The organism is Pseudomonas sp. S150 (genome assembly GCF_004526365.1).
GTDB classification, from domain to species: Bacteria; Pseudomonadota; Gammaproteobacteria; order Pseudomonadales; family Pseudomonadaceae; genus Aquipseudomonas; species Aquipseudomonas putida_A.
In genome coordinates this window covers 1,205,356-1,320,698 of record NZ_CP038207.1, presented here as the reverse complement: position 1 = coordinate 1,320,698, position 115,343 = coordinate 1,205,356, and the positions used below count along the sequence as shown (strand labels likewise).

Annotated in this window: 91 protein-coding genes and 3 pseudogenes (2 of these 94 only partly in view); 53 read left to right on the top strand and 41 right to left on the bottom strand. The window is 61.6% G+C overall.

From position 1 onward, the window contains the following. Positions 1-2,143, top strand: partial view of a heavy metal translocating P-type ATPase gene (locus tag E3Z29_RS06015; RefSeq protein ID WP_134785369.1) — the 3' portion only. The gene continues 251 nt to the left of window position 1, outside the view; only the last 2,143 of its 2,394 coding nucleotides appear in the window; its start codon lies beyond the left edge, outside the window; the stop codon is at positions 2,141-2,143. Continuing rightward, positions 2,140-2,553 carry a Cu(I)-responsive transcriptional regulator gene (cueR, locus tag E3Z29_RS06010; protein WP_007962968.1) on the top strand — a complete coding sequence of 138 codons (414 nt, stop codon included), beginning with the start codon at positions 2,140-2,142 and terminating at the stop codon, positions 2,551-2,553. Before E3Z29_RS06015 ends, cueR begins: the two co-directional genes overlap by 4 nt. Here the strand turns inward: cueR and E3Z29_RS06005 are convergent. The 3 genes from E3Z29_RS06005 to E3Z29_RS05995 all read right to left on the bottom strand — a co-directional run bounded on the left by E3Z29_RS06005 (position 2,507) and on the right by E3Z29_RS05995 (position 6,435). Further along, on the bottom strand, positions 2,507-3,649 hold the full coding sequence (locus tag E3Z29_RS06005) for an MFS transporter (protein WP_256662087.1): 1,143 nt from the start codon (positions 3,647-3,649) through the stop codon (positions 2,507-2,509). The two genes, cueR and E3Z29_RS06005, sit on opposite strands and share 47 nt — an antisense overlap. A gap of 289 nt (positions 3,650-3,938) precedes the next feature. Further along, complete coding sequence (locus E3Z29_RS06000) at positions 3,939-4,835, bottom strand: PA4780 family RIO1-like protein kinase (RefSeq protein ID WP_134785367.1); 897 nt, start codon at positions 4,833-4,835, stop codon at positions 3,939-3,941. Between the two features lie 322 nt (positions 4,836-5,157). Continuing rightward, the gene (locus E3Z29_RS05995) at positions 5,158-6,435 is read right to left on the bottom strand and encodes an acetyl-CoA C-acetyltransferase (RefSeq protein WP_134785366.1); all 1,278 of its coding nucleotides are present in this window, start codon (positions 6,433-6,435) and stop codon (positions 5,158-5,160) included. A gap of 329 nt (positions 6,436-6,764) precedes the next feature. On the opposite strand from E3Z29_RS05995, the gene E3Z29_RS05990 reads away from it, so the two are divergent. The 4 genes from E3Z29_RS05990 to E3Z29_RS05975 all read left to right on the top strand — a co-directional run bounded on the left by E3Z29_RS05990 (position 6,765) and on the right by E3Z29_RS05975 (position 12,674). After that, positions 6,765-8,117, top strand: a complete 1,353-nt coding sequence (locus E3Z29_RS05990) for a 3-oxoacyl-ACP reductase (protein WP_134785365.1) — start codon at positions 6,765-6,767, stop codon at positions 8,115-8,117. 2 nt (positions 8,118-8,119) lie between these two features. After that, positions 8,120-8,974, top strand: a complete 855-nt coding sequence (locus E3Z29_RS05985) for a MaoC/PaaZ C-terminal domain-containing protein (protein ID WP_134785364.1) — start codon at positions 8,120-8,122, stop codon at positions 8,972-8,974. A 302-nt stretch (positions 8,975-9,276) separates the two neighbouring features. After that, positions 9,277-10,869 (top strand): collagen-like triple helix repeat-containing protein, encoded by a 1,593-nt coding sequence (locus tag E3Z29_RS05980; RefSeq protein ID WP_134785363.1) that lies wholly within the window; start codon positions 9,277-9,279, stop codon positions 10,867-10,869. 134 nt (positions 10,870-11,003) lie between these two features. Then, the gene (locus E3Z29_RS05975; protein ID WP_134785362.1) at positions 11,004-12,674 is read left to right on the top strand and encodes a ShlB/FhaC/HecB family hemolysin secretion/activation protein; all 1,671 of its coding nucleotides are present in this window, start codon (positions 11,004-11,006) and stop codon (positions 12,672-12,674) included. Positions 12,675-12,843: 169 nt separating this feature from the next. Here the strand turns inward: E3Z29_RS05975 and E3Z29_RS05970 are convergent, their stop codons facing one another. The 9 genes from E3Z29_RS05970 to cpaB form a co-directional block, all read right to left on the bottom strand. Then, positions 12,844-15,246: an autotransporter outer membrane beta-barrel domain-containing protein gene (locus E3Z29_RS05970; RefSeq protein ID WP_134785361.1), complete on the bottom strand. Its 2,403-nt coding sequence runs from the start codon at positions 15,244-15,246 to the stop codon at positions 12,844-12,846. A gap of 226 nt (positions 15,247-15,472) precedes the next feature. Next, on the bottom strand, positions 15,473-15,745 hold the full coding sequence (locus tag E3Z29_RS05965; RefSeq protein ID WP_134785360.1) for a DUF3613 domain-containing protein: 273 nt from the start codon (positions 15,743-15,745) through the stop codon (positions 15,473-15,475). A gap of 17 nt (positions 15,746-15,762) precedes the next feature. Beyond that, on the bottom strand, positions 15,763-16,485 hold the full coding sequence (locus E3Z29_RS05960; RefSeq protein ID WP_134785359.1) for a tetratricopeptide repeat protein: 723 nt from the start codon (positions 16,483-16,485) through the stop codon (positions 15,763-15,765). Between the two features lie 23 nt (positions 16,486-16,508). Continuing rightward, complete coding sequence (locus tag E3Z29_RS05955) at positions 16,509-17,393, bottom strand: type II secretion system F family protein (RefSeq protein WP_134785358.1); 885 nt, start codon at positions 17,391-17,393, stop codon at positions 16,509-16,511. Position 17,394: 1 nt separating this feature from the next. Beyond that, complete coding sequence (locus tag E3Z29_RS05950) at positions 17,395-18,279, bottom strand: type II secretion system F family protein (protein ID WP_097089927.1); 885 nt, start codon at positions 18,277-18,279, stop codon at positions 17,395-17,397. A gap of 18 nt (positions 18,280-18,297) precedes the next feature. Further along, positions 18,298-19,566, bottom strand: a complete 1,269-nt coding sequence (locus E3Z29_RS05945; protein WP_115988283.1) for a CpaF family protein — start codon at positions 19,564-19,566, stop codon at positions 18,298-18,300. After that, positions 19,563-20,753, bottom strand: a complete 1,191-nt coding sequence (locus E3Z29_RS05940) for a pilus assembly protein (protein ID WP_134785357.1) — start codon at positions 20,751-20,753, stop codon at positions 19,563-19,565. The genes E3Z29_RS05945 and E3Z29_RS05940 overlap by 4 nt, the downstream gene beginning before the upstream one ends. Next, complete coding sequence (locus E3Z29_RS05935; RefSeq protein ID WP_134785356.1) at positions 20,750-21,973, bottom strand: type II and III secretion system protein family protein; 1,224 nt, start codon at positions 21,971-21,973, stop codon at positions 20,750-20,752. Before E3Z29_RS05935 ends, E3Z29_RS05940 begins: the two co-directional genes overlap by 4 nt. A gap of 20 nt (positions 21,974-21,993) precedes the next feature. Further along, positions 21,994-22,929 carry a Flp pilus assembly protein CpaB gene (gene cpaB / locus E3Z29_RS05930; protein WP_134785355.1) on the bottom strand — a complete coding sequence of 312 codons (936 nt, stop codon included), beginning with the start codon at positions 22,927-22,929 and terminating at the stop codon, positions 21,994-21,996. Between the two features lie 345 nt (positions 22,930-23,274). On the opposite strand from cpaB, the gene E3Z29_RS05925 reads away from it, so the two are divergent. The 3 genes from E3Z29_RS05925 (at position 23,275) to E3Z29_RS05915 (ending at position 24,288) form a co-directional block, all read left to right on the top strand. Beyond that, positions 23,275-23,481, top strand: coding sequence for a Flp family type IVb pilin (locus E3Z29_RS05925; RefSeq protein WP_102357094.1), 207 nt, complete (start codon positions 23,275-23,277; stop codon positions 23,479-23,481). Between the two features lie 120 nt (positions 23,482-23,601). Further along, positions 23,602-23,814, top strand: coding sequence for a Flp family type IVb pilin (locus E3Z29_RS05920; RefSeq protein WP_134785354.1), 213 nt, complete (start codon positions 23,602-23,604; stop codon positions 23,812-23,814). A gap of 66 nt (positions 23,815-23,880) precedes the next feature. After that, entirely contained in the window at positions 23,881-24,288 is a 408-nt protein-coding gene (locus tag E3Z29_RS05915; RefSeq protein WP_025111740.1) for a response regulator, read from the top strand. A 59-nt stretch (positions 24,289-24,347) separates the two neighbouring features. On the opposite strand, the gene E3Z29_RS05910 is transcribed toward E3Z29_RS05915, so the two are convergent. Next, a complete protein-coding gene (locus E3Z29_RS05910; RefSeq protein ID WP_096794830.1) occupies positions 24,348-25,133 on the bottom strand; it encodes a response regulator transcription factor in 786 nt (261 codons plus the stop codon). A gap of 118 nt (positions 25,134-25,251) precedes the next feature. Further along, positions 25,252-25,722 (bottom strand): prepilin peptidase, encoded by a 471-nt coding sequence (locus E3Z29_RS05905; protein ID WP_134785353.1) that lies wholly within the window; start codon positions 25,720-25,722, stop codon positions 25,252-25,254. A 75-nt stretch (positions 25,723-25,797) separates the two neighbouring features. On the opposite strand from E3Z29_RS05905, the gene E3Z29_RS05900 reads away from it, so the two are divergent. Both E3Z29_RS05900 and E3Z29_RS05895 read left to right on the top strand, forming a co-directional pair. Continuing rightward, a complete protein-coding gene (locus E3Z29_RS05900; RefSeq protein WP_134785352.1) occupies positions 25,798-26,244 on the top strand; it encodes a TadE/TadG family type IV pilus assembly protein in 447 nt (148 codons plus the stop codon). Continuing rightward, the gene (locus E3Z29_RS05895) at positions 26,241-28,988 is read left to right on the top strand and encodes a PAS domain-containing sensor histidine kinase (RefSeq protein WP_134785351.1); all 2,748 of its coding nucleotides are present in this window, start codon (positions 26,241-26,243) and stop codon (positions 28,986-28,988) included. The genes E3Z29_RS05900 and E3Z29_RS05895 overlap by 4 nt, the downstream gene beginning before the upstream one ends. Here the strand turns inward: E3Z29_RS05895 and E3Z29_RS05890 are convergent. The 5 genes from E3Z29_RS05890 to E3Z29_RS05870 all read right to left on the bottom strand — a co-directional run bounded on the left by E3Z29_RS05890 (position 28,985) and on the right by E3Z29_RS05870 (position 33,521). After that, on the bottom strand, positions 28,985-30,988 hold the full coding sequence (locus E3Z29_RS05890) for a pilus assembly protein TadG-related protein (protein WP_134785350.1): 2,004 nt from the start codon (positions 30,986-30,988) through the stop codon (positions 28,985-28,987). The genes E3Z29_RS05895 and E3Z29_RS05890 overlap by 4 nt on opposite strands. Before the next feature lie 251 nt (positions 30,989-31,239). Next, entirely contained in the window at positions 31,240-31,797 is a 558-nt protein-coding gene (locus E3Z29_RS05885; protein ID WP_095667638.1) for a DUF4136 domain-containing protein, read from the bottom strand. Positions 31,798-31,848: 51 nt separating this feature from the next. Beyond that, the gene (locus E3Z29_RS05880) at positions 31,849-32,457 is read right to left on the bottom strand and encodes a DUF4136 domain-containing protein (RefSeq protein ID WP_134785349.1); all 609 of its coding nucleotides are present in this window, start codon (positions 32,455-32,457) and stop codon (positions 31,849-31,851) included. A gap of 12 nt (positions 32,458-32,469) precedes the next feature. After that, entirely contained in the window at positions 32,470-33,219 is a 750-nt protein-coding gene (locus E3Z29_RS05875) for a methyltransferase (protein WP_134785348.1), read from the bottom strand. Next, entirely contained in the window at positions 33,219-33,521 is a 303-nt protein-coding gene (locus tag E3Z29_RS05870) for a MazG-like family protein (protein ID WP_007951009.1), read from the bottom strand. Before E3Z29_RS05870 ends, E3Z29_RS05875 begins: the two co-directional genes overlap by 1 nt. 160 nt (positions 33,522-33,681) lie before the next feature. Between E3Z29_RS05870 and E3Z29_RS05865 the strand changes: the two genes are divergently transcribed. After that, complete coding sequence (locus E3Z29_RS05865; RefSeq protein WP_007963021.1) at positions 33,682-33,975, top strand: hypothetical protein; 294 nt, start codon at positions 33,682-33,684, stop codon at positions 33,973-33,975. Positions 33,976-34,126: 151 nt separating this feature from the next. Continuing rightward, complete coding sequence (locus E3Z29_RS05860) at positions 34,127-35,476, top strand: MATE family efflux transporter (protein WP_098967040.1); 1,350 nt, start codon at positions 34,127-34,129, stop codon at positions 35,474-35,476. Here E3Z29_RS05860 and E3Z29_RS05855 read toward each other — a convergent pair. From E3Z29_RS05855 to E3Z29_RS05825, 7 genes are all read right to left on the bottom strand, one after another. Further along, positions 35,470-36,345 carry an alpha/beta hydrolase gene (locus tag E3Z29_RS05855; RefSeq protein WP_098967038.1) on the bottom strand — a complete coding sequence of 292 codons (876 nt, stop codon included), beginning with the start codon at positions 36,343-36,345 and terminating at the stop codon, positions 35,470-35,472. The two genes, E3Z29_RS05860 and E3Z29_RS05855, sit on opposite strands and share 7 nt — an antisense overlap. A 12-nt stretch (positions 36,346-36,357) precedes the next feature. Beyond that, the gene (locus tag E3Z29_RS05850) at positions 36,358-37,152 is read right to left on the bottom strand and encodes a DUF4123 domain-containing protein (RefSeq protein WP_134785347.1); all 795 of its coding nucleotides are present in this window, start codon (positions 37,150-37,152) and stop codon (positions 36,358-36,360) included. Further along, positions 37,149-38,486, bottom strand: coding sequence for a contractile injection system protein, VgrG/Pvc8 family (locus E3Z29_RS05845; protein ID WP_134785346.1), 1,338 nt, complete (start codon positions 38,484-38,486; stop codon positions 37,149-37,151). Before E3Z29_RS05845 ends, E3Z29_RS05850 begins: the two co-directional genes overlap by 4 nt. Positions 38,487-38,716: 230 nt before the next feature. After that, on the bottom strand, positions 38,717-40,630 hold the full coding sequence (speA, locus tag E3Z29_RS05840) for an arginine decarboxylase (RefSeq protein WP_003221289.1): 1,914 nt from the start codon (positions 40,628-40,630) through the stop codon (positions 38,717-38,719). Between the two features lie 219 nt (positions 40,631-40,849). Then, positions 40,850-41,221, bottom strand: coding sequence for a translation initiation factor Sui1 (locus E3Z29_RS05835; RefSeq protein WP_007914613.1), 372 nt, complete (start codon positions 41,219-41,221; stop codon positions 40,850-40,852). A gap of 188 nt (positions 41,222-41,409) precedes the next feature. Beyond that, positions 41,410-41,967 (bottom strand): NUDIX hydrolase, encoded by a 558-nt coding sequence (locus E3Z29_RS05830; RefSeq protein WP_134785345.1) that lies wholly within the window; start codon positions 41,965-41,967, stop codon positions 41,410-41,412. 3 nt (positions 41,968-41,970) lie between these two features. Further along, the gene (locus E3Z29_RS05825) at positions 41,971-43,038 is read right to left on the bottom strand and encodes a DUF2333 family protein (protein WP_007963034.1); all 1,068 of its coding nucleotides are present in this window, start codon (positions 43,036-43,038) and stop codon (positions 41,971-41,973) included. 426 nt (positions 43,039-43,464) lie between these two features. Between E3Z29_RS05825 and gcbA the strand changes: the two genes are divergently transcribed. From gcbA to E3Z29_RS05765, 12 genes and pseudogenes are all read left to right on the top strand, one after another. Further along, positions 43,465-45,135, top strand: a complete 1,671-nt coding sequence (gene gcbA, locus E3Z29_RS05820) for a diguanylate cyclase GcbA (protein WP_027613596.1) — start codon at positions 43,465-43,467, stop codon at positions 45,133-45,135. Positions 45,136-46,626: 1,491 nt separating this feature from the next. Beyond that, positions 46,627-47,133, top strand: a pseudogene (locus E3Z29_RS29890) (methyl-accepting chemotaxis protein); the annotation flags it as partial. Between the two features lie 252 nt (positions 47,134-47,385). After that, on the top strand, positions 47,386-47,838 hold the full coding sequence (gene aroQ / locus E3Z29_RS05810) for a type II 3-dehydroquinate dehydratase (protein ID WP_007914604.1): 453 nt from the start codon (positions 47,386-47,388) through the stop codon (positions 47,836-47,838). Between the two features lie 48 nt (positions 47,839-47,886). After that, positions 47,887-48,351, top strand: a complete 465-nt coding sequence (gene accB, locus E3Z29_RS05805) for an acetyl-CoA carboxylase biotin carboxyl carrier protein (protein WP_024164417.1) — start codon at positions 47,887-47,889, stop codon at positions 48,349-48,351. 17 nt (positions 48,352-48,368) lie between these two features. Further along, a complete protein-coding gene (gene accC, locus E3Z29_RS05800) occupies positions 48,369-49,727 on the top strand; it encodes an acetyl-CoA carboxylase biotin carboxylase subunit (RefSeq protein WP_045122275.1) in 1,359 nt (452 codons plus the stop codon). A 266-nt stretch (positions 49,728-49,993) separates the two neighbouring features. Then, positions 49,994-50,872 (top strand): 50S ribosomal protein L11 methyltransferase, encoded by an 879-nt coding sequence (prmA, locus tag E3Z29_RS05795; protein ID WP_027613592.1) that lies wholly within the window; start codon positions 49,994-49,996, stop codon positions 50,870-50,872. A 30-nt stretch (positions 50,873-50,902) separates the two neighbouring features. Next, a complete protein-coding gene (locus E3Z29_RS05790; protein WP_134785343.1) occupies positions 50,903-52,177 on the top strand; it encodes a DUF3426 domain-containing protein in 1,275 nt (424 codons plus the stop codon). A gap of 185 nt (positions 52,178-52,362) precedes the next feature. Beyond that, positions 52,363-53,374: pseudogene (gene dusB, locus E3Z29_RS05785) on the top strand (tRNA dihydrouridine synthase DusB). Continuing rightward, positions 53,371-53,691: a DNA-binding transcriptional regulator Fis gene (gene fis, locus E3Z29_RS05780; RefSeq protein WP_003221275.1), complete on the top strand. Its 321-nt coding sequence runs from the start codon at positions 53,371-53,373 to the stop codon at positions 53,689-53,691. Before dusB ends, fis begins: the two are co-directional and overlap by 4 nt. Positions 53,692-53,773: 82 nt before the next feature. Further along, the gene (gene purH / locus E3Z29_RS05775; RefSeq protein WP_134785341.1) at positions 53,774-55,381 is read left to right on the top strand and encodes a bifunctional phosphoribosylaminoimidazolecarboxamide formyltransferase/IMP cyclohydrolase; all 1,608 of its coding nucleotides are present in this window, start codon (positions 53,774-53,776) and stop codon (positions 55,379-55,381) included. A 149-nt stretch (positions 55,382-55,530) separates the two neighbouring features. After that, the gene (purD, locus tag E3Z29_RS05770; RefSeq protein WP_134785340.1) at positions 55,531-56,826 is read left to right on the top strand and encodes a phosphoribosylamine--glycine ligase; all 1,296 of its coding nucleotides are present in this window, start codon (positions 55,531-55,533) and stop codon (positions 56,824-56,826) included. A gap of 99 nt (positions 56,827-56,925) precedes the next feature. Continuing rightward, positions 56,926-59,700 (top strand): hybrid sensor histidine kinase/response regulator, encoded by a 2,775-nt coding sequence (locus E3Z29_RS05765; RefSeq protein WP_115988297.1) that lies wholly within the window; start codon positions 56,926-56,928, stop codon positions 59,698-59,700. Positions 59,701-59,730: 30 nt separating this feature from the next. Here E3Z29_RS05765 and E3Z29_RS05760 read toward each other — a convergent pair whose 3' ends face one another. Beyond that, positions 59,731-60,525, bottom strand: coding sequence for a hypothetical protein (locus E3Z29_RS05760; protein WP_256662071.1), 795 nt, complete (start codon positions 60,523-60,525; stop codon positions 59,731-59,733). Beyond that, positions 60,506-61,291 carry a hypothetical protein gene (locus E3Z29_RS05755; protein WP_098967026.1) on the bottom strand — a complete coding sequence of 262 codons (786 nt, stop codon included), beginning with the start codon at positions 61,289-61,291 and terminating at the stop codon, positions 60,506-60,508. Before E3Z29_RS05755 ends, E3Z29_RS05760 begins: the two co-directional genes overlap by 20 nt. Positions 61,292-61,547: 256 nt before the next feature. Between E3Z29_RS05755 and E3Z29_RS05750 the strand changes: the two genes are divergently transcribed. Further along, positions 61,548-62,144, top strand: coding sequence for a MarC family protein (locus E3Z29_RS05750; protein ID WP_027613585.1), 597 nt, complete (start codon positions 61,548-61,550; stop codon positions 62,142-62,144). A 62-nt stretch (positions 62,145-62,206) separates the two neighbouring features. On the opposite strand, the gene E3Z29_RS05745 is transcribed toward E3Z29_RS05750, so the two are convergent. From E3Z29_RS05745 to E3Z29_RS05715, 7 genes are all read right to left on the bottom strand, one after another. Next, the gene (locus tag E3Z29_RS05745) at positions 62,207-69,163 is read right to left on the bottom strand and encodes a TcdA/TcdB pore-forming domain-containing protein (protein WP_256662086.1); all 6,957 of its coding nucleotides are present in this window, start codon (positions 69,161-69,163) and stop codon (positions 62,207-62,209) included. Positions 69,164-69,273: 110 nt separating this feature from the next. Next, on the bottom strand, positions 69,274-76,329 hold the full coding sequence (locus tag E3Z29_RS05740; protein ID WP_134785338.1) for a TcdA/TcdB pore-forming domain-containing protein: 7,056 nt from the start codon (positions 76,327-76,329) through the stop codon (positions 69,274-69,276). Positions 76,330-76,738: 409 nt separating this feature from the next. Beyond that, complete coding sequence (gene cobJ / locus E3Z29_RS05735) at positions 76,739-78,439, bottom strand: precorrin-3B C(17)-methyltransferase (protein WP_134785337.1); 1,701 nt, start codon at positions 78,437-78,439, stop codon at positions 76,739-76,741. Then, on the bottom strand, positions 78,439-79,173 hold the full coding sequence (locus tag E3Z29_RS05730) for a precorrin-2 C(20)-methyltransferase (RefSeq protein WP_372241200.1): 735 nt from the start codon (positions 79,171-79,173) through the stop codon (positions 78,439-78,441). The genes cobJ and E3Z29_RS05730 overlap by 1 nt, the downstream gene beginning before the upstream one ends. Further along, positions 79,170-79,796, bottom strand: coding sequence for a precorrin-8X methylmutase (locus E3Z29_RS05725; RefSeq protein WP_096794809.1), 627 nt, complete (start codon positions 79,794-79,796; stop codon positions 79,170-79,172). Before E3Z29_RS05725 ends, E3Z29_RS05730 begins: the two co-directional genes overlap by 4 nt. Then, positions 79,789-81,087, bottom strand: a complete 1,299-nt coding sequence (gene cobG / locus E3Z29_RS05720; RefSeq protein ID WP_177416187.1) for a precorrin-3B synthase — start codon at positions 81,085-81,087, stop codon at positions 79,789-79,791. The genes E3Z29_RS05725 and cobG overlap by 8 nt, the downstream gene beginning before the upstream one ends. 119 nt (positions 81,088-81,206) lie before the next feature. Further along, on the bottom strand, positions 81,207-81,863 hold the full coding sequence (locus E3Z29_RS05715) for a hypothetical protein (protein WP_134785335.1): 657 nt from the start codon (positions 81,861-81,863) through the stop codon (positions 81,207-81,209). A 232-nt stretch (positions 81,864-82,095) separates the two neighbouring features. On the opposite strand from E3Z29_RS05715, the gene cbiE reads away from it, so the two are divergent. The 25 genes and pseudogenes from cbiE (at position 82,096) to E3Z29_RS05580 (ending at position 108,254) form a co-directional block, all read left to right on the top strand. Then, on the top strand, positions 82,096-83,307 hold the full coding sequence (gene cbiE, locus E3Z29_RS05710; protein WP_134785334.1) for a precorrin-6y C5,15-methyltransferase (decarboxylating) subunit CbiE: 1,212 nt from the start codon (positions 82,096-82,098) through the stop codon (positions 83,305-83,307). Next, on the top strand, positions 83,300-84,397 hold the full coding sequence (locus E3Z29_RS05705; RefSeq protein WP_134785333.1) for a cobalt-precorrin-5B (C(1))-methyltransferase: 1,098 nt from the start codon (positions 83,300-83,302) through the stop codon (positions 84,395-84,397). The genes cbiE and E3Z29_RS05705 overlap by 8 nt, the downstream gene beginning before the upstream one ends. Beyond that, complete coding sequence (locus tag E3Z29_RS05700; protein ID WP_134785332.1) at positions 84,394-85,122, top strand: cobalt-precorrin-6A reductase; 729 nt, start codon at positions 84,394-84,396, stop codon at positions 85,120-85,122. The genes E3Z29_RS05705 and E3Z29_RS05700 overlap by 4 nt, the downstream gene beginning before the upstream one ends. A 255-nt stretch (positions 85,123-85,377) precedes the next feature. Beyond that, positions 85,378-85,668, top strand: coding sequence for an addiction module antidote protein (locus E3Z29_RS05695; RefSeq protein ID WP_003221244.1), 291 nt, complete (start codon positions 85,378-85,380; stop codon positions 85,666-85,668). Between the two features lie 97 nt (positions 85,669-85,765). After that, positions 85,766-86,164 carry a DUF2946 domain-containing protein gene (locus tag E3Z29_RS05690; protein ID WP_134785331.1) on the top strand — a complete coding sequence of 133 codons (399 nt, stop codon included), beginning with the start codon at positions 85,766-85,768 and terminating at the stop codon, positions 86,162-86,164. Between the two features lie 47 nt (positions 86,165-86,211). Beyond that, positions 86,212-86,691: a copper chaperone PCu(A)C gene (locus E3Z29_RS05685; protein ID WP_134785330.1), complete on the top strand. Its 480-nt coding sequence runs from the start codon at positions 86,212-86,214 to the stop codon at positions 86,689-86,691. Positions 86,692-86,712: 21 nt separating this feature from the next. Beyond that, positions 86,713-87,159 carry a DUF2946 domain-containing protein gene (locus E3Z29_RS05680; RefSeq protein WP_134785329.1) on the top strand — a complete coding sequence of 149 codons (447 nt, stop codon included), beginning with the start codon at positions 86,713-86,715 and terminating at the stop codon, positions 87,157-87,159. A gap of 85 nt (positions 87,160-87,244) precedes the next feature. After that, entirely contained in the window at positions 87,245-89,365 is a 2,121-nt protein-coding gene (locus tag E3Z29_RS05675; RefSeq protein ID WP_134785328.1) for a TonB-dependent copper receptor, read from the top strand. Between the two features lie 177 nt (positions 89,366-89,542). After that, entirely contained in the window at positions 89,543-90,922 is a 1,380-nt protein-coding gene (locus tag E3Z29_RS05665; RefSeq protein ID WP_134785327.1) for a PepSY domain-containing protein, read from the top strand. A gap of 219 nt (positions 90,923-91,141) precedes the next feature. Continuing rightward, positions 91,142-93,265 (top strand): TonB-dependent siderophore receptor, encoded by a 2,124-nt coding sequence (locus tag E3Z29_RS05655; protein ID WP_134785325.1) that lies wholly within the window; start codon positions 91,142-91,144, stop codon positions 93,263-93,265. Positions 93,266-93,484: 219 nt separating this feature from the next. Continuing rightward, positions 93,485-94,273 (top strand): ABC transporter ATP-binding protein, encoded by a 789-nt coding sequence (locus E3Z29_RS05650; RefSeq protein WP_134785324.1) that lies wholly within the window; start codon positions 93,485-93,487, stop codon positions 94,271-94,273. Then, positions 94,270-95,217 (top strand): ABC transporter substrate-binding protein, encoded by a 948-nt coding sequence (locus tag E3Z29_RS05645; protein ID WP_134785323.1) that lies wholly within the window; start codon positions 94,270-94,272, stop codon positions 95,215-95,217. Before E3Z29_RS05650 ends, E3Z29_RS05645 begins: the two co-directional genes overlap by 4 nt. Then, entirely contained in the window at positions 95,214-96,224 is a 1,011-nt protein-coding gene (locus E3Z29_RS05640; protein WP_134785322.1) for an iron ABC transporter permease, read from the top strand. The genes E3Z29_RS05645 and E3Z29_RS05640 overlap by 4 nt, the downstream gene beginning before the upstream one ends. Before the next feature lie 324 nt (positions 96,225-96,548). Continuing rightward, complete coding sequence (gene urtA / locus E3Z29_RS05635; RefSeq protein WP_134785321.1) at positions 96,549-97,814, top strand: urea ABC transporter substrate-binding protein; 1,266 nt, start codon at positions 96,549-96,551, stop codon at positions 97,812-97,814. A gap of 237 nt (positions 97,815-98,051) precedes the next feature. Then, the gene (gene urtB, locus E3Z29_RS05630) at positions 98,052-99,554 is read left to right on the top strand and encodes an urea ABC transporter permease subunit UrtB (RefSeq protein WP_134785320.1); all 1,503 of its coding nucleotides are present in this window, start codon (positions 98,052-98,054) and stop codon (positions 99,552-99,554) included. Beyond that, the gene (urtC, locus tag E3Z29_RS05625; RefSeq protein WP_098966991.1) at positions 99,554-100,633 is read left to right on the top strand and encodes an urea ABC transporter permease subunit UrtC; all 1,080 of its coding nucleotides are present in this window, start codon (positions 99,554-99,556) and stop codon (positions 100,631-100,633) included. Before urtB ends, urtC begins: the two co-directional genes overlap by 1 nt. Further along, a pseudogene (gene urtD / locus E3Z29_RS05620) lies at positions 100,630-101,500 on the top strand (urea ABC transporter ATP-binding protein UrtD). The gene urtC and the pseudogene urtD overlap by 4 nt, the downstream one beginning before the upstream one ends. Before the next feature lie 133 nt (positions 101,501-101,633). Continuing rightward, a complete protein-coding gene (urtE, locus tag E3Z29_RS05615; RefSeq protein ID WP_098966990.1) occupies positions 101,634-102,332 on the top strand; it encodes an urea ABC transporter ATP-binding subunit UrtE in 699 nt (232 codons plus the stop codon). 30 nt (positions 102,333-102,362) lie between these two features. After that, positions 102,363-103,202, top strand: coding sequence for an urease accessory protein UreD (locus E3Z29_RS05610; RefSeq protein ID WP_134785319.1), 840 nt, complete (start codon positions 102,363-102,365; stop codon positions 103,200-103,202). A gap of 225 nt (positions 103,203-103,427) precedes the next feature. Beyond that, positions 103,428-103,730, top strand: a complete 303-nt coding sequence (gene ureA / locus E3Z29_RS05605) for an urease subunit gamma (RefSeq protein WP_007915951.1) — start codon at positions 103,428-103,430, stop codon at positions 103,728-103,730. Positions 103,731-103,739: 9 nt separating this feature from the next. Then, complete coding sequence (locus E3Z29_RS05600; RefSeq protein ID WP_047600616.1) at positions 103,740-104,273, top strand: GNAT family N-acetyltransferase; 534 nt, start codon at positions 103,740-103,742, stop codon at positions 104,271-104,273. A 6-nt stretch (positions 104,274-104,279) separates the two neighbouring features. Further along, positions 104,280-104,816: a GNAT family N-acetyltransferase gene (locus E3Z29_RS05595; protein WP_027613558.1), complete on the top strand. Its 537-nt coding sequence runs from the start codon at positions 104,280-104,282 to the stop codon at positions 104,814-104,816. Further along, positions 104,813-105,118: an urease subunit beta gene (locus tag E3Z29_RS05590; protein ID WP_098966985.1), complete on the top strand. Its 306-nt coding sequence runs from the start codon at positions 104,813-104,815 to the stop codon at positions 105,116-105,118. The genes E3Z29_RS05595 and E3Z29_RS05590 overlap by 4 nt, the downstream gene beginning before the upstream one ends. 160 nt (positions 105,119-105,278) lie before the next feature. Further along, entirely contained in the window at positions 105,279-106,979 is a 1,701-nt protein-coding gene (gene ureC / locus E3Z29_RS05585) for an urease subunit alpha (RefSeq protein ID WP_134785318.1), read from the top strand. 147 nt (positions 106,980-107,126) lie between these two features. Then, the gene (locus E3Z29_RS05580; RefSeq protein ID WP_027613555.1) at positions 107,127-108,254 is read left to right on the top strand and encodes a sensor histidine kinase; all 1,128 of its coding nucleotides are present in this window, start codon (positions 107,127-107,129) and stop codon (positions 108,252-108,254) included. Between the two features lie 142 nt (positions 108,255-108,396). Here E3Z29_RS05580 and E3Z29_RS05575 read toward each other — a convergent pair whose 3' ends face one another. Beyond that, positions 108,397-108,702 carry a chaperone modulator CbpM gene (locus E3Z29_RS05575; protein ID WP_027613554.1) on the bottom strand — a complete coding sequence of 102 codons (306 nt, stop codon included), beginning with the start codon at positions 108,700-108,702 and terminating at the stop codon, positions 108,397-108,399. A 23-nt stretch (positions 108,703-108,725) separates the two neighbouring features. Beyond that, positions 108,726-109,673, bottom strand: coding sequence for a DnaJ C-terminal domain-containing protein (locus tag E3Z29_RS05570; protein ID WP_027613553.1), 948 nt, complete (start codon positions 109,671-109,673; stop codon positions 108,726-108,728). A gap of 291 nt (positions 109,674-109,964) precedes the next feature. Here E3Z29_RS05570 and E3Z29_RS05565 point away from each other — a divergent pair, with 291 nt between their 5' ends. Further along, on the top strand, positions 109,965-111,239 hold the full coding sequence (locus E3Z29_RS05565; protein ID WP_098966982.1) for an Hsp70 family protein: 1,275 nt from the start codon (positions 109,965-109,967) through the stop codon (positions 111,237-111,239). A gap of 114 nt (positions 111,240-111,353) precedes the next feature. Here E3Z29_RS05565 and E3Z29_RS05560 read toward each other — a convergent pair whose 3' ends face one another. From E3Z29_RS05560 to E3Z29_RS05550, 3 genes are all read right to left on the bottom strand, one after another. Beyond that, positions 111,354-112,367, bottom strand: a complete 1,014-nt coding sequence (locus E3Z29_RS05560; protein ID WP_027613551.1) for an AI-2E family transporter — start codon at positions 112,365-112,367, stop codon at positions 111,354-111,356. 197 nt (positions 112,368-112,564) lie between these two features. Then, positions 112,565-112,870, bottom strand: coding sequence for a PsiF family protein (locus E3Z29_RS05555; RefSeq protein WP_007966973.1), 306 nt, complete (start codon positions 112,868-112,870; stop codon positions 112,565-112,567). 63 nt (positions 112,871-112,933) lie between these two features. Beyond that, positions 112,934-113,728: a helix-turn-helix transcriptional regulator gene (locus tag E3Z29_RS05550; RefSeq protein ID WP_134787546.1), complete on the bottom strand. Its 795-nt coding sequence runs from the start codon at positions 113,726-113,728 to the stop codon at positions 112,934-112,936. 96 nt (positions 113,729-113,824) lie between these two features. Between E3Z29_RS05550 and E3Z29_RS05545 the strand changes: the two genes are divergently transcribed. Beyond that, the gene (locus E3Z29_RS05545) at positions 113,825-114,712 is read left to right on the top strand and encodes a DMT family transporter (protein ID WP_108181533.1); all 888 of its coding nucleotides are present in this window, start codon (positions 113,825-113,827) and stop codon (positions 114,710-114,712) included. 120 nt (positions 114,713-114,832) lie between these two features. On the opposite strand, the gene E3Z29_RS05540 is transcribed toward E3Z29_RS05545, so the two are convergent. Further along, on the bottom strand, positions 114,833-115,343 hold the 3' portion of the coding sequence (locus tag E3Z29_RS05540) for a triacylglycerol lipase (protein WP_098966979.1). Its footprint extends 380 nt past the window's final position; the window shows 511 of its 891 coding nt (coding positions 381-891); the start codon falls outside the window, past its right edge; its stop codon occupies positions 114,833-114,835.

The window sequence follows — 115,343 nt, the reverse complement described above, 5'->3', positions numbered from 1 at the left end:
GTGCGTCGGTCGCGTCGAGCGCGCCCTGAACAAAGTCCCCGGGGTGAAGAGCGTCAGCGTCAACCTCGCCAACGAACGCGCGCACCTCGAATGGCTCGGTCAGGTCGATATTCAGTCGCTGCTCGATGCTGTGAGCAAGGCCGGCTACTCGGCCAGCGTCTGGCAAGCCGAACATCCGGCCACCGATAACCAGCAACAGCGCCTGCAACATGAGCGCTGGGCGCTGATCTGCGCGATCGCCTTGGCCTTGCCGCTGGTGTTGCCAATGCTGCTGCAACCGTTCAGCATTCACTGGATGCTTCCGGCCTGGGCGCAATTCGCCCTCGCCACCCCGGTGCAATTCATTTTCGGCGCTCGTTTTTATGTCGCCGCGTGGAAAGCCGTGCGCGCAGGGGCCGGTAACATGGACTTGCTGGTGGCCCTCGGCACCAGCGCCGGTTATGGCTTGAGCCTGTACGAATGGGCCACCGCCGCCGGGCGCATGCCGCATCTGTATTTCGAAGCCTCGGCGGTGGTGATCGCCCTGGTGCTGCTCGGCAAATACCTGGAAAGCCGCGCCAAACGCCAGACCGCCAGCGCCATCCGCGCCCTCGAAGCCTTGCGCCCGGAGCGGGCGATTCAAGTCATCGACGGTCGTGAACAGGACGTCGCGATCAGCGCCCTGCGCCTCAACGATCAGGTCTTGGTCAAACCCGGTGAACGTTTCCCGGTAGACGGCGAAGTACTTGAAGGCCAAAGCCACGCCGACGAAGCGCTGATCAGCGGCGAAAGCCTGCCAGTGCCAAAACAGCCGGGCGACAAGGTCACCGGTGGTGCGATCAACGGTGAAGGTCGCCTGCTGGTGCGCACCACCGCCCTCGGTGCGGAAAGTGTATTAGCGCGGATAATCCGTCTGGTCGAGGACGCTCAGGCGGCAAAAGCACCGATCCAGAAACTGGTGGATAAGGTCAGCCAAGTGTTCGTGCCCACCGTGTTGCTGATCGCCCTCGCCACCCTGATCGGCTGGTGGCTGTACGGCGCGCCTATGGAAACCGCATTGATCAACGCGGTCGCTGTGCTGGTGATTGCCTGTCCGTGTGCCCTCGGTCTCGCCACGCCGACGGCGATCATGGCCGGCACGGGTGTGGCTGCGCGTCATGGCATTCTGATCAAGGACGCCGAAGCGCTGGAACGTGCCCATGCAGTCGACAACGTGGTCTTCGACAAGACCGGCACGCTGACTTCCGGCACCCCGCGTATCGCCCATTTCAGTGCGCTGGATGGCGATGAAAATACTCTGCTGACACTGGCCGGCGCCCTGCAACGCGGCAGCGAGCATCCGCTGGCCAAAGCCGTGTTGGACGCGGCCGCCGAGCGTGACCTGAGCGTGCCGGATGTCAGCGACAGCCAGGCCCTGACCGGACGCGGTATCGCTGGCACGCTTGATGGTCGGCGCCTGGCGCTGGGCAATCGGCGCTTGCTGGAAGAAAGCGGCCTGAGCGCGGGCAATCTCGCCGAGTCCGCCAAGGCCTGGGAAAGCCAAGGCCGAACCCTGTCGTGGCTGATCGAGCAAAGCCCGGAACCGCAAGTGCTCGGACTGTTCGCCTTCGGCGACACGCTCAAGCCCGGCGCACTGCAAGCGGTGCAGCAATTGGCCGCCCGAGGGATCCACAGTCATCTGCTGACTGGCGACAACCGTGGCATCGCGCGCGTGGTGGCCGAGGCGCTGGGCATTGAAAATGTTCACGCCGAAGTGCTCCCCGCCGACAAAGCCGCGACCGTCGCCGAACTGAAGAAAACCGGGGTGGTGGCGATGGTCGGCGACGGCATCAACGACGCCCCTGCACTGGCGGCGGCCGACATTGGCATTGCCATGGGCGGCGGTACCGACGTAGCGATGCACGCCGCCGGCATCACTCTGATGCGCGGCGATCCACGGCTGGTGCCGGCAGCGCTGGAGATCAGCCGCAAGACTTACGCGAAGATCCGCCAGAACCTGTTCTGGGCCTTCGTCTACAACCTGATCGGCATTCCGCTGGCAGCGCTCGGCTTCCTCAATCCGGTGCTGGCCGGTGCGGCGATGGCGCTGTCGAGCGTCAGCGTGGTGAGCAATGCGCTACTGTTGAAAACCTGGAAACCGAAGGATCTGGAGGAGCACCGATGAACATCGGCCAAGCGGCCCGTCACAGTGGCCTGAGCGCGAAGATGATCCGCTATTACGAGTCGATCGGCCTGCTCAAGGCTGCCCATCGCACCGACAGCGGCTACCGGGTCTACAGCGATGATGACCTGCACACCCTGGCGTTCATCAAGCGTTCGCGGGATCTGGGTTTTTCCCTGGAAGAAGTCGGCAAGCTGCTGACCCTGTGGCAGGATCGCCAACGTGCCAGCGCCGATGTGAAGGCCCTGGCGCGTCAGCACATCGACGAGCTGAATCAGAAGATCCGTGAACTCGGCGAGTTGCGCGACACCCTGCAGGACTTGGTCGAGCACTGTAATGGCGACCATCGCCCCGACTGTCCGATCCTCAAGGAGCTGGCGTCGGGCTGCTGCGCGCAACCCGCCCGCGCCTGAGCGCCAGCCACTTCACGGCCAACAATGTGCCGAGCGGGATGCCGTGGAACAGCATGACCACGGCACCCGGCGTCCACCAACCGTAAAACGGCGCGGCAATCAGCATGCCGACGCCGAACCCGGTCATTTGCAGCAAGGTCAGAAAACTGAAAATCGGCAGCCGCAAATGCTCCGGCTCACGTTGCAGGCGCGACATCAGGCTGACTTCGGAGAAACCGTCCCCCATCCCCGCCGGCAGGGAAAACAGCAGCAGGCCGTAAAGGCTGTGCTGCTGGAACATCAGGATAAAACCGCAAGACATCAACGCCACGCCGAAGAAATACCGTCGCTCCAGATCAAGGTTATCCGTGCCTTTGAGGCGACTGGCAATCCGCGCTCCGAGCAGTTTGCCGCTGGCCCACACCGCCAGCATCAGGCCCAGCGTGGTGCTGGCCGAATCGGGTGTCAGCAGTCTGGAGATGATCGGGAAGCCGACGTTATGCGCGGCACTGCCCAAGGTGTCGGCCATGGTCACGGCGAGCATCGCCGCAATCACCGGAGCGCTGCGCAGGCCTTGTTTCAGGGCTGACCATTCGCCGCGTTCGCTGGTCGATTGTTCGCTGACTTCTGCAGCGGCGAAGCGCAACGGTGCAATCAACAGCGCCGCCAGCACATAGGTCAGTGCGTTGAGCGCGAATACCGTTTCGAAACCGAAGGCCGCCACCAGCAAACCGGACACCAGGCTGCCGCCGACCATCGCTGCGGATGATGCCGAGGTGATCCAGGCATTGGTTTTCAGTAGCTGCGCCGGGTCGATCAGCCTCGGCAACTGGCTGTTGAGGCCGATGGCGAACATCGAATTGCCAAAACCCAGGCCGAAAGCGATCACCGGCAACAGCAACGCCTGCTGGCTCAGCGGCAGGATCAACAGCAGGCCAAGCAACGCCGCGCGCAGCAGATCGAAGGCAATCAGCGGCACCCGGCCACTCCAGCGCCGATAGAAGCGCGTACCGATCAGACTGGCAAAAATCCCCCCGCCGACGCGGCTGGCGAGGAACACCCCGACGCTCATCGCGCTGTTGCTCAGCAGGTAAACATAAGTCGCCAGCGCGACCATGTTGAGGAAAGCGCCGAAATCGGAGATCAGCCGGGCGGTGATGATGAGGCGGGCGTTCACATTCAATCCTTGAGTGTGCGAGGGCTGACAAGATTCCCACACACATTTCAAGAACACCACAAATCCCTGTGGGAGCGGGCTTGCTCGCGAAGGCGGTGTGTCAGCCAACAAGGATGGCGGCTGATACGGCCCCTTCGCGAGCAAGCCCGCTCCCACAGGGGATCTGCGGTGGTTCTGGAAATGCGGCAGGCACAAAAAACCCGGCCGAAGCCGGGTTTCTGTCAAGCGCTTACTGCATCCACGGTGGCGGAGGCGGTTCGTCGGACTTGCCTTTGGGCTCGTCATCCGCCGCACGGATCGCCTGCTTGCGCTCTTCGTCGAGACGCGCCGCTTCGATCTCGCGCAACACACCGCCAACGTCGGCCAGATCTTCCGGATCGTCGAACTCACCGGTCAGCACGCTGTTGGGGTGCAAGGTGCCGGCTTCGTACAACGCCCACATTTCCTTCGCGTAGCGGGTCTGCTTCAGCTCCGGGGCAAAACGCCCGAAGTACGACGCCATGTTGCCCACATCCCGTTCGAGCATGCTGAACGCGTGGTTGTTACCGGCGGCATCCACCGCCTGCGGCAGGTCGATGATCACCGGGCCGGTCGGGGTCAGGAGCACGTTGAACTCCGAGAGGTCACCGTGCACCAGACCGGTACACAACATCAGCACGATCTGCGAGATCAGGAACGCGTGATATTCGCGGGCCTGATCCGGCTCCAGCACCACGTCGTTCAGACGCGGCGCGGCATCGCCATATCCGTCGGCCACCAGCTCCATCAGCAGCACGCCATCCAGAAAGTCGTATGGCTTGGGCACTCGCACGCCGGCACCGGCCAGACGGAACAGCGCCGCGACTTCGGCGTTCTGCCAGGCGTCCTCGGTCTCCTTGCGACCGAATTTCGAACCCTTGGCCATCGCCCGCGCCTGCCGGCTGTTACGCACCTTGCGGCCTTCCTGATACTCGGCTGCCTGGCGGAAACTGCGTTTGTTCGCCTCCTTGTAAACCTTCGCGCAACGTAACTGGTTACCGCAGCGCACCACATAAACAGCTGCTTCTTTACCACTCATGAGTGGGCGCAGCACTTCGTCGACCAGACCGTCTTCGATCAGGGGTTCAATGCGTTTTGGAGTCTTCATCAGCTTTTATTGTGGGTCCTTTATTACCAAACACGCGAATGTCACTCGTTATACGGCAATCCTCGCGCTACGGGGAGGGGTTGCCGACCTGTGAACCCTGTGGATGCACACACTGTGCCGAAATAATCGAGCTTTGCCGATCATAGCCGAGCCCACCTTACTTGTAGCTATCGGCCGTCAAGGGCATTTGCGACAGAATCTGACATTGGCATTCATTTCCCCTGTGGGAGCGGGCTTGCTCGCGAAAGCGGTCTGTCAGACACAATGACGGCGCCTGACACGGCCCCTTCGCGAGCAAGCCCGCTCCCACAGGGGATTGTGCTCAACGTTCGATGATCGCGGTGACACCCTGGCCGCCAGCGGCGCAGATCGAAATCAGCCCCCTACCCTTGCCCGCCGCATCCAGCAGTTTTGCCAGGTTGGCGACAATTCGCCCGCCGGTCGCGGCAAACGGATGCCCCGCCGCCAGCGAGCTGCCTTTCACATTCAGCCGGCTGCGGTCGATCGAACCCAGCGGTGCGTCCAGCCCCAAACGCGTCTTGCAGTATTCGGGGTCTTCCCAGGCCTTGAGCGTGCACAGCACCTGCGCGGCGAACGCTTCGTGAATTTCGTAGTAATCGAAGTCTTGCAGGGTCAACCCATTACGCGCCAGCAAGCGCGGAACCGCATACACCGGCGCCATCAACAGGCCTTCGGCACCGTTGACGAAATCCACCGCCGCCGCTTCGCCATCGCGCAGATAGGCGAGGATCGGCAAACCACGTTCTTTTGCCCATTCCTCGCTGCCCAGCAGCACCACTGAGGCGCCGTCGGTGAGTGGCGTGGAGTTGCCTGCCGTCAGCGTGCCCTTCGCGCTTTTTTCGAAAGCGGGTTTGAGCGTGGCGAGTTTTTCCAGGGTCAGGTCCAGACGCAGGTTGTTGTCGCGGGTCAGGCCGAGGAAAGGCGTCATCAGATCGTTGTGCCAGCCTTCACTGTAGGACGCGGCGAGTTTGTGATGGCTTTCGAGGGCCAGTTGATCCTGCTCTTCACGCGGAATATTCCAGGTCTGCGCCATCAGTTCGCAGTGCTGGCCCATCGACAGGCCGGTGCGCGGTTCGCCGTTACGCGGAAACTCCGGGATCAGGTGCCGCGGACGCAGTTGCAGAAAGGTCTTCAGCTTGTCGCTGGTGGTCTTGGCGCGGTTGGCCTGCAGAAGGATTTTGCGCAAGCCTTCGCTGACGCTGATCGGCGCGTCCGAGGTGGTGTCGACGCCACCGGCAATGCCGCAATCAATCTGGCCGAGGGCGATTTTGTTGGCCACCAGCAGCGCTGCCTCCAGCCCGGTGCCGCAGGCTTGCTGGATGTCATAGGCCGGGGTGGCCGGCGACAGCCGCGAGCCGAGAACGCACTCGCGGGTCAGGTTCATATCCCGTGACAATTTAAGCACCGCACCCGCCACCACTTCGCCGATGCGCAGGCCGTGCAGGTTGTAGCGTTCGATCAGGCCTTCCAGGGCAGCAGTGAGCATCACCTGATTGCTGGCAGTGGCGTACGGCCCGTTGGAACGGGCGAAAGGAATACGGTTACCACCGATGATGGCGACGCGGCGCAGCTGACTCATGAAAAGCTCCTTTTTCAAATGATCGAATTCACCTGAATCCTTTGTAGGAGTGAGCCTGTGGTGAGGGGATTCATCCCCGATGGGTCGCGCAGCGGCCCCCTCATTGCAATCGCTATACATTGCGACTGCTTCGCAGCCGATCGGGGATGAATCCCCTCGCCACAGGTCACTCCTACAAGGTTCAACGTTGTTTCTGAATTTGTGTTTGGCCACACAACCATCGGCGGCCAACTACTCTGCTGTTCTAGCGTAGGCCTTATTGCGTGGATCGAACGATTGATTGCCGTTGGTAGTCCACACTTTGAACCCCAACTTTTGGAGAGCGTTCCATGTCTGACCGCTATATCGACTTCGCCAACTCATCCATCGGCCACCGTCTGGTCGGGGCTTTGGGCCTGCCGTCGCCGGTGCGGCTGGAACGCTGGCAGGCCGGACGCCTGCGGCCGGTGGACGGCGCGCTGTTGATCGGTGGCGGGCCGCTGGCCGAGCGGGTCAATGCGTTCGCCAACCGCCTGACCGATGCGATCTACAGCTACGGCACTGAACCGTCGCTGGCCACCGCGTGGATTCCCGGGCACGGGCCTAAACTCAAGGCCGTGGTGTTCGACGCCAGCGACCTGCAGCACACCGACCAGCTCAAACAGCTGCGCGAGTTCTTCCAGCCGTTGATGAAAAACCTCGACAGCAGCGCGCACCTGGTGATCCTGGGCCGCGCCCCGGAAACCCTGCGCGATCCGTTTGCGTCCAGTGCACAGCGAGCGCTCGAAGGCTTTTCGCGTTCGCTGGCCAAGGAGCTGCGCAGCGGCGGCACGCTGCAACTGATCTATGTCGGTGACGGCGCTGAAGATCAGCTTGAGGGGCCGTTGCGGTTTTTCCTGTCACCGAAAAGTGCCTTTGTTTCCGGGCAGGTGATTCGCCTGAGCCCGTGCGCCACGCCGGTCACCGACTGGACCCGGCCACTGGCCGGACGCAAGGCGCTGGTCACCGGTGCGGCACGCGGGATCGGCGCCTCGATTGCCGAGACCCTCGCCCGCGATGGCGCCGAGGTGATTCTGCTCGACGTCCCCCCGGCCAAGACTGATCTGGAAGCCCTCGCCGCACGTCTTGGCGGCCGGGCGATCACCCTTGATATCTGCGCCGAAGATGCCGCCGCGCAACTGATCGAACAACTGCCGAACGGCCTCGACATTCTGGTGCACAACGCCGGGATCACCCGCGACAAGACCCTGGCCAACATGACCCCGGAATTCTGGGACGCGGTGCTGGCGGTCAACCTCAATGCCCCGCAAGTGCTGACCAAGGCGCTGCTCGACAGCGGCACCCTGCACGACAATGCGCGGGTGATTCTGCTGGCCTCGATCAGCGGCATCGCCGGCAATCGCGGGCAGACCAACTACGCCGCGAGCAAGGCCGGCCTGATCGGCCTTGCTCAGGCCTGGGCGCCAACGCTGCACGAACGCGGCATCAGCATCAACGCCGTGGCCCCGGGCTTCATCGAAACCCAGATGACCGCGCACATCCCGTTCGGCCTGCGTGAGGCCGGACGGCGCATGAGTTCGCTGGGCCAGGGCGGCTTGCCGCAAGACGTCGCCGAAGCCGTCGCGTGGCTGGCGCAACCGGGCACCGGCGCATTTACCGGCCAGGCGCTGCGGGTCTGTGGCCAAAGTGTTCTGGGGGCATAGGCATGAGCATTGAATGGCACACCCTCGACCGTGAACCGAGCCTGCCCGGCCTGTACGCGCGGGCCGCGACACGGCGCAAGATCACCGGCACCCGACTGCCCGACAGCGGTTTGCGCTGCTGGGTCGATGTCGACCCGCAAAAACTGGCGGCCTATCGCAAGGTCTGCGGCTTTACCGATGACGGCCTGCTGCCGCCGACTTATCCACACATCCTCGCGTTCGCCCTGCAGATGCAATTGCTCACGGCGAAGGAGTTTCCATTCCCGCTGCTGGGGCTGATTCACCTGAGCAACCGCATTCGCGTGTTGCGGCCGATGGGCGGGATCAGTCGTGCGCAAGTCAGCGTCCGCGTGCATAACCTGCAGCCGCATCCCAAAGGCGCGACCTTCGAGGTGTTGACCAGCCTCGATGATCAACTCGGGCCGCTGTGGGAAGCCGAAAGCCAGATGCTCTGTCGCGGAGTGAAACTCGACGGCGAACCCGTCGAGCAACACTGGGAACCGTCCCAGGTGTTGACGCAAGTCGCGCAATGGAAAGCCCCGGCCGACATCGGTCGGCAATACGCCAAAGTCTCGGGCGACTACAACCCGATTCACTTGAGCGCGGCCAGCGCCAAACTGTTCGGTTTTCCCACGGCGATTGCTCACGGTCTGTGGAACAAGGCACGAACCCTCGCCGCACTGGCTGGTCATCTACCCAAGGCCAACCTTGAAATCGCCGTGCACTTTCGCAAACCGGTGCGCTTGCCCAGCGAGGTCTCATTGCTGGCGAGTGCGCCGGGATCCAGCGGCGAGTTGCGCCTGATCGGCAACGGCGATCTGGAACACATGGTCGGTCAGTGGCAACCGGTTGCCTGAGTATCCGCCCGGGCAAGCCTGTAAATTGTGTATATATCACTTAAGTTTTTCCGCGTTTGGCGCCGCACTCTGAAAAACTCCAGGCCTTGATTTTCAAGGCCTTTTTTTATGCGTCTATATCCTGGGTATTAGTCCTTAGGCACGGCGCGGCGCCTTATATATAAAGGCGTTAATACCAACTTGAGAATGGTGGAAAAGCACCGCGCGATCGAGATTGGCACCACGGACGAGGCATCACCGGCGACAGATCGGTGAGCCATCGAAAACGACGAATGTTGTTACAGGTGCAAGGAATCTCAATCATGAAAACTCAAGTGTGGTGCAAATCGGCAACAGCTCTGGCATTGATCCTCTCCCTTGGCCTCGCTGGCTGCAGCAGCGGCGGTGGCGGCCATCACAGCAGCTCCGGCAGCTCTTCGCCAGACAGCGCGACGTCGGGCACTGGTGGCACTAGTGGCACTGGCGGTAGCAGTGGCGGTACTGGCGGCACCGATACCGCTGGCACAGGTGGTACCGGTGGCACTGGCGGTACCGGCACGACCAACCCGACCAATCCGACGAACCCGACCAATCCTACCAATCCTACCAATCCGACAGACCCTACGGATCCAACCAACCCGACCAACCCGACTACCACCCCGCTGGTGACTACCACCCTGGTGCAGGATGTCGGCAACACCGTCGCGGGCGTCGGCAGTGGTGTCGGTCAGGTCGGCGACTCCTTGAGCACCGTTCCAGTCGTGGGCGGCGTTGTGCAAAGCGCAGTCAAAACCACAGGCAATGTGGTCACCACCCTGGGTGATGGCGTGGCCAACGGCATCGGCAAACTGGGCACGGTCGACAACGGTCTGGGCGTCACCGCAGCCTCGGTCGGCGGCGTGGTGTCAGATGTCGGTACTGGCGTCTCGGATCTGAGCAGCAAACTGGCGACCGCCACCGGCAGCGTCCCGGTTGTCGGCGGCGTGGTGACCAAAGTGGCACCGGTGCTCGATGGCGTCGGTGAAAAAGTCACCATGCTCGGCGACACCCTGAGCCTGGCCACCACCACCGGCCCACTCGGTTCAGTGACCAAAAGTGTCGGCAACGGTCTGGTGCCAGTGATTGCCATGGTTGAAAGCACCACCGACAAAGTCGGCGATGCAACCGGCCTCGGCGCTCCGCTCAATGGTGTCCTCGGCCAGGTCGGCGGCGCCGTCAAAGGCCTGGGTGGTCAAGTCACCGGTGCTGGCAGTGGCAACGCGTTGACCAACACCGTCGGCGGCGCCTTGACCAATGTCGGCACCACTGTCGGCAAGGCCGGGGGGCTGGTGGATAACGGCACCAGCACCGGTGGCGGATTGGGCGGTGGTCTCGGCGGCGGTCTGGGCGGTACCGGCTTGCTGCAAACGGTTGGCGGCGCCGTGGTCAACGTCGGTGCCGGTCTGAACGCCGGCAGCACCAACGGCGTGGTCAGCGCCGGCGGCGTCACGGCTGGCGGACTGGGCAACACCATCGCTTCGCTCAACACCGTACTCGGCGGCTCGGGCACGCCGATCACCGCCACCACCTCGCCACTGGCCACCGTCGGCGCCACCGTGGGTGCCGGGCTTAACCCAGTCACCAGTGCGGTCACCAGCGTCACTCAACAAGTCGGCGCCGCGACAGGTCTGGGCGCGCCGGTCGCCGGTCTCACCGGCCAGGTTGGCGGCGCCGTCAGCGGCATCGGCAACACCATCGCCGCCACCAACAACCCGGTCACTACCGCCGTGGGTGGTGTGGTCAGCAACGTCGGCGCTACCGTCGGTGCGGTCGGCGGACTGGTCAGCGGCGGCACCGCCACTGGAGGCACCGCAACCGGAGGCCTGGGCGGTGTACTCGGTGGTCTGACCGGCGCTCTTGGAGGCAACAAACGCTAAATTGCACCTGGCCGATTCGACGGCCGCACCTACAGCGCCTACGCTTGGTTGAGGGCGGAAGATTCCCACGAGTCTTCCGCTTTTTTCTTAGGAAAAATTCAGCCCAGCGCTGTGATCTGACCATGGAGTGTCCTATGCGCGTAATGGCATCCCTGCTGTTCCTCATTCTCAGTTCCGCCGCCCTCGCCGACACCCTGCCCAGTTTTCTCAACAGCAACGAAACCACGCGTAACCTGCCCGTGCCGAACCTGCCGGCAGATGCTTATCGCCCCGCCGCCACGCCCCTGCAAGTACCCGACCCCGGCGCGGCCACGGCGCAGCCGCTGTTGATGGAGACCAAAATCAACCTGAAAACCGTGCAGATCGAAGGCGGCACGATCTACCCGCTCAACGAACTGGCCGAAGTCTACAAACCCCTGATCGGCCATCAGACCAGCCTCGCCGACCTGATCGAAGCCACACGCGACATCACCCGGCGCTACCAGAAGGACGGCTATCTGCTGTCCTACGCCTTCCTGCCGCAACAGCGTTTCGACGACGGCGTAGCCCGAGTGGTGCTGGTCGAAGGTTATGTGCGCGATGTGCAGGTGCAGGGCGATGTCGGCCGGGTCAAAGGCCTGCTCGACGAACTGGCAGCCAAAATCCAGGCCGAACGCCCGCTGACCCGCAAGACCTTCGAACGCTACACCACCCTGATGACCCGCATCCCCGGCGTGACCATCCAGGCGCAAGTGCCGCCGCCCGGCACCACCGACGGCGCAACGACGCTGGTGGCCCAGGCCAGCCGCAAAGCGTTCACCAGCACCATGAGCACCACCGAAGACAACCGCAACGGCACGCAGGCATTGCTGGGGGTCAGCAGTAACTCGCAGACCGCCATGGGCGAGCAGCTGACCCTGAGCGGGCTGTTTCCGCCGGGCGACGATCACGAACATTACTACCGTCTGGACTACAACCAGTTCCTCAATAGCGAAGGTACGCAACTGAGCCTGTTTGCCTCGCGCTACCGGGCCGATCCGGGCACCAATGTGCTCACCAGCGATGGCTTCGAACTCAAACCGCACAAGGAAGATGACCGCTACTCCATCGGTGTCAGCCACCCGTTCATTGCCGCCTCCAACGAGCTGCTTAACGCGGGAGCGCGGCTCTATGCAGTGGATGACAAAAACCGCTACGACGTGGTCGGCTATCCGCTCAGCATCGAAGAGCGCACCAACGTGCGTGCCCTCGCATTCGAAGGCGACTGGCGCAAGAGCGATGCCCGGCAACTGCGGATTCTCAGTGGTGGCGTGTATCAGGGTCTGGACAGCATGGGCGCGCATTCCAACAACCCGGCGCTGGACCTGAACTTCCTGCGCCTGCGCCTCTCCGGGGTGCAAAGCGACAAGTTCTTCGACAATTGGCAAGGCGTGCTGTCGGCCGCGCTGTACTGGAGTGATGACACCCTGCCTGACAGCGAACGCGCGGTGTTCGGCGGGCAGAATTTCGGCCGTGGCTACCCGGACGATCAGGCGTCGGGCGACAAGGGCTGGGGTGCGGCTTACGAGGTCAACTACAGTTTCAATCGCGACGGCAACTGGGTGCGCATCCTGCAGCCGTACGTGGTGCTGGACCGTTCGAAAACCTGGTTCAACAAGCTGGCGGTGCAGAGCAATGACCTGTCATCGGCAGCAGTAGGTCTGCGTTTTGGCGATGCCAAGTACTACAACATTGCGTTGGAGGCCGCCAAGCCGATGTCCGATGAAGCGCTGGATACGTTCAATCGTCGGGCGCGTTACAGCATCAGTTTCAGCTATCAACTGTAGGGTGTCAGATCAATCAACTGAGCAGGCAGACCGCTTGCTCTCACATTGCAGCGCACATCCCTGTGGGAGCGGGCTTGCTCGCGAAAGCGGTGGATCAGTCAGCATTTTTGCCGACTGACACTACGCCTTCGCGAGCAGGCTCGCTCCCACAGGTTTTACCCGATGTGGATCAGAACGCGTAACGCACCTTCGCGGTGAAACTGTCGGAGTCGAAACCGCTGGAGGTCAGATAGTTGTAAGAGCCACCGACGCTCCACGCGCCCATCCGGTAGTTGGCGCCCAGGCCCAGTTCATAGCTGTCACGCACCGGCGTGGTACCGCGGCTGACGGACGACTCGCCCCCCAGCACGAAGGCCGATGTGGTGCTGACCTTGTCACCGATGAAGTCATGCCAGGCCATCAGCTTCGCTTCCGGTTCCAGGCTGCCGCTGCCGACATCGAATGCCGCCGCCAGACGTGCACCGACGCCCATCTCACCGACTTCATAACGCTGACTGCCGACATTCAGCGACGCCGAGCTGCCCTTCTCGCGATACGCATCCATGCCGACATTGGCATAGCGCGCGCCAACCTGTGGTTCCAGCACTAAATCAGGCATCAGCCGCAGGCTGTACCCGGCCAGTGCGCTCACGCCGAATACATCACTGTCGTAATCAGCCTTGGCCTGAGTGCCAGCGATATAACGTTTGGATTCGTTATCGTTCCAGCCGTACATCAGCGACGAGTCGACGAACCAGTTGTCATGCACCCAGTTGCTGTACAGCGTCAGCGCATGCCCGGTGACCTTGGTCTTGTTGCCGAGATCGGATTTCACATCGGTATCGAGGTAGCTGTAAGCCAGACCCAATGTGGTATCGGCATTCAACTGACCATCGGCACCGACCGCGATCCCGTGGCTGTCGGCATCATAACCGGCGACACCGCGACGCTCGTCCTGATTGGCATCGCTGCTCAAGGCTTGCAGCCATACGCCTTTTTCCGGGGCGCCGGTGGCTGAGCGTGCACGACTGGAGCGATCATTGATCACGCCCGAGACCAGCGTCTGACTGTTGGTCGCCGCGTGCAGTACACCACGGCTGACATCCGGGCTGAGGGTTTCACTCAGGCGCGCCAGTTCGGCATCGGTGCCGGCGTTAGCGAATGCCTGGAACACCGGATCCTGTTCATCGAGGCGTGCCAGCAGTCCTGGCACATGCCCGACCGCCGTCGCCGCGTTATCACTGCCGCCGACTGCCAGGGTGTTCTCGGCCAGCACCTCGCTCGACTTGGTCGTCACCACACTGGTGATGTCATTGCCGACCACACCGAAACTCTTCACATCCAGCAGCGCGGAGGTCGAGGTCACGGTCAGGTTGTTGCCACCGACCAGATTCCCCGAGCTGATCAGGGTGTAACGCGTTCCACCGGGGCTCACGCGAAAATCACTGGAGCGCGCCAGCAGACGCAGTTGCGCGCCCGGGGCGATATCGGTGGTGCCGGTGACTTTCAGCACAGGCAGCGCCGGGTTGGTGTCATTGCCCAGGTACATCTCCAGCACCGAGTTCGACTCTTCCATATCGAAGTCGCCGATGAAGGTGGTGTGCGGCTTCATCAGGGTCAGCGTGCCCTCTTCGATAGTGACGTAGCCGGAGCGGATGGTCGAACCGTCGAAAGTCGCATCACCGTCGACCAGTACTCCAGACAGGCCGAGCAGGTCACCCTTCACCGCGCCGCCATAGAAATAAAAGTAGCTCGCGCCGTCATCGACCTGGATCGCCGCCTTGCCACCCTCGATCAACCCGTTCATTTGATAGATGCCGAAAGGCCGGGCGCCACTGGCCTGGCCACTGACATGCACACCGATGTCCTCGCCGGAAATGGTTCCGCCGTTCCACAGCGCGGTGGAATTGGCGCTCGCCGGAGCGCTGAACTTGACCCCCTCGAACACTACCGCCTCGGCATTGGCACCGGTCGCACGGATAGTCCCGGTGTTGTTGACCGACTGGCTCAGTGTCGCGCCATCGAGCAATACGCCCAATGCGTCGGTGCCGCTTGCGGTGATGGTGCCTCGGTTGCTGAGCCCGGTCATGTTGGTATGCACCAGCAACAGGCCACTGGCGGTCTGGCCGCTGACGTCGATGCTGCCACTGTTGACCAACGAATCGCCCAGCGTGCTGCCGAGATCGGAAATACCGCTGGAGGTGCCAGCGTCGGCCAGACCGTGAACTGAAATAGAGCCTTCGTTGAGCAGCGCGCCGGCGATTTTGGTCGGCACCACTCCAGCGGTCCCCAGACTGATCCCGGTGCCGAACCTGGCGCCGTCAATCCGGATATTGCCGGTGTTGCGCAGTTGATCCGCCGTCACCCCCGAGAGCTGTGCGCCGTAGGTCGTACTCACCTGGGAAACAGGAGCGATATTGCCGTTACCGCTCAGAGTGATCAGCCCCCAGTTCTGCAGATTACTGGTCAGCGGGCCGCCACTCAGGTCGTGGTTCAGGCTCGCGCCGGCGGCGATAGCCATAGTGGTGTGCAAAGCGGCGGCGGCGGAGATGGAGAGCGCCAGGACAGAGCGGCGCAGGCATACGATAGTCACGCGAGATTCCCTTCCAAAACATGAGAAACAGTTTCAGCAGGGTTCGTTACATGATTCAGGCATCCCTACCGTCCCACCAAGTCGTCCTGGTTCGGGCGCGGGGAATGTACACGAGCCATCATTTTGATACCACACAAAAGTCAAAGTGATGGCGTCAATTTTCAAGACAATCCATCCAGTATCCGCTCAGGCCGCATCTCCTGCGCGCTTGAGCGTTGCGATCAACCTAGTTCTTGGTCTCGATCTTGCCGCCCGCATCCGGGTCGTAAAAATCCGGAATCTCGTATTTGTATTTCTTCAACCAGCGTTGCAGCGCCAGCTCCCGCTCCGCCGCCGTGGCGGTTTGCGGCTTGGGCGAGGCTGCCTGGTTGCGACTTTGCAGCACCAGCCAGCCTTCGGTTTCCTGTTGCTGCGCCGAGGCCGGGCCGGCGTCGATCGCCTGGGCGGCGAACGGCAGGCTGAGCAGGGCCAGGCAATAAACACTGTGCAAGGTGTTCATGGTCATCTCCCGGAGTGTCACTTGAGCGTCGACGGTTGTGGGTCAGCCACCACCGCTACTTGATTACCAACCGCGGTCGGGGCCTTGGCCGGCACCTTGAGTTTTTCCGCGCGGGCCTGGGCGTCGGCGAACTGCTCCGGCGTCAGGTGCGCGCGGCTGACGATTTCGGCTGCTTGCTGCCAGTTGTTCTGGTACAGCAGCAAGCTCACCAGATTCAGCGTGGCCAGTTGATCGTTCTGCTTGAGTTCGATGGCCGTCAGGAACTCGAAACGCGCATCTTCAAGACGCAACTGGTTGAGGTAGACCACGCCGAGGTCGTTGCGGATTTTTTCATTGGTCGGCGCCAGACGCACCGCGCGTTGCAAGTGCGCCTGAGCCTGGCCATTGTCGCCACGGGCGGCATAGATCTGCCCCAGGCCGTGTTCGGCGTCCGCCGTGAGGCAAGTACCGAGTAGCCCGCGATACAGCGACTCGGCTTCATTGCGCCCGAGCAAGCGATACACCCTGGCCTTGCGCAGGCGGACCTCGACCAGTTTGTCGGGCAGGCTTTGCAGGTTGGCCAGGCTGGCGTGCAGTTTGCCGTCGTTGGCCAGATCGTCCGCCAGGTTCAGCGCCAGTTCCTGTTCGGAATCGAGTTTGCTGCAACTGGTCGGTGCGAGCATCGCCGACCACGGCGCCTGACCGTCGGTGGCGCAACCACCGAGCAACAACACACTTGCCAAGACAATCAGTGCTTTCATCAAACGCTCTCCATGAGCCAACGTCAGTTTGCAAACGCCCGGGTAATCGCGGTGAACCCCGGGCCGGCCAGTACGATCAGCAAGGCAGGAAACAGAAACAGCATCATCACCACCGACATCTTCGCCGACATCTTCGAGATGTATTCCTGCAGTCGGGTGAGGCGGCGGTCGTCGAGTAATTGTTTGAGCGCCAGCAGCGATTTCATTGCCCCGCCACCCTGCTGAATCAGTTGCTGCAGGATCACGCAGGTGTCGGTGAACTCATCGACCGCCAGCATCACCGAGGTCTTGTTCAACTCCTGTCCCAGCTCCAGTCCCGAGTCGACCCGGGCCAGAATCAGGCGCAGTTCGCGGGTCAGTTCCGGCAGCAGTTTCTGCCCTTCGGTGCTGAGCACGCGCAAGGCTTGTTCAACCGCCATGCCCGACTCGAAGAGGATGCGCAGCAGCGGAATGAACGTGGAGATTTCCACGGCGATGGTTTTCTGCCGACGCCCGGCGGCGTAAGCCAACAGCCGCTTGGGCAACAGGTAACCGGCGCCGGTGACGAGCATCGGCACGATCCAGCGGTTGGCGGCGTGCGGAAAAAACACTTCCTGGAGAAAGATCGCCAACCCAAGCGCCAGCAGCGGCGTGCCGATCTGGCAGGCGGCGAACAGCGAGCGCTCACTGGCGCGGCGCCAGCCGAGGCGACTGAGCAGGGTCTGGGTTTCGCTGTCGATGCTCACCGAGCGCTGACCGAACCTGCTGTTACCCAGAGCCCGCAGCCAGTTACCGAAACGGTTCTCGCGCACCAGATGCCCCTGCAAACGCTGGTTGACTTGGCGCACCCGGCGGCGCTCGGTCAGCAGGTGATTGACCACCAGCAACAGCGCGCCGAGCAGCAGCATCAGAGCGGCGAGATAGACCATTTCAAATACTCCGCAACATGCGCCACAGCGCCAGGCACCCGGTCACTTGCAACACCACGGCGATGATCAACATGGTCCGACCACCGGAGTCGTGCCACATGCCGAGCATGTAGCCGGGATTGGTCAGCATGAAGTAGCTCACCAGAATCACCGGCAGCGAACCCAGCACCCACGCGGTCATGCGTGTTTCGCCAGTCAGTGCGCGCAGTTGCCGGGCGCCCTGGTCACGTTCGCGGATCAGCTTGATCAGGTTCTCCAACAGCTCGCTGGCATTGCCGCCGTAGCGATGATTGACCTTGAGGCCGAGGGCAAACATGCGCAGTTCGTCCTGTTCGTAGAGTTCGGCGAAATCGCTGACCGCATCCGGCAGATTGACCCCCAGTTGCACGTTGCGCTGCACCCGGCCCATGGCTTTTTTCAGCGGATCCTCGCTCGATTCGATGCCGCCCATGACGGCGTCGCTCAAGGTGCGGCCGGACTTGAGACTGCGTACGGTGTAGTCGAGCAGCTGCGGCAACTGCTCGATCATGCGTTTGATCCGCCGGTGGTACAGCCAGGAAATGTACAGGCGCAGGATCAGCGGCGGCGCCAGCAGCATCGCCAGCAAACCGATCCAGTCCGCCAATAGATAACCCAGGACAATCGCCACGCCCCACAGGGTCATCCACAGCCCGAAACGCTCGCTGGGACGGCCAAGCCCGGCGCGCAAAAACATCCGTTCAAGCCCGACCCAGGTCGGCTTCTGCGCGGCCAGTTGCGGCTGCCCCGCCGCGAGACGATTGAGCACCCGTTCGTTGCTGGTCTTGTGGATACCGTGCACGAACAGCCAGATCGAGAGCCCGAGCAGGATCAGACACAGAAGGATGAGAATGGCCGGTCCGATCATGATGCAAGTCCCATGCGGTCAGCCCAGGTGGGTCTCGTAGCGCAACTTGTCGCCCGCCGGATTGACCGCTTCGCGCAGGAAGCCGAAACCAGTGCGCCGATCAAGGCGAAACAAGGTGTTGGTGACGTAGACGTCTTCACGGATGCCGACCACTTCCACCACCTCGCTGACACAGCGGCGGCCGTCGGGCATGCGAGTCAGCTGGATGATCACATCGAGGGCGGCGCAGATCATCTGGCGCAAGGTGCGCTCGGCGATCGAGCGACCGGTCAGCCCCACCAGCGTCTCCAACCGCAGCAACGCATCCTGGGCATTGTTGGCGTGTACGGTGCTCATCGAGCCGTCGTGACCGGTGTTCATCGCGGTCAGCACATCGACCACCTCGACTCCACGAATCTCGCCAAGGATGATCCGGTCGGGGCGCATGCGCAGGGCGTTGCGGATCAGGTCGCTGGCCTTGACTTCGCCGTGGCCCTCGGCATTCGGCGGACGGGTTTCCAGGCGCACAACATGCGGGTGGCTGAGCTGCAATTCGGCGACGTCTTCGATGGTCACCAGACGTTCGTGGGGGTTGATCAATTGGCTGAGGATGTTCAGCAGCGTGGTTTTGCCGGTGCCGGTACCGCCGCTGATCAGCACGTTACAACGCTTGCCGACCGCCTCCTGAAGGAACTCGAAAATCGCCAGATCGATGGTCTGCATCGCCATCAGATCACTGCTTTTGAGCATGTCCTTGCGAAACTTTCGAATCGACAGGCAGGGGCCGTCGAGCGCGATCGGCGGGATGATCGCGTTGACCCGGCTGCCGTCCGGCAGACGTGCATCGACCATCGGCGAAGACTCGTCGAGACGCCGCCCGAGTGGCGCGAGAATCCGTTGCATGACCCGCTCGACGTGGTGCGCGTCGATAAAACGCAGGTCACTCTGATGCAGCACGCCATCGCGTTCGATGAATACCCGGTGCGGGCCGTTGACCAGAATTTCGGTCACTGACTGATCGCGCAGCAGCACTTCCAGCGGACCGAAACCGGTGAGTTCATCGACGATTTCCTCGGCCAGCCGCTCCATCTCGTAACGGGAAATCGCCAGGTGCAGGCGGGCGATGTATTCGGCGACCTTGTCGGTGACAAACTGCGCCAGCAATTGGCGCGAGCCCTCCAGCAGGTTTTTCCCCGACTCTTCGATGGCGTCGATGATGTAGCGGTGCAGGACCAGTTTCAGGCCTTCGTGATCGGTATTGCCGGTCGCGCCGCGCTGCACCGCGCCGAACAGTTTTTCCGCGCTCATGAGGTGCCTCGCAAGCGATCGAACCAGGTGACTTTGGGTTTGGCCAGGCCTTCGGAGCGCTTGGCCAGACGCTCACCGAGAGCCCGCAGGCTTTGCGTGAGTTTTTCCCGCGGGGCCAGTTCGAACAGGCTGACGCCCTGATTCTTGGCGTTAAGGCGCACTTCGGCATTGGCCGCCAATACCGCGATCACTTCGAGGTTGAAGGTTTTGCCCAGGGTTTCAGCATCCGGGGCCACGCTGCCCAGATAGCCGTCCACCAGCAAACGTGCGTGGTCGAGCTTCATGCCCTTCTCGCGCCACAAGTTGAGTACGGCGAGGTTGCGGCGGCAGTTGAGCACGTTCTGATCGGTGTACCAGATCAGCTTGTCGCAGTGGCTGACAAACGTGCGCAAGGCTTCACTGTCAGATTGCCCGGTAAGGTTCACGACGATGTGCTGAAAGTGTTGGCGCAAAGCGCTGAGCAACATGTACAGCTCGGCGGCACTGGTGTTTTCCAGCGGCTCGTCGCTGCTGGCATACGCCAGAATCCGCAGCCCCGCTTCAGCGCTGGTGAAGGCACTGTCGATCAGCGTCGCGTCGAGCCTGCGCAAGTGACGCAAGGCATCGCCGAAGTGGAACGAACTCTCGAGCCCGAGCAACGCCAGGCTGTCACCGCGCGGCAGGCCCAGATCCAGCAGCAAGGTCTGCTGTCCGCTCTTTTGCACCACCTGCGCCATATGGTTGGCCAGCAGCGCGCCATCGCAATAGCTCTGCGTACCGTACAACACCGTGAGGCCGCCAAGATGCGTGTTGGCCGCCACCGGTGGCAGGCGCTTGTTCAAGCGCCGTACCAGCCCGGCGACTTCACTGGCGCGCGAACCGTAGGCGACGAAATCCCGGGCGCCGGCACGCATGGCGTTGAGCACCAGTTGGTTGTCCATGCCGTCGCCGAGCGCAACGATGGCAAGCATCGGTTTGGCTTCCAGCGCGCCTTCGATCAACGCACTCTGCGCCACCACATGGTCGCGATCGAGGCCGACGAACACCAGGCTGGCGAAGGTGACATCGACCAGCGCCAGCAACTCGTCCAGGCTCCCGGCCCCGGCGCTCACCACTTGGCCCAGCGGCGCGAGTGCGCCTTGCAGCCACTCCAGATCGGTGCTGTTACGGGTGATCGCCAGAAAAGTCTGGCTGAGGTTCTGGTTCATTGGGACAGCCCACTGCGTTTGTCGAAGTTGCCGTTTTCGAGGAAGAACATGCGGTAGAAATTCGGATCGTAGTTGCGCAGTTTTTCCCCCGGCAGCGATGGCAGTTGCGCGTCCGCCGCCAGAGGCTGCACCAGGTGCGGGGTGACAATCATCAGCAGTTCGCGCTCTTCGCGTCTGATCTGCGAGCCTTTGAAAAAGGCGCCGAGCACCGGGATATCGCCCAGCCCCGGAAACTTGTTCACCTGCGAACTGTTGGTGGTGCTGATCAGGCCGCTGATCACGAAGCTTTCGCCATCGGCCAGCGAGACGCTGGTGTCGGTACGGCGGATGGTCAGGGCCGGCACGGTGGTGCCGGCTATCTGCACAGCGTTGCTCAAATCCAGTTCGCTGACTTCCGGTGCGACTTTCAGCGCGATGCGGTCGTGGCTGATCACGGTCGGGGTCAGGGTCAGGCGGATACCGAACTCCTTGTACTCGATCGACACGTTGTCGCTGCCGGCGCTGGGCACCGGAATCGGGATTTCACCACCGGCCAGAAAGCTTGCGCTCTGCCCGCTCAACGCCACCAGGCTGGGGCGTGCGAGGGTGTAGGCGAAACCGCTGGTTTCCAGCGCGTTGATGATCGCCATGGTCTTGCCGCCGATCCACGAGAAATTGAACAGGCCGTTATCCACCGGCAGCCTCGGCGTCGGCACGCCATCGATTGGCGGCAACGTACCGGGCGAACCAAACAGGAAATTGCCCCGTGTACCGATTAGCGAAGCGGTGGCTTCCTTGAGTTTGGTGCGGCTGACTTCGACGAAACGAATGTCGGTCTGCACTTGCGAGGGCAGCATCGGATCATCGGAAGGCATTCTGCTGGCGCTGGTCAGTGCGGCAGTGGCACTGCCCTTGACGAACACCATGCTCTGGCGCGGCTCACTGGAGCACGACGTCCAGACCATCAGGCTGGTGGCGCCGGGGGCCACGCCGGTGAGTAGAAACGAGGCGCTGCCGGTGTCGTGCACATCAGCGATCTTCGGGTCGCCGATAGCCACGCGGGTGATTGCCACGGGCGACTGGATGTCCTGCTGGAAGCCTTCGCCGATCTCGATCACCGGCGGCATACGGCCGAGTGCCGAGCAATTGCCGGTGGCCGCGACGGCGGCGTTGATCGACAGTCCCATCAGTATCAAGGCCCGGAAGACAGGTGTTAATAGCGGCCTGAATCGACTCTGCATGCACGTGGATCCTTGCTCAGTCATGGGGCTTGTTGGGAAAGCTGATTGCCGCGGATCACTTCCATCGGCCGCGCACCGCCATGGCCGCCAGCGGCCGGCGCTTTTGGCGCGGCACCGAGGGCCAGTTGGGTGAACTGGAAGAGCTGGCTGTTGGCGTTGTCCACATGCGCCGGTGACTGGGTTTCACCGGCCCAGTACTTGGCCAGACGCTGTTCTTCGCTGCTGCGCACGGCCAGGCGCAACGTGCCGACCTGAGTGGCGAGCATCATCCGGCTGAGCAATTGTTCGGGCACCGCCAGCACCACGGTGCGTGCAGCGATCCGGCGTTGATCCTGTTTGAGTTTTTCGTCGGCGCTCAAGGCCGGGGTGGCGGGTTGGCCGTCGTTGGTCAGGCCGTATTGCTCACCGACACCGAGTACGCGCATGGCCGGCACCACGATCTGCGCCGACTGCTGCAGATTGCTCGCGTCCTGACGCAGGTAGAGCAGCACATCGACGTAGTCGCCGGGAATCAGTTGCCCGGCGGCACCGATCACTTCGTCCACGGCCACAGTGAGCGCACGCTCATCACTGTGAATCATCCGCGCCAGTGAGCCACCGGCCTGAAAGCTTTCGTCGTTGAGCCAGGTGCCTGCGCTCAAGTGCCGCCACGGCGTGCGACCCACCGCTTGCTCGACACTGGAAAGGCTGCCGGCTGGCGCACTGCGCAATTTCTCCACCGCCACATCGGCAGCCGTGAGCGGCGTGAACGGCGGCACATCGTGCAACAGCACGACCACTGGCTGGCGGGTCTGACTTTCGGCGGCGGCCACGGTTTTTTCCATGGCGACTGCCGGGGCGGCAGGCACTTGGGCAACGGGAGCCGGTTGCCGACTGAGCATCAGGCCCCAGTAGCCGACGACGATTGCCCCCAGCAGCAGAACGGCTGCAAGCCCCATGGTGACGCGACTGTTCATGACGGCTCTCCCTTTCCTCACTGCACCGACAGCCTGTACTTCCTGCCGAGAGAATTTTTCGCGATCAGGCAGCTATGAACATGCAACGATTTCGCTATTTCCAAGCTAGCTGATCCGAGACAAAACGCCATTACTGACAGCAAAATAACTCACTAAAGTATGAGTCCTGGCCAATTAACTGCAGGGTTTGGCTCGACTAACGTTCTGGTTAATCCTTTGTGATTAATCCGTTCTTACAGTTGTTGACCGGGGGTTTGTTGACAATGCTCTGATAGCACGGTGAAAGCATGCCGCTGTAGCGTTGGATCGGCGCCAGAGGCGCGAAGGAGTGGACGTATGTTTCGGATGATCATCGACTATCTACTGGCCAGGGCCAGGCTGCTGTGCAGAAGTGAAGAAGGCGCATCTGCCATCGAATACGCGATTGTGGTGGCAATGGTGGCGGTCGTGGTCGTGGTGTTTGTGACGCCCATCGGCGACAAGGTGCTGGCCATCTTCAACCTGGTACTGACCAAACTCGGTGGCGCTACGCAGGTCAGACCGACACCTTGATCAAAAACCTTGCCCCTCTTCCAGTGCCCGGTCCCATGCTCACCCATAGCAGCGCTCAGGCACTGGCAAGTCATCGGATTTCACAGGTCCGATCTCCCGTTGTAACTAAGGAGAATGTCAATGATCCTTGAATACCTGATCATGCGCCTGAGGTCCTTTCTGGCCAGTACGGAAGCCGCGTCAGCCATCGAATACGCCATTGTCGTGGCGATGGTCGCGGTCGTCGTGGTGGTATTCATCACCCCATTGGGCGCGAAGATATTTGCGATTTTCAACAATGTTCTGGTGGCGCTCGGTGGAGCCTCGCAAACCGCTCCGGTGCAAACCCCCTGATGTGAGTCGCGTCCGGCGAATGTCGCGCTACACTCGATCTCACTTCCAGCTTTTCAGGGACTGCCCATGACTGCTTCCTCACTCCCCCGCCAACAGTTGCTTCTGGTTGACGACGAAGAGGACGCGTTGCTTGAGCTGGCCGAGTTACTGGAGGGCGAGGGCTTTGTCTGCCACACCGCCACCTCGGTGAAACTCGCCCTGCATCACCTCACCCGCCATCCGGATATCGCGCTGGTGATCACCGATCTGCGCATGCCGGAGGAGTCCGGCATGTCGCTGATCAAACGCCTGCGCGAGCACACTTCACGCCAGCATCTTCCAGTGATCGTGACCTCCGGACATGCCGACATGGAGGACGTCAGCGACATGCTGCGTCTGCAGGTGCTGGATCTGTTTCGCAAGCCGATCTACCACGTGCGCCTGTTGGAAACCCTGGACAATCTGTTCCCCAAACCCAAGACGCAAGCCGGATAATCGCTCAAGGTATTTTTGGCAGAATTGACTGCCTGCCCGCGAAGGGCAGGCAAGTGGGATCAGTGTGCGGTCACACGCTGACGGGCGGCCGAGGCACTGGGCGATAGCGCCAATGCCAACTGGGTGCGGTTGTGCATATGGGTCAGGCGCAAGACCTGCGAGACATACAATTTCACGGTGTTTTCGGTGATGCCCAACTCGCAGGCGATCTGATAGTTGGTCTGCCCTTTGCCCACCAGCCGCGCCACATCCAGTTGCCGTGGTGACAGCTGATTGAAGATCGCCGGAATCTCCTGCTCGGCTTCGGCGCCGTCGCCGCCGAGCATGTCTTTGACCACCGCCGCCGGATTGCGCCGGACCTTGTCCAGATCCTGGTAGAGATCGTCGATGGATTCCGAGAGAAACTGCAGCTTCTGGTTCAGGTGTCCCAACTGGACATTCTTGTGCCGCTCTTGCAGGGCCGCTTCCTGACGTTTCACGCCTTCGAGCAGTTCATCCAGCTGGATCGGCTTCTGGTAGTAGTCGGCAATCCCGGCACGCAGGGCCTTGATCACGTCCTGTTTGTCGGCGCGCCCCGTGAGCATGATCGCTTCGAACACCCGGTGTTTGCCGCTGATGCGTTGCAGCTCCTGCACCAGTTGGATGCCATCCATGTCCGGCATATGCAGGTCGCTCAGCACCAGACCGATTTCGGCGTCTTCACTGAAACGCTCGATCGCCTGAGTGCTGGATTCACACGGCACACAGCGGTACCCGCTGCTTTCGAGAAACTCGCACAATTCTTCGACGATCAACGGTTGATCATCGACCACGAGCACTTTTACCGCCGACGTAAGCTTGTTCACGAACCACTCCATTGCTCGGGCCAAAGCTGACTTTTTCTGCACTTTGGCGATGTAACCACTTCATTTGAAAGTAGACGCACTTTCCGACTATGTACATAGGACTAGTGGCATCTGGCGACTAATGGATCCAATGTATCGAAGCCAATACACCTGCCAGCACGAACGGTGCAAATGGCAGCTTCTTTGACGCTCCTGGCTCTAAATATCGAAGACGTTCTCTAAGCCATTGACTCATATGAAGCCAGACTCTTGGCGCAACGAGCAGCCACAGCAGACTGGCGATACCAGCGCCGATAAACGCACAAAGAATGAATAAACCGTTCGTCGCAAGGCCCATGGCTGTCATTAATTTCACATCGCCTGCGCCCATCCGGCCCATGAAATACCCAGGAACAGTCAACATCAGGGCGATCGCGGCGGCCGACCATCCCTGCTGCGCATCGGCTCCGAACCAGGTGGTGCCAGTCGCCAGCAAATGGATCAGCGCCAGCGCTCCTGCACCGAACGTCAGCACATTGGCGATACGCCGTTGCCGGGCATCCTGGGCGGCGCACAGGGCCAGCCAGATCAGGAGAACTAAACTCTGCATCCGGTTAAATCCATCCGATTTTGCTGAATGATTCTATGCTGATACTACGCAGTGAAAGTCAGGGTAGACGCACTCATGAAAACCGGCTTCGCAAAATCACAGGCAGGCGCAGTGGCGATCGAATTCGCCTTGGTATTCGTGATTTTTTTCGCCGTGTTCTACGCGCTGGTCAGTTACAGCCTGCCGTTTATATTGATGCAGACTTTCAACGAGGCGACATCTGAAGCGGTGCGCCGCAGCGTCGCAGTCGACCCCAACACTCCCGGTTATGCTTCCGTGGTGGTGAGCACTGCCAACACCGCGTTGACCCAACAGTTGCAGTGGGTGCCATCCGCGCTGAACCTGGTGGTCGGCGTCGATACCTCGGCGGTGTATGACGCCACTCAAGGTACGCTGACGGTCAGAGTCGATTACCCCACCAGCAAGCTCAATCAGGTCATTCCATTTCTGGTGCTGCCGGGCGTGGGTGCAGTGCCGAGTCTGCCCGCCACCCTCTCCGCCGCGTCGAGCCTGAAATTTTGACCGCCGGCGACAATCTGTTCGGGCGCCTGCTCAAGCGCGCGCCACCGCCGGCCAACGAACTGCCCGATCATCTCGGCGCACCGCCGCTGGGCCTGCACCTGCAACTGAACCACGACGGCGGCGTATTGCAGATCGCCGGGCCGTTGCGCCACCAACTCGCGCAACAGCCACCCCACGACTCGCCGCTGCCGTTGTCGGCTTATTTACTCGCGCACAGTACGTTGGCAATTGAAGGCCGCCCGCAGGACTGGCAAGGGCAAATACTCGATCTGGATTTTCCCGGCCTCAGCGATCAGACCCTGCACCTGCGCGGTTGGGTACAGCCTTCGGCCGACGGCTGGATGCTGCAACTGATGGACATCGGCGACCTGCTGCTGGAGCGCCAGCAGTCGCGCAACCGTGAAGCCAGTCAGGCACTTGCCGGACAGATCAGCGAACACCTGCGCGTCTGTAGCCTGACGCGTTTGCCGCTGGTGCTCAGCGAGCAACTGCAGGCCATCGCCCAGCGCTGGCATATCCCGTGTCTGGCTCTCGCCCTGCTCGACGAACAGGAGCAGGGCTGGCAGATCTACGAGCAATATCGCGCCCACGACGCGCCGTTGCTGTGGCAGGACGGCCAACGTCTGGGCACGCCGCTCGACAGCCTCAACGGCAGCGCGCCGCAACGCCTCGGCGCCCATCATGGCTTGTACGACCACGCGCGGGTGGAGGCCACGTTCGGCAACGCCGACGGGTTCGCCGTGCCCTACAGCGATGATCGAGGGGTGGTGGCGTGGCTGCTCTGCGGCTTCTACACCGTGGACATTGCCGCCCCGCACCTGAACGACCGCGACTGGATGGCCCTGACCAGCGCACTGGCCGGCCCGCTGCTCAGCCGCCTGCGAGAACAGCAACATCATCACTACACCGAACGCCTGGAATCGCTGCAGACCCTGCTCGGCACCGGTTGGTGGGAAATGCTTGGCGACGACATGCTGCTGGCGCCTACGCTGCTCGATGTGTTGCCGGCGGACCGTGCTCGCATCTCGCTGCAAGATTGGCTCGCACTGATTCATCCGGCCGACCGCGAAGAACTGCGCAGCCGCCTGCATGCCCTGCAATTGCACGGCGAGCCCCTGACCCTGTGCGTTCGCCTGCACCGCAGCGGCCCCGGACAAACGCCCCTGTGGTATCGCGTTCAGGGCCAGGTCGCCGGCAGCGGTGAACAGCGGCGGCTGGTGGGATTCATGCTCGACATCAGCGACACGCGCAACCAGCAGCAACGCGCCGAAGCCGCCCATGCGCGGCTGGATAACCTGATCGCCAGTTCGCCGGCAGTGATTTATGTGCAGCGCTACGTCGAAGGTGCGTTGCTTGCGGACTTTTTCAGCGCCAGCCTGCAGCCGCTGCTGGGCTGGACGCCGGCCGAGGGCTGCGCCGCCGACTGGGTGCAACTGATTCACCCCGAAGACCGCGAGCTGTATTTCGCTCGCACCCGGCAACTGTTGCGCGAAGGCTCGGCGCGTGCGCGTTTTCGCTTGCGCGACGCACGCGGCGACTACCACTGGCTGCTCGACGAAGCCAAACTGCTGCGCAATGATCTTGGTCTGCCGGTCGAAGCCGTCGGGCTGTGGCTGGACGTCACCGAAGCGACCCTCGCCGCCGAACAGGTCAGACACAGCGAAGAGCGTTACCGGATTCTGGTGGAAGACTCTCCGGCGATGATCTGCCGTTATCGCCCGGACCTGACGCTGACCTTCGGCAATCGGCCGCTGGCGACTTATCTGGAATGCACCCCGGAGCAATTGCCGGGGGTAGATCTGGGCAGCTGGATGTCCGACGAACAACGCGCCGCCTTCATCCAGCGTCTGGCACTGCTGACCCCGGAGCTACCAGTGAGCACTGCCGAAATCAGCCTGCAATTACCCGGGCGCGAACATGCATGGTGGGTGTGGTCCGATCGCGGGGTGTTCGATGAACACGGGCGCCTGCTTGAGGTGCAGGCCGTGGGCCGCGATAACACCGAGGTGCGGCGCTCGCAGCAGCAACTCACGCAAAGCGCAAAAATGGCCACCCTCGGCGAAATGGCCACTGGTCTGGCCCATGAAATCAATCAGCCGCTGAACGTGATGCGCATGGCCATCGTCAACGTGCTCAAGCGCCTGGGCAACGGCGATGTGCAGATCGACTATCTGACCGACAAACTCAATCGCATCGACGCCCAGGTGCAGCGCGCCGCGAAAGTGGTCGATCACATGCGCGTGTTCGGCCGTCGTTCGGAGATCGAGCAACAACTGTTCAACCCGGCCTCGGCCATCGAAGGCACCTTGTCGTTGCTGGCCGAAGGCATGCGCGGCAAAGGCGTCGACCTGCGGATCAGCGAAACCGCTTTCAGCGTGCAGGTGCGCGGTTACGTCGATCAGTTGGAGCAGGTGCTGATCAACCTGATGGTCAACGCCCGCGATGCGCTGCTCGGCAAACGCGAGAAAGACTCATCGTTCAAGCCATGGATCTCGATTTATGCCGAGCGCGACGAGCACAAGGTTCGGCTGTGGGTCGAGGACAACGGCGGCGGCATCGAGCCGCGTTTGCTGGAGCGGATTTTCGAACCGTTCTTCACCACCAAACCGGTGGGCGTCGGCACCGGGCTGGGGCTGTCGGTGAGCTACGGCATCATCGAAAACATGGGTGGTCATTTGAGCGTGCGCAACTCGCTGGAGGGCGCACGTTTCTGCATCGAGTTGCCGATTGCACCGGACGCCTAGATCACCAGATAGGCCTTGCCGGTCTGGCCGCAGGTCATGTTGGCACCGACGTCGACGTCCATCAGGTTGATGCCTAGGCTTTTAAGCAAGTTGTTCAGCAGCGGGTCGAGCAATGGGCTGAGCAGGTTGGTAATCAGCGGTTGCAGAATGGCCGTGACATCGCTGATCAGGCTGGCCACACCGGTGACGATAGCCCCTAGTGGGTTGCCGCCCTGCGGCTTGTACACGATCAGATTGATCCCTGCCAAAGTGTTCGCCAGGCTGCTGACGATGTTGCTCGACGGCGCCGCTGAAATCACACTCGGCGGCAGTTTGAGGTTGGCCGGCGTGGCGAATGGCGTGCTGCTGGAATACAGCAAATCCTGAGAGCTTTGCGCGACGCTGGTATTGACCATGATCGCGATCCCGCCCGCCCCGTACTGGACGTGGGTGTTCTCGTCGCAACTGCCGATGCCGAGAATCTTGTGGCAGGTCACAGTGCCGAGATCGACCAGTGGCAACGGTGTAACCGTCGGCTCGGCGAGCGAGGAAAAAGCATTGGTCGGGTCAATCTTGCCGACCTTGAGGTCAGCGATCGAGGTGATCGTGTGGGCGGTCAGGCTTTTGGTGCCCGAGGTTCCCGGGCCGATCGGACAGCTGTAATCGGTGACGTAGCTGATAGCGCCACCGGCATCCAGGGCGATGTCGATTTCCGGCGATGGCAGCAACTGCGGATCAAGCTGTTGGCAACCGGCGCCGAGCAGACAACCGACTGAATTGAGGGTCGCCACCAGATTCAGACTCAGCAGCGCGTTGAGGGTCGGGGTCAGTGTGCCGACCAATCCCAGCACCGCATTGAGCAGCCCGGTCACCCCCGACAACACCGGCAGATTGACCGAGAGCATCGTGCGAATCTGCGCCGTGCGCACATAAATCCGGTCCGGCCCCAACGGATTGGCCTTGGCCCGCGCTGGATCACCAATCGCCGAAAACTGCGGCGGCTCGATCACCTTGACCCGCACCGTGACATTCGCCAGCCCCAGCACGCTGATCGGCAAGGTCGCGGCCACCGCGCTTTTGCTGTTGGCCAGTTGCACCACACCCTGAATCAGTTGCAGCAGTTGCAGGTTGGCATCCAGCCCGGCGGCGGTGGTGCCGGTCTGCAACTGCAGGATGTCGCCGAGTTTGACCGGCGCAGCATTGATCGCCGCAACCTGCAGCTGACCCAGCGCAGTGATCACCGTCGCGGTCGCGCCATTGAGCTGCACCACCGTCGCGGCCGCCTGAATCAGTTGGGTGACCGTGGCCTGGGTGTTGAGCAGTTGCGTGTAGTTGCCGGCGGCGACGTTGAGGTTGATCGCCAGTTGGTTGAGGTAGCTGAGCAGGTTGATGTCGGTATTGAGCAGACCGTCCCAACCCAGTGCCGTGAGGTTGACGTTGCCGCCGAGCAGCCCGGAGAACAGCGGATTGAGAATGTTCGACTGGGCGGTGTTGATGCTCGCCAGCGTACTGCGGATGTTCAGTTGCGCAACCGTCGGGGTCGGCTGCGCGGCGACGGCCGAGGCGTTGAGCGTGGTGTTCAGGCTGACCGCAGAGCCGCTGAACAAGGCCTCTACGCCGCCGGCAAAACTGGTGGTCACCGTGCGGCTGGCGTCCACTTTGATTGCGCTCGACCGGGTTGCATCGACGGTGAACGCACGCAGGCCGCTGGCCGCGGTCTGCACACTGCCGCAGGTCGTCGCGAGGGTGTTGTTGCTATCGATGATGTAGCCATTGCGCACTGCGCTTTGCCCGGCATAAGTGGCTGCACTGAGGCCTGACTGACAATTGCCGCCGCGACTGACCGCTTCCAGCGCCGCACTGTCGACCACCCGCTGCAACTTGCGCTGCTCCATGTACAACCGACCGGTGTCGACCACCAACAGCATCAACACCAGCGCCAGACTGAGGGTGGCAGCCGCCATCAACCCGATCGCCCCGCGTTGCCGGGCCGGGCCGTTGAACTGCGTACGAGGCGACATGGCGCACTCCTTTGCCGGCGCGTTGCCGAGCGCTACCTCCGATGGTGGATTTGAGTGTAGACGGCGCTAGTGGCAACGCGCCATTTGGTGCTGCACAAAACCCTGCAGACCTCGTCTTCTCGCGAATGCGCTGTGTCATTCAACATGGATGTGGCTGACACGCCGTCTTCGCGAGCAAGCCCGCTCCCACAGGGAGATTTGTGGTGGGGCAAAAAATGGGAGCCTCTTGGGCTCCCTTTTTTTACAGCGAACTAGCGCGGTGGATAGTTGGCCAATATCCGGGCCACCGTTTCGCGCACCGCGTTGCTGCGATCCTGCGGATTGGGCGTGCTGCTGAGCATCTGCTCATCGCTGCCACGCCAAACCAGTTTGCCGTCCTTGCCGTCGAGCAGGTCGATCTGGATCGTTGCCACCTTGTAGGTGATGTTGCGGGTTTCGTTGTACATCGGCGCGCCCCAATACCCGTTCCACGGGCCACCCCAACCGCCGCCGTAGTTGGTGGTCACTTGCTGCTGGCGATCCTCGACAATCAGGTAGGTCTGCACGCTCAGGTCGCCCTTGGCTCCCGCAGCGGCGGGGCGCAAACCGCGTTGATCAAGTTGATCGCTGACGGCCTGGCGGATGCGTTGCTCGGTCAGGTCACTCTTGATCCGTGGATCATCCGGGCGGTATTGCAGCGCGGGTTCTTTCCAGCTCCAGCTGCGATAGGCGGCGAAATCGCGGCTGGCGTCAAAGTCGTGATTGACCTGGTTGGCAGCGCAGGCACTGAGCAGCGCGGCCATGGCCAGTAAAGCGAGACGACGGAACATGGTTGTTCTCCGGTTGAAGGCCTGAACCTGCGAAGCGTTCTCACCTGAAGTCTAGCTCGGCGGATACGCCGACAGGGCTTTTTCCAGAGCCTCGCGAATGGCGTCGGTGCGCACCAGTTGGCTACCCTGATTGGCGGTTTCGGCGCTGGCGCTCCACACCGGTTGACCGGTGCCGGCGTCGAACAGATTGACCTGCACCACCACGACCTGCTCCTGATAGGTGCGAACAATCGGCACAGTGTTGTACATGCCGTAACCGCGCCCGTAGCGATCATAGCCACTGTATCCGCCGTAACCGTAATCGTCCTGCACCTGGCGCAAGCGGGTTTCCAGACGCAGATTGGCGCTGACCAGCAAGTCGGCCGGACGGTTGTCGTGCAACGGACGCAACCCGCGTTGGTCCAGCGCGTTGCTGACGGCTTCAGCCACTTGCGCCGAATCGGCCCAGGCCGTGCCCGGCGGCAATTGCCCGTTGAGCCAGGCCCAACTGCGATAGCGCCCGTAATCACGCGGTGGCGCCGGGTAGGCGCTGCGATCGAAGGTGTTGGCCGCTTGCGGCGGCGCCGGCGGCAACGGCCGCGACTGCGCGACATACGGGTTGCTGCCTTGGCAGGCGGCCAACCCCAGACAGATCAGCAATAAACCGGATTGAGCTTTCATGTGGTGCTCCGATCAGATCGGCCGGCAGATCCAGTGCAAGTAACGCCCAAGCCCGGCGAAGCTTGGGTGGCGACGGTGAGCGAGCTCCATCTCCAGCAAATCCACGAGTTCGGCGCGGGCCTGGAATTCCACCGGCATATAGTCGTGGAAAACCCGGATCCCGCTCTGGGTTTCGACCTGCCACAACCCTTCGAGTTGCGTTGCCAGTTCCCGCGGGTCGAGCGGTTGCTGCGGGGTCAGGCTCTGCTTTTCACCGGCCATGGTGTTTTTGCGCATTTTCTTGAAATGGCCCTTGAGCAGGTTGCGGTAGATCAGCGCATCACGGTTGTAGAACGCCAGCGACAGCCAGCCACCGGGCTTGGTCAATTGATGCAGCACCGGGAGGATCGCGTGGGGTTCACCCAGCCATTCCAGCACGGCGTGGCAGATCACCAGATCGTAGGGTTCGGTAAGTTGCCCGAGCAACTCCTGCCACGGCGCCTGAATGAACGTCGCGGTCTGCCCCGCTTCGGCGAACCGCTGGCGGGCGCCTTCGAGCATCGGCTCAGCCGGTTCGGTAAAGGTCACCTGATGGCCGCGCTCGGCCAACCACAGCGACATGTGGCCCAGACCGCCGCCGATGTCCAGCACGCGCAGCGGTCGGTCCGGCAATGCTTCGGCCAGGTCGGCCTGCAACACCGCGAGGCGAATCGCGCCTTTGGCGCCACCGTAGATTTTTTCGGCGAACCGGGTCGCCAACTGATCGAAATGCCGGTCGCTCATCAGCTGAACCGCCGTTCGCTGTCGGCGAGCTTGCTGCGCACCACTTCATTCATGTCCAGCCCCAACTCGCTGCACAGCAGCAACAGATACAGGACGATATCGCCGACTTCCTGCCCGGCATGCGCCAGTTTGTCCGCCGGCAACTGGCGTGACTGGTCTTCGGTCAGCCACTGGAAAATCTCCACCAACTCGGACATCTCGACGCTGGCGGCCATGGCGAGGTTTTTCGGGCTGTGAAATTGCCGCCAGTCATTGCGGTCGCGAATGGCGTGCAGGCGTTCGGTCAGTTCAACAAGGTTCATCGGGCTCTCCTGAAGGCGTATAGCTTCGGGGGGATGTCGGCTGAACGCAAGCGGCCATGGCTCGCTCCCACACAGGATTGAGGCAAACCCTCTATAGTTGCAGGGAACTCGGCCACCCGCGCGGTGGCCCAAGGCTCAGCTCTTTCATCAGGATGCACACATGCAGGTAGAAAGCTTTTTCGAATGGCTCGGCCAGGCACTCGGTTCGATAATCCGTTTCATCGTCGACGGCCTCAGCGGCCTGTTCAACATTCTGAGCAACGCCGGCGGCAACTTTGTCGATGGCCTGGCGAAGACGCTGGGCATGGACACTTCGATCATCAGCATCCTCGCGCTGATCGTCGGCCTGATGCTGCTGTGGTCGGCGATTCGCGCGTTCATGAATGCGTCGATCATTGCCGGGATCATCTGGCTGCTGTTGGGGTTGTGGTTGTTGAGCTGGATTATTCACTGACACCCCCTCTTCCCCTGTGGGAGCGGGCTTGCTCGCGAAAGCGTCAGATCAGTAAAAGCTGTTTTGACTGACACACTGCCTTCGCGAGCAAGCTCGCTCCCACAATAGATCGCATGAATCGCTACAATCCCCGCTCCCCCAAGGAGCCCGCATGTCCAACCTGATTGCCGACTGGCGCGACCGCCCGACTCACCGCAAGGTCTGGGCGCTCGCCGCGCCGATGATTCTTTCCAATATTTCCGTGCCGCTGGTGGCGCTGGTTGACAGCACCGTCATCGGCCACCTGCCCCACGCCCATCAGTTGGGCGCAGTGGCGGTCGGCGCCAGCCTCTACACGTTTCTCGCCTGGGCCATGGGCTTTCTGCGCATGGGCACTACGGGGTTTGCCGCTCAGGCCGCCGGGCGCAGCGACGGCGCGGCGTTACGGCAGATTCTGTTGCAGGGTTTGCTGCTGGCGCTGGGACTGGCGATCGTGCTCGGCACTCTCGGCGTGCCGTTGAGCGGCGTGGCCCTGCACTTCATGCAGCCGTCGGCCGAACTCGATCAACTGACCCGCGAGTTCTTCCACACCCGGTTATTCGGGCTGCCGGCAGCGCTGGCCAGTTACGCCCTGGTCGGCTGGTTCCTCGGAACCCAGAACGCCCGGGCGCCGCTGGCGATTCTGCTGAGCACCAACCTGATCAACATCGCTCTCAATCTGTGGTTCGTGATTGGCCTGGAATGGGGGGTGGTCGGTTCCGCCCGGGCCTCGGTGATTGCCGAGTGGAGCGGCGCCCTGCTCGGCCTGTGGCTGACCCGCGGCGCATTGCGCGCCTATCCCGGGCACATCGCCTGGACGGCCTTGAAGGTGTGGCAGAGCTGGCGCCCGCTGCTGGCGGTCAACCGCGACATTTTCATCCGCAGCCTGGCGCTGCAATCGGTATTTTTCCTGATCACCGTGCAAGGCGCGCGGCTCGGCGATGCCACGGTGGCGGCCAATGCTCTGCTGCTCAACGGTTTGCTGCTGACCGCGCATGCGCTGGACGGTCTGGCGCATGCGGTCGAAGCGTTGTGCGGACACGCCATCGGCGCCCGCGACCGGCTCGCCCTGCGCCGTTCGCTGGTGGTGGCCGGCGGCTGGTCGTTGCTGGCCAGCCTCGGTTTTGCCGCGCTGTTTCTGTTGGGCGGACACTTGTTCATCGAGATGCAGACCGACATCCAGAGCGTGCGCGATACCGCGTTCATCTATCTGCCGTATCTGGCGGTACTGCCGCTGATTGCGGTCTGGAGCTACTTGCTCGACGGCCTGTTCATCGGCGCCACTCGAGCCCGGGAGATGCGCAACGGCATGCTGCTGACCGTCGCCCTGCTGCTGCCGTTCGCCTGGGCATTACAGGGACTGGGCAATCATGGGCTGTGGATAACGTTCCTGCTGTTTATGGTCTTGCGCAGCCTGACCCTCGGCGCACTGGCCCTGTGGCTGCGGCGCAACGACGGCTGGTTCAGCGGTGCCGCTCACTGAGCCGGTGTGTGTTTGACGAACGCGACGACCTGATCGAGTACCGGCGCCAGACGCCGCAGCGGACGCGACAGGGTCGCCACCAGCGTCACATGACTGGGGCGCGAGTAGTAAAGATCCTGCACCTGTACACCCGCCTCGCGCAGTTTGCGCGCCAGGCCTGCGGTGTTGCGCGTCGGGTTGACCAGATTGTCCTTGGTCGCGGCGATCAGCAGTGCCGGAGGCTCGCCCGCCCTGACGTGGTTGATCGGCTGCGATTGCGGCGGTGAGTCCGGCCAGAAGAATACTGGACGCACCTGCGGATTCTTGATGGGCAGAAAATCATACGGCCCGGCCAGGCCGATCCAGCCGCTGAGGTCTTTTGGCGTCATGCCCACCGCACCGAGCAGCCCCGGATCCAGCGCCAGCATCGCCGCGTTGTAAGCGCCGGAACTGTGGCCCATCAGGTACAGGCGTTGCGGGTTGCCGGAGAACTCGCGGATATGCGCCCGGGTCCAGGCCACCGCCCGCGCCGAGTCTTCAAGAAACAACGGATAGCGCACCTGCGGGTAGAGCCGATAATCCGCCAGCACCGCGACAATTCCCCGCGACGCTAGCGCCTCGCCGACAAACGCGTAATCGCCGCGCTCACCGCTGTTCCAGCTGCCGCCGTAGAAGAACACCACCACCGGCGCGTCCTCCAGCGGCTGGCGCGGCACGTAGACGTCGAGCTTCTGTCGAGGATCATCGCCATAGGCAATCCCGGCGGTTTTGTGGAACGTGCCGTCGGGGGTCAGCGCATTGAGCACCTTGACCGGGGAACATCCCGTCAGCACCAGCAGCAGAAACCCGCCGAGGACTGCGCCGAACCGCTGCCACAGAGGATTTGTCATGGATGTCGCACCTCAAGATTGATCGTTCTGCCACTGTCGCCGCACATGCTCGAGCCGTTCCTGCTGGGTCAGCCCGTCCGGCACGCCTGGCAATCCCGCTCGGGGATGCTGCAAGCGTAGCCACAACCAGCCATCCAGCACGGTTCGGTCACTGAAACCCAGGCTCAGCCCCTCCTGCACATGGGAGGCCATCCGCGTGTAGTCGGTTCCGAGTGATTGGCACCAGCGCCAGATGTGGTGTTCCAACAGGCAACTTTGCAAACGTTCGCGCTGACGATGGGTAAGGCTTTCGTCGATCCCCAACGGCTCGACCGCCCACTGCGGATTGCGCAGTTGCTGCCAGCCCTGACTGCCGATGGCGAGGTCGGCCCAGGTGCCACCGAACCAGCGCATCAGCCGGATCGGCCCGAGCCAGCGGCTCAAGTCGGCGGCGTCACAGGCGTCGAAAAAATAACTCGCTGTCTGGCGGTTGTAATAACCGAGCAAGGCACGGTGATTGAGCCCGAACGAGACCGTCAGCATCCGGCGCAGGTGGCTCAGCATTACTGCCTGCGAGGCATCACTGGCGAACAACAACCCGCGCCAGGTCTGCGGATCACGCTGACACAGCGCCGCCAGTGCCGGGCAGTCATGCAGGTCGACCAGCAGCGGACCGTGCTCGCTTACCGCTTGAAACTCGGTGCCCTGGAACAGCCGCGTGCAACGTACGCTGGCGAACCCCTGGCGCAATGTCGCCAGCGCCTGCTGCGCATCGGCGCCATCGAGCAACAGCCACTGTACCTGCGGGGCAAAGCCGACGCCGCTCAAGCGGCGCCGTCCTGATCCAGCGACGCGACCAATCGGCAACTGCAGATCGACGCCGTGCAGTGGTTGTAACTGCCGCCGCCGGGCATAAGACACAGCAGCAACAGCGGTTCGGCAGACTTGAGCCATTGCGCCAGGCCCGCGCTCGGCAGCACGTCCGGCAGCGCCAATGGCGCTTCGCAGTCTTCGATCACCGCCGGCTCCTGCAGCACACCACTGATCACCGGCTGATCCGGATCGCCTTCATGAAAACTCACCACCACTTCAACGCCTTCACGCAACGATGTCAGTGAGGCGTCGCTCAACGCTGCTGCGAGCGGCAGCCAACAATGGCTGGCGGCAGCGCCTTCGCCCTGATAAAGCCAGTCGAACTGCACCGCCACCGGCCGCTGATCGTCGGGCTGCGGTTCATCGACCGTCACCACCCACGCACGTTGCAGACTGTGCATGCGCGGCCTGGCACAGGTGCTCGTCAATGTCGGCAGTTGCGCCTGGGCGGCGGCGACGATCCGGTTGCTGTAAGCCGGCTCGCTGGCGGGATCAGCACGATGCTCGATCCGGCTCAGCAACCAGCGGCGGTTGCATTCGGCAAACGGATGCGCGGTCAACGCCAGCCACTGCGCGGCGCGCAAGGTCGGCAGATCGCTGTGGCCATAAGCTTTGCCGGCCTGCGCCGAACCCGCGTCCACATCGCTGGCGTCCACCTGCATCTGCCAGCGTCTTACCGCCGGGGTGCTCGCGCCATCGTCCACAGACGCCGCGCCGGCCACGGGAAAACGCCCTGGATCATCGACAAAGACCAGACAGTGTCCGTCCGGCCGGTGCTCGAAGTAGTAGTGGATCCGCGCCTGCGCGCACAGCCGCTGCACAAACTGCAGGTCCGACTCCCGGTACTGGGTGCAGAAAGTGTGCACCGGGTATTCGCACTGCAAATCAAAACGCCGTTGCGCACCAACGATCCCATGCTCCTTGAGCACCTGCGCGAGGATCTTCGGCACGCACTGACTGCTGAAGATCCGCTGACTGAAACGCAGCGCCAGACAACTCAGCTTCGGTCCCAGTGTCACTCGACACAATCGGGCGCCCTGATCGTGCTCATGCTGAACGACACTCTGCAATTGCCCGCTCAGGCCATTGTGTCCGGGACCGAACTGCAGGAACGCCGAGCGGAAAAGCAGGCCGGCCAGGTCCAGTTGCGGATCATTGATCAACAGATCGATATCAAAGGCGAAGGGTTCGCTGATGCCCTCACTTCCGGTAAAGGCCAGCACCTCGAAGGGCTCGGGCAGCCCCGTTACATCGAGACGAAACGACGGCTCGTTGACTGATTCGAACATGGGCGGATCTCTACAGGAGGGGCGGCCGGGGATTCTCGCCGAGAGCCATGGCCGAGTAGAGAGCTGAAGTACAACTTAGGAAATGACCTACGCGAAAAGCAGACCGGATCACTTCTCCGGCTGTGGCAGGCAATTATTTCGCAGGGGATTTGGGAAATGTCCCACCGGGTCATCCGAATTTTCCACAGCTTGAGGGAAAATTTCAGACAACCCGGTGCAACAGACCTGACTCAGGAAGACAGGTAGGAGGAACGGGTCAGGCCCAGACGCAAGGCATCGAGGAACTGCGTACGCTCGCTGGCACTGATGCGGGCACTGGCGCACTTGTCGCGGTAGTGGGTCATCAGTTCTTCCGGCGACAAGTGCACGTAACGCAACATGTCTTCGATGGTGTCGTGGGTCTCGATACCGGCGTGGTACACGCTGCCATCGGCGTTCTGGTAGATGTTCACCGAGTCGGTGTCACCGAACAGGTTGTGCATGTCGCCGAGGATTTCCTGATAGGCGCCGACCAGGAACACGCCGAGCAGATAGTCTTCACCTTCGTTCAGACCGTGCACCGGCAGGCTGGTCTCGATGCTCTGCTCGTCGACGTACTGGTTGATCTTGCCGTCGGAGTCGCAGGTCAGGTCTTGCAGCACGGCGCGACGCAGCGGCTCTTCATCCAGACGATGCAGCGGGATGATCGGCAGTACCTGATCGATCGCCCAGGTGTCCGGCAGGCTCTGGAACACCGAGAAGTTGCAGATGTACTTGTCGGCCAACTTGTCGTTGAGTTCGTCGAGCACCTGGCGGTGCGAACGCTGACGTGCCTTGAGCGAGTTGTGCAGGCGACGGCACACAGCGAAGTAGCACTGCTCGGCCAGGGCCTTTTCCGCCAGGGTCAGTTTGCCGTCGGCGTACTGCGAAGCCACGTCGCTCATGTAGTGCGTGGCGCGCCAGTAAGTCTCGGTGACCATCTCGATATCGGTCGGGCCGAGCAGGTCCACCAGCCACTGCACGGTTTCCGGCAGGTTTTCCTTGTTTTCGATCAGCGGGATTTCGTCGTTGTGTTTCTCGACGTCGGTCACCTGCACCACCAGCATCGCGTGGTGCGCGGTCAGCGAGCGGCCGCTTTCGGAGAAGATGTGCGGATGCGGCAGGCTCTGCGCGTCGCAGAACTCCTTGAGCATGCCGACCACGACACCGGCGTAGTCGTCCATGTCGTAGTTGATCGAACTGGCGTTGCGCGAGTGAGTACCGTCGTAGTCGACACCCAGACCGCCGCCGACGTCGATGTGATCGACCGGCAGGCCAAGGTTGCGCAGCTCGCCGTAGTAACGGATCGCTTCCTTGAAACCGTGCTGGTAGTCAGCCAGGTTGGCGATCTGCGAACCCATGTGGAAGTGCAGCAGACGAATGCCCTGATCCAGGCCGGCAGCGCGGAAGCGCTCGACCACCGACAGCAGTTGCGCCGCCGACAGACCGAACTTGGATTTCTCGCCACCAGTGTCCGCCCACTTCGACGACGCCAGCGACGACAGGCGCACGCGCAGGCCGACCTGTGGCTTGACCTTGAGCGAGGCGGCTTCTTCGATCACCAGGCCGACTTCGGATTCTTTCTCGATGACGATGAACACATTGTGGCCGAGTTTCTGCCCCATCAGCGCCAGACGGATGAACTCGCGATCCTTGTAACCGTTGCAGACGATGGTGCCGCCCTTCGGCGCCAGCGCCAGTACCGCCAGCAGCTCAGGCTTGGAGCCGGCTTCCAGACCGATGGAAACGTTCTGGGTGGCGATGATGTTCTCGATCACCGCTTCTTGCTGGTTGACCTTGATCGGGTACAGCGCGGTGTACTTGCTCTGGTATTCCAGGCGCTCGATGTTCGAGTCGAAAGCACCGGTCAGCTGACGGACACGGTCTTGCAGGATGTCGGGGAAACGTACCAGCAACGGCAGGGACAAGCCGCTCTTGCGCAGTTGGTCGACTTGTTCGAACAGGTCGATGGGCGAACTGCTCGGGCCGTTCGGACGAACTTCGACGCGACCGGCGTCATTGATCGCGAAATACCCGGCCCCCCAATGGCGAATCCCGTAAACACTGCGGCTGTCCGCAACTGTCCATTGGCTGCCATCGTCTTTACGTGTGCGTCGTACGGACATCGAAGTCCCCTATAAAGAAGTCATAGTGCGTCGCCTGATCGCAGGCCGGCGCAGTCTAAAGAATGAAAATGACGGTTCGTCAGCGCGGCGGTAGACCGCGCTGACCGCGTGTAGTTTAGAAACCGGTCATGAACAGGCTCTGTGAAAACCATGGAGACGACGCCGGATCTGAACTGCTTCAGTGCCGGATCAAGCCGCAGATGGATTTCACAGAGGCTGCTAGCCGCCGGACTTCTTCGCTTTGAAACCGTGTTTGATCAGCTCTGCCAAGAGTAGCTCGACATGATCGCCCTGGATTTCGATGATCCCGTCCTTCAACGCCCCACCGGTGCCGCAACGTTTCTTCAACGTTGTCGCCAACTCCTTGAGGGCGTCTTCGGCCAGTGGCACGCCGGTGATGGTGGTCACCGTCTTGCCGCCACGGCCCTTGCTCTCGCGACGCACGCGGGCAATGCCGTCCCCGGCCGGGATCACGGTTTGTTTGCAGATACAGGCGTCCACCGGCTTACTGCATTCCGGGCAATGACGACCTGCGTCGGTGGAAAATACCAGGCCACCAAGGGCGGCGAAGGATGCGGCTTTTTTGGCCACCGGCAATCCTCTTGGGAGGACAAAGACTGATCGCGACCTTGGGCAAGGTCATCGACCGCGAAGCCCCACTCAGGCAGGGGCAGCGCTACTGCACCGTGCGCTTGAACAAAAGCAGGTCGGTGCAGCTTGAAAAGGTCGCGCAGTGTAACGGCAAAAAGCGCAATTGCTAAGAGCCAATCGGCGCCAATTTATGAGTTCTTTGCGACGTCGCTTTGCTGAGCCTTCAGATAGCGCTTCAACGCGGCCAGAGAGTCCGGACAGTAAGGCTTTTGCTCGATTTCGCGCATCACCTGCTCGACCGGAATAAAGCGTGCTTCCAGCACTTCTTCAGGCTGCAGTTTCAGCGGGCCGTCCCACACCGCGGAAAATGCCGAACACCACAAACGGTTGCCGGTGTCTTCGAAGAAGAAATGATCGTGGGCGGTCAATTCCACCCCGCTCACACCCAACTCCTCTTCCAGCTCCCGGGCTGCGGATTCGGCGTAGGTTTCATCGGCCTGCACCATGCCGCCTGCCGCCACATCCCAGTAACCGGGATAGATCGCCTTGCTCAGGGTGCGCCGGTGTACGCAGAGCTCACCAGCGGAATTGAACAACATGATGTAGGTGCCGCGCCCGATCAGCCCGCGCTCACGAAGATCGGCCCGCACCAGGGCGCCGAGCAGGTTGTCCTGCTCGTCGACCCAGGCGATCTGTTCGGCATCGGAGGCAGCGCGGTGCGCCGCCTCTTTGGCGCTATCGACCATGACTCAGCCCTGATTGAGCAATTGACGCAGATCGATCACTGCAGCGTTGGCCCGGGAAATGTAGTTGGCCATGACCAGCGAGTGGTTGGCCAGCACGCCGAAGCCGCTGCCATTGAGGATCATCGGGCTCCAGACCGGCTCCTGCGATGCTTCCAGTTCACGGATGATCTGACGCACGCTGACCGTGGCGTTCTTTTTCGCCAGCACATCGGCAAAGTCCACTTCGATGGCGCGCAACAGGTGCGACAGCGCCCAGGCCTGACCACGCGCTTCATAGAACACATTGTCGATCTGCATCCACGGGGTTTCGACGACTTCCTCGTCAACCTGCGGTACTTCACCAACCGCCGGCACTTCGGTTTTCAGCGCGGTGTTGAGCTTGACCCGGCCGACACTGGCCGAAAGGCGTTGCGACAGCGAACCCAGACGGGTGCCGACATCGCCCAGCCAGTTGTTGAGGTTGTCGGCGCGGGCGTAGAACAAGGCGTTTTTCTGCGTTGGATCAGACAGACGCGCCTGGTAACGGCTCAGGGAGTTGATGCCTTCCTGATATTCCGATTCGCTCGACGGCAGGATCCAGCTCTTGTTGTCGAAGTTGAAACGCGGTTCGGCCTTGGCCAGATCGGCATCTTCGGCCGACTGCGACTGCGAACGGGCAAAGTCCTTACGCAGGGCACGAGTCAGGTCACGCACCTGCACCAGCACGCCGTATTCCCAGCTCGGTGTGTTGTCCATCCACAGGCCAGGCGGAAAACGGTCGTTGGAAATGTAGCCGCCAGGTTTGTTCAGCAACGTACCGGCAACGGTCTTGAGGGTTTCGACCGTGGTGTAGCCGACGACCATCTGCTTGCCTTCTTTCTCGGCAGCCGCCTGGGCGTTTTGTGCCACCGGAAACAGCGCCGGCTCCTGGCTCCAGTACCAGCCCAGGCCGATGGTCACCAGCAGATAAATGCCGATCAGCGTGGCCAGCGCGCGGCTGAACAACAGCCCGCCCACATAGCTGCGGGTGGCCGACTTCGGCTCAGCGGCACGTTCAGGCGCGCTGCCCGCGCGGTTCTTCCAGTCCAGCATGGCGATATCCTTTCAATCACTTGGGTTCAACGGTTCGACCACAACCATACAACAACGTGCCAAGGCCGGCACCCGCCATTGAAGAGAAGCAGAAAATCCACGGAACGCGCGACATCGCCCCGCGAACTCTCTAGGGGTTTCCCTGATGCACTATCACCAAAGACGCCCCGGAACAGGCCATGGCAGATCAGCGCCTGTCTACAGCGCAGCGTTATGCACACAAGCGTTTTGACCCGTCGATCAGCGCCATACTCCCGGTTTACGGGAGGCTCACCGACGAACAGGTTCAATCCGAAACCGCCCGGTCAGAAACTGAATTGTGCAGCACCGCAGATTATTGATGCACGACACTCATATAAGGGAAAAGAGGTGCTAGCATAGAGCCACCAGTCGATCTCAGCATGCGCCCTAACTAGTAGTCAGGATATGACCGAGCCAGAAGACCCCAGCCGTGAGCGCCTCAAGCACCACTTTGCCCAGCGGGTAATTCATCAGGCACGTCAGATTCTTGAGATATGGCAGCGCCTGCAACGCAGTGAGTGGTCCACCGCCGACCTCGCCGAACTGAGCGAGGCCAATCTGCGCCTGCTGCGTTTTGCCGAGCGCTTCGAGCAGCCCGAGCACACGCAACTCGCGCGTCATATCGGTCAGTCGCTGGAAGCGGTGGACGCCAATCGCGGACGCCTGAGCAGCGGCCTGATCACTGACCTCAATCGTTTGATGCAGCGTCTGTCGCGCACCGGTCTGCGCCATGGCGATCAACTCGACCAAACCTTCCTGCCGCCGCTGCGCAAACCGATCTACGTCATGTTGCAGGATCACGACCGCGCCGAGCGGCTGGCCAAGCAGCTGGAATTTTTCGGACTGACCGCGCAGGCGCTGGACAGTGTCGCGGCATTTCGCTCCTCGATGGTCGAGCGCTTGCCCGCCGCGATCGTCATGGACGTGGACTTCAGCGGCGCAGGCGTCGGCTTGCAGCTGGCTGCCGAAGCCCAGGTCGGCCTGGAAGAACCGCTGCCGCTGTTGTTTTTCAGCCTGCACGAAACCGACACCCCTACCCGCCTCGCCGCCGTGCGCGCCGGTGGCCAGGAATTCCTCACCGGCACCCTCGAAGCGTCGAGCTTGCTGGAGAAGATCGAAGTCCTGACCTGCGTCGCCCAGTATGAACCTTATAAAGTGCTGATCATCGACGACTCCCGCGCCCAGGCCTTGCACACCGAGCGCCTGCTCAACAGCGCCGGAATCGTCACACGCACCCTGATCGAACCGATCCAGGCGATGGCAGAACTGGCGGACTTCCAGCCGGATCTGATCATCCTCGACATGTACATGCCGGCCTGCACCGGCACCGAACTGGCCAAGGTCATTCGCCACAACGACCGCTACGTCAGCGTGCCGATCATTTATCTTTCGGCCGAGGACGATCTGGATAAACAGCTCGACGCCATGAGCGAGGGCGGCGACGATTTCCTGACCAAACCGATCAAGCCTCGGCATCTGATTACGACTGTGCGCAACCGCGCCGCCCGCGCGCGCAATCTCAAGGCACGCATGGTCCGCGACAGCCTCACCGGCCTGTACAACCACACGCACATCCTGCAATTGCTCGAAGACTGCTCGTTCCGCGCCCGTCGCGAGAACAAGCCGCTGAGCTTTGCCATGCTCGACATCGACCACTTCAAGCGAGTCAATGACAGTCACGGCCATCCGATGGGCGACCGAGTGATCAAGAGCCTGGCGCTGTTCCTCAAGCAACGCCTGCGCAAGACCGACTTTATCGGCCGGTACGGTGGCGAGGAATTCGCCATCGTCATGCCCGACACCGACATAGAAGCGGCGCACAAAGTGCTCGACGAGATCCGCCAGCGCTTCGCCGAAATCCACTACCCGGCGCAACCGCACGATTTGTGGTGCACCTTCAGCGCCGGCGTGGTGGAAATGCACGAGGATTCCGACAGCCTGATGATGGCCAGCCAGGCCGACGAAGCGCTGTACCGCGCCAAAGGTGCCGGACGCAATCGAGTGCAGACCGCACGCGACTCAAAGCAAAGTGCCACCTTTTCATCGGAATCCACCGATTCGGTCATAACCCTGTAACAGAACCGCAATAAATTCAGGCGCTTACCATTTCTGCCGTTGGTAGCCGTCATGCGCCTGAAGTTGCTCACCAATCTCAACACTCTGCTGCTGGTCGCCGTCTGCGTGGCGCTCGGCGCGACGCTGTGGTGGTCGCAAAAAGCCTTGGAGCGTCCGTATCTGTTGATGGAGCGCTACCTCGGCCTGTCGCAGCAATTTCAGAATGACGTGGCGCGCAATGTCGAGGACTACCTCGCCAGCGGCGACGCCCTGCGCCTGAGCAGCGCCAGCCAAGCCATCGACGGCCTGCAGAAGGAGCTCGGCGAACTGCCTCCGGCACTGGCCGAGACCCTGCGACCAAGTCTGTCGAGCCTCGAAGAGTTCAGCAAAACCGACCTGCTCGCCGCCGGCAAACTGGCCGGTGATCCGCAAGCACTGCTGCTGCAAGCCGAACGCGAACTGAGCGCCAGCCTCGATCAACTCAGCACCTACGCCAATGGCAACGCGTCTTACCTGACGCCGCTGCTGGTCGCTTCGCAGCACCTGGGCAAGCTGTCGCTGGCCCGCGACAAACTGGTCAGCAGCGGCCGTAGTGAATTGGCCGCCGACGTCGAGCGCGAAGTCGACAACATCCGCACCCAGGCTCAGGCCATCGACGCCCTGCCCCTGCTCGGCGTGGTCGCCAAGCATGAATCCGGCAGTGATGATTTCGCCGCGATGATGGGCATCGAAAGCACAGAAAAAGCCGCAGCCGAAGACGCCGGGGTCGGCCTCAAGCGTGAACTTAACAGCCTGCTCGGTCGCTACCCGGCGGAGCTGGCACGCACCCGCGAGCAGATCCAGAAACGCACCGACCTGAGCACCGCGACCCATTTGAAGATCGCCGCCGTGCAACAGGCGATCGCCGGGCTTGAGCCGGTGGTACGCGCCCAGCACGGGCAGATTCAGGGCGAAGTGCGCCTGATGCAGGGCGTGATGATCGGCCTGATTCTGTTGATCGCGCTGCTGATCGACACCCTGCAGCGGCGCCTCGCCCGCACCCTGACCAACCTCGCCCCGGCGCTGTCGACCTGGGCCGAAGGCGATTTCAGTCGCGACATTCAGTTGGGCAAAACCAACCGCGAACTGCATGACATCGAAGCGTCACTGAATCGCCTGCGCGCGTATCTGGTGGATCTGGTCGGGACGATTCGCGGCAATGCCGAACAGGTGGCCGGCAGCAGCCGTACGCTGGCCGAACTGAGCAACGACCTGCACAGCGGCGCCGAACATCAGGCCGGCGATACCGCGTTGATCCGCGACTCCCTCGGCGAACTGGAGGCGACCATTCAGCAAGTGGCCGGTGATGCGCGCCAGGCCGCGGACGCCAGTCGCCATGCAGGGCTGGCGGTCGAACATGGACAGACCGTGATCGGCCAGAGCCTCACCGGCCTGCATGCGCTGGTCGGCGAGGTGCAAGGCAACGCGCAGATGATCGAGCATCTTGCCGAAGAGTCGGCGACTATCGGCGGCGTACTGACGGTGATCCGCTCGATCGCCGACCAGACCAACCTGCTGGCGCTGAATGCGGCGATCGAAGCGGCGCGGGCCGGGGAAATGGGCCGTGGTTTTGCGGTGGTGGCCGAGGAAGTGCGCTCACTGGCGCAACGCACGGCGGGCGCCACGGCGGAGATTCAGACGCTGATCGCCGGCCTGCAAACTGCTGCCCGACAATCGGTCGAAGGCATGCGCGCACAGGTCGAACACGCCGAAGCCACGGCCAGTCAGGCACAAGCGGCGGACGGCGCGCTGGACAAGATCGTTGGCGCGATCCAGACCATTTCCGACACGGCGATCCGCATCGCCGACATCACCGCCCAGCAGAGCGGCGCGGTCAGCGAGATTCGTGATCACAGCGAGCGGATCCATCAATTGGGCGGGGATAACCTGCTGCGCATCGGCCGCGGGCGTGAGCAGGGTGAGAATCTGCTGGAGTTGGGTGGGCAATTGCATACCGCCGTTCAGGCATTCCGCGTCTGACAGGCCGCTATCGCGAGCAGGCTCACTCCTACAAGGGAACGCATTCCAACTGTAGGAGTGAGCCTGCTCGCGATAGCGTCATTCGCATCAGCGCAAATCTTGCGGAATGACCGGATCAAATCACTCAGTCATAAATTTCGCGCAAACATCGGTCATCGTGCTGGCTATTGCAGAGAACTGGACAGTCACAAAGCCTTTGCGGCATAGTCGCCGGGTTCTGACGACTGCTCATTCATAACAAGGAACACGCAGATGGCGACGCTACTGGTGCTGCACGGCCCCAACCTGAACCTGCTCGGCACCCGTGAACCCGGCACTTACGGTTCAACGACCCTGGCGCAGATCAATCAGGATCTGGAGCGCCGCGCCCGTGAAGCCGGCCATCATCTGCTGTATCTGCAAAGCAATGCCGAGTACGAATTGATCGACCGCATCCACGCCGCTCGCGGTGAAGGTGTCGATTTCATTCTGATCAATCCAGCAGCATTTACACACACAAGTGTCGCATTACGTGACGCGCTGCTGGGAGTGAGCATCCCATTCATCGAAGTGCATTTGTCCAACGTGCACAAGCGCGAACCTTTCCGCCATCACTCTTACTTCTCCGATGTAGCGGTGGGAGTGATCTGCGGCCTTGGCGCCAGCGGTTACCGACTGGCCCTGGAGGCCGCACTAGAACAGCTTGAAACACAGGCAACGACTTGAACCACAAGCGTTAAACGCCCCTGACCGACCCTTGGGAGTTGATGATTCATGGATATCCGTAAAGTTAAGAAACTGATCGAATTGCTGGAAGAGTCCGGCATCGACGAGCTCGAGATCAAGGAAGGCGAAGAGTCCGTACGCATCAGCCGTCACAGCAAGACCCCGGCTCAGCAGTACTACGCTCCGGCGCCGATGCAGGCTCCGGCCGCTGCGCCTGCCGCCGCTGCTGCTCCAGTAGCTGCTGCCGCTCCGGCTGCCGCTGCTGCTCCTGCACTGAACGGCACCGTGGCCCGCTCGCCAATGGTAGGCACCTTCTACCGTAAATCTTCGCCAACCTCGCCAGCCTTCGTTGAAGTCGGCCAGACCGTGAAGAAAGGCGACACCCTGTGCATCGTCGAAGCCATGAAGATGATGAACCACATCGAAGCTGAAACCAGCGGTGTGATCGAATCCATCCTCGTCGAAGACGGCCAGCCGGTTGAGTACGACCAACCGCTGTTCACCATCGTTTGAACTGCGGAGAGCCTTTGATGACTGCGAAGTTGGAAAAAGTTCTGATCGCTAACCGCGGTGAGATCGCCCTGCGGATTCTGCGTGCCTGCAAAGAGATGGGCATCAAGACCGTCGCCGTTTACTCCAAGGCCGACAAAGAGCTGATGCACCTGGGTCTGGCAGACGAGTCCGTCTGCATCGGCCCGGCTTCTGCCGCTCAGTCCTACCTGCACATCCCGGCCATCATCGCTGCCGCTGAAGTGACTGGCGCTACCGCCATTCACCCAGGCTACGGTTTCCTCGCGGAAAACGCCGATTTTGCCGAGCAGGTCGAGAACTCCGGCTTCGCCTTCATCGGCCCGAAAGCCGACACCATTCGCCTGATGGGCGACAAGGTATCGGCCAAGCACGCGATGATCGAAGCAGGCGTGCCTACCGTTCCAGGTTCCGACGGCCCGCTGCCGGAAGACGAAGAAACGGCGCTGCGCATCGGTCGTGAAGTCGGCTACCCGGTGATCATCAAAGCCGCTGGCGGCGGCGGTGGTCGCGGCATGCGCGTGGTGCACAAGGAAGAAGACCTGATCGCCTCGGCGAAACTGACCCGCTCCGAAGCTGGCGCGGCGTTCGGCAACCCGATGGTCTATCTGGAAAAATTCCTGACCAACCCGCGTCACGTCGAAGTTCAGGTACTGTCCGACGGCCAGGGTCACGCCATCCATCTGGGCGACCGCGATTGCTCGCTGCAACGCCGTCACCAGAAGGTTCTCGAAGAAGCGCCGGCACCGGGCATCGACGAGCAGGCGCGTCAGGAAGTTCTGGCTCGCTGCGTCAAGGCGTGCATCGACATCGGCTACCGTGGCGCTGGTACCTTCGAGTTCCTGTACGAGAACGGTCGTTTCTACTTCATCGAAATGAACACCCGTGTTCAGGTGGAGCACCCGGTTTCGGAAATGGTCACCGGTATCGACATCGTCAAGGAGATGCTCAGCATCGCCGCTGGCAACAAGCTGTCGTTCACGCAGGATGACGTGGTGATCCGCGGTCACTCGCTGGAGTGCCGGATCAACGCTGAAGACCCGAAAACCTTCATGCCGAGCCCGGGCACGGTCAAGCATTTCCACGCCCCAGGCGGCAACGGCGTTCGCGTCGATTCGCACCTGTACAGCGGTTATGCAGTTCCGCCGAACTACGACTCGCTGATCGGCAAGCTGATCACTTACGGCGCCACCCGCGACGAAGCCATGGCCCGCATGCGTAATGCCCTGGACGAGATCGTGGTTGACGGGATCAAGACCAACATCCCGCTGCACCGTGATCTGACCCGCGACGAAGGCTTCTGCAAAGGGGGCGTGAACATTCACTACCTCGAGCACAAGCTGGCTGGCGAGAAGCACTAAGCTTCAAGTCCGCACAGACAAGGCCGCCTTCGGGCGGCTTTGTTGTTTCTGCAGATTACATAAACCCCTGTAGGAGTGAGCCTGCTCGCGATGAGGCCGGCACATCCAGCATATGTGTCGACAGCACCATCGCCATCGCGAGCAGGCTCACTCCTACAAGGGAATGGCGTTTCAAGTCTCTCCCACAAACCGCCTGCGCTCGCGTAAACTTGCGCGCTTCTCGCTGGCCGCTAGGCTGCAATCATATTTTTTCAAAGGTGCCCGCCATGCCTTGGCTGCAAGTACGTCTCGCCATCAGCCCGGAACAAGCCGAAACCTACGAAGACGCTTTCCTTGAAGTCGGCGCCGTTTCGGTGACCTTCATGGACGCCGAAGATCAGCCGATCTTCGAGCCGGAACTCAACACCACCCCACTGTGGGCGCACACGCACCTGCTGGCCCTGTTCGAGGGCGGCACCGAGCCTGCGCCGGTGCTCGCGCATCTGGAACTGCTGACCGGCAGTCCGCTGCCCGAGCATCACAGCGAAGTCATCGAAGACCAGGACTGGGAACGCAGCTGGATGGACGGCTTCCAGCCAATGCGTTTCGGTCAGCGCCTGTGGATCGTGCCGAGCTGGCACGCCGCGCCCGAGCCTGACGCGGTCAATCTGTTGCTGGATCCGGGCCTGGCGTTCGGCACCGGCACCCACCCGACCACCGCCCTGTGCCTGGAATGGCTCGACGGTCAGGACCTGAAAGACTGCAACGTCCTGGACTTCGGCTGCGGCTCGGGAATTCTGGCGATCGCCGCCCTGCTGCTCGGCGCGAAAGAAGCCGTCGGCACCGACATCGACGTGCAGGCGCTGGAAGCCTCGCGCGACAACGCCGGGCGCAACAATATTGCCGACGAGCTGTTCCCGCTGTACCTGCCGGAAGATTTGCCGCAGGTCAAAGCCGACGTGCTGGTGGCCAACATTCTGGCCGGCCCGCTGGTTTCCCTGGCGCCGCAGCTGTCCGGCCTGGTGAAAACCGGCGGTCGTCTGGCACTGTCAGGCATCCTCGCCGAACAAGGTGAAGAAGTCGCTGCCGCCTATGCGCAGGACTTTGATCTGGACCCGATCGCCAATCGCGATGGCTGGGTGCGTATCACCGGCCGTCGGCGCTAGAATGACCGCCTGCATAAACCGGATCGCCGCATGACCGACAGCTTCGTCACCCAGTGCCCGCATTGCCAAACCAGCTTCCGCGTCAGCCATGCTCAGTTGAGCGTGGCCCGCGGGGTGGTTCGCTGTGGCTCCTGCCTGCAAGTGTTCAACGCCGCCAAACAGCTGCTGGAACAACACGCCGGCAAGGAAGCGGTCACTCCGGTGGCGCCGTCCATTGTCCAGCCAGCACCGTCTCAGGCGGTGGTCAGCGAGCCACCGCCAGTGGTCGAAGCACCCGTCAATGACGAACCGCCCGCGCCGCGCGCCATCAGCCAAAAGCAATGGAGCGCCAGCGAGCTGGACCTGGACAGCCTCGATCTGGACGAAGAACTCGCCCGCCTCGAACAACGGGAAATCCAGCCGACCACCGAATTCGGTCGTCAGCGCGAAGAGTCCCTGAGCGCCCGGCGCGACAGTCCTGAAGCCGATGAAACGGAGTGGCGCGATAGCCTGTTCAGCGCACGCGACGATGAACGTCTGCCCGAGCCCGAAGATGACGTCGAGCCAGATGCCGTCGAACCGGAACCGCTAAACACCGCGCGCACCGAGCCTTCCCTGTCGCTGGAGCCGGTGGATCTGGACGATGAACCGCCGATCCCGCAACTGCGCCTGCACGACCCGATCGATCCGAATGCCCGGCGCGAACGCCTGTCGGCCAACGTCGAGCCGGACGATGACGACTTGCCATCGGTCGAACCGCTGCGCAAAAAACGTCAACGCGCCGAAGTGTTGCAGGACCTGACCGACGACCCGCTGCAACTGGACTGGCAGAAACGCCGTTCGCCCTGGGGCCGGCGTCTGCTCTGGGCTTTGCTGGTGCTGCTAGCTGCCGCCGGTCTGGCCGGCCAGTACATTGCCTATCACTTCGATGAACTGGCGCGGCAGGATCAGTACCGCCCATGGTTTCAGCAGTTCTGCCCGCAGATCGGCTGCACGGTGCCGTCCAAGGTCGACATCGGCAAAATCAAAAGCAGCAATCTGGTGGTGCGCAGCCATCCGGAATTCAGCGGGGCGCTGGTGGTGGATGCGATCATCTACAACCGGGCGACGTTCTCCCAGCCATTTCCGTTGCTGGAGCTACGCTTCGCTGACCTCAACGGTCATCTGATCGCCAGTCGTCGCTTCAAACCCGGCGAATACCTCAACGGCGACCTTGAGGGCATGGCGGAAATGCCGCCGCAGACGCCGATCCACATCGCGCTGGATATCCTTGATCCAGGCCCCAAAGCGGTGAATTACAGCCTGAGTTTCCACTCGCCCGAGTGAATCGCTTCATCGCTTCAGGTTTGACGGCAGTTTTCTGACTTCGCCCGCGCTTACCAAACCGCTGGTAATAACAGAATAACTGTTCAGATTTTGTTCAATTCAGCCTTTATCCAGTCATCGAGAGCGGGTATCATGCCAACCCTTTTTCGAACTCTCATGATCCGGCCCCACTTCAGGGAAGTCCTATGTCGGCGGTACGCATCGGCCCATATACATTGCAGAACGGTTTGATTCTCGCCCCGATGGCGGGCGTCACCGACCAGCCCTTTCGTCAGCTGTGCAAGCGTTTGGGCGCAGGGCTTGTAGTCTCGGAAATGGTCACCAGTGACATGAGCCTGTGGAATACCCGCAAGTCGCGCATGCGCATGATCCACGAAGGCGATCCCGAGCCACGCTCGGTGCAGATTGCCGGTGGCGATGCGCAGATGCTGGCGGACGCGGCACGGGCCAACGTCGAACTGGGCGCACAGATTATTGATATCAACATGGGTTGCCCGGCAAAGAAGGTCTGCAACAAGGCCGCCGGCTCCGCGTTATTGAAAGACGAAGCACTGGTGACCGAGATCCTGCAGGCCGTCGTCGCTGCAGTGGATGTGCCGGTGACCCTGAAGATCCGCACCGGATGGGATCGCGACAACAAGAACGGCCTGACTGTGGCGAAGATCGCCGAGCAGGCCGGGATCACCGCGCTGGCCGTGCATGGCCGCACGCGCGCCGATCTGTACACCGGCGAAGCCGAGTACGACACGATTGCCGCGATCAAGCAGGCGGTGTCGATCCCGGTGTTTGCCAATGGCGATATCGATTCGCCGGAAAAGGCCCGTTACGTGCTTGACGCGACCGGTGCCGATGGCCTGCTGATAGGCCGGGCTGCCCAGGGGCGGCCATGGATTTTTCGCGAGATCGAACACTTCCTGCGTACCGGCGAGAAATTGCCGGCGCCGGAGCTGAGCGAAGTGGAACGCATCCTGCTGGAGCATCTGGCCGCACTTCACGCCTTCTATGGGGGATGTGATGGGCGTCCGTATTGCCCGCAAGCATGTGGGCTGGTATCTCGCAACCTTGCCGGGCGCCAGGGAGTTTCGCGCCCACTTCAATCGTTTGGATGGTACGGAAACACAATGCGCCAACGTTCGGGAGTTCTTCGCCGAGCGTTACAAGAGCCTGACAGGGGACGAAGAAGGGGTGGCCGCATGACGATGATGACCGAGACTTTAGTGAGTGGAACAGCACCCGTGAGCGACAACGTGAATTTGAAACAGCACCTCAATACCCCGAGCGAAGAAGGTCAGACCCTTCGCGGGAGTGTCGAGAAGGCGCTGCACAATTATTTCGCCCACCTTGAGGGCGCGTCCGTCACGGATGTGTACAACCTGGTGCTCTCCGAAGTCGAGGCTCCCCTGCTCGAAAGCGTGATGAACTACGTCAAGGGCAACCAGACCAAGGCCAGCGAGCTGCTCGGACTCAACCGCGGCACGCTGCGCAAGAAACTCAAGCAGTACGATCTGCTGTAAGCATTCAATCAAACCAGAAAGGCGCCCGCGTAAAACCGGTCGCCTTTTTTGCTGACTTCCTTTGCTTTTGATGGAAATTGAGATGACCGACCAGACTACCCGCCTGCCGATCCGCCGCGCCTTGATCAGCGTTTCCGACAAGACCGGGATCCTCGAATTCGCCAAGGAGCTTGAAGCCCTCGGCGTCGAGATCCTCTCCACCGGCGGAACGTTCAAGCTGCTGCGCGACAACGGTGTTGCCGCAGTGGAAGTCGCGGATTACACCGGTTTCGCGGAGATGATGGACGGTCGGGTGAAAACCCTGCACCCGAAAATCCACGGCGGAATCCTCGGTCGTCGCGGTATCGACGACGCGATCATGAACGAGCACGGCATCAAGCCGATCGACCTGGTTGCAGTCAACCTGTACCCGTTCGAAGCCACCATCAACAAGCCAGGCTGTGACCTGCCGACCGCGATCGAGAACATCGACATCGGCGGCCCGACCATGGTTCGTTCGGCAGCGAAAAACCATAAAGACGTGGCAATCGTGGTGAATGCCAGCGATTACGCCAACGTTCTGCAAAACCTCAAGGCCGGCGGCCTGACCTACGCTCAGCGTTTCGACCTGATGCTCAAGGCGTTCGAACACACCGCCGCCTACGACGGCATGATCGCCAACTACATGGGCACCGTGAATCAGGCTGCCGACGTACTGAGCACCGAAGGTCGCAGCGAATTCCCGCGCACCTTCAACAGCCAGTTCATCAAGGCCCAGGAAATGCGCTACGGCGAGAACCCGCACCAGAGCGCGGCGTTCTACGTGGAAGCCAAGCCTGCCGAAGTCGGTATCGCCACCGCGACCCAACTGCAAGGCAAAGAGCTGTCGTACAACAACGTGGCCGACACCGACGCCGCGCTGGAATGCGTGAAGAGCTTCGTCAAGCCGGCCTGCGTGATCGTCAAGCACGCCAACCCGTGCGGCGTGGCGGTGAGCCCGGATGCCGAAGGCGGTATCCGTCAGGCCTACGAACTGGCCTACGCCACCGACACCGAGTCGGCCTTCGGCGGCATCATCGCGTTCAACCGTGAACTGGATGCCGAGACTGCCAAGGCGATCGTCGAGCGTCAGTTCGTGGAAGTGATCATCGCGCCAAGCGTCAGCGCAGAAGCTCGCGCCATCGTCGCCGCCAAAGCCAACGTGCGCCTGCTGGCCTGTGGCGAGTGGTCGGCGGATCGCGTTCCGGCCTGGGACTACAAGCGCGTCAACGGTGGCCTGCTGGTGCAGAGCCGCGACATCGGCATGATCGGCGCCGACGACCTGAAAGTGGTGACCAAGCGCGCACCGACCGAACAGGAAATCCACGACCTGATCTTCGCCTGGAAAGTCGCCAAGTACGTCAAGTCCAACGCCATCGTCTACGCCAAGAACCGTCAGACCATCGGTGTCGGCGCCGGCCAGATGAGCCGCGTAAACTCCGCGCGTATCGCCGCGATCAAGGCTGAGCACGCCGGTCTGCAAGTGGCCGGTTCGGTGATGGCCTCGGACGCGTTCTTCCCGTTCCGCGACGGTCTGGACAATGCGGCCAAGGTTGGCATCACTGCAGTGATCCAGCCAGGCGGCTCGATGCGTGATGCTGAAGTGATCGCTGCCGCTGACGAAGCCGGTATCGCCATGGTGTTCACCGGCATGCGCCACTTCCGTCACTGATACAACTCGATCCAAATGTGGGAGCGGGCTTGCTCGCGAATGCAATCTGTCAGCAACAGCCGTTTTGCCTGACACACCGCTTTCGCGAGCAAGCCCGCTCCCACATAAAGCGCTCCAGCAGCGCCTGACAGATTTTTGAGGTTTTTGAAATGAATGTTTTGATCATTGGCAGTGGTGGCCGTGAACACGCCCTGGCCTGGAAAGTGGCTCAGGATCCGCGCGTGCAGAAGGTTTTCGTCGCGCCGGGCAACGCCGGTACCGCGATTGAAGCCAAGTGCGAGAACGTCGCCATCGACGTGCTGGCCCTTGAGCAACTGGCCGACTTCGCCGAGAAAAACGTTTCCCTGACCATCGTCGGCCCGGAAGTGCCGCTGGTGGCAGGCGTGGTCGATCTGTTCCGCTCCCGTGGCCTGGACTGCTTCGGCCCGACCGCCGGCGCTGCACAGCTGGAAGGCTCGAAAGCCTTCACCAAGGATTTCCTCGCGCGCCACAAGATCCCGACCGCCGACTACCAGAACTTCACCGAGATCGAGCCGGCCCTGGCTTACCTGCGTGAAAAAGGCGCACCGATCGTGATCAAGGCCGATGGCCTGGCCGCCGGTAAAGGCGTGATCGTTGCCATGACCCTGGCCGAAGCCGAAGACGCCGTGCGCGACATGCTCGCCGGCAACGCCTTCGGCGACGCCGGTTCGCGCGTGGTGATCGAAGAATTCCTCGACGGCGAAGAAGCCTCGTTCATCGTCATGGTCGACGGCAAGAACGTCCTGCCGATGGCCACCAGCCAGGACCACAAACGAGTTGGCGACGGCGACAGCGGCCCGAACACCGGCGGCATGGGTGCCTACTCCCCTGCCCCGGTGGTCACCGCCGACGTGCACCAGCGCGTGATGGATCAGGTGATCTGGCCGACCGTGCGCGGCATGGCCGAAGAAGGCAACGTCTACACCGGTTTCCTGTACGCCGGTCTGATGATCGACAAGGCCGGCAACCCGAAAGTCATCGAATTCAACTGCCGCTTCGGTGACCCGGAAACCCAACCGGTGATGCTGCGTCTGCAGTCGAGCCTGGTGCTGCTGGTCGAAGCCGCTCTGGCGCAAGCGCTGGACAAGGTTGAAGCACAGTGGGATCCACGTCCGAGCGTCGGCATCGTGCTGGCCGCCGGCGGCTACCCGGGCGACTACGCCAAGGGCGCGGTGATCAACGGTCTGGACACAGCCGCAGGCCTGGAAGGCAAAGTCTTCCACGCCGGTACGGCGCTGAAGGATGGCAACGTGGTGACGGCCGGTGGTCGCGTACTCTGCGCCACCGCCATGGGCGCCAGTGTCAGCGAAGCGCAGCAGCAAGCCTACAAGCTGGCCGCTGCCATCGACTGGGAAGGCTGCTTCTACCGCAAGGACATTGGCTACCGCGCCATTGCCCGTGAACGTGGCGAAACCAAGGAATAAGCTGTCCTTCACGTCCGGCGCGGGATGCAGTCCCTCGCCGGGCTGTTCCGCCGCCGCGCATCGTTATATTCTGGCATCAACCTACGAAGGGATTTCGCCGTGCGCTGGCTCAGGATTGCCATAAGTTTCACCGTCACGTTGCTGACCTTGCTCTGCATGCTTCCGGCTCTAGCCGCGCAAGGCAGTGGCTGGTCGGTATTGCTTGACGATCAGGGTAATCTGCAACTGAGCGACATCCGCTCGGCGCGCTACACCAATCAATTCAGTCCCATCGAACTTGATCGCCTCACGGCGGCCGAGCCCGATGGTGCACTCTGGCTGCGCTTCAAACTGGCGCCGGGCAAGCACGAGCAGGTGCTGCGGATCTTCGCTCCCGACCTGTCCAACCTCAGCCTCTACGTGCTGGACGGCGACAAGCTGATCGAGCAACGCACTTCCGGCACCCATCAGCCGCAGGTCGAGCGGCCACTGCCGAGCAGCGACTTCCTGCTGCCGCTGCCGCAAAGCGACAAGTCCCTCGACGTTTATCTGCGGATGGTTTCCGACCATCAACTGCGCCCGCACATCACCCTGCAATCGGCGGTGATGAGTGCCGCCAACCAGAACCAGACGCTGATCTTCGGTCTGCTGTTCGGCTGCCTGGGCATGTTGCTGCTGCACAATCTTGTGCGCTACGCCTACTCCCGCTCGCGCAGCAGCCTGTGGCTGGCGGTCTGCGAAGGACTGCTGGGCCTGAGTCTGTTGCTGTTGCTCAACCTCGCCGGCCCGTGGTTGCCGAACTGGCACGCGATCCAGACCCCGGGCGCCTATCTGGCGTTGCTGCTGACCGCCCCGGCCGGGCTGATGTTCGCCCTGCGCTTCTTCGCCCCGCTCGGCCCGCACCCGCTGAACAAACTGTTGCTGGGCGACATTCTGTTCATCGTCATCTGCAGCCTGCTGCTGTTGTTCGTCAACACACTGCCGCTGAACATCATCACCTACGCGCTGGTGGCGCTGGCCGGTCTGAGCATGTTGCTGGTCGGCTTCTATCACTGGCAGAAGGGCTACCGTCCGGCGCGACTGTTCGTTGCCGGGATGGTGGTGTTCAACATCGGCACGCTGATTATTTTGCCGGCCCTGCTGGGGCTGACCCTGGTGGCGCCGCAAGGCCTGATCATGACCCTGATGGGTTTCATCTGCATCAGTGGCTTGCTGATGAGCATCGCCTTGGGTGAACGCCAGCGCAGCATCACCGAAAGCCGGTTCAGCATCAGCCGCGACCTTGCCGCGAGCAATGCCGAGATCAACGCCAAAGCCGAATTCCTCGCCAAGATCAGCCACGAAATCCGCACCCCGATGAACGGCGTGCTGGGCATGACCGAGCTGCTGCTGGGCACGCCACTGTCGGTCAAGCAACGCGATTACGTGCAAACCATCCACAGCGCCGGCAACGAACTGCTGACGTTGATCAACGAGATTCTCGACATTTCCAAGCTCGAATCCGGACAGATCGAACTGGACGACGTGCAGTTCGACCTCAACGCGCTGATCGACGACTGCCTGAGCATCTACCGGGCCAAGGCCGAACAGCAGAACGTCGAGCTGATCAGCTTCATCCAGCCGCAAGTGCCGCGCGTGATCAGCGGCGACCCGACCCGCTTGCGCCAGACCCTGCTGAGCCTGCTGGAAAACGCCCTGAAGAAAACCGACGAAGGCGAAGTGCTGATCGTCGTCGCCCTCGACGAACGCAGCGTCAAACCGCGCCTGCGCATCGCCGTGCAGGACAGCGGCCAGCCAATGGAGGCGGAAGAGCGCGATGCGTTGCTGCACGCCGAACTGCACAGCAAACACTTCCTCTCGGCCAACCGTCTGGGTGGCAACCTCGGACTGGTGATTGCGCGGCAACTGATCCGCCTGATGCACGGCGAGTTCGGGATCAAGAGCGGCGCCAATCAGGGCAGCACCTTGTGGCTGACCCTGCCACTGGACCCGGATCGCCTCGAACACCCGACCTCCGACCTCGACGGCCCGTTGCAAGGTGCGCGCGTGCTGGTGGTGGACGACAACGATACCTGCCGCAAGGTGCTGGTGCAGCAATGCAGCGCCTGGGGTCTGAACGTCAGCGCGGTGCCATCGGGCAAGGAAGCGCTGGCGCTGCTGCGCACCAAGGCGCACCTGCGCGACTACTTCGATGTGGTGCTGCTGGACCAGAACATGCCCGGCATGACCGGCATGCAACTGGCGGCCAAGATCAAGGAAGACCCGAGCCTCAATCACGACATCCTGTTGATCATGCTCACCGGCATCAGTAACGCGCCGAGCAAGATCATCGCGCGCAACTCCGGGATCAAACGCATCCTCGCCAAACCGGTGGCCGGCTATACGCTCAAGACCACGCTGGCCGACGAGTTGAACCAGCGCAATAAAGGTCAGGTAGTGTTCCAGCCGCAAGTGGTCACTCCCGCGACGGCGGCCAAGGTGCCGAGCGATTTCCGCATTCTGGTCGCCGAAGACAACACGATTTCGACCAAAGTGATTCGCGGCATGCTCGGTAAACTCAATCTGCAACCGGACACCGCCAGCAACGGCGAAGAAGCCCTGCAGGCGATGAAGGCCCAGCGTTACGATCTGGTGCTGATGGACTGCGAAATGCCGATCCTCGATGGCTTCTCGGCGACCCAGCAGCTACGGGCGTGGGAGGTCAGCAATCAGCGTATACGCACGCCGATCGTCGCGCTGACCGCGCACATCCTCGCCGAACACAAGGAACGTGCGCGTCAGGCCGGGATGGATGGCCACATGGCCAAACCGGTGGAGCTGTCGCAACTGCGCGAGCTGATCGAACACTGGGTAGCCCAGCGCGATCAGCAGAACCGTACGGCGTCGACCTTTTAAGCAGGGGTACCACGCCAGTTCGAGCGTGACTCAATCGGCTGCGCCGTTCTCTTCGGCTGGAACGTCTTCAATCAGCCTCAACAACGCCACGTTAGCTTCAAGCCTGTCCTGGACTTTCAGGGCGATGGCTGCGCGAACCGGCCCATAGAGCGTTTCGGACAAATTGGCACTGGCAGAGCGTCTGCAAACACTGCCGCGAATATCCTCAGCCTGGAATAGCTCGGCCAAAGGGTTGTCAGCGAGAATCCGTGCAGTCGCAAATTCGATGTAGACGCTGCTCATCGACATCGGCGAGTGCGCCACGACCACCAACAGCCGTATGATTCTGGAAACATCTGACTGATCCGTCGCTGCATCGCTGGCGCCTTTCTGCATGTAACCACGCAGCAGCTCTAGTGCCGGCTCGCTTGCGGAAAGTGCTGCCAGTCGACGCATGACTGCGTTTGCAACGCCACATTGCTCCACAGCCCCCCCGAACTCAGGAGCGACCACCCAGTCAACGACAGACACGCTGTTACCCTGTGCGACGGACAGATCCAACCGTGCTCTGAAATGTCGCAGCCAGTATTTGTCCAGAAATTCCATGTAGACGTCATACCAGCCAATACCCGGATCTTTCTCAAGTTTCTTGTTGGCCGCCAGTTGCGCCAACAACAGAGAGTTTATTAAATCCTGATAGCGTTCCGGTTTGTCTGCCGGCGGAATCAGTACAACGGCACCCGCAACGATCAAAACGGAATATTTGCAATTCATATAATCGCCCCCAAAAAAAAGCAGTCGACCTTCGACTGCTTTTTTCGATTTATCAGATATCAATATCTTCAATCTGATCGATACCCACCAGCTTTTTCTTGATCGTCTCACGCACTGCGTTGGCGACGTCGGTGTTTTTGGCAAAGAAAGTTTGAGCTCGATACAAACTTACATTACGAACATCGACATCCACGAACATCACTTTGGTAGAGGTGTTCTTGCGCAGAAAACGCACCGTTCCCAGCGCCATGATTGCCTCACCGTCGAGTTCGACACACGCTCCGGTGGAGATGCCGCCCACGCCGTGGTCCAGCAAATTTCGCTCATAAGCGGTCAACGCAGCAGTGTCCCGTTTTTGCAGGGCCGAGATTGCATCACCCGCGACCTTCAGCATCAGAACGCTGGTTGGTCCTGGCAGTGCAACATTAGCCAGCACGGAACCCAGAATCTCCAGTACCAGCTTGTCCATCCGCACACTCGTGCCTTCGATACTGAGGTCATTGTAGTACTGATCGACAGGCGTCCAGCCAGCGAGGGTCATCACCTCACGGAACCGCTTATACCAATCTCGGCCCTGATGCTCTTCGGGGTATAGCTTGTTCGCTGCACGTGTGGCGAACAGAAGAGCGTTCTGGGCATCCGACTTGTTCTGATCCGAAAGTTTGCCAGAAAAACCCATTGTGACTTCGCCGACAACAGAGCCTTTCGACGGTGCCTCGATTTCGTCCCCTACAGCCAACAGGCCACGAGAGCGAATAACCGGCGCACCCACATCACAGGCTTCAATCGCGTTAATACAGGAAGAGATATAAAGCTCATTAACGATTTGACTATGCACAATAAAAGTCCTTATTAATTAGTAGGCAAGCCCCTCTTGAACTTGCAAGAAAACAATAAACAAACAAGCCCAGCACCACAAACTCAAATCTGTAACATCTTATCCAGCAAACAAGATGCAACTAACAACATCACACAAAACAACTATCAAACAAAAAACGAAAAACCGACTGCCTCGCGCAGAATCTTCTGCACACACAAGCAACTAACCGACTGATAGACTCGCCGTCATCACTCTCCGGATGCGAGTCGCCCTCATGCTCCACGTGTTATTCAGCGTTTACCTGAAGATGCTGGTGCTCTACAGCCCGTTCTTCGTGTTGTCCTGCTTCATCAGCCTGACTCGTGGCTACTCGCGCAAGGAACAGCGGCGCCTGGCCTGGAAAGTGGCGATCGCCACTCTGATCTCCAGCGTCTTGCTTTATCTGTTCGGGCGGGTGATTTTCGATGTATTCGGGATCACTGCGGACGCATTCCGCATCGGTGCCGGCAGCGTGCTGTTCATCTCGGCATTGGGCATGGCTCAGGGCAAGCCGGTCGTGCAGAGTGACAACGTGCAACAGGACGTGACGATCGTCCCGCTGACCATCCCGCTGACCGTCGGCCCGGGCACCATTGGCGCCCTGCTGGTGATGGGCGTCAGTCAGCCGCACTGGGACGACAAACTGACCGCGATCATGAGCATCACCCTGGCCAGTTTCACCGTAGGGGTGGTGCTGTATCTGTCCAATCACATCGAGCGGGTGCTCGGCGATCAGGGCCTGCAGATCGTCAGCCGGCTGATGGGCCTTTTCGTCTGCGCACTGGCGGCGCAGATCATCTTTACCGGGATCAAGGGCTATCTGGTGTCCTGAACGAAAAAGGGCTGCGGAGGAAAATCTCCGCAGCCCGGTCTGATCTGCCAGCTCGCAATGGCTTACTGGTCGATGGACAGCCCGATCAGCGCGCCGAGTTCCAGCAGGGGTTCCGTGGCCATCGCACTCATCAGCTCCTCCAGGCTAACGGTCACCGAGATTTCGTCAGGTAACGCAATCCCGAATGTCACCTGCTGTTGCCGTGCCGCATCAAGGCTCGTGGCATTGCGCAGAATGATGCTGCTTCCCGAATCGGGATCCGTCAGCAGCAAATGGCCGTCGGACCTCGAGACCAGCCATCGCTGCATCGGCTCCAGTGTCAATGCCAGATGAATGCCTGCTTCCTCGGCGTCGACAATCAGGCAATCAAGCCGATCCCAAGTCTGTCGGGCCAGTGAAAGGTAATCTGCAGATTTCGCAAACTTGAGTACCAGTGTATCGACGCCATCCGGAATCGCTACAATCCTGCCCGATGAGCCAATACCGTCGATAACCAGCGTATCTGCAATCCGGCTGACCGCTTCCACAGTCATCCATGTATCGATGGGTTTAATGTCTTCACTGGCATTGCTGAACAGTCGGCCCGTTACAGGGTCATGCAGCACCAGGGTCTGATCGTTCGCCACGCCCAGATATTGTGGCCATTCACGTCCTGACACCGAGACACTGAGCAGACGGCCGGCTGCGACGTCATACCAGCTGCAAAGATTATCGCTCCTGCCCGCAAAGAGGTAAGGACCGCTACGCTGACCGGCAAGCAGTCGCGCCAGCTTTTGCTCCCGCGCCTGACGAGACGCCAGGCCATTGAAGAATTCGACTTCCACACCGACGATACGCGGTGGCTCGCCATCGGCCAGGTCGAACAGCACGTGGTCATGCCGGCGGACGTGCAGGCCGGCTCCATGGGGCACGGCCCAGGCAAAAGTGTCCCGCGGCATGACTCGCTGCATCGGGGCCAGCAAGTGCGCCTGCAGCAGACGCGTCCCCGAACCGAATGCCGCCGCCAGGCTTTCAGGCGCCATGAAGGGCTGACGATAGATTCGTCCGGATGCCCAGTCCATCATCCACGCCGCTTTTTTATCTGGCGTCAGCCTCAACACGCGCATGGCTTTGCCCGCCGTGTCGGCAATCAGAAATTGCTGATCCAGATAGATGACATACAGCGATGTCTTGCCCGTTGCGTCGCGGATACCCCCGACTTCCACGCCATCGGCGGACTCGTTCTGAATGCTGGTCCCGACCGCTTCCCACCACTTGAACCCTTGCCCAGTGCGCTGCTGGCGGGCCGACAGCCATGCGTGATTGAGTCCCACCAGCCGCGTCTGGCCGTCGTCATTCATCTGGAACAGCATGCCTTCGTCAGTGAGGATGACGTATTGTCCGCCCTGGCGGTGCACATGCTGCACCTCAAGGTGCAAGACACTTTGTGCAAACATCTCGGGCATCTGATCCGCTGCGCCGATGTGCTGTCGATAAACAAGGCGATGGCCAAGATGATGAAACAACACTGTATCGCCGCTTGATTGAAGCGGATCAAGCAGCACCCAATCGAGAAAGTCAGGTGTACCTTCCGTATTGCGCAGCACAGGCCGAATGACGCGCTCATCTTCACTGCGCACCCAGGCTCGGGTGGCTTTACGCAAATTCTCGTCGAAGGTGTCGATCGTAATCATTGCGCCCAGTGTGAATTCCACTCTCTGGTCATCAAGTACCTCATGGTATGGGTAGTCGTGCCGTCGGAGGAAATCCGAAACATTGTCGCGTCCTTCGCGAATGATCCACGGATGGTCTGAATTCATATCGGAGATCGCAGTAAGGGCGAGGTAGTCTTCGCCGAGCAGGTAAGTCAGCTTGTAGAAGCTTTTCCACATGTCTTCAAAGCGCTGGACCACCTGCAGCAAACCCTCTGGCGTCGCCTGAATCGAAACAATGCAGGGGTTTTTTGATAAATGTATTTTCATCACCCGGTAAGTGCGTTTGATCTGCCCGGTGACCAGATCCGTACGCCAGATGATTCCCTGCGCCGGGCAGTAATAAAACATCTCCTCGCCGATCTTCGGGCCGATGCAGATCTGCGCCGCATACTGTGGGTCCAGTCCGCGCACCAAGTGCATGGCATCTTCGGTGTGGTCGTACCAGGCCGTGGTACGAACACCAGTCAGGGCATCGTGATAGTTGCGGATGACCGTCGGGCCATCGGCCAGACGATGGGCGCGGGCGAGTTCGCGCAAATGCTTGCGTGTGGCCGGGCCGTCGGCATCGTTGAGCGCGTCGAGTTCAGCAAAGAGCAGCGCTCCCGTTGCCCAGCCAACCTGATAGAAGCCCTCCGCAAGTTGCAGGTAAACGACACTCCTGGCGGGCACCTGCACCCGCATCGAGCCCAACTGAAAAGTATCCTGTTCCAGCTTCACCGCCGCCGCACTCACCCATGGAGCACGCAATGACCACGTCATTGGATCATCGGAGGAAACCTGCAGCCGCAACGACTTGACGCCCTCGGTCAGGGTGATCGAGCAGTGCCCGCCAGTGGCATCGATGTCATAGCAAAGGTAACCGTGCACCTCCTGCGGCAATGGGGGGACGTGCAGAAAACGCTGATCAGGGCCAATCGCAACACTGACGCGGGTTTCCTCGTAGTTGGGCACCATTTTTTCGATGATGTATTCGGTCGGCAACCGGTAAAAAGTGAACCAGAATTGCCGCTTGCCTTCCCTGTCGTGCTCCAGCGCCAAAGCCGTTTCCAGGTTTTCCCTGAGTGTTGTCGAAAAGGGTAGACCACCGTATTCGTAGCCCAGGAAGCACTCTGGCAAACTCGGCAGCACGACGCTTTCAATACCGGGAGTCATATCGAGGGAAATCGTACCGCGAAGGTCGAGAGTCTCTCGAAGGCTGAAAGCCTTGCTGCGATCCCCAACGATCTTCGGCGGATGCAGATCGGAGTAATCGTCCGCTGCGAAAATTTTGTGGTGGCCGAAGGTAATGAGCCCTTTGCGCAAATCAAGCCCGGTATAGACCGCACAAGGATTGGCAATGTAGGTATCGCCTTGCACCGAATGGCTTTGCGGTCGATAGGCCGAATGCACATCATTCAGATACCGGCCGATCCGTCTTCCACGTTCTGCCCTGGCGCTGAACCCCTCGACCAGGGCGCCGATGCCCACCGCCAGCCCGCCCAGAATCACCCCGGCGCCGCCGAGGAAGGCCGCCGCCGTGCCCGCACCGGCAACACCGGCGCCCAAAGCGCCAACACCCAGCACCAGCCCAGCTGAATCGAAGGCCAGCTGCGTGGCATAGACCGCACGCTGGATATCGTTTTGTGCATTGACCAACAGATAAATGTCAAAGCCGATGCTGGCCAGCTGCAAAACGGTTCCGACACCCTCGTTCAAGACGTTGCCCAGTGCATTACTGACAATCGACGAGGTGGTTTTGGCCACCCGCAGTCCGTCGGTAAAGGCATGACGCACCAGATTCAGCAGTTGTACTGCGTCGACCACCAGCCCGTGAGCCATCTGCGCGTAGGCCAGGTAACCGTGGATACGTACTGCCGACGTCAACGCGGTCGACCCCATCCCGGACTCCGCGCTCTGCAAGCCGAGCAGCAGGGCTTGAATGGCAAATCCGGCATTGAGCGTGTGCACCGCTCCGACATCCGTCGGATCGATCACTGGCGCCCCCGCGCGTCTGCCGGACAACGCTTCAAACGTATCGCTCAGGTAAGACTTGATCCCTTGCAGGCGCGTGTCATCGGTCTGCACTGTGTGTGTGCGCTGCGGATCACTGGCACTGACCATGGTGATTTCGCTGCGCCCTTGCGCAGTGCTCTTCAGGGAGTCGAACACCGGAACGAAGTCACGAGACAGTTGATGCTGGTCCTGTAACCGCAGGGTCGCGCTTTCGATCGTCCGCGCCCACTTGTGGCTGTCCACACTGCTCAGCGCCTGTCCCAGACGCGCGTTCTCTGACAGGGAACGCGCGCGCAAGGCGGCATGCTGACTCCAGGGTTCGACGGCACGCCCGCCACCCAGCGGATCACTGCTGAGCAAATGCTCAACGCTAATTTCCGAAGGCAACGATTTACCGGCAATGCTTGCGCCGTCGAGTTCGATGACCTCGAAAACGCTGGCAGCCCCCCGTTCCAGACCATAAAGCCTGGCAATCACTTCCTCCTGCATGAAGCGCTGGACGCCTTGATGCAGATCCTCGATCCGGGCGAACGCATACAGCCCGAAGTTGGGATCGTAGAAGCGATAGGATGTCTCGCCTTGCACCACAACCTTGCTCACCAGCATCGAATGATTGTCTGTGTTGAGCAACAGGCTGCCGGCAGCGGTTTTTGCTTCCAGCGTCTGCATCACAGTGGCCAGGTTCGCCGCCGGCCTCTTCTCGCCGAATCGCACCATGGGTACGCCACGCAACTCGTCCAGCACCTTGAGCAGGGCATGGGCTTGCGGTGCGTCGGGAGTGAGATTGGCAATCGCCAGTTTGCCGATCAGCGCGCGCTCGGCCGAAGCGCCTTTCTCCAGTGCGGCGGCCATCACCAGCGCCAGTGGATAGCAGCGTCGGCCCGGATCCCCCGCACCGCGCAGCAGCAAATCCTGTGGCAATTGCCTGCCCGCGTAGGCGCCTGCCTGGACGAAGGTCTCACGTACCGCCTTGCCCCGAGAGAGGATCGACGCCCGGCGCTCATTCATGGCGGCGACTTCGACCCGACTCACGTACTCGCGCCATTGCCGCACGCTGATCGGTTCGGCAAATGCCTGCGCCTTCAGCACCCTGGAGTTCTGCCCGAGCGATTCGCGCTCAGATGCATTGACTCGTGCCTCGACCGGTGCAGGATCGCGACTGAGCAGTGTCTGTTCGATCACCTCGTAGCGCGCGACCAGGCCACGGTCGCGCGTATCTTCGGCAAAGGCGACCGTGGTTGCCCATGCGTCTGCGAACCCGACCTGATCCAGTGTTGCGGCACCGAACAGGCCGCCGAACATCACCCGATGCAGTGGACTCAACTGCTCCAGCGGCAACTTGCCCGCCGCGATGCGCGCCAAGGCCTCGTTGAGATTACCCAGTGACTCGGCCCCCATGGACGTTGGAGCTTTGTCGACTGTCTGGTTCAGCACCTGCTGTCGAGCATCAAAATCGAGGCGGATGGGAACGTTGAACGTCACATCACCGGTCAAGCGGTCATTCATGGCGCGCACAAACGGCTCACCCAGATCATCCAGCAGTTGCTGCAGAACCGAGGTCAGCAACACGGACTTTCCTTCTATGACCGGCCAGCCCAGTTTGAACGTGAGGGTCCGCTCTTTGAGCAAATCGGACAGATTGCCGGCGTAGCGCGACTTGAGCTTGCCCGAGTTCCACTTCTCATGTTCTTTTGCCAGCCAGTCTTCGGGGGTATCCTTGACTGCCCAGCCGGAGATCATTTCTTCTTCGGTAAAGACGTTGAAGCCGTCGACCTGCTTCATATGATGGCGAATGTTGTTCAGCTGTTCACTCTGCAGTTCTCTTTCGACATAGCCGATTACACCGCCTTCAAGTGCGCCCGGACCGGTCATGTAGATGGTGCCCAAGGCGTCGAAACGAATCCCGTCCTGATAATACTGAGCTATGGCGCGTATGAGCTTCTCTGATGAATATTCACGCGATGTATTGGGCAAGCGCCCATCAGCCTGCGCTTCAGAGACGACCTTGATTGCAATATCATCGACTGACGACACATCTGCTGGCGTCACGCCTGCGAGTATCATGCGGCGCTCAACCTCATACAGGCAGTCATAAGCCACCCGGATGAAGTGCATGCTCGCATTGACCATCTTGCTGCCAGGATGAGCCAGAACATAGGCATTCATTTCCTTCGACGACGGATTGCCCCAGGCCGCGCCGCGCCCGATGGCATCCTGGGATAAAGACGTCGGCTGCGGCGAAGCGAAAATCTGCTCCACACCCGGCCTGCTCCGGGCAAATGCGCTCAGTGCCTCGAGATGCTCGGCGGGAATATGCCCGGTTCTGTCGACATAACGTTGCCGATCGCGCCCCGGCATCAAGGTATCGTCATGGTTGAGCAATAACTGCAGGACACCGATCTTCGCGTCTGTGCTGAAACCACTGATGTCCACGCCCCCCGGTCTCTCGATCAGCGGCGGCAAATAATCCATGTCGCTGTAACGCCCGCCCTCGAGAAACTCGGCCTGCAGTCGCACCACGTCACTGGCAGCAGCAAAGTTGCCGCGCATGGCGACTTCGCGCTGGTAGACGTCAGCCAGAAAATGACTGGCAAACTCCTGGCGAACATCGCGCAGGCGCAAGTCCTCACCCACCATGGCCTGATGCGAATCCAGACATTTCTGGCGGAAGGCTTCGAGCGTCGCACGTTCCTTGCCATAACCCCGCACCATCAGGTCGATCCGCGCCTCGTCTGCGCGTCCGGCCCAGCGTGGATGATTCAGGTAGTCGAACATCTGCTGTTTGAGTACCCGTGCGCGGTCTTCGATCATTCTCGACAGTCCCGTCGGGGTTACCTTTTCGTCCTTTAATACCTTCATCGTGTCCGCACGGGCACTGTCGAGAATCACCCGATTCATTTCAAAGGCCAGCAGCGCATCACTGTCATACCAGAGATTGAATGCATATCCCTGCGACGCCAGTACCTTGCGCCAGATGTTCATGTAATCGCGCTGATTCGGCCCGACCTCACTGCCACCGACCCAGACAAAATGCATGATGCGCGGTATCGGTTTGCCAGCGGAGAGCATCTTCACAGTCGCACTCAAGCGGCGGTCGTAATCGCCCAGTTTCAGGCGCAGTTTATTGACCTGAGCATCCGCGGCGTCCAGCTGTGTTGATTCAATCGCGTCCTTTAGCAATCTGATCGCTATCAATTGTTCTGCAAGACTGGTAGCCGCCGTAGCTCCGTCGTAGTAGCGCAAAGGAGCCTCCCCCAGGCTACCGCTGACGGACTCAAGTTCTGTGCGCGCAATAAGATCGGCGAACACTCTGCCCATCGTGACTTCATCCATAGTGCTCAATGCAATTTCCTTTTTTTTGGCCAAACGAACCCATCGCGACGACATGAACCGTCGCGACACAGAGAGAAAACAAACTTCAAAAAACCCAACGAAGACTTTCGTCAGGCCGGCACCGCTCCCAGCAACTGCGCCAGCGTTGTACTGCCGTCGGCATCATCGACTTCGACGATTTCCCGCAGCCTCTGCACCAGGCTCGATACCGGATAGGAACGCCCGCCCTCGAACCCGAGGAAGACGTCACCGCGCATCGCCGGATCCGCCGAGCACACATCCCGCAGGATCAGGCTGTGCTGGCGATCCGGGTCGACAATCAGCAAGTGCTCGTCGACAAACGACAGTTGCAGTGTTTGCGGTGCGTCCAGCGCCCAGACCAGCTTGCCGGGAATCGCCGGGACCTCGCCCAGCGGGTGACGGCAATCAACAATCACCGAGTCCAGCCGCAACCAGCAGGCCCTCGACAGGTGATACGTGACACCGCCCTGCCCCAGGCGCAACACCAGACAGCTCACGTCATCAGCGATCAGTGGCAACAGGTCTTCAACCTTGTTCTGGCCCTCGACCACCAACACCTCGGCCTCGCGCCGCATGTATTCGAAAGGGCCGATGCTCTGCTGACCGGGGTAGACGTGTACGCGGTGTGCCTGAAGTTCGTGCAACAGCACATGCCGATGGCGGGTGCCGAGCAATTCGCAATCGTGTGGCAGGTTCTGGCCAGCGACCCGAATCAGTTGTGCATTCGCCACGTCGTACCATTGCAGGTTGCCCGCGCCAGACTCCACGGCGATGTAGGGTCCATGCTCGGCGGTCTCCAGCAATACCTGCAGAGACTCCGGCAAATGTTCCGCGTGCTCGCTGGCCCAGTGATGATCGACGCCGATGATCCTTTCAGCTTCCTGATATCGCAGCTTGAGTGACACGCCGTTGACCGATGTCCCGTACAGACCGGAGCCGTCATTGCGCACGGCGCTGAACCGCCAGTCGTCCCACTCGGCCTGCGGTGCCGGCAGCATGTCGCTCGCCAGTAACTGGGCGCCGCTGCCGAATGCCGGCTCGAGTTGCCGGCTGTCGAAGAACCGCTGACTGCAGATTTCACCGCTGGCGACATCGAACAGCCAGACCGCCTGGTTGTCCGGTGTGACCCCGAGCAGGCGCATTTCCCGTTCGTGCCCCGGATCGCACAGCAGCAAGCGGTTATCCACATACCAGGCACACAGGCTGCGATCACCGGCGGCGTTGCGCAGACCCAGAATGGCGAAACTGTTGACCGGGTACTTCACCGCCAGCGTTTCGAGTGCCTGCCACCACTGTGCGCGCCCCCTGAGCCAGCGCTCACTCAAGCCACCCAGATGCACTTCACCCTCTGCGGTCAGGTTGAAGAACAGACCGTCGTCGGTCAGGGCCAGATACCCGTCCTGCACCGATACCACGTCATTCAACCCGTCGGGCTGCAGCCATTGATGCGTCCATTGTGTCGGCCAGCGCTCGCTGCCAGCGGACGCGCTGCGTTGCACCTTGCACAGCTTTTGCGCCAGCCGGTCGTAGATGAAAAACAGCTCGTGCTCCTCGTTGACCGGCAGAAGCAGCAGATCACCAAGCTGTTTGATCGAATCGACCCAGCCGCGGTCATGCCCGAAGGCAAACGGATGAATGCACAACAGGTCACGGCTGCGAATCCAGACCAGGTCACGTTTGCCCGGATCGAACGCCCAGCAGACCGACACGTAGGCGGCCGGTTGCCAGTCGACGGTACTGACGCCTGCGCGTTCGGGCACCGGCGATAACGTGAAATAGTGACCAAGCACTACCGACCAATCCGTCAAGGTCGGGTTGGCGAACACTCTCTGGCCCAGCTCACGGTCAATCTCCCGGGTAACTGCCACCAGTTGCAGTTGGCCCTCATGGATCAGGTAGTTGAATTGCGTGACTTGCCGATCGGTACCCAGCCATTGCTGTTCGATATGAATCACGCCCTGCGCATCGACTTCAATACGCCGAATGCTGCACTGCCCCTCCATCACCAGCAGGCGGTAGCGGCACTTGAGCAAACCGCTGACGGCATCGATCTGCCAGATATCGTAGTTGTGCAGCTCATAGAAAAACGCAGAATCGTCGACCACCGCCGCCAGCAGCATTTCATCGGCCGCCAGTACCTCTTCACTGCGGATGTACAGAAAACGATCCTCGGCAGCGTCGTACCAGGCCGTGGTGTGACGCGGCTGGCTCTCGGGCTCGAAAGGGATCGGAAAGTGATGAACTGGCGTGTAAGGCAGCACCAGCCGATGCTCCCGGGCCAGTGTCTGGTAATGCGTGAGCAGCGACTGCTCATTCTCCCCGGCTGGCGCGCTCTGCTCGATAATGTCCAGTCGTCCGTCGCTGCGGTTGACCTTGAACGATTGCCGCCCGGTCAGCTGGAGCATGACCTCATGCCGACCTCTGCCGCCGAACGTCACCTTCACGCCACCCACCGAAAGAACCCCGCCAACGTCGATCCGCACATCCCTCTCAGTGGCCCAGGTGGCTACCAGATTCCAGCGGCACTGCTGCAGGCTGGGGGACTGCAACTGGAGATTGACCCCGCGATTGAGGATCAGTGAACAGGCGCCGCCCGCACCTTCGATGCGGTACGACACCTTGTCGTGCCAGACCTGCGGCATCATTGGCACCGCCAGCGCACGCTCGTGGGCATCCAGCCGCACCTCGATCACGGTTGGCCGATACGACGGTGCGAGACGGTTGATGATGTAGTGCACGGGAAAGGAGTAGAACGAAAACAGAAACCGCCACTGGCCAGCCGCATCCTTCTTCTCCAGCTTGCGGGCGGTATCGAAGCCGGTGTCGTGACGCAGCGTCGAGAAAGGCAGCGCCTTGTATTCGTAACCGTAGAACGTGGTCGGCGTGCACGGCAGGACGACCAGTTGCGTGCTCGGCGGATCGAAGTGGATGTAGCCGGGAAGACCCAGTTCACGCCGCAGATCGAGCGCTTGTTGATCATCCGGATTGAAATCCGGCACCCCGAAATGGTCGCGCAGCCGATACACCTTCGGACTGTCGAGCACCAGCATCGTGCGATTGAAGTCCAGGCTCTGGACGACCAGCGAAGGGTGAGCGACCCACGCCCCGAGTCCGTCGTCATACCGATAACCGACACCCCGACAGGCCCGTTCCAGCTCATCGAAGAACAGCCCGACCTCCTGCGCCTGCTCAGCGATCCTGGCAAACCCCTGGGCCAGGGCCGCCACACCCACGGCCAGTCCGCCCAGGATCACCCCGGCTCCACCGAGCACGGCGGCCGCTGTTGCCGCGCCCGCCGTGGCAGCCCCCAGACCACCGGCGGTCAACGCCAGACTGGCGGAGTCGAAGGCCAGTTGGGTACCGAATTGCGCGCGCTCGATCTCGTTGTCTGCCGTCGCCAATTGATAGATGTCGAAACCGACATTGGCCAGCCCCAGCACCGCGCCCACGCCTTCGTTGGCGACATGTCCCAGCGCCTCGCCAACCACCGGAGCACAGGTGCGGGCGATGATCTTCTCTTCATTGAGCGCGGTTTTTACCAGACTGATCAGGCCAGCGACATCCGTGACATTGCCGTGCACCAACTGCGCATAATTGACGTAAGCGTGCAAGCGCACGGCGGTGGTCAAGGTGCGGTCATCCCCCTCTCGACCACGCAGGACGTTCATCAGTGCCTGGATGGTGAAGCCGGTATTGAGCGTGTGTACGGCACCCGCCTCTGCCATCTGTGGCGAGGCTCGGGTGCCCAGTGCCGAAAACTGCTCCGACAGATAATTTCTGATGCGCAGCAGACGATGATCGGTGCTCACCACCTGCACCACATGCTCGGCCTGCGTGGGATCGACCAGGTTGATCCGGTACTCGCCGGCGGGCGTCATCTCCAGGGTTTCGAACAACGGCACCAGCGGTTTTGCCGCAACATGCAAGTGCTGTAGAGCGTCAGTCGCCTGGGCAATCTGCTGTCCCCACCAATGACTGTCCAGATCGCGCAGGCTGCGCCCCAGGTGCGGATTACTGACCAGCGAATGGCCGCGAGCACTGTTCAGGCGCCGACGGATCGGTCGCTGTGTATGCTCCGGCAGCACATTGTCGGATTCCAGCAATTGCCCGACGCGCAAACCGCCGGACAGATCCAGCGCCGCTATCTTTTGCCCCTGCAGCTCGATCAGATCAAAGGTCGGGCGCGCGTCGTCGCCATAGGCCGCATAGTATTTCGCCATGCCCTGTTTCTGGAAAAGGTCGGTCAGTGCCAGCTGAAACTGCTCAGGCTGGCTGAACTCGAAAACGCCGAAATTGGGATCATAGAAGTGATAGGTGGCGCGCCCACCATTGAAGGTTTTCGCCACCAGCATGGCGTGGTTATCCGAGTTGAGCATCAGCGTGCGCGAGCTGGCGAACGCCTCCAGCGTGGTGCCGAGCTGCTGCAGATCGACCCGCCCCAGCGGCTTGCCGATATCGTGCAACTGCACGCCGCGCAACTCCTCGAGCGCCTCCAGAAATACAATTGAATCGCGCTGCTGCGGCTCGACGGTGGCCAGGAAGAATCGCTCGCGCAAGCGTCGCGACGCCGCCACGCCGTGCTCCAGAGCAGCGCTCATGATCAGCGCCAGCGGGTAACAGCGGCCACCGGGATCCCCTGGCCCCTGGAGCAACAGATCCTGCGGCACCAGTTTGACGTCACTGGCCTCGATTTGCCCCAGTACCTGACCCAGCCGCAGGATCACCTGCTCACGATGTTCGCGGGTGGCGATGGTCTGGATATGGGCAACATGACGGCCCCATTGAAACAGCGTGTGCGCCTGCGACAGCGCAGCTCGTTTCAACGTTAGCGCGCTGTCCGACGAGACCATCGGCTGGTCGACATGGCTGGCGAGACCGGCCATGAATTGCGGCGCCCGATGCTGATACAGATGGCGTTCAATGGCCGCATAACGCACCGATGCTCCTACCTCGGCAACACTGTTGGCGAGGTTGTCGAGCTCGGGGGCAAGTAGCGTGAAGCTTGAGTTATCCAGTGAGCGTACGCCGAGCATCTGTCCCAACACTACCCTTTGCAAGGGACTGATCTGGAAGAACTGCAGCGAACCCTCGGCAATGCCGCTTAGCAACTCATCCAGCGCCAGCCCCTGAATCCGCGCATCACTGAGCGACGCCGGAGCTTGCAGAGTGACGGGTTGGGCCTTGATGGCCTGACGATCGTCGAACCCCAGACCCGGCCCTTCGGGAAAAACCAGCGGACCGTTATGACCTTGCCTCATCGCCGCCACAAACGGTGCACCGAGTCGGTCGATCATCCCTTGCAAGACCTCCGTCAATAACACCGGGCGTCCCTCGATGAGCGGCCAACCCTCTTCGAACACCACAGTCTGTTGTTTGAGCAGGGCAGCAACATCACCGCTGTAGCGGACACTGAACTGTCCTTGCCGCCAACGCTGCTGTTCGTCGACAACCCATTGTTCATCATCGCTGGCGTTGTCTTTCCACGAGTGATCCTGCTCCTCCTCGGTCTTGTCGTTGATCATCCAGAGCGGCTCGATGGCAGTCTCGACGCGCACTGTTTCATCTTCGCGCGGGACGAAATTGTGCTGTTCGTAATCGCGCATGCCAGCGCGCATCGCGGCCGGGCCAGTCAGAAAAATTGTCCATTCGCTCTGCGGGCGGATACCGTCTTCGAAATATCCGGCGACCGCCAGAATCAGTTCGTTCACCGTTGCATGCTCGATCGAGGACAGAGCGGCAATAGAGCCGCAGTTTTGCTCGAATACCTCGCGCGCAAGCGTCGACATGCCGTAAAAATCGCTCAGCGCAACACCGCGCTTGGCCGCCAGTCGAGCCGTCAGGTCGATGAAGTCATAATTGAAGCGAAACCGGTCGATCACGCTTTTGAGCATCGGCGATCGGGCATGGGCCATCAGGAAGGAATTGCTCAGCGAGCTCTGCACAGCAACTGCCCGCAAGTCCTGTGGGCGGACGAGCAGCTCGGCCGGCGCCTGGAACACTTCATTCAGCGCCGGTTTTTGTCGGGCAAACGTCTCAAGCGCGGCGCGGTGTTGCTCGGGAATGCTTGCCAGATAATCAGTGTACTGGTGGCGCAGCGCCTCGCGTGCAGGCATCCAGTGCCGATTGTGATCGAGCAGCAGTTGCAGAACGCCAACGCGTGACCGGGGATCAAACCCGCTGATGTCAACACCTCCCAGAGTCTTGACCAGTGGCGGCAGATTATCGACATCGGCATATCCGCCGCCCTCTTCGTAAAGGACCTCGGCGCGCACCACATCGGAAGCAGCGGCCAGATTGCCGCGCAACCGGATTTCACGCTCGTAGATATCCTGTAATTGCAGCGGAGTATCAAGGGCGTTCAAGTCGCGCAACTGCAGGTCGTCTCCTGCGAGGTCCAGCAGACTGCGGCGGTTTTGCTCGATCAGCGCCTCCAGTTGCGCGGCGTCCTGCCCATAGGCGCGGGCCAACAGATCGACGCGTGCTTCATCAGCTGAAAGTCCCCGCGCCAGTGCGGCATCGATATGCATGGACATCTGTTGTTTAAGGACGATGGCCCGTTCTTCGTACAGCGTGCCCAACTGGTCTTTGGAAACACTGTCGCTGCCATCTTGTTGCAGGGCGTCAGCCTTGGCCGCCTCGACGATCAGCCTGTTGGTTTGCCAGGCCAACAATGCGTCGCTGTCGTACCAGAGATGGAGGCTGTAACCTTGCCCGTTCAGCACCTGTTTCCAGAGGTTGAGATAGTCACGCTGTATCGCGCCCAGTCCCCCACCGAGCCAGACAAAGTGCAGATTCTTCGGCACCGCAGTCGGGGTGCTCTTCGCGTACGCCAGGCTGTTTTGCACACGAGTCTCGAAAGCCTGGATGCTGTTATAGATGCGCGACAACTGTGTAGGCTGGCTATCGGATTGCGAGTATTTATGTGGCGAACCGATCAACTGGCCGATCGACTGCTTGAGCAGTGCCAAAGGCTCGATCAGTCGTGGAGAATCGAGCAAGCCGATACAGGCAAAATAATAACGCCACACTGACTGATAGGATTCACTGCCCCTGTACGCCGACATGGCCTGTTCCAGATCCGCCTGCTTGAACAGTTTGATGAATTTGACAAACCCGCTGGCGTCTTGAGTTCTTCGGTCCTGCATGAAAGTTGCTCCTTTGCCCTGACCAATAACGAAAGTGCCCGCTGGCACTTGCATAGCGGCCAAACTAACTTCTGGCGAATCGGAGCTCAAACTTCAAAACTTTCAATACATGTCAAAATCAACAACTAAAAAACAACTGATAACGCATGTAACGGCAACAAGTTATTTCTACAATCAATATATAAATCAAACGCACCCGAGCAGAACGCGAAATTATCAAGGCTGCAATTTCAGGTCTGCCTATCAGTATTCAAGATAAGTCGAACAGAATGTAAGCAAAGAGAAAGCTCTCACACAGAAGCGGAGCAGATCGTACAGGTCGCGTTGAACAATATGACGCGGTCAGATCCGGAAACAATCTGTGCGGGAGATCGCGGTTGGCGAGGCAGCAAGCTCCCTCGCCAACGGCTCAGGACTGGGGCTTTTCGCCGTACCAGCGCGGCGTGTAGACCCACTCGCCACCTTCAGCCTTGGGGAAGGTGCAAGTCGTTGAAGAGCCAACCAGCACCATGGTGCGCATGTCCACCTGATCCGGGGTCAGTTGCCCCAGTGTCGTCACGCGCAGGGTTTGCCCCGGGCGACCGATGTCGCGCCCCAGCACCACCGGTGTTGCCGCGCTGCGATGTTGCGCGACGATCTCCAGCGCACGCCCCAATTGCCACGGGCGTGCCCGGGAAATCGGGTTGTAGAAGGCCAGCGCCAGATCGGCCTCGGCCGCCAGATCCAGACGTTTTTCAATGATCGACCACGGCTTGAGGTTGTCCGACAGCGACATCACGCAGAAATCATGCCCCAGCGGCGCACCCGCTTGCGCAGCCGTGGCAAGCGAGGCGGACACCCCCGGCAGGATTTCCAGCTCGACGCTGTGCCATTTCGGGTCGGTCGACTCGTGCAACGCTTCGAGCACCGCCGCGGCCATGGCGAACACGCCGGGGTCGCCGGATGAGACCACGATGACCGAACGCCCCTCGGCCGCCAGCCGGAAGGCGTGGCGGGCGCGCTGCATTTCTTCGCGATTGTCGGTGCAGTGCTGCACCTGATCATCGCGAAACGGGCCGGCCATGCGCACATAGGTTTCGTAGCCGAGCACATCGGTGGCCCGCGCCAGTTCCGCCTTGACCGCAGGCACCATCAACTCGGCAGCGCCGGGGCCAAGGCCGATCACCGCCAGGCGCCCACGTTGACGACCGATCTGCGCGACGTCCAGCGGCTGTTCGGCGCGCGCAATCGCCAGACCGTTGGTATTGCTGATCGCGGCCTGCGGCAGTGCCTGACGAGCCAACTCGCCGAGGTCTTTCTGCGCCGCGACAAAGCGCAGCGGCACCCCCAGTTCGAGGGCGGCTTCACGCAGTCTGGCCGACGCCATTTCAGTGTCAGCCGCCAGCAGACAGGCCAGCGACTGCTGCGCAACCCCGGCCTGCTGCAACGCGGCGCGCACGGCATGCGGCAGATCGTCCAACTGCGCACTCACCGCCACCGCCACACTGCGGGGATAGATCAGCAACTCGTTGGCGCTCGCGACACGCTCGGCACTGCCGACATGAATCGAGCGCTGCGCCTGCGGGTCTTGCGGCAACTGCGCCTGATCCAGCCACGGCGCCGCCCCTTCAATGCGCACGCTGTGCCCCGCCAGCAGATCGGAAACGAAACGCTTGCCCAGTTCCAGATCAGCCAGCGCATAACCGCTGGGTGGATTGAGCAGGCAGGTGCCAAAACGCAATTCGCCACTGGTGGTGATCGCCGCGGCGACCTGCAATGCGGCAGCGATTTCCCGGGCCATGACATTCACTCCGCCGAGGCCACCGAGCAGCGGCACCACGGCGCTGCCGTCTTCAGCAACGGCGAGCACCGCCGGTTCAGCACCTTTTTCCAGCAACAACGGCGCCAGGGTGCGAATGACAATACCAGCCGCGCACAAGGCAATGATCGGCGTGTCTTGCTGATACAACTCACGCAGGGTCGCGCCGAATTCCTGATAGCTGCAGTCGGCGCCTTCGACGCGTCCGGCGAGGCCATGGATCTTCGCCGTCGGATACAACTGCTGGATCCGCCGTGCGGTAGCGAGCGCGCCTTGTCCGAGGATGACAATGGCCGGTGTGGATTGCGTCATCAACCTTGCCACCGTTCGCCCGGGACGATGATCAGCGAGAAGTACGGCGAGGACATCGGCTCGACCTGATCCAGCGGCACGATCTTCTGATTGGCCATGGTCGCGCGTTCGACGTACAGCGCCCGCTCGGCCAGACCGAGTTCTTCGAGTACCGTACGAACTTTGGGAAAGTTGCGCCCCAGCTTCATGATCACCGCCGCATCGGCGTCGGCCAGACGTCGCTTCAGATCCTCATGCGGCAACACGCCGGAGAGCACCGACAGGCTCTGGTTGCGATACACCAGCGGCGCGCCGAGCACCGAGGCGCCGCCGAGCATCGAGCACACGCCCGGTACCACTTCGGCTTCATAGCGCGTGGACAACCGGTCATGCAGATACATGTAGGAGCCGTAGAAGAACGGATCGCCTTCGCAGATCACTGCAACGTCGCGCCCGGCGTCCAGATGCGCCGCAACTTCTTCGGCGGCATCATCATAGAAATCGCTGATCACTTGCTCGTAGGACAGCGGCGCCGGCAGCACTTCGGTGGTCACCGGGTACACCAGCGGCAACAGATTCTGCGCGTCCTGCAGGTGCGCTTCGATAATGCCGAACGCATTGCCTTTCTTGCCCTTGGCGACGAAGTACGCCACCACTGGCGACTCGCGCAGCAGGCGCAGGGCTTTGACGGTAATCAGTTCCGGATCACCGGGGCCCACACCGAGGCCGATCAGACGTCCCTTGGCCTGCATCATTCGATCTCCGTGGCGAGAGCGTTGACTGCGGCGGCGGCCATGGCGCTGCCGCCGAGCCGGCCTTGCATGATCACGAACGGTACGCCGCGACTGTCAGCCGCCAGCGCCGCTTTCGATTCGGCAGCGCCGACGAAACCCACCGGGAAGCCGAGGATCAGCGCCGGTTTCGGTGCCCCGGCGTCGAGCATTTCCAGCAGATAGAACAGCGCGGTCGGCGCGTTGCCGATCACCACCACGCTGCCTTCCAGATGCGGACGCCACAGTTCCAGCGCGGCCGCCGAGCGGGTGTTGCCCAGCTCACGGGCCAGCTGCGGCACGCTGTCGTCACGCAAAGTGCAGATCACCTCGTTGTTGGCTGGCAGACGGGCACGGGTCACGCCTTCGGAGACCATCCGCGCGTCGCACAGGATCGGCGCACCGGCCGCCAGCGCATCGCGCCCGGCCTTGCCGGCACCTTCGGAAAACTGCAGACCATCGACCGCCTCGACCATGCCGCAGGCGTGGATCACCCGCACCGCGAGTTTTTCCAGATCGGCCGGGATGCGCGCCAGATTGGCCTCGCTGCGAATGATCGCGAAGGAGTTGCGATAGATCTCCTGACCGTCGCGGATGTAATCAAGCATCAAGGGGGCTCCGTGAGCGGGCGTCGAGCAGGATCGCGGCCGCTTCAATAGTAAGGTTGCGTGCGTGCAGCGTGCCGAAACCCGGCAGCGCTGTATCGCGAAAATAAAGGTCGTAATGACCGGGGCTGACCGCCAGCAATGTCGCCGGGGCGCAATGGGCCGCCGCACAAGAGCGCGGGCAACCGGACAGGTGCACGTGCTGCGCCTGTGGCAACAACGTCGCCAGCAGCCGCGCGTCGTGTTTGGTATCGGCCAGGCCTTTGCCGCAGCCGCTGGAGCCGGTGCAGGCAATCAGTCGGGACAACGGCTCGCTTATGTCGGTCAGCCAGTGCAATTGCCTCAGATGTTGCAGGACTCGCCCCGCGTCGGCGGGCTTCACGTTCGGCAGCAGCAGACTTTGCCAAGGGGTGAAGCGCAGGCTGCCATCACCGAACTCGCGAGCCAGCCGGGCCACGCCCCGCAGCATGGCCGGATCGAGACGGCCGAGCGCCGGTACCGCACCGACATATACCCGGTCGTCAGCGTTTTGCGCGTGAACACCGATATGCAGCGCATCCGCCATCGGCGTGCGCTGTCGAGCAACAGCAGCTTTGATCGCCACGCGTTCGCGCAATTGTTCGAGAAACGCCAGCAGCGGCAGTTCATCGAGCAAATGGCGCATGCGCGTCTGCTCCGGCCGAGCCAGCTCAAGGAACAACTCCAGCACCGCGACCACCAGTGCATGGCCGTTTTCCACGCTCACGGCACCGGCCGCACGATCGGTCGGGCAGCCGGCCAGACCGAACGCCAACAACACTTCACCGTCACGTTCGAACGCCGACAGCCACAGATCATGCGGATGCTCGAGCATCGCCAACGCCTCACCGCCGTCCAGCTGCACGGCGAACTTGGCACTCAACTGGTGAAAGCGCGGATGCGTCTGCAATGTCGCCAGAGTCTGTTCGGCCAAAGGCCGGGTATCGAACAGCAACTGCCGATCGATCCCGGCACTCGGGCTGAGCATCAGGTTGCGCACATCGTCGCCCGCTGCGGTTTGCGGCCCCAACCCGGCGGCCAGCAAACTGTCGACCAATGCCGCGGACTGCTCGCCGATGCCGCGAATCTGCAGATTGGCGCGGTTGGTCGCCTCGATCGCGCCACTGGCGAAACGCTCGGCGGCATCAGCCACCGCGTCGGCCTGATTGGCAGTGATCGAGCCGCCATTGAGCTTGATCCGGCAGATGCCGCCGTCCAGCGCCTGGACAATACGCAGCAACCCCGGACAAGCCGAGGGGCGCAGAGCGGTGGACATAGAGCGTTCGTTCAAGGGATGACCGGCTGACTGGCAGCGCTGTGGTGGGCGAAAGGTCGCCATTATGCCTGCTTTGCCCGAGCGCATGAAAATGCCTGCCGGTCGGAAACTGCGGCTTTTCAGAGTTCGACCTCCTCAAGGTCGGCCACGCTCTCGCGAATCGCCTGATCTACAACGTCCCGGTTTTTGTCGATGTCCCGGCGATTGATCACCATTCTTCTGGCGCGGATGTCCAGTTGCGACATCGGTTGATGGACCTGCCAGAACAGGTAGTTGGTACTCAATACCAACTTGAAAAAGCGGATATGGCTGAGCACCACCACCAACTCGCCGCTGGCATTCTTACTGACCGGAACAATATGCGAAGTGAAGGTTTTGCCACTCAGAGCAGTAAACTTTTGCAGCAGTGCTGTATCTCTTTCCAGCGCTGCCAGCCCAGCTTCAACCTGCTCTAATTGACCGCGCGCGAGCAAGGGGGCTGTCAACCGCCGCCACGCCTCCTGCACACTTCCGGAAAACGCCTCCTGGACTAGCACCACCGGCTTCTCTTCCAGGTTCCAGCCACATGACCAAAGGCCCCCGGCAAAGTAATCGAACCACTCTGCAGGCTGCAGGCTGCTGTCACAACGGCTGTCCGCCGCGATCTGGGCGAGATAAATGCAGTTCCTCACAAATCTGTTATCGGCCTCTGCCCGCCCCTCCAGTCCGGTGAACAACATATTATTAACGGCAACTGCATTACTCTGACTTAAACCTGTAGCTGAATTGATATCCATATCGCTCCCTGCCAACTTGGCACGTATTAATTTTATAGTTTCATTGCGCCAGACTTATTAAAAAGAACTGACTTGAATCAAACTAACAAAAACGGAAGTTGAAAAAATCACTATTACTCGACATTAAGTTTCCGCGTTGTTCTCGACACGCCGCGACGACAGACCCGCGTCAGGTGCCGGCAGTCGCGTTATCATGCCGCCCGTGAAGATCTACTCAGGATTAAGGAACGGCATGACACCCTGGCTGACGGTTGTGGGAATCGGTGAAGACGGCTTCAAGGGCCTGGGCAAAAACGCCCGGCGCGCCCTGTTGGCTGCTTCGCGGATCATCGGCGGCCAGCGGCAACTGGACTTGCTGCCGGTGTGCATTCGTGGCGAACGCACTTTGTGGCCGAGTCCGTTTTCCCTCGCGCCGGTATTGGAGCAGCGCGGCGAAGCGGTGTGCGTGTTGGCCAGTGGTGATCCGATGTTCTACGGCGTCGGCGCCAGCCTCGCGCGGCACGTGCCGAGTGTCGAGATGCTGATCCTGCCCGCGCCCTCTTCCTGTTCGCTGGCCGCCGCCCGGCTCGGCTGGCCGTTACAGGAGGTGGTCACCCTCTCGCTGGTGGCGCGACCACTGGCGGCACTCAATGCGCAGCTGTTCAGCGGGGTGCGCCTGTTGCTGTTGAGCAATGACCGGCACAGTCCGGCGGCAGTCGCGGCGCTGCTGCGCGAGCGCGGTTTTGGCGGCAGCCGCCTGACTGTGCTTGAGCATTTGGGCGGCGATGCCGAACGGCGCCTCGAAAGTACGGCCAATGACTGGAATGACCCGGCGATTGCCGATCTGAATGTGATCGCCATCGAATGCCTGGCCGATGCGCAGGCACCGCGCCTGTCACGTCTTGCCGGACTGCCCGATTCGGCATTCCAGCACGACGGCCAACTGACCAAACGCGATGTCCGCGCCATCACCCTCGCCCGCCTCGCGCCGATCCCCGGCGAACTGCTGTGGGATGTCGGCGGCGGTTGCGGCTCGATCGGCATCGAATGGATGCGCGCGCACCCGAGCTGCCGCGCGATTGCCATCGAGGCGGACGAAGGCCGACAGGCCTTGATCGAACACAATCGCGACGCGTTGGGCGTACCCGGTCTGCACCTGGTGCGTGGCCGTGCGCCGCAGGCACTTGCCGGGCTGGAGCGACCCGACGCGATCTTCATAGGGGGCGGCGTGACCCGTGAAGGCGTGTTTGAAACCTGCTGGGAACAACTCAAACCCGGTGGTCGACTGGTTGCCAACGCCGTGACCCTGCAAAGTGAAGTCACTCTGATGCACTGGCGCGAACGCCACGGCGGCGAACTGACCCGCATCCACGTGGCCCAGGCGCAACCACTGGGCGAATTCGACACCTGGCGTCAGGCGTTGCCGATCACCTTGCTCGACCTGGCCAAACCCCTCGATGCGTGACGAAACCGCCGAACAACCCGCGCCCCTGCGCAGCGGCCTGACCACCGGCAGCTGCGCCACCGCCACCAGCCTCGCCGCCGCCCGCCTGCTGCTCGGCGGTACGTCGGCGGATGCGGTGCAGATCGTTCTGCCCAAAGGCAAACAAGTGCAGATGCGCCTGGAGTTCTGCCGCCTGACCGAAGGCGGCGCCGAGGCCGGGACGATCAAGGACGCCGGCGACGACCCGGACGTAACTCACGGTGCGCTGCTCTATTCGCACGTGCGGCTGCTGGCCGAGCCGGGGATTCGCTTTGTCGCGGGCGCAGGTGTCGGCACCGTGACCCGGCCGGGGCTGGTGCTCGGCGTCGGTGAACCGGCGATCAACCCGGTGCCACGCAAGATGATCAGCGACCACCTGACGCTGCTCGCCACCGAAAGCGCTTATGCCGGCGGTTTCGAGGTCACGGTCAACGTCGAGGGCGGCGAGGCGCTGGCGCTGAAAACCATGAACCCGCGGCTGGGCATTCTCGGTGGTTTGTCGATCCTCGGCACCAGCGGCATCGTCCGGCCGTTTTCCTGCGCGGCGTACATCGCCTCGATCCATCAGGGCATCGACGTCGCCAAAACCAATGGCTATCTGCACATCGCCGCGTGCACCGGCAACGCCAGCGAAGACACCATGCGCCGGGTCTACGACCTGCCGGAAATCGCCCTGATCGAAATGGGCGACTTTGTCGGCGCGGTGCTCAAGCATCTGCGCAAAGTGCCGGTGGATAAACTCAGCCTGTGCGGCGGCTTTGGCAAGATCAGCAAACTGGCGGCCGGGCACATGGATCTGCACTCGAGGCATTCGAGCATCGACCTGCCGCAACTGGCTGAATGGGCGGCGGCGATTGGCGCTGATCAGGCGTTGCAGCAGAGCATTCGTGAAGCGAACACCAGTCAGCAGGCCTTGGCGATGGCCAGCGCGGCGGGCATTGCCCTCGGCGATGAGGTCTGCCGCCACGCGCTGAATTTCGCTTGCAGCGTGGTGCCGGCGCAGGTGCAGGTCGAGGTGTTTGCGATTGATCGCCAGGGCGGCATTGTCGGCCACGCCGGAGGTTTTGCATGAAACGCATTCTGTTGCTTGGCGGCGTCACCGAGGCGTTGGCCATCGCCCGTACGCTGGGGCCAGAACACATTTACAGTCTGGCCGGCGTGGGCCGGGTGCCGACCGACCTGACCTGCCAGGTGCGCGTCGGCGGCTACGGCGGGGCCGAAGGTCTGGCACAATTCATTCGCGCTGAAGGCATCGACCTGCTGTTCGATGCGACCCACCCTTACGCCGCGCAAATCAGCCACAACGCCGCCATCGCCGCACAACTCGCCGGCATCCCCTGCTGGGCCTTGCGCCGCCCCGCGTGGCAGCCGCAACCGGGCGACGACTGGCGAGAAGTCAGCGACTGGGCCGAACTGATCGAAGCCCTCAAACCGTTCCGCCGCCCGCTGTTCACCCTCGGCCGCGAACCGCTGCAACACCTCGACGAAATCCCTGCCAACCAGTATTGGACCCTGCGCGCCCTCGACGCTTATCCCGGTAACGAACGCTGCGAAGTCATCGGCGCCCGTGGGCCGTTTCTGCTGGAGGATGAACGCGCACTGTTCGAACGCCGGCAGATCGATGTGCTGATCAGCAAGAACAGCGGCAGCACCGCGACCGAGCCGAAACTGGAAGTGGCGCGGGAGTTGGGCGTGCCGGTGATGGTGCTGAAGCGGCCGGTGTTGCCGGGAGTTGATCGGGAGTTTCTGACGACGGCTGAAGTCCTCGCGGCCCTTGCCGCCTTCACCCGACTTTAACCAGGCGCAGACCTCGAGTGCGCCTTCGCGGGCAAGCCCGCTCCCACAGTGGTCGGCGGCGACCGCATAGTTTGTGTATGCCAGGGCTCCTGTGGGAGCGGGCTTGCTCGCGAAGGCGCCGGTACTGTAATCCTCTCTCCAACGCCCTACAGCTAAACCGGACGCTACGTACAACCCTTTAAAGAAACACTGACTGTCTGCACTAAATGCCCGGTTTTATGCTCACCGCTTTTGAGCCCATAGGTGAACATTGCGATGACCGAAAAATTCACCCGTTTCGACGCCGCCGAGTACCTTAAAACCCCCGAGGACATGGCGGCTTATCTGGACGCTTGCTTTGATGATGATGAAGGCGATGGCGTACTCATCCGTGCAGCACTGAATGACATAGCCCGAGCCCAGGGCATGACACAGGTGGCACGTGATGCTGGCCTGGGTCGTGAAAGTCTCTATAAAGCGCTGAGCAGCACTGGTAACCCCGAATTCGCAACTATCATGAAGGTCATGAAGGCTTTGGGTTTGAGATTGCACGCCGTCGCGGTGTGATTGATCTGCGACACCATACCGCACGACGCCTTTTTACTTATCGGCCCTGATCAGGCTAAATAGCCGCGCCTGATCGCCCACCCAACGGATCTGTCTCATGAACCGACACCGGCTCGCATTTACCTGGATCGCCTGCTTCGCAGTGCTGTTCAACATGCTCGCCATGCCGATGACCGGGGCGCTGGCGCAGGCGGCCAGTTCACCGGCCGAACAGTTGCTGTGGAGCAGTTTCTGCACCGGCAGCGGGACGAAGATGGTGGCGATCAACATCGGCACCCCGGAGCAGAAAGCCCCGTCCAACGACAGCCATTCCAACATGCAGCATTGCTGGTGTTGCTCGGGTTCCGCGCCGCTGGTGGCGTTGCCGGGCCATACGCCGCAGCTGTATTTCGCCCGCTACGAAAGCAATCGCAGCGTGGCGCCGCCCTCGTTGCAAACACCGACACCGCGCCAGCAATGGCCGAGCCTCAACCCCCGCGCCTCGCCTCTGTTCTGATCTGTCTCGCAATTGACCTGCGTTTCACATCGTTCCGGAGAACTGCCATGTTGAACAAACTCATCGTCATCGCTGCGCTGTTGCTGCCTGCCTGCTTCGCCCATGCCCACGAATACAAGGCCGGCGAGCTGGAAATCGCTCATCCGTGGTCGCAGGAGCTGCCGCCCAACGCGCCGACCGTCGCCGCTTATTTCGTGATCAGCAATCCCGGCAAGACCGACGACCGCCTGCTCAGCGTCGACTCGCCAATCACCGCCGAAGCGCAACTGCATGAGCACGTGATGCAGGGCGACCTGATGAAAATGCAGCAGGTGCCCGACGTGGTGATTCCGGCCGGCGGCAAGGTGACGTTCGCGCCGATGGCCTATCACGTGATGCTGCTCAACCCGAAAGACCGCAGCCTGCTCAGCGACGGCAAACGCTTCCCGCTGACCCTGCATTTCGAGAAGGCCGGTAACGTCACCGTCGAAGTCGCGGTGCAGAAGAAACCTCCGCAAGATACCCAGGCACACGATCACGCCCAGTAACCGATCCGGCTGACCACGCCCGTGCGCCTGCAACGCGCCGGGGCATCCCACCTGCATCGCCAGAGCCAGACTCTGACCCGCGGTAGCTGGATCGCCCTGTTCGCCATGTTGATGATCTTCATCGGCCCGCTGATTTCTCAGTCGATGCCGATGGATCAGCACGCCTCGACTTCCATGCCGATGAGCATGGACATGGCGATGGACATGCCGGGCATGGATCACGCCGCGCACGGCGCACAACCGGCTGCCGAACACTGCCCGCCACAGTCCTCGCACCACGCCCTATGGGAAAAGTGCGGTTATTGCAGCCTGCTGTTCAATTGCCCGGCGCTGACCGGTGGCGGCACGTTCGCCACGTTCAGCATTGCCCACGTCAACACCTTCACCCCGCCCTCCCCGCGTCTGGGCCATGCCCGGCAGACCTTCTTCCCCGGCGCCCGCACCCGCGCCCCGCCCATCACGGCGTAAACACCGCACCTTTGATTGCACACGGTTGAGAAGACAGCTTCAGGCTGCCGGCCGTGTCGTTTACGACTGTTTGATGGAAATTGTCATGTCCAGGTTTTCTGCTGTTCCACGCTCGGGTTCTGCCCAGGCGTCTTTCGCGCTGAACGCATCGCGCATTGGTTTCTCGCACGCCACCGCCGTCCTTTGCGGCGTCCTGCTGTCGCCGCTGGGGCTGGCCGATGACCACGCCGGGCACAACGAAGAACTGAGTCCGACGGTGATTACCGCGATCGCCCCCAGCTCGCCGTTGACCATCGTCACCAACCCCAAGGATCCGCGTCAGCCGGTGCCGGCCAGTGACGGCGGCGATTACCTGAAGACCATTCCCGGCTTCGCCCTGGTGCGCAATGGCGGCACCAACGGTGATCCGGTGCTGCGCGGGATGTTCGGTTCGCGCCTGAACATTCTCACCAACGGCAGCATGCTGCTCGGCGCCTGCCCGGGGCGGATGGACGCGCCGACCTCGTACATCTCGCCGGAAACCTACGACAAACTCACGGTGATCAAGGGCCCGCAAACCGTGCTCTGGGGACCGGGTGCATCGGCCGGTACGGTGCTGTTCGATCGTGAGCCGGAAAGCTTCGGCGAACTCGGCACGCGGGTGAATGCCAGCGTGCTGGCCGGCTCCAACGGACGCTTCGACAAGGTCGTCGACGCCGCTGCCGGCGGGCCATTGGGCTACGTACGGGTAATCGGCAATACCGCGCACTCCGACGACTATCGCGACGGCAACAACGACATCGTTGCCTCGCGCTACGACAAATGGAACGGTGACATCGCCGTCGGCTGGACCCCGGACGCCGACACCCTGATCGAACTCACCGCCGGCAAGGGCGATGGCGAAGCGCGCTACGCCGGGCGCGGCATGGACGGTTCGCAGTTCCTGCGCGAAAGCCTCGGCCTGCGCTTCGAAAAATCCAACATCACCGACGTGCTGGAGAAACTCGAAGCACAGGTCTACTACAACTACGCCGACCACGTGATGGACAACTACACCCTGCGCACGCCATCCGGCACCGGGATGATGGCCGGGCCCATGGCGTCCAACGTCGACCGGCGCACCCTCGGCGCGCGGATCAAGGCAACCTGGCGCTGGGCCGACATCCAACTGATCACCGGTCTCGATGCGCAGACCAACGAACACCGCCAGCGCAGTGGCATGGGCATCGACACCTACAAGGATCAGCCGTACACCAAGGACGCCGATTTCCATAACTACGGCGTGTTCAGCGAAATGACCTGGTACGCCGCCGACCGTGATCGCCTGATCACTGGCGCCCGGGTCGACCGTGCTTCGGCCAAGGATTACCGGCAGCGCATTGGTTCGGGAATGATGAGCCGGCCAAATCCGACCGCCGACGAGACCCGCGCCGACACCCTGCCAAGCGGCTTCGTGCGTTACGAGCATGACCTCGCTGACAACCCGGCCACGCTGTACGCCGGCCTCGGTCACGCGCAGCGCTTCCCGGATTACTGGGAGCTGTTTTCACCGAAGTCCGGCCCGGCCGGTTCGCTGAATGCGTTCGACTCGATCAAACCGGAAAAGACCACCCAGTTCGACTTCGGCGTGAACTACAAGACCGCCGAACTCGAAGCCTGGGCCTCGGGCTACATCGGTGTGGTGCGCGACTACATCCTGTTCGACTACACGCCAACGATGATGGGCATGAGCACATCGCGCGCGGAAAACATCGACGCGCGGATCATGGGTGGCGAGCTCGGTGCCGCCTACAAACTCACCGATAACTGGAAAGCCGACGCGACCCTGGCTTACGCCTGGGGCAAGAACAGCAGCGACGGCAAAGCCCTGCCGCAAATGCCGCCGCTGGATGCGCGCTTCGGCCTGACCTACAGCGAAGACAACTGGAGCGCCGGAGCACTGTGGCGCGTGGTCGCGGCACAAAACCGCATCGACCAGAACAAGGGCAACGTGGTCGGCAAGGACTACGACAAGAGCGGCGGCTTTGGCGTGTTCTCGCTCAACGGCGCCTACCGGATCAACAAGAACTGGAAGGTCAGCACCGGCGTCGACAACCTGTTCGGCAAGGCTTACGCCGAGCACCTGAACCTGGCGGGTAACGCCGGTTTCGGCTACCCGGCCAACGACCCGCAAGCGATCAATGAACCGGGGCGCACGCTCTGGACCAAGGTCGATATGAGTTTCTAACCGAGCGGCACGCCCTGCCCTTGTGGGAGCGGGCTTGCTCGCGAAGACGGCGGTACATCCAGCATGGGTGGCGCCTGACACGACGCTTTCGCGAGCAAGCCCGCTCCCACAGGAGTGCAGTGGTGAAACTCCCCATACAGAACAACTAAAAGATCCAAGCCAAGCGGAGCAAACGTGATGCAAAAGCCCAAACCGAACTTCTACAACCTGGCCTGGCGCTGGCATTTCTATGCCGGCCTATTCGTCGCGCCCTTCATGGTGATGCTGGCCCTGACCGGCATCATCTACCTGTTCAAACCGCAACTCGACTCACTGATGTACAGCAGCCTGCTCAACGTCCCGGCCGCGCATCACACAGTGCCGGCCGATGATCTGCTGCAACGGGTCAAGAGCGCTTATCCACAGGGTCAGATCAGCCAATACCTGCCGCCGGCCAACGCCGAACGCAGTGCTCAGTTTGTCGTCAAGAATGAGGGTCATGAACTCAACGTATTCATCGATCCGTACCACGGCGACATTCTCGGCGAGCAGGATGCGAAGAAAAATCTGCAAGCCATCGCCCGCGCCATTCACGGCGAGTTGATGATCGGCACGGTGGGTGATCGTCTGATCGAACTCGCCGCCGGTTGGGGCGTGGTGCTGGTGGTGTCGGGGGTGTTTCTGTGGTGGCCGCGGGGTCAGGCCGCCGGGATTCTGTGGCCACGCCTGAACAGTCGCGGTCGGGTGTTGTGGCGTGATCTGCACGCGGTCACCGGGTTCTGGGGCGCGGCATTGCTGCTGGTGATGCTGCTCAGCGGCATGACCTGGACCGGCTTCTGGGGCAAGCAATATGCGCAGGTGTGGAACGTGTTCCCGGCGGCGATGTGGAACAACGTGCCGACCTCCGACGTCGAGGCCGGCAGCCTCAATAACGCCGCGCGCCAGACCGTGCCGTGGGCGATGGAAAACACGCCGATGCCGATGTCCGGCGACCACGCCGAACACATGGCCCACGGCGGCATGCAACACGGCCCCGCCGCCCCCGCGATCAGCCTGCAAGAGGTGCAGAACATCGCCATTGAACGCAAGGTCGAACCCGGCTACAGCATCACCCTGCCAACCACCGCGACCGGCGTGTTCACCATCGCCGTGTTCGCCGACGACCCGCGCAACGACGCGACCCTGCATGTCGATCAGTACACCGGCAAGGTCCTCGCCGATGTGCGTTTCGAGCAGTACGGCGCAGTGGCGCGGGCCACGGAAATCGGCGTGATGCTGCACGAAGGCAAGATGTTCGGCACCTTCAACCAGATCGTCGTGCTGCTGATCTGCCTGATGATTCTGCTCAGCGCCGTCAGCGGTGTGGTGATCTGGTGGAAGCGGCGTCCGCAGGGCAAGTTCGGCGTACCGCCGCTGCGCCATGATCTGCCGAAATGGAAAACCGGCGTGGCGATCATGCTCGCTCTGGCAGTGATCTTTCCGCTGGTGGGCGCTTCGCTGGTGCTGGTCTGGCTGCTGGATCGGCTGCTCTTGTCGCGTCTGGGCCGCCAAGCTGAATCTGCCTCAACTTCAACGTGAAGCAGGCGAGATGCGCGTTTCAGACAGATCTTTAAACTGCCGGGGCTTAAACTCCGGCAGATTCCTGTGGGAGCGGGCTTGCTCGCGAAGGCGCAGTGTCATGCAACGAACAGGGTGCCTGACACGCCCTCTTCGCGAGCAAGCCCGCTCCCACAATTGCCGCTCTGCCCGCCACCAAAAGTTGCGGGCTTTCTTTTGAAGAAGTGATTCACCGTCCCGATGAACAAGTACCTCTTGTCCAGCCTCTGCCTGTTCGCCCTGAACAACGCCAACGCTGATGGCCAGCCGCTGACGCTGCCCACCGGCACCATCTCCGCGCCTGCGGTTGACGAAGAAAGTGTCAGCCTGACCACGCCGACCACCGCCGGCTCGCGCCTGAACCTGACGGCCATGGAAACTCCGGCCAGCGTCGAAAGCCTCAGCGGCGAGCAGGTTCGCGCCCGTGGCGATCGCAGCGTGCAGGACGCGGTGTCACGCAGCACCGGCATCAGCCGTACCGGCACCCCGGGCGATGGCGGCACCTCGTTGCAGGCACGCGGTTTTACCGGGCAGAGTTCGGTGATGCAGTTGTATGACGGCAATCGGATGTACACCGGCATGGGCACCGTGACCTTTCCGGTCGACACCTGGGCGGTGCAGCGCGTCGACGTACTGCGCGGCCGCGCCTCGGTGCTGTACGGCGAAGGCGCGACCGGTGCGGTGGTCAACGTGATTCCGAAGAAGCCGTTCGAGGGCGAAATAGAAAATCACCTGCGCCTCGGCTACGGTTCCTACGACAGTCAGCAGCAGGCGTTCGACAGCGGCGGCTCGCTGAGCGACACCCTGAGCTATCGCCTCAATCTCAATCGTCTGCGCAGCAACAGCTGGATCGATCGCGGTGACTCATCAAGCGACTTCATCAGCGCCGCGCTGCGCTGGCAAGCCACTGATGAGCTGGCGTTCACCCTCGCCCACGACTACGGCGACCAGCGTCCGCAGAATTACTTCGGCACGCCACTGATCAACGGCCAGTTGAAGGACAGCGTGCGCAACAAGAACTACAACGTGCGTGACGACCAACAGCACTACAACGATCAGTGGACGCGCCTGACCACCGATTGGCAGATCAACGACGCCGTCAGTGCCAGCAACGAGCTGTACTACCTCAAGGCCCAGCGCCGCTGGCAGAACGCCGAAAACTACAACTTCGACACCGCCACGCAACAGCTCAGCCGCAGTGGCTACTTCGGCATCGGCCACCAGCAGGAGCAGGTCGGCGACCGCCAGACCTTCACCTTCAAGCACTCGCTGTTCGGCCTCGACAGCCAGACCGTGACCGGCGTCGATTACAACCGCATCCGCTTCCAGCTCAACAGCAACTCGCCGTTCAACGACGTGCTGCCCAACGGTCAGCCCTTGGATCTGTATCACCCGCAGCCGGGCTATTTCGAAAGCGCCAACCCGTATCGCGACCAGTTCGACAGCACCACCAAACAGATGTCAGTGTTTGCGGAAAACCGCACGCAATTGAGCGAGCGCTGGTCGCTGGTGACCGGCGTGCGCCGTGATTACGTGCACGTTGATCGCAACAATCTGATCGACGACAGCCAGAGCGACAAGACCCTGACCGGCAACAACTGGAAGGCCGGACTGGTGTTTGCCCTCACGCCCGAGACTTCGTTCTACGGTCAGGTCGCGACCAGCACCGACGGCATCGGCGGCCTGATATCCCTCAGTCCGAGCCAGCAGCAATACGACCTGTCGACCGCGCGCCAGACCGAGGTCGGCATGAAGCAGTTGCTCTGGGATCAACGCGGCGAGTTCACCCTGGCGGCCTATCGCATCGTCAAAAAGAAACTGCTGACCGACGATCCGGGCAACCCCACGCTCAAGCAGCAAGTCGGCCAGCAATCGTCCAACGGCCTGGAAGCCAGCCTTGATCTGCAACTGCCGCACGCCTGGCAACTGCAGGCCAACGCGGCGATTGTGAAGGCCAAGTACGATGACTTCTCCGAAGTGGTCGACGGGCAAACCCTGTCGTACAACGGCAATCGCCCGGTGGATGTACCACGGCGCACCGCCAATCTGTGGCTGAACAAAAACCTCAGTGATGATCTGAAGGCCGGGGCCGGCGTGCGTTATGTCGATGCGCGTTACGCCGACATGGCCAACCGCAACGAGCTGCCGAGTTACACCGTGGTCGATGCGACGCTGTCGTGGCAAGCCTTGCGCAACACCACGCTGGGCCTGCAGGTGAACAATCTGTTTGACCGCCAGTACGCACAAAGCCAATACAATGCGGGCCAGCAGTGGATTCTCGGCGAGCCGAGATCGTTCTTCGTCACCGCTGATTACACTTTTTGATTGAAGATTGCGCCCTCACCCTAGCCCTCTCCCGGAGGGAGAGGGAACTGACCGAGGTGTTTGGGCAAGTTGCACCGACTTGAAAGTCCGAGTCGAACTCAGTTTTGAAACGCATGAAGATCGGCTCCCTTTCCCCCTCGCCCCCTCTGGGGAGAGGGCTGGGGTGAGGGGGATGGATCTACCGAAAAAACACGAAATCGAGAACACACCGAACGCCCTATGACGTCACTCACCCTCACCCACCTCGCCTGGACACCTCTGGGCCACGGCCACTGCCATCACCAGTTCCAGCTGCGTGACGCCTCGTTGCAGGTGGCCGCCGGTGAGTTCGTCGGGCTGATCGGCCCCAACGGCAGCGGCAAGACCAGCCTGCTGCGCTGCGCTTATCGCTTCAGTCAGCCGGAAAGCGGTGAGGTCAGACTCGATCATCACAACGTATGGAAGCAATCCTCGCGCTGGTGCGCAAAGCGCATCGCCGTGGTCCTGCAGGAATTCCCCGATGCCTTTGGCCTGACCGTCGAAGAAGTGGTCGCCATGGGCCGCACGCCGCACAAAGGCCTGTTCGATGGCGACACGCTGGAAGATCGCAATCTGGCGACGCAAGCGCTCAAATCCGTCGGCCTCGACGGCTTCGAAGACCATGCGTTCGCCACCCTGTCCGGCGGTGAGAAGCAGCGGGTGATCCTTGCCCGCGCCCTGACTCAGCAACCGCAACTGCTGATCCTCGACGAGCCGACCAACCACCTCGACCCGCGTTATCAGCTCGAACTGCTGCAACTGGTCAAACGTCTGCAGATCGGCACCCTCGCCAGCATTCACGACCTGAACCTGGCCGCCGCGTTCTGTGACCGACTGTACGTGATCAACCACGGGCGGATCGTCGCCAGCGGCACGCCGCAAGAAGTACTGACCACCGAGCTGCTGCGCGAAGTGTTCGGCGTCGAGGCGTTGATCGATTCCCACCCTCTTCACGGCTACCCGCGAATCACCTGGATAACCCGACCATGACTGTGCGTTCCCTGCTTTGTGTCGCTCATTTGTTGTGCAGTGCTCAAGCCTTGGCCGAAGCCACGAAATACCCGCTGACCATCCACAGCTGCAACCGCGAAGTGACCTTCAACGAGGCGCCGAAGCACGCGGTCAGCCACGACATCAACATGACCCAGATGATGCTCGCCCTCGGCCTCAAATCACGCATGGCCGGTTACAGCGGCGTCAGCGGCTGGAAGTCGGTGACGCCCGCGATGCAGTCGCTGCTCGACGGTTTGCCGGAGCTGGCCGCGAAATATCCGTCGGTGGAAACCCTGCTCAACGCCAACGTCGATTTCTTCTTCGCCGGCTGGGATTACGGCATGCGCGTCGGCGGCGATCTCACGCCGCAGACCCTGCAACCGCTGGGCATCAACGTGTATGAGCTGACCGAGTCCTGCGCCTTCGTGATGAAGCGTCCGGCGGCGACGCTGGACGACACCTACAACGACCTGCGCAATCTGGGGAAGATTTTCGACGTGCAGGATCGCGCCAACGCACTGATCGCCGACATGCAGAATCAGGTCGCCGAGATCCGCAAAGACCTGCCCGCCGACAAGCCGCGCGTGTTTCTCTACGACAGCGGTGAAGACCGCGCCATGACTTCCGGGCGTCTCGGCATGCCGCAGGCGCTGATTGATGCTGCAGGCGGGCGCAACATTCTCGACGACGTCGACGCGAGCTGGACGAGGGTCAACTGGGAGACCGTGGTCGAGCGCAATCCGCAGGTGATCGTGATCGTCGACTACAGCGAAATCACTGCTGAACAGAAGATCGAATTTCTGCTGAAGAACCCGGCGCTGCAATCGGTCGATGCGATCAAGAACCAGCGCTTCATCGTCATCCCTTACGTGCAGGCCACGCCGGGGATCGATAACGTGCTGGCGGTGGAAACCCTGGCCAAAGGATTCCACGGCGAATGATCGACCGTCGCTACGCCTTGTTGCTGATCGCCCTCGGTGCCCTGTTGCTGATGTCGTGCGTGGTCTCGCTCGGTTTTGGTCCGGCGCGGGTGCCGGTGGAGGTGGTTTGGCGGATTCTGCTGCACAAGACCTTCGGTTTCGGCGAGGTGAGCTGGAGCGCCGGGCAGGAGCACATTGTCTGGCTGATCCGTGTGCCGCGCATGTTGCTCGGGGCGTTGGTCGGTGCCGGGCTGGCGTTGATTGGCGCGGTGCTGCAAGCGGTGACGCGTAACCCACTGGCCGATCCACACCTGCTCGGCGTCACCTCCGGCGCGACCCTCGGCGCCGTGATCGTGGTGCTGCACATCGGTGAAATCGTCGGCCTGCTGACCCTGCCGATTGCCGCGTTCATCGGTGCATTGCTGAGCATGTTTCTGGTGCTGGGCATTGCCAACCGTCAGGGTCGGCTCGACAGCGACCGGTTGCTGCTGTGCGGCGTGGCGGTGTCGTTCGTGATGATGGCAATCGCCAACCTGCTGCTGTTCATGGGCGACCATCGCGCCAGCTCGGCGGTGATGTTCTGGATGCTCGGCGGTCTTGGCCTGGCGCGTTGGGAGTTGCTGACAGTGCCGGCGCTGAGCGTGCTGCTCGGCCTCGGTTTGCTGCTGGGTATGGCCCGACCGTTGAACGCACTGATGGCAGGCGAACAGACTGCCGTGACCCTCGGTCTGAATGCCCGCGCGGTGCGTTTGCGGGTGTTTGTGATCGCGTCCTTGATGACCGGGGTGCTGGTGTCGATCAGCGGCTCGATCGGTTTTGTCGGGCTGATGGTGCCGCACATTGCCCGGCGTCTGGTCGGTGCCGAACACCGCCGATTGCTGCCGGCCTGCGTACTGCTCGGCAGCCTGTTTCTGGTGTGGGTCGATGTCGCCGCACGAACCCTGATCGCGCCGGAAGACCTGCCCATCGGCGTTGCCACCGCGGCTATCGGCGGTCTGTTCTTCATCGGACTGATGCGCCGCCGCTGATCCAGCACAATCAACTTGTAGGAGTGAGCCTGCTCGCGATGACGGCGACACATTCGACATCAATGCGGATGACAGAACGCTATCGCGAGCAGGCTCACTCCTACAGGGGACAGTGTTGTCCTTGAAATCGCGCCCCAATCTGGCGCGGCCGCTTGCACCAACGCTCTCTCCGCGTCCCTTCATGGTGCACCCCACCCGCGCGGAACCGCTCTAAACCGACATTTTCCTGCCCGATCCCGACCGGGCACAGCCCTTGCAAAACACACCTTCAGTCGTCCGCATCTGCCAACCATAAAAAACTTTAACGTTCATGGAGATCGCACAATGAAGCGTCGCAGTTTGATCAAGGCTTTCACACTCTCGGCATCCATTGCCGCGATGGGCATGACCTGGACTGTCCAGGCCGCCGAGACCATCAAGGTGGGGATTCTGCATTCGTTGTCCGGGACCATGGCGATCTCCGAAACATCGCTCAAAGACATGGCGCTGATGACCATCGACGAGATCAACGCCAAGGGCGGCGTGAACGGCAAGATGCTCGAACCGGTGGTTGTCGACCCGGCGTCGAACTGGCCGCTGTTCGCCGAGAAGGGCCGGCAGTTGCTGACTCAGGACAAAGTCGCCGTGGTGTTCGGTTGCTGGACCTCGGTATCACGTAAATCGGTACTGCCAGTGTTCGAAGAACTCAACGGCCTGCTGTTCTACCCGGTGCAGTACGAAGGCGAAGAGATGTCGCCAAACGTGTTCTACACCGGCGCCGCGCCGAACCAGCAAGCGATCCCTGCCGTTGAATACCTGATGAGCGAAGAAGGCGGCAGCGCCAAGCGCTTCTTCCTGCTCGGCACCGACTACGTCTATCCGCGCACCACCAACAAGATCCTGCGCTCGTTCCTGCACTCCAAAGGCGTGGCCGACAAGGACATCGAAGAGGTCTATACCCCGTTCGGTCATAGCGACTATCAAACCATCGTCGCCAACATCAAGAAATTCTCCGCTGGCGGCAAGACTGCTGTGATCTCCACGGTCAACGGCGACTCCAACGTGCCGTTCTACAAAGAGCTGGCCAACCAGGGCCTGAAAGCTACCGACGTACCGGTGGTGGCGTTCTCGGTGGGTGAAGAAGAGCTGCGCGGCATCGACACCAAACCGCTGGTGGGCAACCTTGCGGCGTGGAACTACTTCGAGTCCGTGGAGAACCCGGTGAACAAGAAGTTCGTCGCTGACTGGAAGGCCTACGCGAAGAAACACAACCTGCCGGGCGCCGACAAAGCGGTGACCAACGACCCGATGGAAGCCACTTACGTCGGCATCCACATGTGGGCGCAAGCGGCGGAGAAAGCCAAGTCCACCGACGTCGACAAGGTTCGCGAAGCACTGGCTGGCCAGACCTTCGCCGCACCGTCCGGTTACACCCTGACCATGGACAAGACCAATCACCACCTGCACAAACCGGTGATGATCGGCGAGATCCAGGCTGACGGTCAGTTCAACGTCGTGTGGCAGACCGAAGGGCCGATCCGCGCGCAACCGTGGAGTCCGTTTATCGATGGCAACGACAAGAAGCCGGATTATGCGGTGAAGAGCAACTGAGCCATTGGGTGTCGGCCTCGCGCCTGGCGTGAGGCCGACTCGATCCCCCTGTGGGAACAATATTTTGTGGTGAGGGGATTCATCCCCGATGGGTCGCGAAGCGACCCCAAATGCTACAGGCGCGATGTACCTGTGAATCGCGGCGACTGTTTTTGCGACTGCTTCGCAGCCGATCGGGGATGAATCCCCTCGCCACAAAGACTGTGCCCACCATTAGTCCGCGCAAGGCGACTCTTTATGCCGACTACCCTTTACCGCTTCATCCTCGCCATCGCACTGCTGTTGCCGATGACTGCCTTTGCCGGCGACGCCGAAGACTTCGTCGCCGCCAACCCGGTGCAACAGGCCAAACTGCTGGAAGCCTGGGCCGCGCAGCCCGAGCCGGCGCGTGTCGAGCTGATCAACGCCCTGCAACAAGGCGAATTGATCATCGACGGCCAGCCAAAAACCCTGCGTCTGAACAACCGCCTGCGGGGTCTGATCGACACCGCGTTGGCCAGCCACCAATTGCTCGCCGCCGACGCCAAAACCCGTCTGACTGCCGCGCAGCAATTGCAGAAAAGCGCGAAACCCGCGCAGCTGAAATTCCTCGACCAGCAACTGGCTGGCGAAAAAGACGAGAACGTCCATGCCGCCCTGAGCCTGGCGCTGGCCAATCTGCAACTGGTCGACAGCGATCCGGCGGTGCGTCTGGCTGCCGTACGCCTGCTGGGTGAAACCGGCGATCCGCTGGCCCGCACCCGCCTCGAGGGTCTGCTCGAACCCGGCGTCGAAAGCGATGCCGGGGTGCGCACCGCCGCCGAAACCAGTCTGGCGCAGGTCAAGCGCAAACTGCTGATCGGCGAAGTACTCGGTCAAGCCTTCAGCGGCATGTCGCTCGGCTCGATCCTGCTGCTCGCGGCCCTCGGTCTGGCGATCACCTTCGGCCTGCTCGGGGTGATCAACATGGCCCATGGCGAGATGCTGATGCTCGGCGCTTACTCGACTTACGTGGTGCAGCTGATGTTCCAGCGTTACGCACCGCATGCCATCGAGTTCTACCCGCTGATCGCGCTGCCGGTGGCGTTCTTTGTCACAGCGGCGATCGGCATGGCGCTGGAACGCACGGTGATTCGTCATCTCTACGGCCGCCCGCTGGAAACCCTGCTCGCCACCTGGGGCATCAGCCTGATGCTGATCCAGTTGGTGCGCCTGCTGTTCGGCGCGCAGAACGTTGAAGTAGCGAACCCGGCGTGGCTGTCCGGCGGGATTCAGGTGCTGCCGAATCTGGTGCTGCCGTACAACCGCATCGTGATCATCGCTTTCGCTTTGTTCGTGGTGGTGCTGACCTGGCTGCTGCTGAACAAGACCCGCCTCGGCCTCAACGTGCGAGCGGTCACGCAGAACCGCAACATGGCTGCCTGCTGCGGCGTGCCGACCGGGCGCGTCGACATGCTCGCCTTCGGCCTCGGCTCGGGCATCGCCGGCCTCGGTGGCGTGGCGCTGAGCCAGATCGGCAACGTCGGCCCGGATCTGGGTCAGAGCTACATCATCGACTCATTCCTGGTGGTGGTGCTCGGTGGCGTCGGGCAACTCGCCGGCAGCGTGCTCGCCGCGTTCGGGCTGGGCATCGCCAACAAGATTCTCGAACCGCAGATCGGTGCGGTACTCGGCAAGATCCTGATCCTCGCGCTGATCATTCTGTTCATCCAGAAACGTCCGCAAGGCCTCTTCGCACTGAAAGGACGGGTGATCGACTGATGAACCAGCCTCTACTTGTCACGGCCACGCAAAAAGCCGGGCCGAAAGTCACCCTTGCCATCGGCGCGGTGATCCTCGCGCTGCTGATCGCTCTACCGTTGCTCTCGCTGTTGCCGGCGGACAGCGCGCTGCATGTCTCGGCCTACACCCTGACGCTGGTCGGCAAAATCCTCTGCTACGCGATCGTCGCTCTGGCGCTGGATCTGGTCTGGGGCTACGCCGGGCTGCTGTCGCTGGGCCACGGCCTGTTCTTCGCCCTCGGCGGTTATGCGATGGGCATGTACCTGATGCGTCAGGCCGCCGGTGATGGTTTGCCGGCGTTCATGACCTTTCTGTCGTGGACCGACCTGCCGTGGTACTGGAGCGGCACCAGCAGTTTTATCTGGTCGATGTGTCTGGTGGTGCTGGCACCGGGTTTGCTGGCGCTGGTGTTCGGCTTCTTCGCCTTCCGTTCGCGGATCAAGGGTGTGTATTTCTCGATCATGACCCAGGCCCTGACCTTCGCCGGGATGCTCCTGTTTTTTCGCAACGAGACCGGCTTCGGCGGCAACAACGGTTTCACCAATTTCCGCACGATTCTCGGTTTCGGCATCACTGAGCCGGGCACCCGCGCGGTGCTGTTTCTGGCGACCGTGTTGCTGCTGGTGGCGAGTCTGTTCATCGGCTGGCGTCTGGCGCAGAGCAAGTTCGGCCGGGTGCTGACCGCGCTGCGCGATGCGGAAAACCGCCTGATGTTCTGCGGCTACGACCCGCGCGGCTTCAAGCTGTTCGTCTGGGTCTTGAGCGCGGTGCTGTGCGGTCTGGCCGGGGCGTTGTATGTACCGCAGGTGGGGATCATCAACCCCAGCGAAATGTCGCCGACCAACTCCATCGAAGCGGCAGTGTGGGTCGCCCTCGGCGGTCGCGGCACGCTGATCGGGCCGTTGCTCGGTGCCGGTGTGGTCAACGGCATGAAGAGCTGGTTCACCGTGGCTTTCCCCGAATACTGGCTGTTCTTCCTCGGCGCGCTGTTCATCGTCGTGACGTTGTATCTGCCCAAAGGCGTGATCGGCCTGCTGAAGAAACGAGGTGAACAATGAGAGTCACTGCGAGTGCTGAATTCATGCTCGAACCGGCGTTCTTCCCCGTGGAACCGAACAAGGACGAAGGCACCAGCCGTGACTCGATCGGCCTCGGCCAACGCGTCGGCCCGGGCCTCGACACCCGCCACGGCACGATCCTGACCCTGGAAGACATCAGCGTCAGCTTCGACGGCTTCCGTGCGCTGAACAATCTGAACCTGTACATCGGTGTCGGCGAACTGCGCTGCATCATCGGCCCCAATGGCGCAGGCAAGACCACGCTGATGGACGTCATCACCGGCAAGACCCGCCCCAGCCACGGCAAGGCGTGGTTCGGCGAAACCCTCGATCTGACGCAGATGAGCGAAGTGCAGATCGCCCAGGCCGGGATCGGCCGCAAGTTCCAGAAACCCACAGTGTTCGAAGCGCTCAGCGTGTTCGAGAATCTGGAGCTGGCGCAGAAGACCGACAAGTCGGTGTGGGCCAGTTTGCGCGCACGCCTGAGCGGCGAGCAGCGCGATCGCATCAGCGAAGTGCTGGAGACCATCCGCCTGACCACCTCGGTCAATCGCCCGGCGGGCTTGCTGTCACACGGCCAGAAGCAGTTTCTGGAGATCGGCATGTTGCTGATGCAAGACCCGCAACTGTTGCTGCTCGACGAACCGGTGGCCGGGCATGACCGACGCCGAAACCGAATTCACCGCCGAGCTGTTCAAGAGCCTGGCCGGCAAGCATTCGCTGATGGTGGTCGAGCACGACATGGGCTTCGTTGGCTCGATTGCCGACCATGTGACGGTGCTGCATCAGGGCAGCGTGCTGGCGGAAGGCTCGCTGGAGCAGGTGCAGGAAAACGAGCGGGTGATCGAGGTCTATCTCGGCCGTTGAACTGCAAACACCTTTCCAATGTGGGAGCGGGCTTGCTCGCGAATGCGGTGTGCCATTCAAGTTGATGGCGACTGATCCACCGCATTCGCGAGCAAGCCCGCTCCCACAGGGGGATTTGAGGAGATTTTTGAGAATGCTGCAAGTCGACAAGCTGCACCAGTACTACGGCGGTAGCCACATCCTCCGTGGCCTCTCATTCGACGTAAAAGTCGGCGAAGTCACCTGCCTGCTCGGGCGCAACGGCGTGGGCAAGACCACCCTGCTCAAATGCCTGATGGGCCTGTTGCCGGCCAAGGAAGGTGTGGTGAATTGGGAAGGCCAACCGATTACCACGTTCAAGCCGCACCAGCGTGTACACGCCGGGATCGCCTATGTGCCACAGGGCCGGGAAATCTTCGGCCGGCTCACGGTGGAAGAAAATCTGCTGATGGGCCTGTCACGGTTTCCCGGCAGCGAAGCGAAAGAAGTCCCAGGTTTCATCTACGAATTGTTCCCGGTGCTGCTACAAATGAAGCAGCGCCGCGGCGGTGACCTGTCCGGCGGTCAGCAACAGCAGCTGGCTATCGGTCGCGCCCTGGCCAGTCGTCCGCGTTTGCTGATCCTCGACGAGCCCACCGAAGGCATCCAGCCCTCGGTGATCAAGGAGATCGGCGCGGTGATCAAGAAGCTCGCGGCGCGGGGCGACATGGCGATTTTGCTGGTTGAGCAGTTCTACGACTTCGCCGCCGAGCTGGCCGATCAGTACCTGGTGATGTCCCGGGGCGAGATCGTGCAACAGGGGCGCGGCGAAAATATGGAGGCCGAGGGTGTACGAGGTCTGGTAACAATTTAATCTGTAGCTTCCTAACGATAATTACAAACCATGAACTTACCGCTTCCCACTGCCCTGTTTACCCCGAGCTGGCACGCCGAGCTGGAGCTGGCCTACGCCCGCTTCGGCGACTGTACGCGCCCGGTTCAGCGCCGGCATCTCGGCCCGCTGCGCGTGCAAAAGCACCTGTATGCCGAAGGCCCCGAGGTCTGCCAGCACATCATCGTCCACCCGCCCGGCGGGATCGCCGGCGGTGACCGGCTGAACATCAGCGCCCGCGTCGAAGCAGACGCCTGGGCGCAGATCACCAGCCCCGGCGCGGCCAAGTGGTATCGCGCGGCAGGGCCGGCGTATCAGCGGCTCGACCTGAAAGTGGCGGCCGGCGCGACGCTCGAATGGCTGCCGCAGGAAACCATCGTCTACAGCGCCGCCCAGGCTGAGCTCACCACCGCGATCGAGCTTGAGGGCGATGCACGACTGTTCTACTGGGACGTGGTGGCGCTGGGTCGCCCGGCCAGTGGCGAGCGCTTCGACCTCGGACATTTCCAGGCGCACCTGGATATTCGCCGCGACGGCCGCTTGCTCTGGCATGAGCGCCAGCGCCTCAGCGGCAATGACGGCCTGCTCGACTCGCCCATTGGCCTGGATGGCCACCCGGTGTTTGCGACGCTGCTGGTGAGCGGTGAAATCGACGCCGAACTGCTGGAGCGTTGCCGCTCGCTGGGCCATGAGGTGCGCGGTGATCTGACCCAGTTGCCGGGGCTGTTGGTGGCCCGTTGCCTGGCGAGCGAGGCACTGCTGGCCCGCGCCTGGCTGATCGACCTGTGGCGCCTGCTGCGCCCGGCCCTGCTCGGCCGCGAAGCGGTATCACCGAGAATCTGGAGCACTTGAAAAGCCACCCTCACCCCCCGCCCTCTCCCGGAGGGAGAAGGAGCCTGACCAGGTTGTCTGGAAGGAAATTTGCATTCTCGAAAAATATTGACTGACTGGACCGGCCTCGACAAACGACCGAAATCAGTCCCCTCTCCCTCCGGGAGAGGGCTAGGGTGAGGGATGGCTCTAACTGGCCCCCACGCCCGCAAGAACCTCACAAAACTGCCCTGATGGATACCCGCAATGGACCTGACCCCACGCGAAAAAGACAAGCTGTTGATCTTCACCGCCGGCCTCGTCGCCGAACGCCGACTGGCCCGAGGTGTGAAACTCAACTACCCGGAAGCCATGGCCTACATCTCCGCCGCGCTGCTCGAAGGCGCCCGTGACGGCCAGACCGTGGCCGAGCTGATGCACTTCGGCACCACCCTGCTCAGCCGCGAGCAGGTGATGGAAGGCATCCCGGAAATGATCCCGGAGATCCAGGTCGAAGCGACGTTTCCCGACGGCACCAAACTGGTCACCGTCCACCAACCGATCGTCTGAGGCCGCGCCATGACCTACACCATTCGCGATGCCCTGCACGCCGACCTCCCTGCAATCCGCGACATCTACAACGACGCGGTGCTCAACACCACGGCGATCTGGAACGAATCGGCGGTCGACCTCGGCAACCGCCAGGCGTGGTTCAGCGCCCGTCAGGCCCAGGCCTACCCGATTCTGGTGATCGTCGACGCCGACAACGTTGTGCTCGGCTACGCTTCCTTTGGCGACTGGCGGCCGTTCGACGGTTTTCGCCATACCGTCGAACACTCGGTCTATGTCCGTAGCGACCAGCGCGGCAATGGCCTTGGCCCGCAATTGATGAGCGTGCTGATCGAGCGGGCCAAAGCCTGCGACAAGCATGTGATGGTCGCCGCCATCGAAAGTGGCAACGCCGCTTCCATTCGTCTGCATGAACGCGCCGGTTTCAGCATCACCGGACAAATGCCGCAAGTCGGCACCAAGTTCGGTCGCTGGCTCGATCTGACCTTCATGCAACTGACCCTCAATCCTGGCGCCCAGCCGCCGGTCGCCAACAAGGAGTGACACGCGATGAACCCCGCCCAACTGCGACGCGTCAATGCGGAAAGTTTTGCGCACTATCGTCAGGGCCTGATTGATCTGCTGCTCGACGCCGTGGGTTATGGCGCCAGCGTCGGCTTCATGGCCGATCTCGATGCCGCGCAGGCCCGCGCCTATTTCGATGAAGTGCAGCAACAAGTGAACAAGGGCAGCGTGTTGCTCTGGGTGGTGGTCAAGGATGAAGAGGTGCAGGCCAGCGTGCAGTTGGGCCTGTGCCAGAAGGCCAACGGCCTCAATCGTGCCGAGGTGCAGAAGCTGCTGGTGCGTGAACAGGCGCGGCGACGCGGCCTCGGCCAGCAATTGATGAATGCGCTGGAGCTCGAAGCGGCCAAGCACAAGCGCGGCATGCTCTACCTCGACACCGAGGCTGGCTCCCCCGCCGAAGATTTCTACAAGGCCCTGGGTTACACCCGCGCCGGCGAAATTCCCGACTACGCCTGCGACCCGCACGGCACGTATCGCCCGACCGCCCTCTACTACAAGATTCTGCAAGGAGCCCGGCCATGATTCCCGGCCAGTACCAGATCCAGCCCGGCGACATCGAACTGAATGTCGGCCGCCGCACCCTCAGCCTGAAAGTCGCCAACAGCGGCGACCGACCGATCCAGGTCGGTTCGCACTATCACTTTTTCGAAACCAACGACGCGCTGACCTTTGATCGCGCGGCCAGCCGTGGCATGCGCCTGAATATCCCGGCCGGCACCGCGGTGCGCTTCGAACCGGGGCAGAGCCGCGAGGTCGAGCTGGTGGAGTACGCCGGGCATCGCCGGGTGTTCGGCTTTGCCGGGCGGGTCATGGGTGATCTCTAAGTAATGCGGTGTCTGCTCTGGCCCCTTCGCGAGCAAGCCCGCTCCCACATTCGACCGCGTTCCTTCAGTTGAAATGCGGTCAATTGTGGGAGCGGGCTTGCTCGCGAATCTGTGAGCGCAGCGAACAGCCTCAAAGACCATTGAATTCCAAGGCGAACACATGAAGATTTCCAGACAAGCCTACGCCGACATGTTCGGCCCCACCGTTGGCGACAAGGTGCGCCTAGCGGACACCGAGTTGTGGATCGAAGTCGAAAAGGACTTCACCACCTACGGCGAAGAAGTCAAATTCGGCGGCGGCAAAGTCATCCGCGACGGCCAGGGCCAGAGCCAACTGCTCGCCGCCGAAGTGGTCGACACGCTGATCACCAACGCGTTGATCATCGACCACTGGGGCATCGTCAAAGCCGACGTCGGCCTCAAGGACGGGCGTATCGCCGCGATCGGCAAGGCCGGCAACCCGGACGTGCAACCGAACGTGACCATCGCCATCGGCGCCAGCACCGAGGTGATCGCCGGTGAAGGCATGATCCTCACTGCCGGCGGCATCGACACGCACATCCACTTCATCTGCCCGCAGCAGATCGAAGAAGCGCTGATGAGCGGTGTCACCACCATGATCGGCGGCGGCACCGGGCCGGCGACCGGCACCAACGCCACCACCTGCACCTCCGGGCCGTGGCACCTGGCGCGGATGCTGCAGGCCGCCGACGCGTTCCCGATGAACATCGGCCTCACCGGCAAGGGCAACGCCAGCCTGCCGGAGCCGCTGATCGAGCAGGTCAAGGCCGGCGCCATCGGCCTCAAACTGCACGAAGACTGGGGTACCACCCCGGCGAGCATCGACAACTGCCTGAGCGTCGCCGACCAGTACGACGTGCAGGTGGCGATCCACACCGACACCCTCAACGAATCGGGTTTCGTCGAAACCACCCTCGGCGCGTTCAAGGGCCGCACCATTCACACCTATCACACCGAAGGTGCCGGCGGCGGTCATGCGCCGGACATCATCAAGGCCTGCGGTTTTCCTAACGTGCTGCCGAGCTCGACCAACCCGACCCGGCCGTTCACCCGCAACACCATCGACGAACACCTCGACATGCTGATGGTCTGCCACCACCTCGACCCGAGCATCGCCGAAGACGTGGCGTTCGCCGAAAGCCGTATCCGCCGCGAAACCATCGCCGCCGAAGACATCCTCCACGACCTCGGCGCGTTTTCAATGATCAGCTCCGACAGCCAGGCCATGGGCCGCGTCGGCGAAGTCATCACACGCACCTGGCAGACTGCTGACAAGATGAAAAAGCAGCGCGGCCCGCTGCCGCAGGACGGCGAAGGCAACGACAACTTCCGCGCCAAGCGCTACATCGCCAAGTACACGATCAACCCGGCGATCACCCATGGCATCAGCCATGAAGTGGGTTCGATCGAAGTTGGCAAATGGGCCGACCTGGTGCTCTGGCGTCCGGCGTTCTTCGGTGTGAAACCGACGCTGATCCTCAAGGGTGGCGCCATCGCCGCCAGTCTGATGGGCGACGCCAACGCGTCGATTCCAACCCCGCAACCGGTGCACTACCGCCCGATGTTCGCCAGTTACGGCGGCTCGCTGCACGCTACCAGCCTGACGTTCATCAGTCAGGCCGCGCAGGAGGCCGGGTTGCCCGAGGCATTGGGCCTGAAGAAGAAAATCAGCGTGGTCAAAGGCTGCCGCGACGTACAGAAAACCGACCTGATCCACAACGATTACCTGCCGAACATCGACGTCGATCCGCAGACCTATCAGGTCAAGGCTGACGGCGTGCTGCTGTGGTGTGAACCGGCCGAGACCCTGCCGATGGCTCAGCGCTACTTCCTGTTCTGACGCACGGCAAAAGGCCCCGGTTTCGTGTCTTGCGCACGATCCCGGGGCCTTTTTCATGTCGCTGGAAAAGCACTGTGCAAACGGTCGTGTATTTCCCGCCAAAGGGGCTAATATTCGATTCGCTCCGCCTTTTTTCAGGAACTGCCCATGCGTCTTTCCGAGTTCATCGTGGCCAATATCGACCCTATCGTCGATGAGTGGGAACAGTTCGCCGCGACCATCACGCCGGCCGCCGACTATCTGGATTCCACTGCGCTGCGCGATCACGCCAGCGAGATTCTGCGGGCCGCCGCCCGCGACATGAACAAGCCGCAAAGCCCCGCCGAACAGGCTGCCAAAGCCAAGGGCGAAGGCCCGGAAAAGACCCCGAGCCTGGACGAGGCCGGCGCCAGCCATGGCGAACTGCGCCACACCGTCGGTTTTGACCTGGTGCAGATGACCAGTGAATTCCGCCATTTGCGTGCCTGCGTGATCCGCCTGTGGGTCAACAGCCTTGAATCGCCGGACATGACCTATTTTCAGGACATGATCCGTTTCAACGAAGCCATCGACGAGGCACTGGCCGAATCCACCGCGGCCTACGCCGAGCAGGTCAATCGCTCGCGGGACATTTTCCTCGCCATCCTCGGCCATGACCTGCGTGCGCCGCTGCAGGCGGTGAGCATGTCCACCGAACTGCTGCTGCGCAAATCCAGCCTTGAAGGCGATGCCCTGGCCTGCGCCCAGCACATCAAGCGTGGCGCGCGGCACATGGCGACGATGGTCAGCGATCTGCTGGAACTGGTGCGCAGTCGTCTGGGCCGTAGCCTGCCGATCGAGCCGGCACCGATGGATCTTGCCGTTGCGGCGCGAGCGGCGATCGCCGAAGCCTGCGCCGGTCAACCGCAATCCGATCCCAGGCTCACCGTACACGGTGACACCAGCGGCGTGTGGGACGCCGGACGGATCGACCAGTTACTGCAAAACCTGATCGGCAATGCCTTGCAGCACGGTGCCAACCAGCGCGACGTGACCCTCGATCTGCGTGGCGAGGGCGACCACGTGTGCCTGTCGGTGCACAACTACGGCACACCGATTTCCGAAGAGGCGATCGGTACGATTTTCGACCCGCTGGTGCGCAGCGCCGACGAAGAACTCGGGCAGCCGTCGACCAGCCTCGGGTTGGGCTTGTTTATCGTCAAGGAAGTGGTGACCGCCCATGGCGGGACGATCGATGTCAGCTCGAGCGAGGCTGACGGGACGTTGTTCAGTGTGGTGTTGCCGAGAAAGGTTTAAGCAGGCTTACCGCGTAATCGTTCTTCGCGAGCAAGCCCGCTCCCACATTTGACTGCTTTTCAACTGGAAAACCGCGGTCGAATGTGGGAGCGGGCTTGCTCGCGAAGGGGCCGGCAAAGACACTCAAAAACCAACGGTAAAACTATTCGACCACCAAACGCCCCAACCGCTGGCGCAGCATGCGATTCTCGGCTCGCAGTTCCTTCACTTCATCCAGCAGATCAAGTGCCAGGGCGACGCCCTCCCACTCCAGCTCCAGCTCGCGCCGCAACTTCGCGGCGCGCTTGGCCAGGCTCAGCTCGTAGTCGGTGAACCGCCATTCCCGGGGCTGCGCGCCCTGAGGTTCGAGGATGCCGTGTTCGACGATTTCGATCACGTAGACGTCCGACAGATCGGCCGCCTCACAGAATTCTGCCATGTCCAGTTGAACGATCAGGGGGCTGCTCATGATGGGCTACTCCGTCGTCGGATTCAGAAGTTCTCTCTTGGGTTGAACGCGGCTTTTTTCGCCAGTTCCTGCCACAGCGCCTTGACCTCGTCGTCCGAGGTTTTCGGCATCACGGCCTTGAGCTGCACGAACAGATAACCACGCTCACCGGCCTTGTTTTTCAAGCCATGACCCTTGGCGCGCATGCGCTGGCCATTCTGGCTGCCGGCCGGAACCTTGAGGTTGATCTTGCCGGTCAGGGTCGGCACGGCCACTTCAGCGCCCAACGCCAGCTCCCACGGTGCCAATGGCAGGGTGATGATCAGGTTTTCGCCTTCGACATCGAATTTCGGATGCGGCGCAAAGCGAATGGTCAGGTACAGGTCGCCATTGGCCCCGCCACCGATGCCCGGTGCGCCCTGCCCTTTGAGGCGGATGCGCTCGCCGTCGGTGACGCCCGCCGGGATCTTCACGTTCAGGCTCTTGCTGGTGTTGCTGACGTGCTGACCGTTGGCGTTGTATTGCGGGACCTGGAAGCTGACCTTCTTCGACTCGTCCGACAGGGTCTCCTCAAGGAAGACCGGCAGTTCCATTTCCACGTCTTGCCCTCGGCGCCCTGCACTGCGTTGTTGCCGACCGTCGCCACCGAAACCGGCGCCGCGATTGCCGAAGATCGAACTGAAGAAGTCCGAAAAGTCGCCGGTGTCGCCACCGCCGCCGCCAAAACCGCCACGGCTCTGCCAGCCCGGCGGGCCCTGGAACGGCTGACCGTGCTGGCCATAACGGCGCAGCTCGTCATATTCGGCGCGCTTGTCGGCGCTTTTCAGCGCTTCATAGGCTTCCGAGGCGTCCTTGAACTTGGCCTCGGCATCTTTTTCCTTGCTGACATCGGGGTGGTATTTGCGCGCCAGCTTGCGATAGGCAGCCTTGATCGCCTTGTCGTCCGCTGTCGGCTCCACGCCGAGTATCTTGTAATAGTCTTTGAAGTCCATCGAAGGAATCACCATCCGTTATCGATTTCGCGCCGAGGCCAGCATGCGCTCATTCGCGCGTGCCGGGTTGACCGATCTCAACTTTGTGACCGGGTGGCGCAGCAGAAGTTTATCGGCAGTGGACGACGGTTCTTGCGACCGCCGGTATGTCTGCCGGCCCATGCCAGCAAGTTTGGGGCGAAGCTGCGACTTTCAAGAAGCTTAGTCGTGAAATAGCAGATGACCGGCCTTCGAATCTGCCGCGCACTGACATACACTGCGCGGCCGTTTTTTGACCGGAACCCGAAAGACATGAACAACGCCTCTCCAGCCCGTGCCTGCGGTATCGACTTCGGCACCTCCAACTCCACCGTCGGCTGGCTGCGCCCCGGCATGGAAACGATGATCGCGCTGGAAGACGACAAGATCACCCTGCCGTCGGTGGTCTTCTTCAACATCGAAGAGCGCCGTCCGGTTTACGGTCGTCTGGCCCTGCACGAGTACCTGGAAGGCTACGAAGGCCGGCTGATGCGCTCGCTCAAGAGCCTGCTCGGTTCCAAGCTGATCAAGCACGACACCAGCGTGCTCGGCACGGCGATGCCGTTCAAGGATCTGCTGGGGCTGTTCATCGGCCAGCTCAAGAGCCGTGCCGAAACCGCCGCCGGTCGCGAGTTCGAACAAGTGGTGCTGGGGCGTCCGGTGTTTTTCGTCGATGACGACCCGCTGGCTGACCAGGAAGCCGAAGACACCCTGGTCGAAGTGGCACGCAAGCTCGGCTTCAAGGACGTGTCGTTCCAGTACGAACCGATCGCTGCAGCATTCGACTACGAGTCGACCATCGAAAAAGAAGAGCTGGTACTGATCGTCGACATCGGCGGTGGTACCTCGGACTTCTCGCTGGTACGTCTGTCGCCCGAGCGTCGCGGCATGGACAACCGCCACGATGACATCCTCGCCACCGGCGGCGTGCACATCGGCGGGACCGACTTCGACAAACAGCTGAGCCTGCAAGGCCTGATGCCGCTGTTCGGCTACGGCAGCCGGATGAAGAGCGGCGCCTACATGCCGACCAGTCACCACATGAACCTGGCGACCTGGCACACCATCAACTCGGTGTACTCGCAGAAATCCACCCTGGCGCTGGGCAGCATGCGCTACGACATTGAAGACACCGGCGGTATCGACCGGTTGTTCAAGCTGATCGAACAGCGCGCCGGGCACTGGCTGGCGATGGAAGTCGAAGAAACCAAGATCCAGTTGACCCACGCCGACAGCCGCCACGTACCGCTGGACCGTATTGAGCCGGGCCTGAGCGTGGAACTGAGCCGCGCCCTGTTCGAATCCTCCATCGACGCCTTGCTTGAGCGCGTGCGCGGCAGCGTTACGCAGCTGTTGAACGATGCCAACGTGTCGGTGGCTCAGGTCGATACGGTGTTCTTCACCGGCGGTTCAAGCGGCATTCCGGCGCTGCGCAACAGCGTTTCGGCGATGCTGCCGAATGCGCGACATGTTGAAGGGAATATCTTTGGCAGCATTGGCAGCGGTCTGGCGATTGAGGCGATGAAGCGCTACGGTTCGATGGCCTGATCCAGAATCAGCGGCGCGCCATTCGCGAGCAAGCCCGCTCCCACAGGATCACACTGAACCTGTGGGAGCGGGCTTGCTCGCGAAAGGGCACTTTCAAACGCTATAAGGCTTGAATCAAACCATCCCGCCCAGCTTCAACTCACTCTTCAGGTACGCGTAATAAATCGGCCCCGCCACCACCCCCGGCAGGCCGAACGCGGCTTCGAACACCAGCATCGCCAGCAGTAATTCCCACGACTTGGCACTGATCTGCCCGCCGACGATGCGCGCGTTGAGGAAGTATTCGAGCTTGTGGATAAAGATCAGATAGCCCAGCGCCGCCACCGCCACCCAGATCGACAGCGACAGACCGACGATGGTGATCAGCGTGTTCGACATCAGGTTGCCGATCACCGGCAGCAGGCCGAGCAGGAACGTCAGGACGATCAGGGTCTTGGTCAGCGGCAGCTTGATGCCGAACAGCGGCAAGACCACCACCAGGAAAATCGCGGTGAAGAACGTGTTCAGCAGGGAAATCTTGATCTGCGCGAAGACGATGTTGCGAAAGGCTTGAACCACCAGATGCAGACGGTCGAACAGGGCGGCGGCCAGCGGTTTGCGTTTGGTCAGATCCGGTACTCGCTGCAGAGCAATGATCGCGCCGAGAACCATGCCAATCAGCAGGGTGACAAACATGTGCGCCGCGTCCTTGCCTACCAGTTGCAGCTCGGACAGATGCTTGCTCGCCCATTCGCCGATGGCCACGCGAAATTCCGCAGCGCTGGCCGGCAGGTAGGCATCGAGGAACGGCGGCAGTTGGCCGCGCGCGCGATCGACCACGCCCATGAATTTGTCGAGCGAGGCGCCCGGATTTTCCGCTTCGTGCAGCAGGAAACTGATGGCGCCAGCAAAGATCAGCGCCAGCACACTGACCACCAGGGTGCCCAGCAGCGCCACCGCCAGCCAGCGCGCACGCCGACCTTCGATCAGCCGTTGCAGTTGCGGGGTGAGCATGTTGACCAGCTCGAACACCAGCAAACCGGCCAGCAGGCTGGGCAACAAGCGCAGCGGCAACGCCAGCAACAAACCGCCGCAAATGATGATGCAGCTGACCCAAAACACAACATGACGCTCAGAAAACGTTGGCATACAGCCTCAAAACGAACGGCGTAAAAGGATTGGCAGTCTGCCAGCGATCCGGGGAGAGCACTAGGGATATGCAGGGGCTATTGTCGTGCTCAATGGCCCCTTCGCGAGCAGGCTCGCTCCCACATTGGAATGCGCACTCCTGTGGGAGCGAGCTTGCTCGCGAAGAGGCCAGCCCGCTCACCACAAGACTCAAGTGCTTACTTTTTCTTCAGGCAATCACTCATGAAGGTCTTGCGCGCATCGCCGGTCAGCGCCTTGGTTTTCGCGTCGGCGTTGCAGGTTTTCATTTTCTCCTGCTGCGGGGTCAGCACTTTGCCGTCATTGGCGGCCGGTGCAGCCTTGAGGCAAGTGCTCATGAAAGTCTTGCGCTCGTCGCCCTTGAGGCTTTTGGCGGTAGCGTCAGCATTGCAGGTGGTCATTTTGTTCTGTTGCGCCGTGGCGGCGAAACCCTGGGAACACAGGAGCAGACCGATCATCAACAAAGGGACACGCAACATCTTCATGGAGTTTTCTCCTTGTCGCCGCATCGATGGATGCGGCCTCCGCTGAAGTGTAGCCAAATCTTGTTACACCTTCCTGCCTTCCACGTGGCTACGCCGATACTGTTCCGGCGTACACCCGGCCTGCCGGGCAAACATGGCAATGAACGCCGAGCCGCTGCTGTAGCCGAGATCGAAAGCGATTTCCTGCACGCTCTTCGTGCTTTCCAGCGCCTCGATCGCCGCGAGATAACGCAGGCGCTGACGCCATTCGCCGAAACTCAGTCCCAGTTCGCGCACGAACTGCCGGGCCAACGTACGCTCGCTGACGTGCACTTGCGCCGCCCAGTGGGCCAGCGGGAGGTTATTGCCCGGATCGGCCTGCAAGGCGTCGAGGATCGCCAGCAACCCGGGATTGCTTGCGTACGGCAGATAACATTCATGCACCGGCGCCTGTTGCAATTGATCGACCAACACCTGGGCCAGACGCTGGTCGGCATCCAGTTCGGGGATTTTCACGTCGCGGGCGGCGAAGTCCTTGAGAATCGCCTTGAGAATGTCGCTGATTGCCAGCGTGCAGGCGCGCGGCGGCAGATCGGCGCAAACCTTCGGATCGAGGCACACCGCGCGGTAGTTGACCGGTTGATGGCTGTAGAAACTGTGCTCGACCTGCGGCGGCACCCACACCGCGTAGTGCGGCGGCGACATGAAGCGGTTGCCGTCGACGTCCATGTGCAGCACACCGTGGGCCGCGTACTCCAGCGTGCCCCACGGATGACGGTGCGGCGCCGCGTATTCATGGGCGTTGAAGTCGGCATAGCGAAAGTACACCGCCGACGGCAGTTCGCTGAAATCCAGCAGATCGATGTGTTTGCTGTTCATGCTGTCCGGTTGCAGTGGCAGGTTGTCCGGTTCGCAGTATAGGGCTGCATCCAGACAGGCGATAATCACCGTTCATCAACGTTCTGGTTTTAACCCATGCAATACGCGTTTCCCCTGCTGGCGATTTTCATCTGGGCCGGCAATACCGTGATCAACAAACTGGCGGTCGGGGCGATCTTCCCCGCCGAGATCGGTTTCTACCGCTGGCTGCTCGCCGGTCTGCTGTTCACCCCGTTCATGCTCAAAGCGGTGATCGCGCACTGGCCGCAGATCCGCCCGAACTTGGGCAAGATCTTCATCCTCGGCGTGCTCGGGATGGCGGTCTATCAAAGCCTGGCCTACTTCGCCGCGACGCTGACCACGGCGACCAACATGGGCATCATTTTGTCGCTGATGCCGCTGATGTCGCTGGCTATGGCAATCATCAGCCTCGGCCAGCGCCTGACCGCTGGGGCATTGTTCGGCGCGGTGCTGTCGTTCGCCGGCGTGCTGGTGGTGGTGTCGTCCGGCAGCCTCGGCGCGCTGCTGCAACATGGAGTGAACCTGGGTGACGCGATGATGCTGATCGCCACCCTGGCCTACGCGATCTACAGCACCCTGCTGAAAAAATGGCAGCTGCGCCTGCCGCCGCTGGTGTTGTTGTACCTGCAGGTGCTGGTGGCGATTGTGGTGCTGTTTCCGCTGTACGCCGCCTCGCCGAAAACCGGCTTCACCGCGCAGAACATTCCGCTGGTGCTGTACGCGTGCCTGCTGGCGTCAATGCTTGCGCCGCTGGCGTGGATGCAGGCGGTGCAGCGTCTGGGGCCGAGCCGCACGACGTTGTTCTTTAACCTGCTGCCGCTGATTACCGCGCTGATTGCGGCGGTGGTGCTGAAGGAGCAGTTGGCGATGTATCACCTGGTGGGTGGGGTGTTGACATTGGGTGGGGTGATTCTGTCGGAGCGCTGGACCACCGTTCTAGGCCGCAAACTCAGCGTTGCCTGATCTGGCCCTGTGGTGAGGGGATTTATCCCCGAAGGGGCGCGAAGCGACCCCGCTATTTATCTCAAAACAAGGGCTGCTGCGCAGCCCATCGGGGATAAATCCCCTCGCCACAAAAGCGAGTCACAATCCGGCAGCCTTTAGCCGCGCCGCATGCTCGACAAACAACCGCACCGGATCCGCGCCCTTCCCCACCAGCCCCAGCGACTGATTGACGATGTCGAAGTGATCCAGCGGATAGTCGTCGCCAATCACCGTGCCGAGGTGCGAGCTGTAACGCCCGACCATCCCGTCACACTGCCCCGGCTCACGCACGAAGGTTTTTGCGAACAAGCGGCAGCTGCGGTTGGTGCCGTCGAACAGGTTGCCACCGCGATCAGTTTTGCCCGGTTGCAACGTCCCCGACCACGAGTAATAACGCACGCCGTTGACCTCTTCCGGCCCGTGACCGCCCCAGGTCTCGGGCAGGCCCTGTGGATAACGCTGATTGAACAGCGCCACGCCTTCGCTGGTCAGCGATTGATGCGAAGCGTGGATGTCCACCGGCAGTTTCGGCCCGTGGTAACCGGTTTCCAGCAACGCCATCAGCCAGCCGACAAAACGCAACAGCACCTCCAGCACGCGGCCCTTGGCG

Bases quoted from the DNA above. Each gene is read 5' to 3' on its own strand.
- cueR (WP_007962968.1), top strand. From the start codon at position 2,140: ATGAACATCGGCCAAGCGGCCCGTCACAGTGGCCTGAGCGCGAAGATG.
- E3Z29_RS06005 (WP_256662087.1), bottom strand. From the start codon at position 3,649: ATGGTCGCGCTGGCGACTTATGTTTACCTGCTGAGCAACAGCGCGATG.
- E3Z29_RS06000 (WP_134785367.1), bottom strand. From the start codon at position 4,835: ATGAAGACTCCAAAACGCATTGAACCCCTGATCGAAGACGGTCTGGTC.
- E3Z29_RS05995 (WP_134785366.1), bottom strand. From the start codon at position 6,435: ATGAGTCAGCTGCGCCGCGTCGCCATCATCGGTGGTAACCGTATTCCT.
- E3Z29_RS05990 (WP_134785365.1), top strand. From the start codon at position 6,765: ATGTCTGACCGCTATATCGACTTCGCCAACTCATCCATCGGCCACCGT.
- E3Z29_RS05985 (WP_134785364.1), top strand. From the start codon at position 8,120: ATGAGCATTGAATGGCACACCCTCGACCGTGAACCGAGCCTGCCCGGC.
- E3Z29_RS05980 (WP_134785363.1), top strand. From the start codon at position 9,277: ATGAAAACTCAAGTGTGGTGCAAATCGGCAACAGCTCTGGCATTGATC.
- E3Z29_RS05975 (WP_134785362.1), top strand. From the start codon at position 11,004: ATGCGCGTAATGGCATCCCTGCTGTTCCTCATTCTCAGTTCCGCCGCC.
- E3Z29_RS05965 (WP_134785360.1), bottom strand. From the start codon at position 15,745: ATGAACACCTTGCACAGTGTTTATTGCCTGGCCCTGCTCAGCCTGCCG.
- E3Z29_RS05960 (WP_134785359.1), bottom strand. From the start codon at position 16,485: ATGAAAGCACTGATTGTCTTGGCAAGTGTGTTGTTGCTCGGTGGTTGC.
- E3Z29_RS05955 (WP_134785358.1), bottom strand. From the start codon at position 17,393: ATGGTCTATCTCGCCGCTCTGATGCTGCTGCTCGGCGCGCTGTTGCTG.
- E3Z29_RS05950 (WP_097089927.1), bottom strand. From the start codon at position 18,279: ATGATCGGACCGGCCATTCTCATCCTTCTGTGTCTGATCCTGCTCGGG.
- E3Z29_RS05945 (WP_115988283.1), bottom strand. From the start codon at position 19,566: ATGAGCGCGGAAAAACTGTTCGGCGCGGTGCAGCGCGGCGCGACCGGC.
- E3Z29_RS05940 (WP_134785357.1), bottom strand. From the start codon at position 20,753: ATGAACCAGAACCTCAGCCAGACTTTTCTGGCGATCACCCGTAACAGC.
- E3Z29_RS05935 (WP_134785356.1), bottom strand. From the start codon at position 21,973: ATGCAGAGTCGATTCAGGCCGCTATTAACACCTGTCTTCCGGGCCTTG.
- cpaB (WP_134785355.1), bottom strand. From the start codon at position 22,929: ATGAACAGTCGCGTCACCATGGGGCTTGCAGCCGTTCTGCTGCTGGGG.
- E3Z29_RS05925 (WP_102357094.1), top strand. From the start codon at position 23,275: ATGATCATCGACTATCTACTGGCCAGGGCCAGGCTGCTGTGCAGAAGT.
- E3Z29_RS05920 (WP_134785354.1), top strand. From the start codon at position 23,602: ATGATCCTTGAATACCTGATCATGCGCCTGAGGTCCTTTCTGGCCAGT.
- E3Z29_RS05915 (WP_025111740.1), top strand. From the start codon at position 23,881: ATGACTGCTTCCTCACTCCCCCGCCAACAGTTGCTTCTGGTTGACGAC.
- E3Z29_RS05905 (WP_134785353.1), bottom strand. From the start codon at position 25,722: ATGCAGAGTTTAGTTCTCCTGATCTGGCTGGCCCTGTGCGCCGCCCAG.
- E3Z29_RS05900 (WP_134785352.1), top strand. From the start codon at position 25,798: ATGAAAACCGGCTTCGCAAAATCACAGGCAGGCGCAGTGGCGATCGAA.
- E3Z29_RS05890 (WP_134785350.1), bottom strand. From the start codon at position 30,988: ATGTCGCCTCGTACGCAGTTCAACGGCCCGGCCCGGCAACGCGGGGCG.
- E3Z29_RS05885 (WP_095667638.1), bottom strand. From the start codon at position 31,797: ATGTTCCGTCGTCTCGCTTTACTGGCCATGGCCGCGCTGCTCAGTGCC.
- E3Z29_RS05880 (WP_134785349.1), bottom strand. From the start codon at position 32,457: ATGAAAGCTCAATCCGGTTTATTGCTGATCTGTCTGGGGTTGGCCGCC.
- E3Z29_RS05875 (WP_134785348.1), bottom strand. From the start codon at position 33,219: ATGAGCGACCGGCATTTCGATCAGTTGGCGACCCGGTTCGCCGAAAAA.
- E3Z29_RS05870 (WP_007951009.1), bottom strand. From the start codon at position 33,521: ATGAACCTTGTTGAACTGACCGAACGCCTGCACGCCATTCGCGACCGC.
- E3Z29_RS05865 (WP_007963021.1), top strand. From the start codon at position 33,682: ATGCAGGTAGAAAGCTTTTTCGAATGGCTCGGCCAGGCACTCGGTTCG.
- E3Z29_RS05860 (WP_098967040.1), top strand. From the start codon at position 34,127: ATGTCCAACCTGATTGCCGACTGGCGCGACCGCCCGACTCACCGCAAG.
- E3Z29_RS05855 (WP_098967038.1), bottom strand. From the start codon at position 36,345: ATGACAAATCCTCTGTGGCAGCGGTTCGGCGCAGTCCTCGGCGGGTTT.
- E3Z29_RS05845 (WP_134785346.1), bottom strand. From the start codon at position 38,486: ATGTTCGAATCAGTCAACGAGCCGTCGTTTCGTCTCGATGTAACGGGG.
- speA (WP_003221289.1), bottom strand. From the start codon at position 40,630: ATGTCCGTACGACGCACACGTAAAGACGATGGCAGCCAATGGACAGTT.
- E3Z29_RS05830 (WP_134785345.1), bottom strand. From the start codon at position 41,967: ATGGTCGATAGCGCCAAAGAGGCGGCGCACCGCGCTGCCTCCGATGCC.
- E3Z29_RS05825 (WP_007963034.1), bottom strand. From the start codon at position 43,038: ATGCTGGACTGGAAGAACCGCGCGGGCAGCGCGCCTGAACGTGCCGCT.
- gcbA (WP_027613596.1), top strand. From the start codon at position 43,465: ATGACCGAGCCAGAAGACCCCAGCCGTGAGCGCCTCAAGCACCACTTT.
- aroQ (WP_007914604.1), top strand. From the start codon at position 47,386: ATGGCGACGCTACTGGTGCTGCACGGCCCCAACCTGAACCTGCTCGGC.
- accB (WP_024164417.1), top strand. From the start codon at position 47,887: ATGGATATCCGTAAAGTTAAGAAACTGATCGAATTGCTGGAAGAGTCC.
- accC (WP_045122275.1), top strand. From the start codon at position 48,369: ATGACTGCGAAGTTGGAAAAAGTTCTGATCGCTAACCGCGGTGAGATC.
- prmA (WP_027613592.1), top strand. From the start codon at position 49,994: ATGCCTTGGCTGCAAGTACGTCTCGCCATCAGCCCGGAACAAGCCGAA.
- E3Z29_RS05790 (WP_134785343.1), top strand. From the start codon at position 50,903: ATGACCGACAGCTTCGTCACCCAGTGCCCGCATTGCCAAACCAGCTTC.
- fis (WP_003221275.1), top strand. From the start codon at position 53,371: ATGACGATGATGACCGAGACTTTAGTGAGTGGAACAGCACCCGTGAGC.
- purH (WP_134785341.1), top strand. From the start codon at position 53,774: ATGACCGACCAGACTACCCGCCTGCCGATCCGCCGCGCCTTGATCAGC.
- purD (WP_134785340.1), top strand. From the start codon at position 55,531: ATGAATGTTTTGATCATTGGCAGTGGTGGCCGTGAACACGCCCTGGCC.
- E3Z29_RS05750 (WP_027613585.1), top strand. From the start codon at position 61,548: ATGCTCCACGTGTTATTCAGCGTTTACCTGAAGATGCTGGTGCTCTAC.
- E3Z29_RS05745 (WP_256662086.1), bottom strand. From the start codon at position 69,163: ATGGATGAAGTCACGATGGGCAGAGTGTTCGCCGATCTTATTGCGCGC.
- E3Z29_RS05740 (WP_134785338.1), bottom strand. From the start codon at position 76,329: ATGCAGGACCGAAGAACTCAAGACGCCAGCGGGTTTGTCAAATTCATC.
- cobJ (WP_134785337.1), bottom strand. From the start codon at position 78,439: ATGACGCAATCCACACCGGCCATTGTCATCCTCGGACAAGGCGCGCTC.
- E3Z29_RS05730 (WP_372241200.1), bottom strand. From the start codon at position 79,173: ATGATGCAGGCCAAGGGACGTCTGATCGGCCTCGGTGTGGGCCCCGGT.
- E3Z29_RS05725 (WP_096794809.1), bottom strand. From the start codon at position 79,796: ATGCTTGATTACATCCGCGACGGTCAGGAGATCTATCGCAACTCCTTC.
- cobG (WP_177416187.1), bottom strand. From the start codon at position 81,087: ATGTCCACCGCTCTGCGCCCCTCGGCTTGTCCGGGGTTGCTGCGTATT.
- E3Z29_RS05715 (WP_134785335.1), bottom strand. From the start codon at position 81,863: ATGGATATCAATTCAGCTACAGGTTTAAGTCAGAGTAATGCAGTTGCC.
- cbiE (WP_134785334.1), top strand. From the start codon at position 82,096: ATGACACCCTGGCTGACGGTTGTGGGAATCGGTGAAGACGGCTTCAAG.
- E3Z29_RS05705 (WP_134785333.1), top strand. From the start codon at position 83,300: ATGCGTGACGAAACCGCCGAACAACCCGCGCCCCTGCGCAGCGGCCTG.
- E3Z29_RS05700 (WP_134785332.1), top strand. From the start codon at position 84,394: ATGAAACGCATTCTGTTGCTTGGCGGCGTCACCGAGGCGTTGGCCATC.
- E3Z29_RS05695 (WP_003221244.1), top strand. From the start codon at position 85,378: ATGACCGAAAAATTCACCCGTTTCGACGCCGCCGAGTACCTTAAAACC.
- E3Z29_RS05690 (WP_134785331.1), top strand. From the start codon at position 85,766: ATGAACCGACACCGGCTCGCATTTACCTGGATCGCCTGCTTCGCAGTG.
- E3Z29_RS05685 (WP_134785330.1), top strand. From the start codon at position 86,212: ATGTTGAACAAACTCATCGTCATCGCTGCGCTGTTGCTGCCTGCCTGC.
- E3Z29_RS05675 (WP_134785328.1), top strand. From the start codon at position 87,245: ATGTCCAGGTTTTCTGCTGTTCCACGCTCGGGTTCTGCCCAGGCGTCT.
- E3Z29_RS05665 (WP_134785327.1), top strand. From the start codon at position 89,543: ATGCAAAAGCCCAAACCGAACTTCTACAACCTGGCCTGGCGCTGGCAT.
- E3Z29_RS05655 (WP_134785325.1), top strand. From the start codon at position 91,142: ATGAACAAGTACCTCTTGTCCAGCCTCTGCCTGTTCGCCCTGAACAAC.
- E3Z29_RS05650 (WP_134785324.1), top strand. From the start codon at position 93,485: ATGACGTCACTCACCCTCACCCACCTCGCCTGGACACCTCTGGGCCAC.
- E3Z29_RS05645 (WP_134785323.1), top strand. From the start codon at position 94,270: ATGACTGTGCGTTCCCTGCTTTGTGTCGCTCATTTGTTGTGCAGTGCT.
- E3Z29_RS05640 (WP_134785322.1), top strand. From the start codon at position 95,214: ATGATCGACCGTCGCTACGCCTTGTTGCTGATCGCCCTCGGTGCCCTG.
- urtA (WP_134785321.1), top strand. From the start codon at position 96,549: ATGAAGCGTCGCAGTTTGATCAAGGCTTTCACACTCTCGGCATCCATT.
- urtB (WP_134785320.1), top strand. From the start codon at position 98,052: ATGCCGACTACCCTTTACCGCTTCATCCTCGCCATCGCACTGCTGTTG.
- urtC (WP_098966991.1), top strand. From the start codon at position 99,554: ATGAACCAGCCTCTACTTGTCACGGCCACGCAAAAAGCCGGGCCGAAA.
- urtE (WP_098966990.1), top strand. From the start codon at position 101,634: ATGCTGCAAGTCGACAAGCTGCACCAGTACTACGGCGGTAGCCACATC.
- E3Z29_RS05610 (WP_134785319.1), top strand. From the start codon at position 102,363: ATGAACTTACCGCTTCCCACTGCCCTGTTTACCCCGAGCTGGCACGCC.
- ureA (WP_007915951.1), top strand. From the start codon at position 103,428: ATGGACCTGACCCCACGCGAAAAAGACAAGCTGTTGATCTTCACCGCC.
- E3Z29_RS05600 (WP_047600616.1), top strand. From the start codon at position 103,740: ATGACCTACACCATTCGCGATGCCCTGCACGCCGACCTCCCTGCAATC.
- E3Z29_RS05595 (WP_027613558.1), top strand. From the start codon at position 104,280: ATGAACCCCGCCCAACTGCGACGCGTCAATGCGGAAAGTTTTGCGCAC.
- E3Z29_RS05590 (WP_098966985.1), top strand. From the start codon at position 104,813: ATGATTCCCGGCCAGTACCAGATCCAGCCCGGCGACATCGAACTGAAT.
- ureC (WP_134785318.1), top strand. From the start codon at position 105,279: ATGAAGATTTCCAGACAAGCCTACGCCGACATGTTCGGCCCCACCGTT.
- E3Z29_RS05580 (WP_027613555.1), top strand. From the start codon at position 107,127: ATGCGTCTTTCCGAGTTCATCGTGGCCAATATCGACCCTATCGTCGAT.
- E3Z29_RS05575 (WP_027613554.1), bottom strand. From the start codon at position 108,702: ATGAGCAGCCCCCTGATCGTTCAACTGGACATGGCAGAATTCTGTGAG.
- E3Z29_RS05570 (WP_027613553.1), bottom strand. From the start codon at position 109,673: ATGGACTTCAAAGACTATTACAAGATACTCGGCGTGGAGCCGACAGCG.
- E3Z29_RS05565 (WP_098966982.1), top strand. From the start codon at position 109,965: ATGAACAACGCCTCTCCAGCCCGTGCCTGCGGTATCGACTTCGGCACC.
- E3Z29_RS05560 (WP_027613551.1), bottom strand. From the start codon at position 112,367: ATGCCAACGTTTTCTGAGCGTCATGTTGTGTTTTGGGTCAGCTGCATC.
- E3Z29_RS05555 (WP_007966973.1), bottom strand. From the start codon at position 112,870: ATGAAGATGTTGCGTGTCCCTTTGTTGATGATCGGTCTGCTCCTGTGT.
- E3Z29_RS05550 (WP_134787546.1), bottom strand. From the start codon at position 113,728: ATGAACAGCAAACACATCGATCTGCTGGATTTCAGCGAACTGCCGTCG.
- E3Z29_RS05545 (WP_108181533.1), top strand. From the start codon at position 113,825: ATGCAATACGCGTTTCCCCTGCTGGCGATTTTCATCTGGGCCGGCAAT.